This is a genomic window from Vibrio sp. NH-7, assembly GCF_053643215.1.
The window spans coordinates 2,536,470-2,651,812 of the sequence record NZ_CM132187.1; the positions used below are offsets into that span (position 1 = coordinate 2,536,470).

Genomic DNA, 115,343 nt, shown 5'->3' on the forward strand with positions numbered 1-115,343 from the left:
AAGCGTGCCAAATTTTTTGGACGCACTCTCGCTCAGGCACGAGTTTGTCTTCTGCCACATCCGCATCGAGATTGAGCAAGTTTCGGTGATGGATCTGGTCTCTCATTGTTGTGTAAGCGTGAGTGAGTGCCATCGCCTGTTCTTCTTCTAGAACGCCTTGCGACATCATGGTTTCGAAGATTCGCACATTGTCACTCCAGCGCGTTAACTTGGGTTTGTCATGGCTAAAGCGCAGAACCAAATATTGCGCGAGAAACTCGACATCGGTAATACCGCCAGGATCTTGCTTCAGCATAAAGCGTCCTGCTTTTTTACCGCCTAAATGGTCACGCATTTTCACTCGCATGTCTGCCACCTCTTGCTTGAGTTTGGCTTCCTCACGAGGCAACGTCAGCACCGCGTGGCGCGTCTTGGCAAAGGCTTGTTGTAATGGTTCATCGCCGTAAATCATGCGAGCACGAACCAAAGCCTGATGTTCCCATGTCCACGCCTCATTATGCTGATATTCATCGAATGCTTCTGTAGGGCTTACTAACAAACCCGACGCTCCCGAAGGACGTAAGCGAGTGTCCACTTCGTACAATATGCCCGACGCTGTTCGTGTCGAGAATATGTGAATGATGCGTTGAGCCAAGCGTAAGTAGAACTGACGGCCGTCGATTTCTTTCTTGCCGTCGGTATACGCATGCACCGGACAGTCATGCATAAAGACGATATCAAGGTCTGAGTTATAACCGAGCTCCCAGCCTCCGACTTTGCCATAACCAATCACCGCAAAGCCTTTGCCATCTCGGTCTTTTAAGTGGGTTGGCTCGCCATACTTTTCTGCAATTTGCAGCCAAGCTTGCCCGACCACTGACTCAACAATCGCTTCTGCCAAATAAGTTAAGTGGTCACTCACTTTCATGACTGGAAGCACACCTGCAATATCCGCTGCCGCAATTCGCAAAATGCATATCTGCTTAAATTGACGGAGCGCTTCCATTTGCTGCTCCATATCGTCTTCTGGGATACGAGCTAGAAAATCCCGCAGTTCAGTTCTGTAGCTCTCCAATGGAATTGGATTATACAACTGCTGAGGGTCGATCAGCTCATCAAGCAGGATCGGATAACGCCCAAGCTGCTCCGAAATCATAGGACTTGCAGTACACAGCCTCACTAATTGAGTCAGTGCAGCGCTGTGCTCATCAAGTAGTTCTAAATACGTTGTGCGAGTGACAATGCGATGCAAAAGGTGGAGAACACGTGGCAAACCAAACTGAGCATCTTTGTGCGAGTAGATAGCTGAGAAGATTTTTGGCATCAGATGATTCAATACTTCTCGACCGCGTGGCCCCAACGTTTTCTTGGCCAAGTCTTGCTTGAACTGAATAATGGTTGTGGCCATTTGAGCAGGTTCTTGCGCTTGAATGTCATGTTCCAAAATATGCTCAATGACATCTTTCTTGGCAGCCATGTCCCACAGCTCGACAAAGTGTTTGGCGATGTCTTGTTGCTCTTCTTCATCATCCCCAATTAAATCTGCAAAGACCGAGTGCACGTTTTGCATGTGTTGAGTGATATCTTGACGAAGGCTTAACCAATCGCTGTAGCCCATCGAGATCGCTAACTGCAGTTGCTCTGTATCGGTTTCAGGTAAGGTTTGGGTTTGTTTGTCGGCCATTGCTTGTAGCAAGTTTTCTAGGCGACGCAAAAATTTATAGGCATTGCGTAGTTGCTGAGTTTCCGCTGCGGTTAACTGTTCGAGTTCTTCTATTGCATCAAGGGTATTGAGTAACCCTCGCTGACGCAAACTTGGCTCTCGCCCACCGCGAATCAATTGAAAGACTTGAGCTATAAATTCGATTTCACGAATGCCACCAGCGCCCAATTTTATGTTGTTGCTTAACCCGCGACGGCGCACTTCGCTGCTGATCATCGATTTCATGCGACGCAGTGATTGAATCGCACTGAAGTCAATGTAACGACGAAAGACAAACGGGCGCAGCATCTGACGGAGCTCTTGATACTCTGGGTACATTTCACGCCCCATGACGCGCGCTTTGATCATCGCGTAGCGTTCCCAGTCTCGACCTTGTTCTTGATAGTAGTCTTCAAGAGCCGCATAGCTCATCACGAGCGGTCCACTGTCTCCAAATGGGCGCAAACGCATATCGACGCGATAGCAAAAACCATCAAAGGTTTGCTGATCGAGGGCTTTGATAATGCGTTGACCGAGACGAGTAAAAAACTGTGCGTTGGCAATACTGCGTCGAGCACCTTGGGTTTCGCCGTTTTCAGGGTAGGTAAAAATCAAATCAATATCGGACGAGAAGTTCAGCTCACCACCACCCAGTTTGCCCATGCCAATAATCAACATTGGCTGCGCTTCACCGAGTTCATTGGTCGGCGTCCCCCATAGATCGCAGCACTGTTTATACTGCCATTGATAGGTTTCGAAAATCATCGCTTCAGCCAATTGGGAGAGGTGCTCTAAGCTCTCTTCTAACGCCCAAGATGCCGTAAAGTCACGCCAAGCAATGTAGACCATTTCACGGTTGCGAAACTGCCTTAGCACTCGATGTCCCTGCATCTCATCATGGCACTCACTCAGCAAAGCAGATAGCCTTTCTCGATACTGCTCATGGCGCGAATCATGGCTTAACATCTCGGGCAGCTGTTGTTGTAGTGCCTCATCCGTTGACAGCGCTTCGCCAACAAACTGACTCAAGCCCGCCACATATTGCAATTGAGAGAGCTGTGACTCTGACCAATGGTTCAAGGCTTGCGATTCGTTCATTGCTTGGATAACAGGTTGGGAAAATTGAGTGAGGCTTTCTGGCAGCTGCATGATTCTTCCTTGTCTAGAAATAGCCGTGGGGTGTGGTAACTCTCTCTTTATACCAATAAAAAACGCCCACTAGTAGCCAGTGGGCGTTTATTGCATTTAACTTGAGAAGCTAAACCTTAAATGACGTGATTTTCTTGTCTAGCTCATCGGCATTTTGCTGCATTATCTCAGAGGTTTCGAGTAGCTCCGAAACCACGGTAACCGAGGCTTCAACAAGCTCACGAACATTGGTCAGGTTCTGATTCATCTCTTCCGCAACACTGCTTTGTTGACCAGCAGCGGTAGCAATCTGGAAGTTCATATCGTTGATTTGATTCACCTGACCAACAATTCCATCTAATTCACTTCCTGCGTTGGTCACAAGCTCAACCCCTTCAGCCGCTTCAACGACGCTCTTTTCCATCAGCTCTACTGCGGAATTTGCGCTCGATTGAAGTTGAGAGATCATCTCTTGAATCTCGACGGTGGCTTGTTGAGTGCGTTGAGCAAGGTTGCGAACTTCATCTGCCACCACGGCAAAACCGCGCCCTGCTTCACCAGCACGAGCCGCTTCAATCGCTGCGTTCAGTGCCAGTAGATTCGTCTGCTCAGAAATACCTTGAATGGTTCCAACAACACTACCAATTGAGCCTACGCTGTCTTCCACGTCATTCACCGCTTGCGCCGAAGCAGAGATGTCTTTTGAAAGTTCACTGATCTTAAGCACGGTATCTTGCACAAATCGTTGACCCGTTTGTGCTTGGCTCGAAGCGTTTTCTGTTAATGAAGACGCACTTTGCGCGTGACCCGCGACAGTTTGAACCGTCGAAGTCATCTCACTCATCGCCGTTGCCAGTTGATCAATTTCGTTAAACTCTTCTTGGGCCGACTCTTTGGTCTCAGACATACTGATGGTCATCACTTCCGTCAAACCAGACAATTCTTGCGAAGCACTCACTTGCAGCGCAATCATCTCTTGCAGTTGACGACGTGTTTTTTCTAGCTCACGCGCGACATCGCCGTACTCATCTTTACATTCCATTTCAATAGGAACCGATAAGTCTTTATTTGCCATGATTTTGATTGAGTCACTTAAGTACTGCGTCTGACGCAACATCACGCGCGCAGCAAAAAGCAGCAATGCGACAAAAACCACTATGAGTAAACAGGTTTGCCACGCCACCTGAACGAGATAAGCGTCATAATGCTCTTGGGCAATCGCTGTGCTTTGAGTTGCAGCAAGAAGTGAATCGTAAAAGGTGCTTGCATCCCACAGCTGTTTACCAATGATCAGTAAGGTACTAAACACCATCAGCATGACCATTTTAGGAACTAGGCGGACATCAGTAATCACCCGCTCCCATGGTTTAAATGCCATTTTGGTCATCGTCGCTTCTCCATTAAGTCAAATTTTGTATTTTTAGCGCGTTGTAATAGAGTGGCTTACAGAGCAACACCTCTTCTCTGGTTACGCCAAAATATTTATTTCGAGCCTCGTATGAATAAAGATATTATCAAAAGTGATACTAAACCGATGAGCTTGCTGTCACTAATCTTGTCATTTATGGCGCTATTTGTGATCTCTGGCTTACTCTTTTTTCCTTTGCGGCCAGAAACTCGACAAGTTCTTATCGGCTTAGACTTTCTTATCTGTAGCATTTTTATGCTTCAATTGAGTGTAGATTTGATCCGCTCTACAAATAAGCTGCAATTTATGAAACGCCACTGGATCGATTTTCTAGCCAGCCTACCGATGATTGAACCACTGCGTTACGCGAGGTTGTTTTCTATCTTGCGTGTCGTCCTTGTGATTCGTTCAAGCCGAAACGTCATCCGCCAACTACTGCGTAATAAACATGAAACGACCTTAGCCTCGATTCTACTCTTAATGGTCATTTTGCTGACCGCAGGTTCGAGCATGATGCTATTTATTGAAGGGCATTCGCCGAGCGCCAATATTAAAGATGGTGGCGATGCCATGTGGTGGGCGCTCGTGACTATTTCCACAGTGGGTTACGGCGATCACTACCCGGTTACGGATGGGGGAAGAATTCTTGCAGCTGGATTGATCATTTGTGGCGTAGGCTTATTTGGTATGATTTCTGGACTGGTCACCTCAATGATAACCTCACCTTCCAAGGTTCAGACCACGCGTTCAGAAAATAAAGAGAAGCTATTAATAGAGCTTGTCGAAAAACAAAATGAGATTCTTCGCCGCTTAGACAACCTTGAGCAGCAAAACAAACGGGAGCCGTAATGCTCCCGTTGATGTTGGTGGTTACTCTTGCCAATAGGGCTCGGTCTCTATACAGATGACTCGAGTTTGCTCCATTGCATGCAAGATGGAGCTTTCTTGACGGGCAACCCAGCGCGCTAGTTGCTCCTGCTCATCACCCTCTAAAGACTCAACAAGCTTTTGCAATGTACGCAACTTGAGTAAATCGTCGATGCCGTGCAGCAAATCACTCCAAGGCATACGGAAGCTGTTGCGCTCTTCGGTATCAAACAAGCTCGCAAAACTCACGCCTGTATACAAGTTGCGCATTAAGCGGTATTGCTGATCAATGTAATCTTGACTCGATAGGCTTCGTTCAGGAGGAAACGCTTCCATCAGTTCCGCCCAAGTGCGATCCAGCTGCTGAACGGAAAAGTGCTCAATGTTACGTGCCATTTTGTCGCGTGCTTTATCATCCAAGAAGGGTTGCCAACCACGCGTTAAGATCCAACGGCTCAAGTCAAGCAGCAAACCGGTATAACGGGCGCTGTTGAGTAACTCCAGTAGCTCTTCTCTGGTGGGTAACTGTTCTTGAATGAGCTTTAGTTCCGCGACAAGGAACTTGCGTGCATCAAGTTTTCGCAGCGCATGGCCTTTGTCGTCCAGCAGATCGTCTAGGTAATCATAGTCGTTGAGCCACTCTAGGCTCTGCTCTAACCATTTCAGCTCTTGCCTTAATATTGCGCTGGCACGGCGCGGAACCACACCGCCGTAAACCGTTAATACTTGGCGAATAAAACTGATGGCGTTTTTTATCTCATGCAGCGCTTCTATGGACTCACGCTCTGAGTAAATTTGCTCGTGGTAATGCCAATGGGACAGCGCATGCTCTAACGAGTTAATGAAGCACGCTTCCACGCTGTCTCGTTTGTCAGTGTTCACTAGTGTTAGCGGCTTAACATCGTCACCGGTATAGCCTGTTGCAAGGCGATAGCCTTTGGCCGCTTTACTTAAGTTGCCTAAGCGCATACCACCGTGTTCGCAGAAGTTGCGCGCCAGAGTAAATAGCGCATCGGTTTGACCTGATTTCAGCTCAAGCTCTACTTCACAAATTGGATCTTCTTCACCATTGGCTTCTACTTTTCCTTGGTCAAAAGCAACTTCCACTTGGCTACCATCAGGCATGCCAATTAGCCACTGCTCACGCGTGAAGTTAGTAGAAAAAAGAGGCATCAATTCAGATTGAAGTACGGAGACATCTTTGCCTGCAGGCCAGATGTCGTCAGGATGTAACGTTAAATCGGGCTCGTTACTGGTGTGCTCAGCATTGTATTCAGGTCTTTGATGAAGACCTGCGACGACTCTCCCTGCCGTCTTGACCGTTTGCACGAATACATCATCAAAACGACGAATTCGCATACCGATATCATGGCGACGTAACCAGTTATCCGGCGTGTCAAAGTAAGTATTGCCAAGTTCTCGACAGCTGTGCTGAAGCACTTTAGTTTCAGATATTTTTTGACGCAAAGTCTCTGAAAAATCAGGAGAAACAAAAAACTTCAGTTCTATCTCGGTTTCCATAGTTATACCTTTCAAAGCAGATAGAGACAGGATATTGCCAATTTTCTTACTCGGCAAGAAAGAAATATCGCAGGAATGATGATCTAAAACAGTTTTAATGAGTGATTTAATGCGTTACCATGCGCGCCTTTATAGCCATCGCTCAACATTTCGCCGTAAAGGGTGTATGTTATTTTTAGGTTATATTAATTAGGTTGAATGACCATGCCAGTAAATACAATTATGGGGTTATTTGCAAAGTCCCCGATTAAACCTTTGCAACGCCACGTCGTCTGTGTGAACGAATGTTGTTCTCACCTAGTTAACTTCTTTGAAGTCAGTTCAAAGGGTGACTGGGAGAAAGCATCAGAAATTCGCGCTCAGATCTCTCATCTAGAGAAAGAAGCCGACGTGCTCAAGCGCGAAATTCGCCTTAAACTTCCTCGCGGTTTGTTTATGCCTGTTGACCGTAGCGATATGCTGGAGCTACTTACACAGCAAGACAAACTGGCAAACCTAGCGAAAGACATTGCAGGCCGAGTTTACGGTCGTCAATTGACTATTCCTGGGCCACTTCAAGAAAACTTCCTTGCGTATGTGAAACGTTGTCTCGATGCAGCAAATCAAGCGCAAAAAGTCATCAATGAGCTCGATGAGTTATTAGAAACTGGATTCAAAGGTCGCGAAGTAACACTTGTGGCTGAAATGATCCACCAACTAGATGTAATCGAAGATGACACCGATGCGATGCAGATCCAACTTCGTCAACAATTGATGGAGATTGAGCAGGATATGAATCCTATCGATGTGATGTTCCTTTATAAAATTTTAGAATGGGTAGGTGGCATAGCTGATCAGGCGCAACGTGTTGGTGCGCGTCTTGAGCTAATGTTGTCTCGCTCATAAATCATACGTTAACTAAATAACGAAGAGCATCTTAATAGCACTCCCCTTAATTAGGCGATAAATACTGACGCGCCGAAGGGGCTTTTTCGTGCCTAATTTGCTCCGCTTGTTATCAACAACTAGGTATTACGATGGATATCCTTGCGAACTACGGCACTGTCCTGATTATTATTGCAGCAGCTTTCGGTTTTCTGATGGCGATTGGTATTGGCGCAAACGATGTTGCCAATGCGATGGGTACATCAGTAGGTTCAAAAGCGCTCACCGTGAAACAAGCGATCATTATCGCAATGATCTTTGAATTTGCGGGTGCATACCTTGCAGGCGGTGAAGTAACCGACACTATCCGTAAAGGCGTAATCGAAACGTCACTCTTCGCATCTCAACCAGATGTTCTTGTCTACGGCATGATGTCTGCGCTACTAGCGGCAGGTACATGGCTATTGCTAGCGTCATACATGGGCTGGCCAGTGTCTACCACTCACTCAATCATCGGTGCAATCATCGGTTTTGCGTGTGTATCTGTGGGTACGGAAGCCGTTGACTGGGGCTCAGTTCAAGGCATCGTGGGTAGCTGGATCATTACCCCAGTTATCTCTGGCTTCTTCGCGTACGTTATCTTCGTCAGCGCACAGCGCCTGATCTTCGATACTGAAAAGCCACTGTTTAACGCAAAGCGCTTTGTTCCTGTATACATGTTCATCACGACCATGGTAATCGCACTGGTTACGATTAAGAAAGGTCTGAAGCACGTTGGTCTTCACTTAACAAACGGTGAAGCTTGGATGTGGGCTGCGGGCGTTTCTGCACTAGTGATGGCTGGCGGTTACTTCTACATTCAGAAGAAGTTCGCAAGCCGCGAAGATGACCACGGTTTTGCCGGTGTTGAAGGTATCTTCAGTGTTCTCATGGTAATCACTGCGTGTGCGATGGCATTTGCTCACGGTTCAAACGACGTTGCTAATGCGATTGGTCCACTGTCTGCTGTTGTTTCAACGGTAGAGCACATGGGTGAAATCACAGGTAAAAGCACCATTGCATGGTGGATTCTTCCTCTAGGCGGTTTCGGTATCGTGGTTGGTCTAGCGACGCTTGGCCACAAAGTGATGGCAACCGTTGGTACGGGTATTACAGAATTGACACCAAGCCGCGGTTTCGCCGCTCAGCTTGCAACAGCATGTACTGTTGTTCTTGCGTCAGGTACAGGTCTACCGATCTCAACCACTCAAACTCTGGTTGGCGCGGTTCTAGGTGTTGGCTTTGCTCGCGGTATTGCAGCACTGAACCTAGGTGTCGTACGTAACATCGTTGCATCTTGGATCGTGACTCTACCTGCTGGCGCACTATTGGCGGTTGTGTTCTTCTACGCTATCCAAGCGATGTTCGTTTAACCAACGCGTCAATGATGTGTTAACGCACTGTCATTATTGACTCAAATACACAGAAAGGGAGGCTTAGCCTCCCTTCTTTGTTGCAGTCACTAAAGAAACTACTTACTATTTCGAGTTAGCAAGATATAGACAATAAGACTGTTAAAGGATTTATCGTGAAAAAACTGGTTCTGTTAGTTTTAGCCACTCTCGTCGCCGCGCCCGCAGCGCTCGCTCAAGACCGATACATTGCGGATAAGCTTTTTACTTACATGCACTCTGGCCCAAGCAACCAATACCGTATTATTGGTAGTATCGATGCCGGTGATAAAGTAAAACTTTTGTCTACCGACCGAGCAACAGGCTACAGCCAAATCCAAGATGACCGAGGCAGAAAAGGTTGGGTTGAAAGCAAGTTTGTCACCAGCCAAGAAAGCATGGCACTGCGTCTACCTAAACTTGAAAAAGAGCTAGCAGAAACCAAAGAAAGACTTGCGAATGCTCGCTCTACGTCTGATCAAGAGAAAGCAGGACTTGTTGATTCTTTAGAAACCAGTAATCGTCGTATCGCTGAGCTGGAACAAAGCTACACCGACATGAGCCAACAACTCTCTTCGGCACAAGAAGAAGTCCGTAGCCTACGCGCTAAACTGGATACTCAGAAAGATGACTTATTACTTAAGTACTTTATGTATGGCGGTGGTGTAGCTGGTCTGGGCTTACTGTTTGGCTTAATCTTGCCTCATATTATCCCGCGTAAGAAACGCTCCCCATCCGGCTGGGCATAATCAAAAAGAAAAGGTCGCTAACGCGACCTTTTTAGTTTCTCTCTTCTGTTAGCCTTGCCAATCGTACAGCGCTGGTACTTCGATACTTTCGCCATCAAATCGAATCAAACAGCTATTCTGATCGATTCGCTCCACTTGAATCCGATCCGTAATCCAATCTCCTTGGTTATATTCGGTTCCATTTACTTTGACCCAGCGCTTGGTTTTATTACTTGAATAGACGTGCGTTTGGAAGTTCAGAGCAGGTAAACGACCTTGCCACTTTTCCCCTTGTTGCGCCAAATTTGAAACTTGGCTGGGCGACGGCGCTTCTAAATCAGTCTCCTCTCCCAATGCGTTTTCAATTCGCATCGCTAGCTCTGGGGATAGCTCAGATAAATCGAGATTCCCCAGTAAAGATTCTTCTTGTTTGAGTGGCTCAGAGGTATCAGGTGTAACTTCTGTCTTATCAAAGCTCGGAGAAGACATCTCACGTGGTGGTTCAGGCACGTTGATCACTTCTGCAATCTGAACATCATACGTTGGGGTAAGGTTGGTGAACTCTGGGTAAGGCAACTCAGTATATTCAAAAGGCGTATCGACTTGAATCACCTGAGGTTGATTGTCGTTGGCCCTTGACGATACTTTGTCTTGATAGCTTTCATGAATTCCGTAAGCAGCCGTCAGTAGAGCGGGTAAACACACCAACGCCACGATAGCCGATTTGCTAGTTTTCACCTCTTGGGGGCAATTCAACAAGTTTGGATAGACACCTCCCTGCTGCGTCGCTTGATGACTTTGCTCCGATAAGTCGAGCGCTTTAAGTACATTAGACATTATGCCGACTCCTCATTATCGGTCAGAGAGGGGACGCCTTCTCGCACCATTTCTTCTAGACGCTGCAGGGTGTTTTTCCCTGCAATACCATCAACGGATAACCCCTGCCAACGTTGAAACAACTTCACTTTTTCTTGCAAGGCAGAGTCGTAGCGATCACTTCCTGTACGTGGCTTTCCAAGCAACATCGACAAATGGCGATCTAACAGCACCACAGGCTCTCCTTGCATACCTGGCTTCAAGGATCCCCCCCAATATTTACGCCAGATTTGTCGATACTCTCCCGACCAGATTGCCTTAAGCTGAGTGAGCGGTAACTCGATGTTGTGCTCCCCCACTAACAAACGAGCATTCGCTTGTTCAAGGGAGTGAAGCACGGCATAACTCTGACGCCCATCTTTATTGAGAGTGAGCAATACCGGAGCATTGTGGCGACGCAGAGCCAGCACATCTCCGTTCAGCCTGAGACACTGAAACGCATTTTCGCTGTCCGCTAAGCACAGCTTATCCAACATCGACGCTTGGTATCCCCAAACCTGATACAGCGTCGCCATCCCTTGCTCTAAGCTATCTGATTCGAACAACTGTGATGCAAGCTCAGCAGGAAATACCGTTCTTGTGACAATTGTCGGCTCAACAGCGGGGTAGCGCAGTTCAACCTGTTGAGCAATCGCATCGCCAACTAACTTAGGGGCATAGAAGTAACTCGCACTGGCTATCAGCACCCCAAGGCTGGCTGCTGCAGCATAGTGAAGGTAGCGGGGTTTACTCTGAACCTGCTGCGCTGGGCGATGAAACGACGTTTGAAAACTCATCACCTCTTGGCACGCGAGCTGCACCGTCGAATAAGAGGGAGCAGCTTCGCCGACACTGTATGCCTGCTTTAAAGCCGCATCACAAACGAGGTTGATCAAACGAGGAATACCAAGCGTTTGATTCGCAATCAGTTTAAGCGATTTACTGGTGAAGAGTTCACGCTGACCACCAGCAAACTCTAATCGAAAACGTATATACTCAGCCGTTTCTTTTTCATTCAATGGCAGTAGGTGGTAACGACCAGTGATTCGTTGTGCTAACTGCCTAAGCTGGGGCATTTGCAGCTTCTGTTGCAGTTCAGGCTGACCAATCAATAACACCTTAAGCAGTTTTTGACTTTCTGTCTCAAGGTTAGTGAGCAGCCTAAGTTGCTCGAGCACTTCCGCCGATAAATGCTGGGCTTCATCAATCACCAGTAGCGTTTGTATTCCATTTGCGTAGCTACCAAGTAGGAATTGATGAATCGTTTGGCTAAGCTGTTTTAGGGAGGCGTCTTGAGGGTAATCCAGAGCAAATTCATCACAAATCGCTTCAAGTAGCTCACTGTTGGAAAACGTCGGGTTAAGGATTAACCCCGCTTGAATATTATCGTCTAGTGCACGAAGCATCGCTCTTGCGACGGTCGTTTTACCCGTACCGACCTCACCTGTCAGCATGGCAAAACCTCCGCCCTCTCCTAGCCCAGCATTCAAGCGAGTGATCGCTTCTTTATGCCGTTGGCTTTGGAAAAGAAAACGAGAATTCGGAACGATTGAAAAAGGCAGTTCCGTAAATCCAAAATGTTGCTTATACATGCTTCTCGTCTCTGGGAATTTAATGATAAGAAAAGTACCATTGCAGGCAACAATAGCCAATGGCAATGTTAAGAAATGAGAGAGGCTTTAGTGCAAAGATACCTTGTAGGTGGGGCAGTTCGCGATCAACTGCTGAATATCGACGTTTATGATAGAGATTGGGTCGTCGTCGGCTCGACACCAGAACAGATGCTCGAACAAGGCTTTACGGCGGTTGGGAAAGAGTTCCCCGTATTTCTTCACCCAAAAACCAAAGAAGAACACGCGCTAGCACGTACTGAGCGAAAAATAGGTGCTGGCTATACGGGATTTGAATGCTACTTTGCGCAGGACGTCACTCTCGAGGAAGATTTACTTCGCCGAGATCTAACGATTAACGCGATGGCACAAGATCCAAACGGTCAAATCATCGATCCCTACAACGGCCAACGAGATCTCCAAGATCATATTTTAAGGCATGTGTCAGAGGCCTTTACCGAAGATCCTTTACGCGTTCTGCGTGTTGCTCGCTTTGCTGCAAAGTTGGCGCATTTAGGCTTTACTGTCGCCGACGAAACGATTGAATTAATGAGAAAAATTGCCCAATCAGGCGAGCTTGAACACCTCACTCCGGAGCGTGTTTGGCAGGAATGGCATAAATCCCTTTCAACCCAAAGTCCCCATATTTTCCTTCAAGTACTCAAAACCTGTGACGCCTTAAAAGTTGTGCTTCCTGAACTAGACGCCCTATTCGGAGTCCCTCAACCTGAGAAATGGCACCCTGAGATCGACACAGGTATTCATACCTTGATGGTTGCTGAGCAAGCAGCCCTTTTGAGTGATTCCCTACAAGTGCGTTTTGCAGCTCAAGTCCACGACTTAGGAAAAGGAGTCACACCAGAATCCGAATGGCCAAGCCATAAAATGCACTGCCACACTGGTTTAAAGCTAATCAAAAAACTCTGTGACCGTGTGCGTGTACCCAATGAGTATCGTGATTTAGCTTTAATGGTCTGCGAACAGCATTCCAATATTCATCGCGCCGCTGAGCTTCGCCCTGAGACCAAGCTCAAAGTGCTCAATAAGTTCGATGTGTGGCGTAAACCGGAGCGCTTACAAGACATCCTGATTTGCTGTATGGCAGACAGCCGCGGTCGAACTGGCTTCGAAAGCATCGACTATCCTCAGAAGGCGATTTTTGAGCAAGCTTCCCAAGCGGCTTTGAATGTGAATGTGCAAGACATTATCAAAGATGGCTTTAAAGGTGCAGATATCCGCATTGAGATGGAAAAGCGCAGAGTTGAAGCTATTCGAGAGGCTTAAGGAGATTCCCTACTCTCACCAACGTCGCTCTAAGGAATGACACAAACAAAAACGCCTCCGAAATCGGAGGCGTTTTTTAAAGCTACAATCAGCTAAATTCAACTAAGAATTAAGCTTGACCTTTAACTTCTTTAAGACCGTTGTAAGGAGCTTTAGCACCTAGAGCTTCTTCGATACGGATTAATTGGTTGCTTTCTTTTAGGTATAGCAGCAACACGGTCAGAACGACTCATCGTTCTCTGAGCTCTAAAAGTTCTTAGAGCCTTAAACGCAAAATGCCTCACTAAAAAGTGAGGCATTCATTAAAGCTTTAAGCTAATAATTCGTTAGGAATTATTGACCTTTAACTTCTTTTAGACCGTTGAAAGGAGCTTTAGCACCTAGAGCTTCTTCGATACGGATAAGTTGGTTGTACTTAGCAACACGGTCAGAACGGCTCATAGAACCAGTCTTGATTTGACCTGCAGCTGTACCTACCGCTAGGTCAGCGATAGTTGCATCTTCAGTTTCGCCAGAACGGTGAGAGATTACTGCTGTGTAACCTGCGTCTTTAGCCATCTTGATTGCAGCTAGAGTCTCAGTTAGAGAACCGATTTGGTTGAACTTGATAAGGATAGAGTTAGCTACGCCTTTCTCGATACCTTCAGCAAGGATCTTAGTGTTAGTAACGAATAGATCGTCACCTACTAGTTGAAGCTTGTCACCTAGTAGTTCAGTTTGGTGCTTGAAGCCAGCCCAATCAGACTCGTCTAGACCATCTTCGATAGAAACGATTGGGAATTGGTTAGCTAGCTCAGCTAGGTAGTGGTTGAACTCTTCAGAAGAGAACGTTTTACCTTCGCCTTTCATGTTGTAGATGCCAGCTTCTTTGTCGAAGAACTCAGATGCAGCACAGTCCATAGCTAGAGTAACGTCTTTACCTAGTTCGTAACCAGCAGCAGCAACAGCTTCTGCGATAACTTCTAGAGCTTCAGCGTTAGATTTAAGGTTAGGAGCGAAACCACCTTCGTCACCAACTGCAGTGCTGTAGCCTTTAGACTTAAGAACTTTAGCTAGGTTGTGGAATACTTCTGCACCGATACGTAGACCTTCTTTAAGAGTCTTAGCGCCAACTGGTTGGATCATGAACTCTTGGATGTCAACGTTGTTGTCTGCGTGCTCACCACCGTTGATGATGTTCATCATTGGTAGAGGCATAGAGAACTGACCAGCAGTACCGTTTAGCTCAGCGATGTGCTCGTATAGAGGCATGCCTTTAGCTGCTGCTGCAGCTTTAGCGTTAGCTAGAGAAACCGCTAGGATTGCGTTAGCACCGAACTTAGATTTGTTTTCAGTACCGTCTAGCTCGATCATGATAGCGTCGATTGCAGCTTGGTCTTTAGCGTCTTTACCAACTAGAGCTTCAGCGATTTCGCCGTTTACAGCTTCAACAGCTTTAAGAACACCTTTACCTAGGAAACGAGCTTTGTCGCCGTCACGTAGCTCAAGAGCTTCACGTGAACCAGTTGATGCGCCAGATGGAGCAGCAGCCATACCTACGAAACCGCCTTCTAGGTGTACTTCAGCTTCTACAGTTGGGTTACCACGTGAATCGATGATTTCACGACCTAGAACTTTAACGATCTTAGACATTGAATGTTTCCTTCTCGTTGAATATATAATGTCAAAATTAAGGGCAGCAGCACAACTAACGCTACTGCCCGTATCCTTTACTTCTCTAATTCGCCGCGTTGGTATTCACCAGCCGCTTTCACGAAACCTGCAAACAGTGGGTGACCATCGCGAGGTGTTGAAGTGAACTCTGGGTGGAACTGAGCCGCTACAAACCATGGGTGAGCTGGGTTCTCAATCACTTCTACCAGTTTCTTGTCTGCAGATAGACCCGATACTTTCAGGCCTGCTTTTTCAATCTGTGGACGAAGGTTGTTGTTCACTTCGTAACGGTGGCGGTGACGCTCATGAATTGTCGCGCTACCGTATAGTTCACGAGCTTTCGTTCCTTTCTCTAGGTGACATAGCTGTGAACCAAGACGCATAGTACCACCAAGATCTGACTTCTCGGTACGTTCTTCAACGTTACCTTCGCCATCAACCCACTCAGTGATTAGACCAACCACTGGGTACTTCGTCTCTTTGTTAAATTCTGTTGAGTGAGCACCTTCCATACCCGCAACGTTGCGCGCGTATTCAATCAGTGCTACTTGCATACCTAGACAGATGCCAAGGTAAGGTACTTTGTTCTCACGAGCGTATTTCGCCGCCATGATCTTGCCTTCCACACCACGATCGCCGAAGCCACCTGGAACTAGGATTGCGTCAAGACCTGCAAGTGCTTCGTCGCCTTTGCTCTCTACATCTTGAGAATCAACGTACTTAATCTTAACGCTTAGACGGTTCTTAAGACCTGCGTGCTTAAGCGCTTCGTTGACTGATTTGTAAGCATCTGGAAGTTCGATGTACTTACCAACCATACCGATAGTCACTTCAGCGGTTGGGTTCGCTTCTTCGTAGATAACCTGTTCCCATTCTGACAGATCTGCTTCAGGAGCAGTAATGCCAAAGCGAGAACATACTAGGTCGTCTAAACCTTGAGATTTGATGAGTTGAGGGATCTTGTAGATTGAATCTACGTCCTTCATCGAGATAACCGCTTTTTCTTGTACGTTACAGAAAAGCGCGATCTTCTTACGTTCGTTCGCAGGGATCATGCGATCTGAGCGACAAACAAGAATGTCAGGCTGGATACCGATAGAAAGCAGCTCTTTTACAGAGTGTTGCGTTGGCTTAGTTTTTACTTCGCCCGCTGCTGCTAGATAAGGAACTAGAGTCAGGTGCATGAACATAGCGCGCTCACGGCCAAGTTCTACAGCTAGCTGACGGATAGCTTCCATAAATGGTAGAGATTCGATATCACCAACCGTACCACCGACTTCAACGATAGCTACGTCGTGGCCTTCAGAGCCAGCGATCACGCGATCTTTGATAGCGTTAGTGATATGTGGGATAACCTGAATGGTTGCACCTAGGTAATCACCACGACGCTCTTTACGTAGAACGTCAGCGTAAACACGACCTGCAGTGAAGTTGTTGCGCTTAGTCATCTTGGTGCGAATGAATCGCTCGTAGTGACCAAGGTCAAGGTCAGTTTCAGCGCCATCTTCCGTGACGAACACCTCACCGTGTTGAGTTGGGCTCATAGTGCCTGGGTCAACGTTAATGTAAGGGTCAAGCTTCATCATAGTCACTTTAAGACCACGAGCTTCTAGAATAGCCGCAAGAGATGCTGCTGCAATACCTTTACCTAGAGAGGATACAACCCCGCCAGTAACAAAAATGTAATTTGTCGTCATGTTTAACCTGAAATTGGTTGAATGAGGGAAAATGGATTTCTTCTGGACGGGATATAAATATACCAGAAGCCCTTAACCGCCACAACGTGAAATCTATCACACTGCAATTTTTTATTTTTTGCTTCAAATCAAACTGCATGAACAGAACAAACTCACGCAAAACATAGTTGAGTCAATCTTGTCCCATTTCGCTAAATCTACTGCCCAGACCTTTTCTCTTCTCGCTTTATCTGGTTCCAATGCTCGTCCAACTCTTGCAACGAACAGTCTTGTAACGCTTTATTTTGCTCCGCGACCCTTCCCTCAACGGCTTTAAAGCGGCGCACAAATTTTAAGTTGGCCTTGCTCAAAGCGGCTTCTGGATTAACCTGTACATGACGAGCTAAATTCACCGTTGCAAAGAGTAAATCACCGATTTCTAGCTCTAGGTTGTCTTGATTTACATCGACTTGAAGCGCTTCGTCCATGACTTCATCTATCTCTTCGTGAACTTTCTCTGCAACAGGTCCTAACGAATCCCAATCAAAGCCGAATTTCGCGCATTTTTTCTGGATCTTTGTAGCACGAGAAAGAGCTGGTAGAGAATTTGGTATTGAGTCTAGGATACTTTGCTCTGTTTTGCCTACTTCTGCTTTTTCTTTTGCTTTTTCGGCTTCCCAATTGGCATTAATTTCTTCATCTGACGCAAACTCCACATCGGAAAATACATGCGGATGACGACGTGTCAGTTTCTCATTTACAGCCTCAACAACCTCTGAAAAATCAAACAACCCCTGCTCTTTGGCTAGCTGACTATAAAAAATCACCTGAAACAGCAAATCGCCAAGCTCTTCTTTGAGATTTGGCCAATCGCGATTGTGAATCGCATCGACCACTTCATAGGTCTCTTCAATGGTGTGCGGGACAATAGTGTCAAAGCTCTGCTTTCGATCCCATGGACAACCATTTTCTGGGTCACGAAGCTGCGCCATGATTTGCTCTAACTGCTCAATTGGATGGCTCATATTTCTTCTTCCTTTAAACCTTCTATCTAAAGAACTGTCATCAAATAAAAAGGTGAGCAGCCAAAACCACTCACCTTTAGGTTATCTATCTATTACCTGAGTTGGAAACTATCCCAACCTCTTGACCGACATGACATCTTTAATCTGTTCAACACGCTTCGATACGCGCTGGAGAATCTCAATGTTAGTTACTTCCAAATCGAAGTCCATGATGGAGAGCTGTTTACGATAATCGACGCGGCTCTTCATACTGGTGACTTTGATCTTTTCGTTGGCAAACAGTGTGGTGATGTCTTTGAGTAAACCGCCGCGCTCCATTGCTTCCACACGAACGGTGAGGATGTATGAACCAACAAAACCGCTGCCCCAAACCGTATCAATAATCCGCTCTGGTGCGTGATGACGCAGCTCTTCAAGTTGTTCACAATCCGCGCGGTGAACTGAAATGCCGCGACCTTGCGTGATGTAACCCGCGATCTCATCACCGGGAATCGGCTGACAACAACGCGCGAGATGGGTCATAAGGTTATCGACCCCTTCAACCACTACCGCGTCTTTCTTAGGACGACTTTGAACAGGCGCTTTGTTCTCTGCTTCTTGCAGTTTCTCTAACGCTTGCTGATCTTCCTCTTCGGCGGTTGGCTTGTTCACTAGAGCATTGATGTGGTTAATGATCTGGTTGATACGCAGATCTCCGCTACCGACACCGACATAGAGCTCATCAGGCGTATTCATGTTGAAACGCTTGAGACCATATTGTTCAGCATCTTTGAGTGTTGCGCCAATCTTGGTAAGCTCTTGTTCTAAGATCTCACGACCTGCCTCAAGGTTTTTCTCACGACTCTGTTTACGGAACCAAGCGTTGATCTTGGCACGTGCACGCCCTGAGGTAACAAAGCCAGTCGATGGGTTCAACCAATCCCGCGATGGGTTTGGCTCTTTAGACGTAATGATTTCAACTTGATCGCCCATTTGCAGTTTATGTGTAAACGGAACAATGCGTCCTGCCACCTTGGCACCAATACAACGGTGACCAACCATAGAATGAATATGGTAAGCAAAATCAAGTGGCGTTGCGCCCATTGGCAGGTCAACAACATCACCGCGTGGTGTAAAGGCATAGACTCGGTCGTCGAAGACTTGGCTCCGCACTTCGTCCAGCATTTCACCGGAGTCTGACATCTCTTCTTGCCAATCGAGTAGTTTACGCAGCCATGTGATCTTCTCATCGTAACCACTACGACCACCGCCCCCTTCTTTGTACTTCCAGTGTGCAGCCACGCCGAGTTCTGAATCTTCGTGCATCTCTTTGGTACGAATCTGGATTTCGATGGTTTTCCCTTCAGGTCCGAGAATAACCGTGTGAATCGACTGGTAGCCGTTTGGTTTCGGGTTTGCGACATAATCATCAAACTCGCTCGGAAGGTGCTTGTATTTGGTGTGCACAGCCCCTAATGCGGCGTAACAATCTTGCAGTTTGTCAGCAATAATACGTACTGCTCGAACATCGAATAGCTCATCAAAAGCGAGCCCTTTTTTCTGCATTTTGCGCCAAATGCTGTAGATGTGTTTCGGTCGACCACTGACCTCTGCATTGATCGATGATGCCTTCATTTCTGCGGTCAGATCGTCGACAAAGTCTTTGATGTACTGTTCGCGGACAATTCGTCGCTCTGAGAGTTGTTTCGCTATTTGCTTGTAGGTTTCAGGGTGTTGGTAACGGAAAGCATAGTCTTCCATTTCCCACTTTAACTGACCGATACCTAAGCGGTTAGCCAGTGGCGCATAAATGTTGGCACACTCTTTTGCGGCAGCTTGGCGCACTTCTTCTGGCGCTTTTTTTACTTCGACAAGGTTGGCAATACGTTCTGCGAGTTTGATGATCACACAACGGAAGTCATCAACCATCGCAAGTAGCATGCGGCGAACATTGTCCACCTGAGTCGAAGCCGCGCTGCCCTCCATCGTGACATTGAGCTGCCCCAACGCCGCCATTTCTTCAACACCATCAATTAATTTGATGGTTTCTTTACCAAAATCTTCTTCCAGCTTTTCGCGGTCATAGGCACCACTGGATACAAGCGGGAATAACAAGGCAGCCACGAGGGTTGCCTTATCCATAGAAAGGGTAATTAAAATTTCGATCATTTCACGGCCACGCCATAACAGCAGCGGACCTTGCTCATGATCTTGTAATATGGTCTCGCATTGGCGGTACACCTCTTTGAGGCGTTTTGCTATCTTGGCGTCCTGATTCAGGCTCGCGATCCATTTTTCTAGCTCAAACTGTTCGTCTTGGTTCAAATGTGCGCTTCTTACCGCAACCATCTCTTTCGTCCTAGTTTTTCGTTTTTCTTCGACTTATCCCAATGTCAGACTCACGACCGACGGCTTTGTTCAGTCTTTAACAAAGAGCGCCATCGATTCTAGATGGCTAGTGTGAGGAAACATATCCAGCATACCTAACTTTCTCAATTGGAAGCCTTGGTTAAGTAGGCTTTGTGAGTCTCTGGCAAGGGTAGCAGGATTACAGGAAACATAAACGACTCTTGATGCTCCAAGGTCAGAAAGTTGATCTACGATACCGCTCGCCCCTGCTCTTGCTGGGTCGAGCAGTATTTTATCAAATTTTTCCGTCGCCCAGGGCTGACCAGACATATCTTGTTCCAAATTGGCTTGAAAGAAACGTGCATTCTCTAACTGGTTAATTTCGGCATTATGGGTCGCTTTTTCCACCATCGCATCAACCCCTTCAACACCAATCACAGAGCGCACTTTTTTCGCCATTGGTAAACTGAAGTTTCCTAACCCGCAAAACAGATCCAACACTCTATCTTCTGCCGTTAAGTCAAGCCAGTTCAACGCCTGTTCGACCATCTTTTGGTTCACATCTTGGTTGACTTGAATAAAGTTATTTGGCTCAAATGGAATGGTGACACCCGTTTCCAAATAGTGTGCTTGGTCACCCACAACACGATTCAAAACATCACTTTGCGGCATCAAATACAAACTGACTTGCTGCTCTTTTGCAAACGTCTCAAGTGCCGCTTGGTCTTGCTCATCCAGAGCCTTCATATGGCGCAGTACAAGGACCCGAGTATTGTCCCCTTTTACCAATTCGATATGCCCCAAGTTTTCTTGATGACGGAATGTTTTTAGCAGCTCGAACAAAGGCGACATTAGCGCATTTAAGCCAGCATCAAGCACGGGACAATCCACCACATTGACGATCTCTTTGCTTTGCTTCTTACGAAAACCGAACTGCAACTGACGCGATTTTTTATCCACCTTCAAACTCACGCGTGCACGTCGGCGATAACCGAGTGATTCACCGATTAAAGGCGCTTCCAGAGCAGTCGTTTGGCCAGAAAATTTTCGCATCAACTGGGACAAGGTTTGCTGCTTGTGTTGCTGTTGTTTCTCCAAACCAAGGTGCTGCATATTACAACCGCCACACGCTTGGTAATGGGGGCAAAAAGGTACGATGCGCTCTGCACTTTCGGTCTGAACTTTAATCAAGTTCGCGCGGGCAAATTTGCTCTTACTTTCGGTAATTTGCACCAAAACTTGTTCTTGCGGTAACGCCCCTTCGATAAAGATGGGCTTTTTATTTTGATAGGCGATACCAGCGCCATGGTGATCGAGTTTTTCGACCAAGACGGATTGGTGCTTCGTGTTTACTTGAGTTTTCTTCTTTGGTTGGAAAAAACGCGCCATGCTCTGTGCCTTAATTGCTCGAATTGCTGTTCAGGTTCCACCTTTTGTGCCTGAATCATTGTGTGAGCTGACCGAGTTGATTATGCTTAAGGACTCGGCAGTCTCATCTTTATATTGCGACTATTTTCCCATATCCACACCACGATGTTTAGACAATAATGACAAGATATGGCTTACGCGCCCGCGTTATTACCTTAACTTTAGCGCCAACGCTGATCATCGGATTGCTCCTCAGTGCGTTTTTCTCATTCAACCGATACCACGACCTTGAACTTCAGGTGTACAACTCGGGCTTAAATATTATTGAACCACTCGCGATTGCTAGCGAAGAGGGTCTTAAAAATAATAGTCGAGAGTCTGTTAGACGCATCATCAGTTACGCACACAGGAAGAACTCTAAATTTGTTCGTAGCATCGCGGTTTTCGACTACAACCACGAGTTGTTTGTCACCTCTAACTTTCACCCGAATTTTGAGTCTTTGACTTACCCGAAACAAGAAGCCATCCCTCTTCTGGGCAATTCCACGCTCAGTGACAACACCTTAATTATGCGCGCCCCTGTCATTGCTGAGTCTGGGCTAATTGCCACCAATCGAGGCAAAGAAAACACGCCAGCACTTGGCTATGTCGCCGTCGAATTGGACTTATCATCGCTTCGCCTTCAGCAATACCAAGAGGTTTTTTCGGCGGTTCTTGTTCTTCTGATTGGTCTTGGACTTTCTGCGGTCTTTGCCTATCGGCTCATGTATGACGTGACGCGACCGATTTCTCATATGAAAAATATGGTCGACCGAATTCGCCGCGGCCACCTTGATGTGCGAATTGAAGGCAAAATGCACGGTGAGCTCGACTCGTTAAAGAACGGCATCAACGCCATGGCGGTATCCCTGTCGGAATATCATGTCGAGATGCAACACAGTATCGATCAAGCGACTTCCGATTTACGCGAAACTTTAGAGCAGCTTGAGATTCAGAACGTAGAGTTGGACATAGCCAAAAAACGAGCTCAAGAAGCGGCTCGAGTAAAGTCTGAATTCTTAGCCAATATGTCTCATGAGCTGCGCACGCCGTTAAATGGCGTCATTGGCTTTACGCGTCAGATGCTAAAAACCAAGCTGACCAATAGCCAAACCGATTATTTGAATACCATTGAAAAATCAGCGACCAATCTACTCAACATCATCAACGACATTTTGGATTTCTCTAAGCTAGAAGCCGGCAAGCTCGCACTAGAAAGCATCCCGTTTGATTTCCAAGAATCGCTTGAAGAAGTGGTCAGCTTGCAAGCCACCAGCGCCCATGAAAAAGGGCTCGAACTCACATTGAAGATCGATCCGAAGATTCCAGCGGGTCTAGTCGGAGATTCCTTACGTATTCAACAAGTACTGACTAACTTAGTTGGCAACTCCATCAAATTCACCGAGCACGGAAATATCGACATTAGCGTTGAAATGCGCTCTCAAAAAGAAGATGTGGTTGAGCTGCAGTTTATGGTTCGAGACACTGGTATCGGTATCTCTGAGCGACAGCAAGCACAACTTTTCCAAGCCTTCAGTCAAGCTGATGCGAGTATCTCTCGTCGCTATGGCGGTACAGGATTGGGTTTGGTCATCACACAAAAACTAGTCAGCCAGATGGGCGGGGAAATCAGCTTAACCAGTCGCCTTCACCAAGGCTCTACATTCTGGTTCACTTTGCGTTTGCACTCGACAGATATGCCCGTTACCGAGATGGTCGATACAGACAGCTTGAAGCAGCGCTCGCTTCTTTTGGTCGAACCAAATATGCAGGCGGCGTCTGTGACCCAGCAACAGTTAGTACAAGCTGGTCTGGTTGTGACCTATCGCTCTGCACTACCGGAAGATGCTGAGCAATTCGACTATGTTCTGCTCAACTTAGCGCCTAATCGTGAACATGAAACCTCCGCAGTCGAGCAGCAAGTTGAGCATGCTCTGCGTTGTGCACCGCATGTCGTTGTCGGCGTACCGAGTACCGCGCTGGCTCTCTCCGATGACTTGATTCAGTCTTACCCGATTCACTGCATTACTAAGCCTCTGTCTCGTAAGCGTTTGCTACAAACACTCTCGGCGAATCAAGATAATTTGCCAGTCATCGAGCCCGAAGTCGTTGTTCAAGACGAGACCTTGCCACTGACGGTGATGGCTGTCGATGACAACCCTGCTAACTTGAAACTCATTAGCGCCTTGCTCCAAGAACGCGTTGAACGTGTGATTACCTGCACCAATGGTCTTGATGCTGTGCAGCAAGCTCAGGAACGTCACTTTGATATTATTCTGATGGATATTCAGATGCCACATATGGACGGAGTCACCGCTTGCGAGGAGATTAAGAAGACTCAACTCAACGCCAATACGCCTGTGATTGCGGTAACCGCCCATGCCATGAGTGGAGAGCGAGATCGTTTACTCAAAGCCGGCATGGATGACTATTTAACCAAGCCAATTGAAGAACACGTATTACAACAAGTGTTGATGCATTGGAGCCCGCAAACGACGGATGCACAGATTGAGAAGTTGGATCTATCTGCTCAACCCGACCCGTTTGAGCCAACCGCGTCCACAACCGCGACACATTCGAATATGATCATTGATTGGCAGGCGGCATTGAAACAATCCGCCAACAAAGAAGATCTTGCCAAAGATATGTTGCAGATGCTTGTGGACTCTATTCCAGAGGTTGTCGATGTCGTCGACAACGCACTTGAAGAGGAGTCCATCGACACTGAGCTGTTGATTCATCATGTGCACAAACTGCATGGAAGTAGCTCTTATTGTGGTGTACCAAGACTGAAAACAGTCTGTGCAACCATTGAAAAAGCATTACGCTCAGGGATTCAAATCGAAGACCTCGAGCCGGAGTTGCTTGAACTACAAGATGAAATGGAAAAAGTGGTCGCCAGTGCGCAGCCCTACTTGAAGAAAAGCTAAAATAGCTTCCAAACCTGAGGCATGGCATCTATCTATGCCTCAGTGCGCAGTTTGCTCTCCGCGGTAGAAGTGATAGCTGTTCTTGCCCTCTTGCTTCACCTGATACATCGCTTGGTCTGCTCGGTGTAGCAGTTTCTCGATTACTATGCCTTTACTTGCTTGTACCGCAATCCCGACACTACAGCCAACATTAATTGAGTTGCCATTATAGACAGAAGGCAAATTGGCGAGGTCAATAGCCTGCTGAGCGACTGTCGAGAGTAGATTGTGGTCATTGTTTTGAAGCACTAGATACATAACAAACTCATCACCACCGATACGACCCACGATTCCCGGTACATTACTCTTGGCCTGTAGGTCAGAGAATCGACTGGCAATTTCAGTCAATATTAGGTCTCCCGCCGCGTGGCCATGAGTGTCATTGACGGCTTTGAAGCCATCCAAATCGATCAACAGCAGCGCGATGTACTGGCTGGTGCGAGACGCTTGCTCTACATACTTTTCGCACCCTAAGCGGTTCTTCAATCCTGTAAGAATATCTTGCTCCGCCATGTTGCGATAATAGTGCTCCCAGTGCTCAATTTGAGAACGTAACTCTCGTTCTCGTTCAATCGCTTGGCGCGAGTTCTCAATAAAAGTGTTCACACTATGAATCACCACGCCGAGCTCGTTGTTCTGGTTTTCAACATCGATGGGAATCTTCTTTGGATTCTCTGGTGTTGCGGTGTACATTGCCTCCGAGAGATCAGCAAGGGGTTTACCGACAATCTTTTTAAAAACCAGTACCAGAGCAATAACGGTGACCAAAAACTGAACAAAGACGAACATCACCTGATTAAACACTTGAGATAACGTCGTTTTTTGCAATGCGGAATGGTTGTTGTGAACATACAGCGTACCCAACGGCTCACCGTCTGTTGGCGAGTAAAGACGGTAAGTATTCGCATGTGCCCACAGATCTTTCTTATCAATAGTAAGGTGGTTGGACGCAAATGAAACACCATCGTCACTCTCTAGACGAACCGCATCAATTTCTTCATGCAGCAATAATGCAGAAATCACTTCATCGGCAATTTCGGCGTTGTTCACATACAATGCAATCGCCGCAGAGCCGGACAATGACAACACCAACTTCTGCTCTAGCTCTTTATGTTCCTTATCTGCCTGCAAGAACCCTACTGGAATCATTATCAACAGAATAACGACCAAGTAGGAAAGTGCCAATATCGAAATGATTTTCAGCAGTTTATTGGAAAGAGAGTTAAGCTTAGGTCTATTCATCAATGTAAAGTGCCACCTTAACCCCTGAATTTTCAGGCGGTTTTTCTGTCATGTAGCCAATGGCTTGTGGATTCTCTATTACTTTTTCGAGCAAGGCTTGAGTTGAATCGACTTCTTCAGGCGCCCTCATGCTTCCTGAAAATTTGAGTTTTGCCCAGTACGCATTCACCTGACTCTCACGCATGTTCGCCACAGTGGCAAAAAAACGTCTCCGCTCTTCACCAGTTCGGTCAAGCACTTGGTCAACATATGACGACCCCAATACTTTTTTTCTGCCCAGATAGACATCAGCAATATCATCAACATTAAACGCGGCGATGCTACTCTCTTCGCTCACCACCACATAAAAGCCGGCGAAAGTGTGAGAGGATAAGAACAGAAGAAGGAAGCTTAAATATTTCATCTCAGCCTCCCTAAAAGATAAAGTTCATATTGAGGCTGAACAAATGGACCCGACTCGAACTGCCCATGGTCTCCAGCGTCGAAGCCCACAGCCCATACCCATAGGGGTTGATCTTAACGTGGTCATACTGTGCTTTGAGCGCAATATAAGGAGAAACATCCCAACGTAATCCGATTGAGTAAGACTCTTGATCGATACGAACCGAGTTGATGGCGGCTTCCGTCGCTCCCTGTAATTGTGCTGCTTGCGCTCCAGCTTGGCTCCAATCTTCATCTTGCTGAAATGGTGATGAACTTGGTTTAAAGCGACCGTAAATGGCGTAAGGCGTTAAAGAGTCAAATGTTCGCCCGACTAACGCATAGCCTCCATAACCTTGCGGAATAGAGTCTTGTTGAGCGTCGATATTAAAAAGCTCGGTTTGAAAGGTTCACAACCCGTCAAAGTAAAGGGCAGCGGCTTGAAAGTAGTGAATCTGCTCATTTTCAACAACCAAAGCATCACGGGTGCGTAGCGCTTCCGCACTGATTGCTGGGAAAAACGCGGCAATGCCTGGGTTGTTGGCAAATTGGTTGACACTATTTTGTAGTAATTCGGTTTGACCCGTTTGGTTGACAGTCAAAGACCCCACACGAGCATAAGAGAGCTGCCACTTCCATTCATCTTTATCCACTTCAAAAGAGAGACTGACGACATTGTCTAAGTCAGTCGAATACTCTTCGTTGGACAAAGGCACCTCACCAACTTCTTGGTTTCGACCATACTCTAGCGATGCTTTCCAATTGAAGTAGGCGTTGTTGGAGTAGTACGTGGCGCCGATCCCATCAAGTGAGTTAAAAACAATACCGCCATATAGCTCTTGGGGAGGACGAACCCATAAGTGCGCATAGTCGATATGACGACTATCTGCCGCCGCGTAGGCGCTGACACCAATTCGACCCGCACGAAAATCCCAACTAGCATTAGGCGAGTAACGAATGAAAGCAAGCTCTGTTAGCTCATCAAGGTCATAGGTGACACCTTGATCAAAGAGGAACTGAGTCGTGAATGACCAGTCTCGGTTAAACGCCGCGTCAAATTGCATTCCAATGTTGGAATCGACCCGGAATGAACCGTCTGTATCGATATCAGTGGTACGTGTTATATCGCGGCGAAACGCCAATTCATCTTGGTTTTCATAGGCATAGCCTAAAGTACCAAAGCCTGAAAAAGACAAATCCACTGCATGTGCTAATGATGGCAAACTCAAAAAACTTAATACTAAAGAACCATGAGCTGCAAACTTGTAAAACTTATTAGGCATAGACTGCTGTCCTTTTGTCTAGACGCTAGGCTACAAATTTATAGTTTATATTTATGCTTACAAGTATAACAATAACCAACGAAAGTGTGATAAAGCAATTACTAAAATAAAACATCACCGATAAAAAAAGCGACCTAAGGTCGCTTATTGCTCAAAAATTACGGTGGCGACTGCGTAATGTCGCTCGTCCGATATCGATAAATGAATGTGCCGCACGCCTTTCGTCTTCGCCAATTCCGCAGCTTTATCACTCAAAGTGAGAATAGGAGCACCATGCTGGTCATTGGTGACATTGAAATCATGGAACGTCACACCCATGGCAATACCCGTCCCCAAGGCTTTTGACGCCGCCTCTTTGGCTGCAAAGCGCTTGGCCAAAAAACGACCTTGCTGCTTGAGACTTTTGAATCGCTCAAATTCAGTGTCAGTCAAGATCCGTCTGGCAAATGGCTCACCTGAGCGAGCGAGTGCTTTCTCAACTCGCTCGATCTCCGCAATATCAGTCCCTAAACCTACAATGGCCATGGCTTATTTACGGGCTAAAACCATTTGCGCTTTCATGTCGGCGACTGCTTTGTGCAAACCGTCAAACGACGCACGCCCAATAATAGAGTGACCGATGTTAAGTTCATAGATTTCAGGGATTGCCGCAATGGCTGCAACATTATGGTAAGTCAAACCGTGGCCAGCATTTACCGTGATACCAAGGTCTGCGGCATAGCTAGCACCCGCTGCAATCTTCTTCAACTCGTCTTGCTGATCTTCTTCCGTTTCTGCGTCTGCGTAGTGACCCGTATGCAACTCAATAAATGGCGCGCCACATGCTTTCGCCGCATCAATCTGTTCACGGTCCGCATCAATGAACAACGACACCTTAATACCTGCTTCAGATAGCTTTTGGGTTGCTGCTTTGACTTTTTCTAGCTGACCAACGACGTCTAGGCCACCTTCCGTCGTTAACTCTTCACGCTTTTCCGGTACCAAGCATACGTACTCTGGTTGTGTGTTCAGCGCAATCTCAACCATTTCATCCGTGACCGCCATTTCCAAATTCATACGCGTCTGAATTGTTTCACGTAAAATGCGCACATCTCTATCATTAATATGACGGCGATCTTCACGTAGGTGGATGGTGATACCGTCTGCACCAGCGCGCTCCGCAACTTCTGCGGCATGCACTGGATCTGGGTATTTCGTCCCACGTGCATTACGTAATGTCGCGATATGGTCGATGTTAACACCTAGGTAGATTGAGCTCATTTTCCAATACTCCGTGCTCGGGGAATCATTGCTACAAACAACTCCCTGCTTTTTAAAGGTTTGCCGCCAAGATACGGCTTTAAGGCTATACGTGTAAAGCGTTTTGCCGCTTTAAGTTGTTCTTTTGTGGTAAATCTACGTTCGCTGATCGCGATCAGTTCATCACCTTTAAACGTTAAATTGTCATACCGAACGGAAGCAATAAAACCTTTCTGCTCTCGGTATCGGTAAGTCATTGTGGGTTCAATCGGCTCCCCACTCCCCGCACAATGAAGGAAATCAACCCCGTACCCCATTGCAGATAACAGCGCCAGTTCAAATCGGCGCAATGCGGGTTCAGGGTTATCACATTGCGCAAGCTCGGTTAAAACATGCAGATAGTCGTGAAACAGTGCAGGCATCGGCACTTCAGCCATAAGCACTCGACCAATCAGTTCATTGACGTACATACCTGAATAGAGATTAATACCTGTGAGCGGGAGGCCTAGGCTAATTGGCTCGGCTTGACGCAATGTTTTCATGGAGCCATTTCCCGACCATTTCAGCAACAAGGGCGTAAAAGGCTGCAGCGCGCCTTTTAAATTGGAACGCTTACTCCTTGCCCCCTTGGACATCAGGGTGACGCGGCCATACTCTTCGCTGAACACATCCAAAATGAGGCTCGATTCACTGTATGGTCGTCGATGTAATACAAAGCAACGTTGTAAGCCTTCTGCAGACATATCACCTTCTAAATACAAAAAAGGAGCCCAATGGCCCCTTTTACTCTATTTTCGCGGAGCGAAGCGCAAAGCCTCTTACTCGTTATAAATCGTCAATGTAGCCAAGAGAACGAAGCGCTCGTTCGTCATCCGCCCAGCCAGACTTCACTTTAACCCAAGTCTCAAGGTAAACCTTACGACCAAACAGCTCTTCCATATCTAGGCGAGCTTCACGACCAATGGTTTTGATCTTCTCACCGCCTTTACCAATCACCATCTTTTTCTGGCCGCTGCGTTCAACCAAGATAAGAGCATTGATGTGGAAGCCATCCGTTTCTGGGTTGTAATCAAAGCGTTCGATTTCAACGGTCACTGAGTAAGGCAGTTCCTCACCAGTGAAACGCATCAGTTTTTCACGAACAATTTCAGAAGCCATGAAACGCTGAGAACGATCTGTCACATACTCTTCAGGGAAGTGGTGAGTCGCTTTTGGCAGATGCTCGCGTACATGCTTACGCAATACATCAATGTTTTTGCCATGTTTTGCCGAGATCGGCACCACATCGACAAATTCCATCTTCTTCGACATTTCCATCATGTGCAACATGACGTCATTGCGATCTTGTACGTTATCAACTTTGTTGACACACAATACGACTGGGAAGTTCGATTTCTGCAGTTTAGTCAGAACCATTTCATCATCAGCAGTCCAATGCGTACCATCCACAAGGAAGAACACAAGGTTCACATCACTTAACGATGAGTTAGCCGCACGGTTCATTAAACGGTTGATAGCACGTTTTTCTTCAATGTGAAGCCCAGGAGTATCCACGTAGATCGCTTGGTAATCCCCTTCCGTGTCTACACCCATGATTCGGTGGCGAGTGGTTTGAGGTTTACGCGAGGTAATCGAAATCTTCTGACCTAAAATACGGTTTAAAAGCGTCGATTTACCCACATTAGGGCGACCTACGATGGCCACAAAACCACAGTGTTGGTTCTCAGGGGTGCTTGCAGGCTCGTTGTTCGATGAGAAAAACGCATCGATATCAAATTCGTTGTTATCTGTTGAATCAGTCATTGGTCAATTGCTCTAGTGCCAATTCAGCAGCCGCTTGTTCTGCCTTGCGGCGGCTGGTGCCTTTACCAATTACAGGCTGTCCAATACCTGCTACTTCACACGAAACCGTAAACTCTTGGTTATGTGCTTCACCTTTAATATTAGTCACTGTATACGCTGGCAGTGGTTTTCTTCGACCTTGAAGAAACTCTTGAAGACGAGTTTTCGGATCTTTTTGCGAAACACCAGGCTTTATCGCATCAAGACGCGATTGATACCAACTTAAGATAATGCCACGCACTACCTCAATATCACTGTCCAAATAGATGGCACCAATGATCGCCTCTACGGCATCCGCAAGAATTGAATCACGACGGAAACCGCCACTTTTTAGCTCACCTGGACCTAATTTTAAGTGATCTCCTAGTTCGAATTCACGACCTAGTTCAGCCAACGTATTGCCACGAACCAGTGTCGCACGCATACGGCTCATATCCCCTTCATTCACTTTCGGGAAACGGTGATAAAGATCATCAGCAATGACAAAACTTAAAATTGAATCGCCCAGAAACTCAAGACGCTCGTTGTGTTTTCCGTTGGCGCTTCGATGTGTTAGCGCCAAGTTGATTAGCTCAGCATCATTGAACTGATAACCAACCTTTTTCTCTAGTTTTGCAATAGGAGAATTCATGCTCTCTCATTAATTTGTGTTGCATTCTCAAAGGGTGGGAGTGTGAATCACACACTCCCGCGCTCATAAGAAATTAGTTAATACCACCGATGCGATTAAACCTAACACCAGTTGGAATCCAAGAAGGTAAAATGCTGTCTTCGCCACGCTCAAACTCGAAGCTGATCCAGATGGCGACAGCTTTACCGACTAGGTTTGCTTCTGGAACAAAGCCCCAGTAGCGACTGTCAGCACTGTTGTCACGGTTGTCACCCATAACAAAATACTGACCTTCAGGAACAACCCACTCATTGACGCCATTGCGCGGTTGATAAGCTTCAACACGATCGCGGCGCAGCGGATTGACCAAGATTTGATGTCCGACTTCCCCTAGCTTTTCGTCAAGTTGAATCAAAGGAATGCCATTTTGGATAAATTGACTCTCTTCGACATTGGAAAGTTTGACTGGTTTACAGCTCGACTCACCTGGCGACTGAATACAGATTTCTTTCTTGCTGTTGTAGCGAACTGTATCACCTGGCAGTCCCACGACACGCTTGATATAGTCGATACTTGGTTGCGGTGGGTATTTGAATACAACGGTATCACCACGTTCAGGTTTACCCGTCTCGACAAGTTGAGTACGCCATACTGGGTCTTTCAGACCATACGCGTATTTTTCGACTAAGATGAAATCGCCGACGAGTAGAGTTGGCATCATTGAACCAGATGGAATCTGAAACGGTTCATAGATGAATGAGCGCAGAACAAGAACGGCTGCGATCACCGGAAAAATCGAGACGCTATTTTCAATCCACCACGGTTGAGTTTTCACTTTTTCAACAACAGCAGCATCTAAACCGTTGGTTTGAGCTTCGATTTCCGCCACTTTCTCTTGGCGTTTCTTTGCAAAAACCAGCTTCTCTAACACCCACACAATGCCCGTCACCAAAGTCACAATTACAAGAATGAGTGAAAATGTATTCGCCATTGACTTCCCTTATCTCAAAAATACGAAAGTGAAAGAGCCGAGACCCTTTCACTTATTTTATTGTCATAACCTGTTATGACAGACCGGAACGAGAGTAGTTCAACTCTAGTCCTTGCCCACATGCAGAATCGCAAGGAAGGCTTCTTGAGGCAGTTCGACGTTACCGATCTGCTTCATACGCTTCTTACCTTCTTTCTGCTTCTTCAGAAGTTTCTTCTTACGGCTCACGTCACCACCGTAACACTTGGCGATTACGTTCTTACGCAGCTGTTTCACGGTCGAACGAGCGATGATGTGGTTGCCGATGGCGGCCTGAATGGCAATGTCGAACATCTGACGAGGAATGAACTCTTTCATTTTCTCAACAAGCTGACGGCCACGAGTCTGTGCCTGATCCTTGTGTGTGATCATCGCCAGTGCGTCAACCGTATCGCCATTCAATAGAACATCAACACGAACCATGTTAGACGCTTCAAAACGTTGGAAGTTGTAATCCAGTGAGGCGTAACCGCGAGACGTCGACTTCAAGCGGTCGAAGAAGTCCAGTACCACTTCTGCCATTGGGATGTCGTACGTCACAGCAACTTGGTTACCGTGGTACACCATATCAACCTGAACGCCACGCTTCTCGACACAAAGAGTAATAACATTGCCCAAGTACTCAGATGGTACAAGAATGTTACAGCGAGCGATTGGCTCACGGATTTCTTCAATATCGTTCACAGCAGGAAGCTTAGCTGGGCTATCGACATACAGAATGTTGCCGTTAGTCTCTTCCACTTCGTACACAACCGTTGGCGCAGTGGTGATCAGGTCTAAGTCGTACTCACGCTCAAGACGCTCTTGAATGATCTCCATGTGCAGCATGCCAAGGAAACCACAACGGAAACCAAAGCCCAATGCCGCTGAGTTTTCTGGCTCGTAGAAGAGTGATGCATCATTCAAGCTTAGCTTGCCTAGGGCATCACGGAAGTTTTCATAGTCGTCAGAAGAAACAGGGAACAGACCTGCATATACTTGCGGTTTTACTTTCTTAAAGCCAGGGAGTGGCTTGTCGCTGCCGTTTTTCGCTAGAGTCAGCGTATCGCCCACAGGCGCGCCCAAGATGTCTTTGATACCACAAACCACCCAGCCTACTTCGCCAGTACGCAAGATATCAGTATCAACTTGTTTCGGAGTGAAGATACCCAAACGGTCAACGCCCCAAACTTGACCCGTGCTCATCACTTTAATTTTATCGTTTTTCTTGAGCTCGCCGTTTTTAATACGAACTAAGGAAACAACACCTAAGTAGTTATCAAACCAAGAGTCAATGATCAACGCTTGTAGTGGCGCATCTGGATCACCTTCTGGAGCAGGGATAGCCGAAACGATATTTTCTAGTACATCGTCAACACCAATACCCGTCTTAGCTGAACAACGTGTCGCTTCCATCGCATCAATACCAACGATTTCTTCGATCTCTTCCGCTACGCGCTCAGGATCAGCGGCTGGTAGGTCAATCTTGTTTAGGATTGGCACCACCTCTAGATCCATTTCGATCGCAGTGTAACAGTTAGCAAGAGTTTGAGCCTCAACACCCTGACCAGCATCGACAACCAATAATGCACCTTCACATGCCGCTAGAGAGCGAGATACTTCGTACGCGAAGTCAACGTGTCCTGGGGTATCGATGAAGTTCAACTGGTACGTTTCGCCATCTTTGGCAGTGTAGTTAAGCGTCACACTTTGCGACTTGATGGTGATACCACGTTCACGCTCTAGATCCATAGAATCGAGAACCTGAGCCGCCATTTCGCGGTCGCTAAGGCCACCACAAACTTGGATTAAACGGTCAGATAGGGTCGACTTACCATGGTCGATGTGGGCGATAATCGAAAAGTTACGAATGTGCTTCATGATTTGGGGTGACTAAACTCTTAAAAATTAGGGACAATAGATACCCGACCGCAGTTTGCGCGAGGGGTACAGAAATGCCGTCATTTGACGGCATTTCGATCAAGTTGGCAGATTCTACCCAATTTCTGGGCGCTTCGCACTAGCTAATTGGCTCACCAAGTATTCTAAGCAAAGTCACTCTCTGCGAAGACTGGGACTCCAATTTCCGAGTACAGAGCTTGGCAAGGTAAATGCCAACACCTGTAAAGATAGCAGAGCTCAAGATGACGAGACCTTCTCCCGCCCCTAGCATCGGCGCTAACCATCCGTTTGCGAGAAAAGCACCTAAAATGAGGGCAAATAGTGGCACTAGGTAAACAACAGCAGCCGATTGCAATAACTGCTTTTCCGGCAGACCGATCTCGACAACCTGCCCTTCTTTGACTGGCTTGTCGGTCAGCATATGCCACGATAAAGATTTGCTTCCGAGCGCTTTGGAAACGATACCGGTGCCGCAACTTTTTTGTGACGAACAACTGCTGCAGCTCGTTTGCTGCTCACATGCAAGCTCAACTTCAAACCCTTTTGCTGAAGGCGTAACATGAGAGACCGTTGCTAACGCGGTCATCATTGGGTCTTACCTTCCGGAGCTGAAACAACCACAGATTGTGCAATGCGCTTCGCGGTTGCAGGAGGAATATCCCCCACCACAGAAATTTCAAGGTTACCATTCACAAAGCTGTGTAAGGTTCTTCGGCCTTGGCGAACAAGCTGCCCTTTGAGAGACAAGTTGTCACTGTCGGCAATATAAACCGAGAAATTGAATAGTCCATCACTGTACATCTGGCTTTCAACCATACGCTCAGTGTTCACCATGCGATAACGATTGAGTTCTCTAGGTTCAAAGCCACTTGGAATCCAGTTAACACGCCAAAACGACTCTTCTAGCTGTCCTTTTGGCAATGAAAGCACTTCCGGCAACTTAACGTCATTCAAACCACTTAGAATCGTACGCACCTGATCATTTACGCTATAGGCAATGGTCCGGTACTGTTCCAGCACTTCCCCGTCACGATCTAAAAGATCGGCTCGCAACGGTAGCTTGCTTTTTTCATCCACCCACAAGACATACGAGTAACGAAGACCATCTTTAGGCACCACTCGTAACACCTGACATGCAGTGCCCGCTTCACGAGCTCGACCAACCTGAATAAAGTCGTAAAACTCACTCAACTCTTCAATATTTGCATTTAACAAAGGTATGGTCGGTGCGACCATGCTGGAAGAATCAATGGTAAAAGGCTCAACGCCTGGTTCGATATAGCTCACTTCGCCACCGCGACGAATCACTTCTCGAACAGGGCCACTGAGATAAACAAGGTGTGCAAGCTGTTCATCGTCTAGACGCGCATGACGATAAAGCAAAGGTTCGATGCTGTTTTTCTTGATTAGAATATAGGACAGCTCATAATTGAGATGCTGACTTGCTTCGTTCATTTGATGCAACAAAGCCCCTGCAGGCGTTTGCTCTGCAAAGGCTGGGGTTGTATTCAAACTGAACAGTGTCAGCACACTGAACAGAAATTTTCTCATTCAACTACCGTTTCTGGGTGATTACTATCTACCGATTCACTCTCGCTGTTTAAACGCAATTGTAGTTCGTAATCTTGTAACATCGCATTAATTCGACGTCGTTGCTCCTGAACTGTCGCCTGGCTACTTTGGTTAGAATGCGCCACCGATTCACGAGTCAAGCTCACAGGCTCAGCACTCCCAGCAAATGGGATAGTCTGCAACACTGGCAGTTGATCCGCCTCTGGCGTTGAGGCATCTCCCCCACCGTATTGCTGGACGCCTAAAATAACGGCCAATGATACACATGCAGCCATAGCGACTTGACCAAACTGGTTTAGCCATGCTGGCAACTGGCGTCTCGCTTGTTGAGGCGTAGGTTGCGATTCTTCCACTCGATGCTCGTCAAGATCCACGACCGAATCGGACGTAGAGAATAGCGTATGAGCAGGTTCGTTTTCTAGCGCTAAAGCGACACTTTCAGCGATATTCCACTCCGGCTTTTCCGGTGCGTCACCACGCATTACATCTCCAATGAGATGATAATTTTTCCAGGTCTGCAGGCAATCTTGGTCATGCTCTAAATCGGTAATCAGAGCCTTATCGACCAACTCTCCATCCATGAGTGCTGAAAGCTTCTCTTTGTCAGCCATTATTTTCACCATTACTATTACTGGTATTAGCGTTGCAGAAGAGGTTGAATTTTCTTTTCAACCGCTTCACGAGCACGGAAGATACGCGAGCGCACCGTTCCGACAGGGCAATCCATCACCGCTGCAATTTCTTCATAACTCAAGCCATCAAGCTCGCGAAGTGTCATTGCAGTTTTTAAATCATCAGGAAGTGCTTCGATTGCACTGAAAACCACTCGTTTCAATTCTTTGGACAACGTTAAGTTCTCAGGGTTCGAAATTTCTTTTAAAGCACTTCCAGTTTCGTAATATTCAGCTTCTTCAGTATCTACATCTTGAGCAGGTGGTCTGCGCCCCTGAGCCACGATGTAGTTTTTAGCAGTATTAACCGCGATTCGATACAACCAGGTGTAAAAGGCACTCTCACCTCGAAAACTAGGGATTGCTCGGTACGCCTTAATGAATGCTTCTTGCGCTACGTCTGGTACATCACCAGGATTGTTGACGTAACGAGAAATAAGGTTACAAACCTTGTTTTGGTACTTAGTCACCAACAAGTTAAATGCTTGCTTATCCCCATTCTGAACTCGCTCAATTAACACTTGATCGGTCAGCTGCTCGTTCATTCGAGCGGGTACTCCTATTGTTCTTCGCTCCCACCTTTTTAGATATGAGCATTAATTATGCAAAATGTAGTATTGACACCACTGCTTACTTGAGCACTATTGTGACCTAGCAAATAAATATAAGTTCAATTAATCTTCAAACTATTTTTACACAATGGCGTATCAATAATCCTCATGAGTGGATTGTGAGGATGAGAGTGAAGAAAAGCAATGCCCTTTAACAACAATTGCCTTTATGCAAAGCCATCCGCACGGTGGTACTATAACGGATTGGCTCCCTCGACTTGGGGGCCGCATTGGCAATTCAATGACTAATTTAAGAGCGGGATCGCTCTTTCGCTTCTGTCCTGTTACGCCGTTTAACAGAGTTGGCAGTGGTAAAATTTAACTCGGGAAAATAAAAGTTTTATGAACGCAAACCGTGAACATCAATGTGATGTGTTAGTGGTGGGTAGTGGCGCAGCCGGTCTATCGTTGGCGTTACGTGTAGCAAAACATGGCAAAGTCATCGTGCTAAGTAAGGGGCCACGCAGTGAAGGGGCAACCTACTATGCGCAAGGGGGGATTGCCGCAGTCTTTGATGAATCCGACAGTATCGAGTCACATGTGCAAGACACACTCATCGCGGGTGGAGGTATCTGCGAGCAAGAATCCGTAGAGTTCATTGCTAAAAACGCAAAGAAATGTGTCCAGTGGCTCATTGATGGAGGTGTACCTTTCGATCGTGAAGATGACGACAGTGATGATGAACCCCGTTATCACCTAACCCGCGAAGGGGGACACAGCCATCGTCGTATCCTTCATGCCGCAGATGCGACTGGCATGGCAATGCAAACGTCACTGCAAGACAACGTCCATAATCACCCGAATATCACGGTGCTAGAGCGCCATAATGCCTTGGACTTAATCACCGAAGACAAAATTGGTGGCGATGACAAAAAAGTGGTTGGCGCCTACATTTGGAACCGAAACCAAGAGCAAGTTGAAACTGTTCGCGCGAAATTTGTTGTGCTTGCAACAGGTGGTGCATCCAAAGTGTATCAATACACATCAAACCCAGATGTCTCTTCAGGAGACGGTATTGCGATGGCCTGGCGAGCAGGATGCCGCGTTGCAAACTTGGAGTTCAACCAATTCCATCCCACCTGTCTGTACCATCCAGAGGCGCGCAATTTCTTACTAACAGAAGCCTTACGTGGTGAGGGCGCATACCTTCGGAGGCCAGACGGTTCTCGCTTTATGCCCGACTTCGATGAACGCGAAGAGCTGGCCCCTCGTGATGTCGTCGCTCGTGCTATCGACTTCGAAATGAAGCGACTGGGCGCGGACTGTATGTATCTAGATATCAGTCACAAGCCGGCCGAGTTTATCGAGAAACACTTCCCAACCATCAATATGAGATTGTTGGATTTGGGCATCGATATGACAAAAGAACCAATTCCTGTGGTTCCTGCTGCGCACTATACCTGTGGCGGTGTCATGGTGAACTTCCAAGGCGAGACCGATTTGGCGCAACTCTATGCGATCGGCGAAGTCAGCTACACCGGCTTGCATGGTGCGAACCGCATGGCCTCAAACTCTCTGCTTGAGTGTGTAGTTTACGCCTGGTCTGCTGCCAAAGATATCCTCAAGAAGTTAGACCAAGCCGATTTACCGCCAAGTCTACCTGCGTGGGATGAAAGCCAAGTGAGCTGCTCCGATGAAGAAGTTGTTATCCAACACAACTGGCATGAGCTGCGCCTATTTATGTGGGACTACATGGGAATAGTACGAACAGACAAACGCTTAGAACGAGCACTACGTCGTATTCAATTGCTTCAGCAAGAGACTCACGAATATTACAGCAACTTTAAAGTGTCGAATAACCTATTAGAACTGAGGAACTTACTGCAAGTTGCTGAGCTAATGGTGCGTTGTGCGATGGAAAGAAAAGAGAGTCGCGGGCTCCACTATACGCTGGATTATCCAGAACAAGCAGAAAACAGTGGACCTACAATTTTAGTGCCTGAAAAACTTCAATAAACACCAACGAAAAAGGAGCTTAGTGCTCCTTTTTTAATACCACCAGCAAGTGTCTATACGCCCCCTCATCCAAGCTATCTCGCCATAACAGCACTCGTCGCCCATCCTGGAACCAAAACCAAACGCACCACTCGTCTAGGGTAAAAATGACTTTACGAATCGTCACTGATTCGCCTTGATAGTGAATATGACCTAAAGAGTCTACGTACAGCTCTCCTTTCATCGGGGGAATAAGCAAGGTGCGCTTTCGGCAAATACTTATCAATAAAACTATGAAGATTGCTGCAAGAAAAAGAGGTATTTCGGAGAGGATAACAATGAGAGAGGCCAATACCGCAAGAGCAATATTGGCCTGAGATGAACGCTGGGATTCTGCTATATAAACTCTAGCGGACTTTGCTGAGGTTATGCGCGACAATCTTATCTACCATCGAAGCATGACCTAAATTCTCGCTGCGCCCGTGTCCCATAATCCAAGTAAACAAATCTGGGTCGTCGCACTCTAGCAGAGAAACAAAGTCACGCTGCTCATTTTCACTCAACGACTCAAAACATTCTTCAAAAAAAGGCATGATTACCACATCGAGCTCTAGCATACCTCGACGACAGCCCCACTTAATGCGCGCTTTTTCTTCCGCGGTGTACATTCTATTTCCTCACCTTTTCGGTTGTTGTAGCCCGAGTTTATCAAGCAAACCCATAGACAACTACCAACTCAGTCACACTCCCGAATACGCCAGAGAAATATCCTGCCTAAAGCTGTCTTTCTCTGCTCTAAAATGAATCCGAAACGAAATGGGCACACTCGGGTAAAGGTTGTTTCATCAGGGCATTAGGCTTTAACATAGTGGCACTGAATTTACAGCAGGTAACTAACATGGATTGGCAAAATACGTTTGCACCTTTATCACTCTCCTCTACGGATGAATTGCCAGAATTTGCTCTTACCCACTTAACCTCATGGGGAGCGATCAGCATGATCGGCGATGACAAAAAGTCCTACCTTCAAGGGCAAGTCACCTGTGATGTGGTTACTCTCGAACAAACTCAATCAACCTTTGGCGCACACTGCGACGCAAAAGGTAAAGTGTGGAGCGTATTCCGACTGTTTCACCACAATGGCGGCTATGCGATGGTTCAGCCAAAATCCGCCATCGATGTCGAACTAACCGAGCTGAAGAAATACGCCATTTTTTCCAAAGTTGATATCGCACAAAGCGATGATGTTCTCTTTGGCGTGATGGGAGAACAGGCCACATCTTGGATAGATTCGCTTTCAAATGAGACAGGCGATGTGCGTCCTATTGATGGCGGAACCGCAGTTAAAGTAGGGCCGCAGCGTTGGTTGCTTATCGTTAGCGACGCAAGCGTGGAGTCACTGCTCGCTAACTGCTCTGCTCAACGTGTTGAAGAGTCACTGTGGACCTATTACGAAATTGAAGCCGCTTTGCCTTTCGTATCAAGCGATCAGCAAAATGAACATATTCCTCAAGCTCTTAACCTACAAGCCATTGGCGGAATCAGCTTCACCAAAGGCTGTTATACCGGTCAAGAGACGGTTGCTCGCGCGAAATACCGCGGTATGAATAAACGCGCCATGTTCATCGTCAAAGGGACAACGGCATCCATAATTGAAGAAGGTGCAGAACTCGAACGCGCTGTTGGAGAGAACTGGCGCAGTGCAGGCACCCTCATGACAACTTATCAGTTCAATGATGGCAAAGCGTCCGGATTGATTGTGTTACCAAACAACCTAGAAGCCGATACCCAATTACGTCTAAAATCCCAACCGGATCAGATTTGGACCATGGCCCCGTTACCTTACTCGCTAGATGATGAATAATTATCTCGATACCAAGGTCACACGCTATTTAACTGAGCAGCAAGTGCCTTTTCGCTTGCTGCCTCACCGGACTCCAGCGACCACTATCGAAGATGCAGCGCGGCAACGCGGTGTGCGCCCGAGTCAGATGGTTAAGTCGATCGTACTGCGGGATATGGGCGATCTCTACGCACTCGCTTGCGCCCCTGGAGATCAATCCGTGGATCCAAAAAAAGTGCGCGCGATCTTAAACTGTCGCAGGATGACATGTGTCGATCTGAAAAGCGTCCCTGAACTGACCGGCTATGAAATCGGCACTGTCACCCCGCTTCTTCTGACAACACCCATGTCGATCATTTTTGATCATCGAATAAGCCTTGAAGATGAAGTGACGATCAGTAGCGGTTCAAATATGGCAGGTATTGCTCTAAAGCGTGACGATCTCATACGCTTATGCCAGCCGCTTTTCGCTGACATTTGTAGATAAAGATTGCAACTTCCTCCCATCCTATACATCTAATTGCAATCAAAAAGTGACTCAATCCGCAATTAAATGACCGTGATAGTTAAATTATTATTCATTTAATAAGCATATATAGTCACAGAGTGTATTTTAGATTATGCTTATCCTGTTGGTTAAAGTTTGGGTAAGAATGTCATCTAACCTAGAGACGATAAGGCGTAGAGGTCCTATCGACCCTTTTCGTCATCCTTCACCAACGAAAAAAGTGAATCCACTGATTGTTTCAGGACATCCACTTTTTGTGTAATGCATCTGTGACTATTCGCCCGCAATGAGCGGGCTTTTTTTTATAAAATTTTTACAATAAATTAGCACATCCTTAAAAACTTCAACTATTCTTATTTTTGTCATATTGATCTGGCTTAATGTGCGCTAACTGAAGTCAGATAAGAGTTCAGATAACAGAAGATAATTGAGGTAACAATCACACTAAATTGGATATCTATCCGAATTTTTGCTTACACCAGCACAAATATCCAATTTACCCATTAAAACTGCATATTCCTCCACCACTATCACATATTTATAAGGGGGAAATTCGTATAATTTGCAGTGCTTGCTAAACATAAGGATTTATTTATGAGACTGTTTAAGCGCTATACACCAGGTATGATTGCTAAACACGTAAGTCGGCTGTTTAAGGGAAGAATTTACATATACGGCGTAGGAAAATTTGAGTTTGATAACGGCAAACTCTTACCTCCAGAAAAGGCCGAAAAAAGGCACTTTAAAGCGGTTAAAGAAGTGAACGAAGAGATCATGAAACTTCGTTGTGCCTACGCTTAAATTTTCACACGATAGAATTAAGAAGGGTTGGCGATTGCCAACCCTTTGCTGTTTTAGCTCACTGAACTTGTGCTTCGCCTTGCAAGTATCGGTAACTCTCCTTTAAGACCCAGTGCTCGTTTCATGATTTCATCTTTTGCCCCCGGTAACTGGCTCACCAATGTCATACCAATGCCGCGCACCAGTTTTTTCGCCGGATTGCCTCCAGAAAACAGGTCTTTAAAACCTTGCATCGCAGCGATCATTTTCGCCGCTTCAGCCTTTCTCCAGCGCTCGTACCCTCGCAAATTGCGCTTTGAACCTATATCTTCACCCTTTTGCCACAATGAAATCACTTCTTGAGCAAGACTAGCCGCATCAAGCATTCCAAGGTTGACACCCTGTCCAGCTAAAGGGTGAATCGTATGTGCAGCATCGCCAACAAGCGCCACTCGTTCTACCACAAAATCCCGCGCATAACGCATCTTGAGAGGGAAGGCAAAACGCTCACCGACCACTTCACACAGCCCTAAGCGAGCATCAAACTCAGCCGTCAGTGCTTTATTAAATTCTGAATCAGAAAGTGCAATCAGTTTGTCCGCGCGATTTGGCTCTGTCGACCACACAATGGAGCTCATATTGCTTTCACCCATCGGTAAGAAAGCCAGTGGACCTTGTGGTGTGAATGTTTGACGAGCAACTCGCTCGTGCGCCTCTGCGGTCCAGACATTTGCCACAATCGCACTGTGCCCGTAATCCCAGTGAGTTAGGGGAATATCTTGTTGCTTGCGCACCCACGAGTTCGCCCCATCAGCTCCGACAACCAGCTTCGCGGTCAGTGCTTGACCATTATCAAGGGTAAGCCAAGCTTCACTCTCTCCAATTGCCATGGAGCTGCACTTGCTAGGCATAAATAGGCTCACGTTAGGCAACTGCTTAACCTGCTCAAGTAACGCTAACTGAATGACACGATTCTCCACAATGTGGCCAAGGTCTGGCTGAGCAAGTTTTTGCGCATCAAACTCGATACGAGCAAAACTGTCTTGTTCCCAGACTTCCATTGCCGAGTAGGGCGAGTAACGACGCGAAAGAATACCAGGCCAAGCACCAAGATTACGCAATATGTTCTCACTAGAGCGGCTTAGCGCGGAGACTCTCACATCCGGCAAATCTGCGAGCTGCTCATCAGGCTCACGACTTTCGATAACCGCGATGCGCAACTCGGTCTCTTTAAATGCGGCGGCCAGTGCAAGCCCAACCATGCCACCACCAACGATGGCAATATCTACACTCTGCATCATGTACTTCAAATCCTTATACGAAATAGTTATCTCGCGACTAAACCTAATGTTCTCGACAACAGCGGGGCTTTCAATGGAGGTAAGTTGTCCATAGCTGCCAAGCCTAAGTTACGGCCTATACGCAACGTCAAATAATCATTGGAGAACAGGTGTACAAGCGATGAGGTAAGAGAGATGGTCGCCTCTCTATCACCAGCCCGACGCTGTTTGAAACGGCTGAGCACTTGGTAGCAACCCGGGTCTTGATGAGCGTTGGCAATCTCTTCTGCCAAGCTGGCAACATCGCGAATACCTAAGTTAAACCCTTGACCAGCAATAGGGTGAAGAGTTTGAGCTGCGTTGCCGACAACCGCAAACCGATGAGAGACATTTTGCTGGCGATATCGCAGCAACAATGGATAACTCGCTCGCTGCCCCACCCGTTCCAATCGACCTAAACGCCAACCGAACGCACTTTGCAGCTCGTCCAAGAAAGCGGAATCGTCCAACGTCATTACACGCTCTGCGCTATCTGGACGTAGGCACCAAACCAAAGACATTCGCCCTTCGCTCATTGGCAACAACGCTACAGGGCCACTTTCTGTGAATCGCTCATATGCTCGACCTTGGTGAGCTTGCTCCGTCGACACATTAGCAATAACGGCAACTTGTTCGAAATCATGCTCCGTCAATGCCAAGCCAATCTGTTCGCAGCATGTCGACAAAGCACCATCTGCCGCGACCAATAGTTTGGCGCTGAGCTGCTCTCCGCTATCAAGAGAGAGATGAACACTGTCAATTTCTCTGTGTACACTCGCCACTGCCGCGGGACAAAACAGTTCAATATGATCATTTTGCAGGGCTTTCTGATGATAGAGTCGCCCAACATCGGCGAGCTCTACCACATAGCCAAGGCTCTCGATGCCGTAATCTCGCGCGTCAATCTCAGTCATGCCAGCATGCGTGCGGTCAGAGACATGGATATGTTCGATCGCCGTTGCGACGGGTTTAATGTCATCCCATAAGCCAAGTTGCTGGAGGATGCTAACCGTTCCGCGCGACAAAGCAATCGAGCGCGAGTCAAACCCTGGGTGCGATGAATGATCAACTTGAAATGGCTCAACAACGGCAATAGAGAGTGGCTGTGGAGATAGCTTATTCATTGCAAGAGCGAGCGTCATACCCGCCATCGCCCCACCAGCAATGACTACATCAAACTGCTTCATGCCCATACCTACTTAGTGAATCGTTGGTGCCTTGTTCTCACTTGGCTTTTGGCCAAACTCTGCATGAATGGTAAGCACACACGCTTTGACATGCTCGATAACTTGTTCAAGCAATTGAGCTTGCTCTTCCATGTCATCATCTTCATCGATACCTAGTTTCGAAATTTCTTCGAGATCGGCTAATGCTTCTTTAATGTCCGCGGGCGCTTTTTTGATCTCAGCCCCGACAAGACCTAGCCCCGAGATAAAATGGTTCACCCACTCAGCAAGGCCATCAGCGATATCAAACAAACTGGCACTCGCATCTTCGTCTGGTAGCAACAGCTCTAAATCCATGCCTGAGCCCGTCAACTCTTGAGTCGTCGCATCTAAAGTCGATTCCGCCAATTTCAGTACGTGCATTGGCCACCCCATACCATCGTTGGTGTAATCGAATACAAGCGGTTGCCAACTTTTATCGGTCAAGCTCAAACCGCCACTTAGCATTCCGGTTAACAAACCATGCAGTTCGGCAGGATTGACCGCGATACCTGAAGATTGCAGCTCACTAGCCAATGTCAAATAATCTGGAAGATTGCTATCACTCATGAAGAGACCTAAAATTTTGCAAATAAGCGTAATCGTACCACTTACCAATGCGAGCGAAAACGAACGATTCTGCAATTGTGGATAGCTTTTACACAATTTGTCCAATTACTGTGTTATTACTTCGAGTTGCTTGCGAAAAGCTTGAATCTTAACAAGGCTTTTCCTATAGTTTCCCCCTCGGTGACAAACTGCAGAGTCACCCCAAGTAGCGTGCAGAGTTGATATGAGTAATCAAGCAGTTGAAGTAGAAATTTTAGGTCGATTAACCCGTGTAAATTGTCCTTCAGGTCAAGAAGAGTCGTTAATTAAAGCGGCGAAACGTCTTGATGAAAACCTGAAAGATATGGCGGCAAAGACTAAAATTACTAATGAAGTGCAATTGCTGACCTTTGTCGCGTTGAACATCTGTCATGAACTGGAAAGCCGTGATAGTGTTAAAGCAGAGCAACAAAATGCTCTCACTGAGCGTATGGAACTGCTCAGCGCATCACTCGGTGATGCATTAAGTAAAGTAAAGCCAGGACAGCAATAGCCTTTACCGCCAAAATAAGAATTTACCCTGGAGTGTGCGTTAGGGGATTACGTCCCTGAGCCGATAAGCAATGCCAAAGGGTTAGTACTTGGTTGCTATTGAGCAAGCTCGGCATGTACCGAGAAGCCTACGGTAGCCATTGCTGATCCGCCCTGAACCAACTGGTTCATGGGTCAAACATCTCCAACGGCACTCTGGGGTATCCTCCTCGATACCTCAAATAGGGGTATATTTGATGACACTTTCTCGCCAAGATTTTCGCCAACACATTCGCACCAAACGTAACCAACTGAGCAGCGACGTTCAACATATCGCAGGGCTTGACCTCGTCACCCAGTTCTCAACAATCCCAGAAGTAAAACGCGCTCAACATATTGCTCTGTATCTCAGTGCAGACGGAGAAATCGAGACCTCGGCATTAATTGAGTGGCTATGGAGCCAAGGCAAGAGAACCTATTTGCCGGTTATTCATCCTTTTTCGAAAGGCCACCTGCTGTTTCTTCATTATGATGCTTCGACCCCCATGGTGTTGAACCGCTACGCCATCGCCGAGCCCAAACTCGATCAAACGCGCATTCTTCCCGCCGCTCAATTGGATCTTATCTGTACCCCCTTGGTGGCGTTCGACAATACTGGTCACCGATTAGGTATGGGCGGTGGTTACTACGATCGCACCTTGGAGCCTTGGTTTAAGTCAAAAACAGGCCCTAAGCCCATCGGCCTTGCTCACGATTGTCAACAAGTGGAACAGCTACCAGTTGAAAGTTGGGATGTGCCTCTACCCAAAATAGTGACACCAAGCCAGATCTGGGATTGGGAATGACGCGCAATTGAAGATATAATCGCGCCGCAATTCACCGTTAATAAACCTCACTTAGGAGATGAGCATGACTCAAGATGAAATGAAAAAAGAAGCAGGTTGGGCCGCACTAAAATATGTCGAAAAAGGCAGCATTGTAGGTGTGGGTACTGGCTCAACGGTCAATCACTTCATCGACGCTCTAGGTACGATCAAAGAAGAGATCAAAGGTGCAGTGTCTAGCTCAGAAGCCTCTACCCAGCGTCTTAAAGAGCTGGAAATCGAAGTTTTCGATTGTAACGAAGTGGCAGGTCTGGATATTTACGTAGACGGTGCTGACGAAATCAACGCAAACCGCGAAATGATTAAAGGCGGCGGTGCAGCCCTAACACGCGAAAAAATCGTGGCGGCAATCTCAGACAAGTTCATCTGTATTGTTGATGACACTAAAGCCGTGGATGTGCTGGGTGAATTTCCACTGCCAGTTGAAGTCATCCCGATGGCTCGCTCGTACGTTGCTCGTGAGCTCGTAAAATTGGGTGGCGATCCTGCTTATCGTGAAGGCTGTATCACTGACAACGGCAACGTGATTTTGGATGTGTACGGTATGCAAATCACTAACCCTAAAGAACTTGAAGACAAGATCAATGCACTTCCAGGTGTGGTAACGGTTGGTCTTTTTGCTCACCGTGGTGCTGATGTTGTCATTACAGGCACCCAACAAGGTGCAAAAATCGAAGAGTAACTCTCTTTCTGTTCGTTATTTCCTTACAAACGGTACCGTTCGGTGCCGTTTTTTCATTTCTCTCTATAAAAATTATGCCTTATTCCGTAATTTTCTTACCCAAGCTGTATTTTTTTTGTTAACTTAGTGAGCAGAAGACGCACAAGGAAAACGTTTGCGTCACATTAAAGTGTCTAGAAAACGTTATCAATGACAATGTGCGCCAGTTAAGCCCCGATTTCCCATTTTAAGGATGAAGATAATGGCCAAAGTTTCACTGGAAAAAGAAAAAATAAAGATCCTACTTCTAGAAGGTCTACACCCATCTTCGGTAGAAGTTTTGCAAGCTGCGGGATACTCAAACATTGAATATCACAAAGGTTCACTTCCAGAAGAAGAACTGCTTGAAGCGGTTAAAGACGCGCATTTCATTGGTATTCGCTCCCGTACAAATCTTTCTCAAGAAGTGATCAATGCGGCGGAAAAACTGGTCGCGATTGGCTGTTTCTGTATCGGTACCAACCAAGTAGATTTAGCGGCGGCAGCAGAGCGCGGTATTCCAGTGTTCAACGCACCGTTTTCTAATACTCGTAGTGTTGCTGAGCTCGTGCTTGGCCAAATTCTGTTACTACTGCGCGGTATCCCCGAGAAAAACGCCCTTGCCCACCGCGGTATTTGGAAGAAGAGCGCAGACAACTCGAACGAAGCACGCGGTAAACGCTTGGGTATTATTGGCTACGGTCATATCGGTACTCAGCTCGGTATTATTGCTGAAAACCTGGGCATGCGCGTTTATTTCTACGACATCGAGAATAAGCTCTCGCTAGGTAATGCCACTCAAGTCCATACCATGAGTGAATTGCTGAATAAGTGTGATGTTATCTCACTGCATGTTCCAGAAACGCCTGAAACGAAAAACATGATGGGTTCGGAAGAGTTCGCACGCATGAAGCCTGGTTCTATCTTCATCAATGCGGCACGCGGCACTGTAGTAGATATCGAAGCTCTGTGTCATTCATTGGAAGCGGGTCATCTATCAGGCGCGGCTATCGATGTATTCCCTGTAGAACCTAAAACCAACGCTGACCCATTTGAATCGCCACTGCAGAAGTTTGACAATGTCATCCTAACGCCTCACGTTGGTGGTTCAACGCAAGAAGCGCAAGAGAATATCGGTGTGGAAGTGGCTGGCAAGCTAGCGAAGTACTCAGATAATGGCTCTACACTTTCTAGCGTTAACTTCCCTGAAGTATCACTGCCTGAACACCGCGACTGTTCTCGTCTATTGCACATTCACAAGAACCGCCCAGGTATCTTGACTCAAATTAACACCATCTTCGCGGAAGAAGGGATTAACATTGCGGGTCAGTATCTACAAACCGCAGCGGATATTGGTTACGTTGTGATCGATGTAGAGGCAGGTCGCTCAGAAGAAGCACTGGCGAAACTGAAAAACATCGAAGGGACAATTCGCGCTCGAATCCTTCACTAATAACTCAGTGTATAGACACAAAAAAACCACCGATATTCGGTGGTTTTTTATTTTATTCAGAATGTTAGGCTTTTAAAGCTCGTTCACCACGAGCAATCCCAACCACACCACTTCGTGCCACTTCGATGACTTCCGTCACTTCAGAAATCGCTTGGATAAACGCATCAAGTTTTTCACTCGTTCCGGCAAGCTGAACCGTATACTGAGATGAAGTCACATCAACGATCTGGCCACGAAAGATATCAGCAGTACGTTTTACTTCAGCACGGGCAAAACCACTCGCTTTCACCTTCACCATCATCAGTTCACGCTCAATGTGCTCTAACTCAGACACTTCTTGAACTTTAAGCACATCGATCAGCTTGTTTAGCTGTTTTTGAATCTGCTCAAGCTTCATTTCATCAGAAATGGTCGTGATATTTAGGCGCGACAGTGTTTCATCATCCGTTGGCGATACGGTCAGAGATTCGATGTTGTATCCACGTTGAGAGAACAAGCCAACAACGCGAGACAGTGCACCAGGTTGGTTTTCCATTAAAAGCGAAATAATGTGTCTCATATTATGTTCTCTCCGTTTTGCTTAGCCACATCTTATCCATACCCTCACCTTTAATTTGCATCGGGTATACATGCTCCGTTTCATCGACATTGATATCAACAAACACCAAACGATCTTTCATATCGAGCGCTTTCTGCAAGCCTTCTTCAAGCTGATCTGGGGTTTCAATACGAATACCCACATGGCCGTACGCTTCTGCGATCGCGGCGAAATCCGGAACTGAACTCATGTAAGAGTTAGAGTGACGACCTTGGTAGATAATATCTTGCCATTGTTTCACCATACCAAGGAAACGGTTGTTCAAGTTGATGATTTTAACTGGAATATCGTACTGCATTGCGGTCGATAGTTCCTGAATGTTCATTTGGATACTGCCATCACCGGTAACCACCACCACTTCTTCATCTGGCTTGGCAAACTTCACGCCCATGCCAGCAGGAAGACCAAAGCCCATCGTGCCTAAGCCGCCAGAGTTGATCCAACGGCGTGGTTTGTTAAACGGGTAGTAAAGGGCTGCGAACATTTGGTGCTGACCAACATCAGAAGCAACATACGCGTCACCATTGGTCAGTTTGTGTAGCGTCTCAATTACCTGTTGAGGTTTGATGCGCTCTGGTGATGTTTCATACGCCAAACTCTTACGCTCTCGCCAAAGTTCGATATCACTCCACCAGCTTTGCAGTGCATCTGCGTCATTGACCGCGCCTTGCTCTTCCATCAGCTTGACCATGCTCTCAAGCACTTTTTCTGCTGAACCTACAATAGGGAGATCCGCTTTAACGTTCTTTGAAATCGAGGAAGGATCGATATCAATATGCATAACCTTTGCGTTCGGGCAGTATTTTTCTAAGTTGTTAGTCGTACGATCATCAAAACGTACTCCAACACCAAAAATAAGATCGGCGTTATGCATCGCCATATTTGCCTCATAGGCACCATGCATACCCAGCATTCCTAACGAGTTCTTGTGCGTCCCCGGAAACGCCCCTAATCCCATCAAGGTGCTCACGACAGGTAAGTTGAGTGCTTCGGCTAAATTCAGTAAGTGGGCATCTGCTTCTGAGATCACCGCACCACCACCGACATAAAGTACCGGTTTTTTCGCTTCGAGTAGCGCTTTTAAACCTTTCTTGATTTGGCCTTTGTGACCAGTGGTCGTTGGCTTGTACGAACGCATAGAGATGCTTTCTGGGTATTCGTATGGCAATTTGATTTGTGGATTCATGACGTCTTTCGGCAAATCAATGACCACTGGGCCAGGGCGACCCGTCGTTGCAATGTAGAAGGCTTTTTTAACTGTTTCAGGGATGTCTTCGGCTTTTTTGACTAAAAAGCTGTGCTTAACGACAGGACGAGAAACACCGACGATGTCGCACTCTTGGAACGCATCGTTACCGATAAGATTATTCGGTACGTTACCTGAAATAACGATCATTGGGATGGAGTCCATGTAGGCGGTCGCAATACCTGTAATGGTATTGGTAGCGCCAGGACCGGAACAGACAAGGACAACACCCGGATTGCCTGTTGCGCGCGCATAACCATCGGCCATGTGCGTAGCGGCTTGTTCATGACGAACCAGAACATGTTTGATTTGGTCGTCTTTCGCATGAAGCGCATCGTAGATATCAAGAACGGAACCGCCAGGGTAACCGAAAATTTGCTCTACACCTTCTTCGATCAGAGATTGCACTACCATCTCTGCACCGGACAACATTGCTGCCATATTTTTCTCCTTAACCAGTTTTCCAATCAATAAGGTCAACGGATTGGTCTGGTTTTACATAGTCTAGGGCTTATTCGTAGCCTAATTCGAAATACTTCCACTTTTTCGGCTATGTCCTGCTCATCAATAACAATGAACAAGGTAACGCAACAAATGTAACGTTTTATTAGCAACGGGTCTAATGCGATATTGCTCTCAATTTAAACAAGATGCTATTTTTTGGAGATTGATAAGGCAGTAACGCCACATACGACTCACTAACTGGCACTAAATAAATAATTACCACAAAATTTCAGAGTAAAATATTGCAAGACAACTAAATCCCCAGTTCAAGAATGACGATTTGTTGTTGGGGTCAACACAAACAAAAATCCCCCAATAGCGGTCTAATGCTTTTGGGGGATTTTTAAACAATCAAAAAATTAACTTTCAAAAATTTACTTGTTATCCGTTTTATCGGTGTACATTTCTTCGATTTCGTCTTGATACTTGTCGTTAATCACTTTACGACGCAGTTTTTGGGTCGGAGTCAGTTCACCGTCATCCATCGAGAACGCTTTAGGTAGCAGTTTAAACTTTTTCACCTGCTCAAACTTAGCTAACTCTTTCTGTAAGTCGTTAACGCGCTGCTCTAACATTTCAACGATTTGGTGATGCTTAATCAACTCAACACGGTCATGGTACTTAATATTGAGCTCTTTCGCGTACTCTTCCAAAGAATCAAAACATGGCACGATCAGAGCCGACACAAATTTGCGCGTATCCGCAATAACGGCAATTTGCTCGATAAAGTGGTCCTTACCAATCGTTCCTTCAACCATTTGCGGTGCAATGTATTTGCCGTTCGAAGTTTTCATCAGCTCTTTGATGCGATCGGTAATAAACAAGTTTCCATTCACATCGATATGCCCCGCATCGCCCGTTTTGAGGAAACCATGCTCATCAAATGTTTTCGCGGTCTCTTCTGGCATTTTATAGTATCCGCGCATCACCATCGGACCACGAACTAAGATTTCGTTGTTCTCTCCAATCTTAACTTGCGCACCTGGCATCGCCATACCAATTGAGTCAGGGTTGAAACACTGATCATCCCAGCAAGAAATTGTGGCTGTAGTTTCCGTCATGCCGTAGCCGAGCTTGACGTTAATCCCGATCGCATGGAAGAAGCGACCAATGGTCTCATCCAATTTTGCGCCACCACATGGCATAAAGTTGATACGACCACCAAGCAGAGCTCGCAGCTTAGACAACACCAACTTGTCCGCAAGCTTATAGGCTTTTTTAAGTGCGAGTGACGGTTTGCGTCCTTCTTGGTGACAAACAGCCATCTTCGCGCCCATGTTCACAGCCCAGGTAAACATCACTTTGCGGATGAACGGCGCTTTAGCCACTTTCTCATGGATAGCAGAGAAGATTTTCTCGTAGAAACGTGGTACTGCACTCATTACAGTAGGACGTACTTCACTCAGCGCATCACGCACTTGCATCGTGTCCTGTAGGTAACAGTTGGTCGCGCCTTTATAAAGTACGTAGAAGGTCCAAGCACGCTCAAATACATGAGAAAGCGGCAAGAAACAGAGTGACACATCGTCTTCGGTTAGACTCAAGCGTTGATCGTGGCCTTCCAACTGAGCACCAATATTCGCGTAATCTAACATCACCCCTTTCGGCTGCCCCGTGGTACCAGAGGTGTAGATAAGAGTCAGGAGATCATCAAAGTTAGCATCGGACAAACGCTGATCGAGCTCATGACTCTCTTGCTTGTCACCTTTGGCAATGAACTGTTTCCAGTGCAACGCAAACTCATGCTCGCCGATATCGATGCTCTCTGACATTGCAACGATCAGTTCTAGCTGTTCGCACTCTTCGAATATAGAGACCGCGGCATCAAATTGTGGCTGCTCACCGACAAACAGCACTTTCACATCGGCATTTTGTAGAATATAAGCGGACTGCGCAGCTGTGTTGGTGGGGTAGATTGGCACCGTGACTCCGCGCAGTTGCAACGCAGCAAAGTCAGCAATCGTCCATTGAGGCATATTGTTAGAGAAGATCCCTATCTTATCCTGGACTTGAAAGCCTTGAGCCAATAATGCCAGTGAAAGTTCATCCACTTGCTGACCAAACTGCTTCCAGCTGATGCCGTTCCACATATTGCCCACTTTATGTTTAAGAGCAATACGATCACCGCCTTTGGCAATCTGTTCACGAATTCGTTTTACGATATGAAAATCTAAGTTGGCCATCTTTCTTACCTTTAGCTTACACCTGTAAGCTTTTTGAGCGCACAAGTGTACATTTCGCGTTATAAAAGGCAACTGACACGTATCAAAGTTATCAATTAAATAGTAAAAAACCTTGAATGACTTTTGGTCACCCAAGGTTTTATAAGGCTTTGTGGCGATTTACTAGTCGAGTGCGACGACTTCACCACAAATCATCATCAACTGGTCACGTAACCAGATATGACCTTTGTCTTTTTCGCTAGACTCGTGCCAACTCAAGAAACCACTGATCTTCGCATTTTCAAATGGGAAATCGAGGATTTGCAGCTGCTCTTTATTTGCCGCGTTTTCTACCATCCAGCGTGGTGCGATAGTCACTAGCTCAGATTGACCAACCACATACAGCACATTGCTCAAGCTGGTGCCCTCGTAATACGCTTGCACATCCATTTCGCGGTAGGCTTGCTCAGAGAAGCTACGTTGACCGTGAACACGAGACAGTTTGGCATGACGCTCGACACGCAACTCCTCAGCCGTTACCTCAGCTTGAATGCGTGGGTGAGATTTAGCAGCAACAACCACTAGTTCATCTTGGAAAATCTCAGTGCTAGAGAAACCTTGATCATCAAAACGTGCATAATCGATCACGAAGTCTATTTCTTGGTAGCGCATGCGCTCAGCGAGGTGACGGTCAAACTCGGCATCAAGATGAAGCTGTACGTTTGGCGCTTGATCGTGAATCGTCGACATAATCTTCGGTGCAAAACGCATGTCACAAGGGCTGCAAATCGCCAGCTTAAATAGACGAGTTGAAGTTTCTGGTGAAAAAATTGAGCTTGGCAGTTCGTTACGAATCAACTGTAATGCTTGACGCACTGGGCCGAACAATTGGCGAGCGCGTTGCGTTGGTTGAATACCACGACCTTGGCGCATAAACAGCTCGTCATTGAACATCACTTTTAATCTCGCAACGGCATTACTTACAGCCGGTTGTGACATGCCAAGATTGTGGGCAGCGCGAGTAATGTTTTGCTCTTGCATTACCGCGTCAAAAACAGTGAGAAGGTTTAAATCTACTCCACGCAGCGTACTTTCCATGCGGTAGCTAGCAATAGCACTCATAGACTCTTTTTTATCAAACATGGGTCAAGCCTCTTAAATTCGTCAGTGTAAATGGTTCTAGAAGTCAGTAGCAGTTAGGAATAGATAACCTGCACTTTGTTATATTTACTTGTTAGATGAGTTCTAACGAATTACTACTATCAACGAATCAATTAAGGACTAGCAACAAGATTGATAATTAATCAGTATTTTTTACTTAAGCTTTAATATTATCAATGCAAAACAACAACTTGAGAAAAGAATAAAAAAAAATCAAGCCGCGTTTAGAGTGTTTTATCTTCCGTTAATGTTTTTTCACGACATGCTAAACAAGGAAAAGCTCCTATAAACAGCGGTAATAGTTTGAGGGTTAAATACAAAAACAGCATCAATAGATAGATACTGTTTTTGCCAATTTTGACGAGAGTTACACATTGGTGACATAACTGGGAAAATCAACTTGGTCCCATAGATTTGACGTCAACTCCGTCTGGTTGTCCCACTCTCCCTTTAATATCCAGTCGACAATCGCCGCCGCTACATCAGGGTAGTTAACACTCTCTGCCGGATCTTCATCCAACCACTGGCGAACCGTTGAAGCATCGAGATTTTCCATGCAGGTCGCCATGCCTAAATCTTCCAGTGTCGCCACATTACTTAGCTGCTCAAACTGACCAATCAACGGCTTCAACAACAGTTTCTTACCTAAGGTAAGCGCCTCTGAAGGCAACTCAAAACCGCCATTCGCCATAACGCCAGAGCAGCGATGCAAGTGGTGCTGGAACCCCGTTAAGCTAAGGGGCAGAAGTTGGATGTTCTCTAGCTGTTCCGCCTCGAGTACTTCTGGGTGATAACAAATGAAGGTCTGGCTAGAAAAGCGCAGCAGTAGATCAGAAATATCACTCAAACTCTCAAAAGGCAGGTATACGAGGACATACTCCTCGCAGCTAACAGGCACCGATTGAGTATGGACAATAGGTGGTAGAATGGGTTGTTCAAAATGATACCAATGCAAACCAATGTGATGGGTGGCTGGGGCAAAGTGTTCAATGATCGTTTTATCGAGCCAACTGGCTCCCTTTAATGGTACTGAGTGACGAAACGCATTCTGGTGACTGATGCTAATCACTGTTTTATTTTGTCTTTTTGCAGCCCAAGCCGACACGGGTTCGAAGTCATTCAAAACTAAATCGTAGTTAGACAGATCAAGCTGTTCGACTTCTCGGCAAAAAGCCAACGCACTGTTCTTTAGTGCCGTTCTAACATAACTCACCCTGCCGTTGTGAGTCACAAAGGTTAGCCCACGTGCAACTCGATAATCGCCGAACTCCTCCATCGAAAAAAACTTATCTTTTTTACGCCCAGAGAATAAGAAGTCGACATCGATGCCACGTTGCTTGAGAGCATGACACATGGCCCTTGCCCTCGCGATGTGTCCGTTCCCCGTTCCTTGTACACCATAAAGTATCTTCATTATTCACCTACACCAACAAAGCAATCGCGAACTGCGCGCAGGCAAGCCCGAGTATCGAACCCAAGACCACATCAGTCAGAAAATGAACACCCAACAAGATTCTTGATGCGCCAATACAGCCTGCCCAAACAAGCGCAAACAGTCCCAGCGGCGGGAAACAGTAACTAATTAAACTGGCCATGAGAAACGCGGCAGCTGTATGACCAGAGGGCAAACTGTAACGATCAGAAGGGGTAATAAATGAGGTCACAAGCTCCGATAACTCTTGCGGCCTGCGACGTTTAAATAGATTCTTGGCCAACCAATAAATCGGCAGCTCCATGGCAAACGCCAATAGACCCGCGAGCAAAAACAGCTGCCCTTTATCACCACCTAACCACCATGCGAGCAGACCAAGTACAATATAAAGATGTCCATCGCCAGTATGCGAAACCGCTTTGCTCAGGCGAGAAAGTGGCAGTCGAAATCGATGTTGCAAGCAGAAAAGTGAAAATGCCAAATCCAATTTGGCAATGGGCTCAATAGAACGCATAACCTAGCTCCTCTCTTATCACTGCTCACACAGTACGGAGCCACAGTGACAAATGCGTGAAGCTTTCGCGGAAATACGATGACAGTTCGCTACCTATTGAAAGGTGTTATTGGTTCTGACAAAACAATGGGCGACTTCTATGCTTGGAAAAAAATTGACCATTTTCACTTTTAACGGTTGACGTTACGGTTTGAGTGCGGTACTAATTTGTTAACTTAAATTTGTGGATTATTTAACGCCCGTTTAAAGGAATCGTTAACAATGATGAACCGTTTTTCTATCCTGCTGAGCCTCCTCCTTATCGTGACATAATCGCGCGGGTAGGCTGTGGAAGAAAAACAACCACACAGAATTACACAAAACCCGCATTCAAATGCGGGTTTTTTTATACCTAGCTTTTGCAGCTAAGTAACGGAAGTAAACGATTAACTGGTGCAATGCACACCGAATCACTAAGGAAGCAAACATGAACGATCAAGTCATTATTTTCGACACCACATTACGTGATGGCGAACAAGCGTTGTCAGCAAGCTTGACGGTTAAAGAAAAACTGCAAATTGCCTATGCGCTAGAAAGGCTCGGCGTTGATGTTATTGAAGCGGGTTTTCCTGTCTCTTCACCTGGTGATTTCGAATCGGTGCAAACCATTGCTCGCAATGTCAAAAACAGCCGTATTTGTGCTCTTTCGCGTGCCGTTGCGAAAGACATTGATGCAGCCGCAGAGGCGCTAAAAGTCGCCGACCAATTCCGCATCCACACTTTTATTTCCACATCAACAGTCCACGTTCAAGACAAGTTACGCCGCAGCTACGATGATGTCGTTGAAATGGGCGTAAAAGCCGTCAAGCACGCACGCCAATACACAGATGACGTTGAGTTTTCGTGTGAAGATGCAGGCCGCACACCGATTGATAACCTATGTCGAATGGTTGAAGCTGCCATCGATGCTGGCGCTCGCACCATCAACATCCCTGATACCGTAGGCTACACAGTTCCCAACGAGTTTGGCGGTATTATTCAAACCTTATTCAACCGTGTACCAAACATCGATAAGGCGATCATCTCTGTTCACTGTCACGATGATCTAGGCATGTCGGTAGCCAACTCTATTGCCGCAGTACAGGCAGGCGCTCGTCAAATTGAAGGAACCATCAATGGTATCGGTGAACGTGCGGGGAACTGTTCACTAGAAGAAATAGCAATGATCATCAAAACTCGTCAAGAGCTGCTAGGTGTTCATACCGGTCTAAAACATGACGAAATTCACCGCACCAGTAAGTTAGTGAGCCAGCTTTGTAATATGCCGATTCAAAGCAACAAAGCGATTGTCGGCGCAAATGCATTTAGCCACTCTTCCGGCATTCACCAAGATGGCATGCTTAAGAACAAGAATACCTACGAGATCATGACGCCAGAGTCGATAGGTCTTAAGAATCAAGCCCTAAACCTAACCAGTCGAAGTGGTCGTGCCGCAGTTAAAAGTCATATGGATGCCATGGGCTACAAAGAAGACGAGTACAACCTAGACGCATTGTACGCTGACTTCTTAAAGCTAGCTGATCGCAAAGGCCAAGTGTTTGACTACGACTTAGAAGCGCTAATGCACTTCTCGAACTTGCGTGAAGAAGATGATTTCTACAAGTTGAACTACCTAAGCGTTCAATCAGGCAGCGTAATGGCGACAACCAGTATCAAGTTGCAATGTGGTGATGAAGAGCAATCCGAAGCCGCTGTGGGTAATGGTCCGGTAGATGCGCTTTACCAGTGTATCTATCGAGTGACGGGTTATGATATTGTCTTAGACAAGTTTGATTTAACAGCGAAAGGGGAAGGCGAAGATGGCCTAGGTCAGGCAGACATCATCGCTAACTACAAAGGCCGTAAATACCACGGCACTGGCGTATCTACCGATATTGTCGAAGCTTCTGGACAAGCATTGCTGCATGTTATTAACAGCATTCACCGCGCCGACAAAATCGCAGAAATCAAACAAAGCAAAATCGCAACAGTATAAAAGAGACTCTAGGGACGAGAGTCGTCCCTAGGGGGAAAACAAAAATTAAAGGAATAACATGACAGACAAATCATACAAAATCGCCGTTTTACCTGGCGATGGTATTGGCCCAGAAGTAATGGCTCAAGCGCATAAAGTGTTAGATGCGATTGAGAAAAAACACAGCATCCAATTTTCTCGCGAAGAGCACGACGTCGGTGGTATTGCTATCGACAACCACGGTTGCCCACTTCCAGACAGTACGGTAAAAGCGTGTGAAGAGTCAGATGCAGTACTATTTGGATCGGTTGGCGGCCCTAAATGGGAACATCTTCCGCCAAACGATCAACCAGAGCGTGGTGCCCTATTGCCTCTTCGCAAGCACTTCCAACTTTTCTGTAACCTTCGCCCAGCGCAAATCCATAAAGGTCTAGAAGCATTCTCACCGCTTCGTGCAGACATTTCAGGCAACGGCTTCGATATCGTGGTTGTGCGTGAACTCACTGGCGGTATCTATTTCGGTCAACCAAAAGGCCGTGAAGGCGAAGGTCCAAACGAGAAAGCATTCGACACTGAGGTTTACCATCGTTTCGAGATTGAGCGTATCGCTAAGATTGCCTTTGAGTCCGCTCGTCTACGTCGCAAAAAAGTATGCTCGATTGATAAAGCCAATGTACTGCAAAGCTCAATTCTGTGGCGTGAAGTGGTTGAAGAGATCGCGAAAGACTACCCAGACGTTGAGCTATCACACATGTACATCGATAACGCGACAATGCAGCTAATAAAAGATCCTGCACAGTTCGATGTAATGCTTTGTTCAAACATCTTCGGCGACATCATCTCTGATGAGTGTGCCATGATCACTGGCTCAATGGGCATGCTTCCTTCGGCATCACTGAACGAGAGTAAGTTTGGTCTTTACGAGCCAGCTGGTGGCAGTGCGCCAGACATCGCTGGTAAAAACATTGCCAATCCTGTGGCGCAAATTCTATCGGCAGCACTCATGCTGCGTTACAGCCTAGGTGAAGAAGCAGCAGCGCAAGATATTGAAACTGCGGTATCGAAAGCGCTATCAGCAGGTGAACTAACGGGCGACCTATCGGGCGATAAGCCAGCGCTATCGACTTCAGAGATGGGCGATAAGATCGCTGAGTACATCTTAAACTCTTAGTTCCTAAATACACAAACACAACAGATTAAAGTCGTCAGTAAAAACACAAATCCAATGGCAGAGGTACTTCCTCTAAGTCATTGGTGCTACAGCAAGGCAGCGAGAACAATCAGGCCTGGGAGTTTAGTCCACTAAATGACTAGGCTGCTTGTTCGAAACTAACGCCGCTGTGGTGACAAGGACGACGAGGAAGAGCAATGGGCAAAACACTATATGAAAAAGTCTACGACGCACACGTCGCCGTAGCCGCTGAGGGTGAGAACCCAATTCTTTACATTGACCGCCACTTAGTACACGAAGTAACGTCACCTCAGGCATTTGACGGTCTGCGTGAAAAAGGCCGTAAGGTTCGTCAGGTAAGCAAAACATTTGCAACCATGGACCACAACGTTTCGACGCAAACTAAAGACATCAACGCTTCAGGCGAGATGGCTCGTATCCAAATGGAAACGCTATCGAAAAACTGTGAAGAGTTTGGTGTGACGCTTTATGATATTAACCACAAATACCAAGGTATTGTGCACGTAATGGGTCCAGAACTTGGTATCACTCTACCAGGCATGACCATCGTTTGTGGTGACTCACACACGGCAACGCACGGCGCATTCGGCTCGCTAGCATTTGGTATCGGTACTTCAGAAGTTGAGCACGTTCTAGCAACTCAAACGCTAAAGCAAGCTCGTGCTAAAACGATGAAGATTGAAGTAAAAGGTAAGGTTGCTCCTGGCATCACAGCAAAAGATATTGTACTTGCCATCATCGGTGAAACAACCGCTGCGGGCGGAACTGGCTACGTCGTTGAGTTCTGCGGTGAAGCGATTACTGATCTTACGATGGAAGGTCGTATGACAGTATGTAACATGGCTATCGAGCTAGGTGCTAAAGCTGGTCTTATCGCGCCAGACGAAACGACATTCGAATACATCAAAGGTCGTAAGTTCGCACCTCAAGGTAAAGATCTAGAAGCAGCGATTGAATACTGGTCATCACTAAAAACTGACGATGACGCTGAATTTGATGCTGTCGTAACACTAAACGCAGCAGACATCAAACCTCAGGTTACTTGGGGTACTAACCCAGGTCAGGTCATCGCGGTCGATGAGCCAATTCCTGCACCGGAAAGCTTCGCAGATCCTGTCGAAAAAGCATCAGCAGAAAAAGCATTGGCTTACATGGGCCTAGAAGCAGGCAAAGCGCTATCCGACTACAAAGTCGATAAAGTATTTGTCGGTTCGTGTACAAACTCTCGTATCGAAGATATGCGTGCGGCAGCGGAAGTAGCCAAAGGTCGCAAGGTCGCTGATAACGTTCAAGCGCTTATCGTTCCGGGCTCTGAGCAAGTTAAGGCTCAAGCGGAAGCAGAAGGCTTAGATGTGATCTTTAAAGATGCAGGTTTTGAGTGGCGCCTACCAGGTTGCTCTATGTGTCTAGCGATGAACAATGACCGCCTAGGTCCACACGAGCGTTGCGCGTCTACCTCAAACCGTAACTTTGAAGGTCGCCAAGGCCGTGACGGTCGTACCCACTTAGTGAGCCCTGCTATGGCAGCAGCAGCAGCGATCGCTGGTCACTTTGTTGATATTCGTGAATTGGATTAAGGAGCAAACAAATGTCAGGTTTTAAACAACACACAGGCTTGGTTGTTCCTCTAGATGCAGCGAACGTTGACACCGATGCTATTATTCCTAAGCAGTTCCTACAAAAGGTATCTCGTCTAGGTTTTGGTAAACACCTATTCCATGATTGGCGTTTCCTAGATGATGCTGGTGAGCAGCCAAACCCAGATTTTGTAATGAATGCTCCTCGCTACCAAGGCGCTTCAATTCTACTGGCCCGCGAAAACTTTGGCTGTGGTTCATCACGTGAACACGCGCCTTGGGCATTGGCAGATTACGGTATAAAAGCAATGATCGCACCGAGCTTTGCGGATATCTTCTACGGCAACTCAATCAACAACCAGATGGTTCCTGTTCGTCTGACTGAGCAAGAAGTCGATGAAATCTTCCAATTTGTTGAAGCAAATGAAGGCGCACAAGTTGAAGTTGATCTAGAAGCAAATGTGGTTCGAGCAAATGGCAAAGAGTACTCATTTGAAATTGATGAGTTCCGTCGCCACTGTCTACTAAACGGCTTAGATAACATCGGTCTCACGCTGCAACACGAAGATAAGATCGCAGAGTTTGAGGCAAAGATCCCGAGCTTCCTAAAATAAGCTAGACTGGGAAACAGATACAAAAAGGTTGGCTCCGGCTAACCTTTTTTGTTTTTTACGAAACAAATTCTCCCTAACCTTGGTCTAGTAACTAAAGCTCATCGATAAAGAGATCGCATCTAATGGTACGTATTGTCACATTATTTCTTACATTGGTTTCATTCCATGTGTTTTCCGCGCCTAAATCCGAATTGTGGCCTTTTTGGCAGCAGTCAGATCAAAGTAATCCTGCAACTATCTCTCATGCCAAATGGCAAACTTTTTTAGACAAGTATTTAATACAGGAGGGGCAGTACACCTTAGTTAAGTACGGCTCTGTCTCTACGCCAGACAAGCAAAAATTGAATCAGTACATAACGACACTCGCGGCTATTGATCCTAGAGAATATTCGTTGAATGAGCAGTACGCCTACTGGGTTAATCTATACAATGCGATTACTGTCGAACTGATTCTTAATGACTACCCAGTGAAATCGATAACGAAGCTGGGGGGGCTTTTTAGCTTTGGCCCATGGGGTGATGAAGTGGTTACCGTCGCTGGTAAAAAGCTCACTCTCAACGATATTGAGCATCGCATCCTCCGCCCAATCTGGAATGACCCTCGCACTCACTATGCAGTGAACTGTGCCAGCCTAGGTTGTCCAAACTTACAGCTCCAAGCATTTACTGCTGGTAACACGGAGCAGCTGCTAGAGAAAGCAGCAATGGAGTTCATCAATAGCGATAAAGGTGTTTTGTATACGAGTAGTCGCGTCCAGCTTTCATCTATTTATGATTGGTTTGCTGATGATTTTGGTAACGAACAAGAATTGATTCAACACTTAGCCAAATATCGCCCTGAACTGACTAAGCTGAGTGGAAAGTTTAGCTACGAGTATGACTGGAACCTGAACGACAAAAAGTAGCAATATAGAAAACATTAAGAAGGTTGGTATTGAGTACCAGCCTTTTTTGTCATTGCGGTTAAGGCTTTATCTAGAATAAATGACGGAGCTAATGGGCTTGCATACAAACAGGACTCACTGATCGAAGACCAAATAATACCGCAGATACAAAAAGACCCCAGCATTGCTGCTGAGGTCTGGAATAAGTGGCGGAGCGGACGGGACTCGAACCCGCGACCCCCGGCGTGACAGGCCGGTATTCTAACCAACTGAACTACCGCTCCGCATTGGTTAGACTCTTGAGTCTAAATAAGAACCTGGCAATGTCCTACTCTCACATGGGGAAGCCCCACACTACCATCGGCGCTAATTCGTTTCACTTCTGAGTTCGGCATGGAATCAGGTGGGTCCAAATCGCTATGGTTGCCAAGTAAAATTCTTTACGTTTTGCTTTAGGCTCTTCGTAAAAGCGTAAAACAAACTATAAATGGTGCTGATACCCAGACTCGAACTGGGGACCTCATCCTTACCAAGGATGCGCTCTACCACCTGAGCTATATCAGCATCAAGATGTCCCGGTAGGACTAAAAAAGCCCGTTCTTGCAAACGGGCTCTCTTATAAATTTAAAGCCTGGCGATGTCCTACTCTCACATGGGGAAGCCCCACACTACCATCGGCGCTAATTCGTTTCACTTCTGAGTTCGGCATGGAATCAGGTGGGTCCAAATCGCTATGGTCGCCAAGCAAATTCTTTAATCTGGAAAGCTGTTTGTGCTCTCAAAACACAATCAAGTTAATTCTTGTATCGAGTCCATCAAAACCCTTTGGGTGTTGTATGGTTAAGCCTCACGGGCAATTAGTACAGGTTAGCTCAATGCCTCACAGCACTTACACACCCTGCCTATCAACGTTCTAGTCTCGAACAACCCTTTAGGACCCTCAAGGGGTCAGGGAAGACTCATCTCAGGGCTCGCTTCCCGCTTAGATGCTTTCAGCGGTTATCGATTCCGAACTTAGCTACCGGGCAATGCGTCTGGCGACACAACCCGAACACCAGAGGTTCGTCCACTCCGGTCCTCTCGTACTAGGAGCAGCCCCCTTCAATCTTCCAACGCCCACGGCAGATAGGGACCGAACTGTCTCACGACGTTCTAAACCCAGCTCGCGTACCACTTTAAATGGCGAACAGCCATACCCTTGGGACCGACTTCAGCCCCAGGATGTGATGAGCCGACATCGAGGTGCCAAACACCGCCGTCGATATGAACTCTTGGGCGGTATCAGCCTGTTATCCCCGGAGTACCTTTTATCCGTTGAGCGATGGCCCTTCCATTCAGAACCACCGGATCACTATGACCTGCTTTCGCACCTGCTCGAATTGTCATTCTCGCAGTCAAGCGGGCTTATGCCATTGCACTAACCTCACGATGTCCAACCGTGATTAGCCCACCTTCGTGCTCCTCCGTTACTCTTTGGGAGGAGACCGCCCCAGTCAAACTACCCACCAGGCACTGTCCGCAACCCCGATGAGGGGTCGACGTTAGAACATCAACACTACAAGGGTGGTATTTCAAGGACGGCTCCACCGATACTGGCGTACCGGGTTCAAAGCCTCCCACCTATCCTACACATGTAGGGTCAATGTTCAGTGCCAAGCTGTAGTAAAGGTTCACGGGGTCTTTCCGTCTAGCCGCGGGTACACTGCATCTTCACAGCGATTTCAATTTCACTGAGTCTCGGGTGGAGACAGCGTGGCCATCATTACGCCATTCGTGCAGGTCGGAACTTACCCGACAAGGAATTTCGCTACCTTAGGACCGTTATAGTTACGGCCGCCGTTTACCGGGGCTTCGATCAAGAGCTTCGTGCAAGCACTAACCCCATCAATTAACCTTCCGGCACCGGGCAGGCGTCACACCGTATACGTCATCTTACGATTTTGCACAGTGCTGTGTTTTTAATAAACAGTTGCAGCCACCTGGTATCTGCGACTCTCAATAGCTCCATCCGCGAGGGACTTCACCGTCAAGAGCGTACCTTCTCCCGAAGTTACGGTACCATTTTGCCTAGTTCCTTCACCCGAGTTCTCTCAAGCGCCTTGGTATTCTCTACCCGACCACCTGTGTCGGTTTGGGGTACGATTCCTTACAATCTGAAGCTTAGAGGCTTTTCCTGGAAGCATGGCATCAATGACTTCACATCCGTAGATGCTCGACGTCGTGTCTCAGCCTTAAAGAGAGCCGGATTTACCTAACTCTCAAGCCTACGCACTTGAACCTGGACAACCGTCGCCAGGCCCACCTAGCCTTCTCCGTCCCCCCATCGCAATTGTAAGAAGTACGGGAATATTAACCCGTTTCCCATCGACTACGCCTTTCGGCCTCGCCTTAGGGGTCGACTTACCCTGCCCCGATTAACGTTGGACAGGAACCCTTGGTCTTCCGGCGAGGAGGTTTTTCACCCCCTTTATCGTTACTCATGTCAGCATTCGCACTTCTGATACCTCCAGCAAGCTTTACAACTCACCTTCAACGGCTTACAGAACGCTCCCCTACCCAATGACTAAAAGTCATTGCCGCAGCTTCGGTTTATAGCTTAGCCCCGTTACATCTTCCGCGCAGGCCGACTCGACTAGTGAGCTATTACGCTTTCTTTAAATGATGGCTGCTTCTAAGCCAACATCCTAGCTGTCTAAGCCTTCCCACATCGTTTCCCACTTAGCTATAATTTGGGACCTTAGCTGGCGGTCTGGGTTGTTTCCCTCTCCACGACGGACGTTAGCACCCGCCGTGTGTCTCCCGGATAGTACTTACTGGTATTCGGAGTTTGCAAAGGGTTGGTAAGTCGGGATGACCCCCTAGCCTTAACAGTGCTCTACCCCCAGTAGTATTCGTCCGAGGCTCTACCTAAATAGATTTCGGGGAGAACCAGCTATCTCCAGGTTTGATTGGCCTTTCACCCCTAGCCACAAGTCATCCGCTAATTTTTCAACATTAGTCGGTTCGGTCCTCCAGTTGATGTTACTCAACCTTCAACCTGCCCATGGCTAGATCACCTGGTTTCGGGTCTATATCCAGCAACTCGACGCCCAGTTAAGACTCGATTTCTCTACGGCTCCCCTAGATGGTTAACCTTGCTACTGAATATAAGTCGCTGACCCATTATACAAAAGGTACGCAGTCACACCACGAAGGTGCTCCTACTGCTTGTACGTACACGGTTTCAGGTTCTATTTCACTCCCCTCACAGGGGTTCTTTTCGCCTTTCCCTCACGGTACTGGTTCACTATCGGTCAGTCAGTAGTATTTAGCCTTGGAGGATGGTCCCCCCATATTCAGACAGGATATCACGTGTCCCGCCCTACTCGATTTCACTGAACACACATCGTCAACTACGGGACTATCACCCTGTATCGTCGGACTTTCCAGACCGTTCGTCTAACGTGTGTAAAGCTTAAGGGCTAGTCCAATTTCGCTCGCCGCTACTTTCGGAATCTCGGTTGATTTCTTTTCCTCGGGGTACTTAGATGTTTCAGTTCCCCCGGTTCGCCTCGTTATGCTATGTATTCACATAACGATACTTACTTATGTAAGTGGGTTTCCCCATTCGGAAATCCCAGACTCAAATGGTTTTTACTACCTAATCTGGGCTTATCGCAAGTTAATACGTCCTTCATCGCCTCTGACTGCCAAGGCATCCACCGTGTACGCTTAGTCACTTAACCATACAACCCCAAAGGGTCTTTGTTAGTAACCAAAGTTGTCTGCATTTTTATACATGTGCAGACACGATTTTGCCGGACTCAAATTCCAAGAACACTTGAATGTGTTGTATTGGTGTTTGTCTATAAAGACAAACATTGAGAACTTTACAAACAATCTTTAAAAGATTGTTTTGTCAGCTTTCCAAATTGTTAAAGAGCTAATCACTTCCAAAGAAGTAACCATTTTTAAGAGCACTTAAGCTTTTCTATTTAAGAAAAATGCGCTTAAAGATGGTATCCCGTAGGGGAGTCGAACCCCTGTTACCGCCGTGAAAGGGCGGTGTCCTAGGCCTCTAGACGAACGGGACACTGGATTGAAGATATTGGGATATCTTCGTCTCTTTTACTTATAAACCGTATCAATCTGTGTGGACACTCATCGTGAGTAATCATCGTATAAGGAGGTGATCCAGCGCCAGGTTCCCCTAGCGCTACCTTGTTACGACTTCACCCCAGTCATGAACCACAAAGTGGTGAGCGTCCCCCCGAAGGTTAAACTACCCACTTCTTTTGCAGCCCACTCCCATGGTGTGACGGGCGGTGTGTACAAGGCCCGGGAACGTATTCACCGTGGCATTCTGATCCACGATTACTAGCGATTCCGACTTCATGGAGTCGAGTTGCAGACTCCAATCCGGACTACGACGCACTTTTTGGGATTCGCTCACTCTCGCAAGTTGGCTGCCCTCTGTATGCGCCATTGTAGCACGTGTGTAGCCCTACTCGTAAGGGCCATGATGACTTGACGTCGTCCCCACCTTCCTCCGGTTTATCACCGGCAGTCTCCCTGGAGTTCCCACCCGAAGTGCTGGCAAACAAGGATAAGGGTTGCGCTCGTTGCGGGACTTAACCCAACATTTCACAACACGAGCTGACGACAGCCATGCAGCACCTGTCTCTCAGTTCCCGAAGGCACACTCGTATCTCTACAAGCTTCTGAGGATGTCAAGAGTAGGTAAGGTTCTTCGCGTTGCATCGAATTAAACCACATGCTCCACCGCTTGTGCGGGCCCCCGTCAATTCATTTGAGTTTTAATCTTGCGACCGTACTCCCCAGGCGGTCTACTTAACGCGTTAGCTCCGAAAGCCACGGCTCAAGGCCACAACCTCCAAGTAGACATCGTTTACGGCGTGGACTACCAGGGTATCTAATCCTGTTTGCTCCCCACGCTTTCGCATCTGAGTGTCAGTATCTGTCCAGGGGGCCGCCTTCGCCACCGGTATTCCTTCAGATCTCTACGCATTTCACCGCTACACCTGAAATTCTACCCCCCTCTACAGTACTCTAGTCTGCCAGTTTCAAATGCAATTCCGAGGTTGAGCCCCGGGCTTTCACATCTGACTTAACAAACCACCTGCATGCGCTTTACGCCCAGTAATTCCGATTAACGCTCGCACCCTCCGTATTACCGCGGCTGCTGGCACGGAGTTAGCCGGTGCTTCTTCTGCAGCTAACGTCAAACGAGCACGCTATTAACGTACTCGCCTTCCTCACTGCTGAAAGTACTTTACAACCCGAAGGCCTTCTTCATACACGCGGCATGGCTGCATCAGGCTTGCGCCCATTGTGCAATATTCCCCACTGCTGCCTCCCGTAGGAGTCTGGACCGTGTCTCAGTTCCAGTGTGGCTGATCATCCTCTCAGACCAGCTAGGGATCGTCGCCTTGGTGAGCCCTTACCTCACCAACTAGCTAATCCCACCTGGGCATATCCTGACGCGAGAGGCCCGAAGGTCCCCCTCTTTGAGCCGAAGCTATTATGCGGTATTAGCCATCGTTTCCAATGGTTATCCCCCACATCAGGGCAATTTCCCAGGCATTACTCACCCGTCCGCCGCTCGACGCCGTTAACGTTCCCCGAAGGTTCAGATAACTCGTTTCCGCTCGACTTGCATGTGTTAGGCCTGCCGCCAGCGTTCAATCTGAGCCATGATCAAACTCTTCAATTTAAGATTTTGTTCGGCTCAATGAATACTGAACATTACATAAGTAATGTTTGAATTGACTGTGCTCTCATTGGTTTTTACTTTTGAAAAAGTAAAACAAAACAGCTCAAGGCTGCATCCCAATTCGAATGGTCACTTCGTTTCATTGAAACCTAATTTGAAGCCGAAGCTTCTAATTGGATTATCATCAACGAGTGCCCACACAGATTGATAGGTTTATATTGTTAAAGAGCGTTGCTTTGAGCTTTCTCTCAAAGCGGAGGTGCATTCTAGCGAGATAACTTGAAGAGTCAAACTCTTTTTCAAATTTATTTTCTCGATAAGTTTTCACCTCTCTAACACTTCTGAAGCCTTGTGGCGTCTGCCGTGTCAGTGGAAGCGCATTATAGGCAGTTCCTTTTCGATGGCAAGAGAAAATATGCGTTTTTTCATAAAAAAATGCCCAACTGAACAGCTATTGTTCAGGGGCATTTTTACACTCAAGCTACCCTCAGCTTAAACAAAGCTTATGCACATTTTCTTGTGGATAACTAATCGTCACTATCGAAAAAGTAGGAAATACGAGAACGGGGGTTTAGATACTCGCGAACTTTGTCCGGCAGTTTGGTTGGCAAAATAGCATTAACTATCTTTATTTCTTTTTCTGCCAAGTCAATGATTGGGGCTTGAGTTCGAGGAACGGATGGATCGTAGATCAATACATTCGGGAACAGTATGTTTCGCGCATTTACCGAGATAACCAATCCGACCATATCATTCGAAAGCTGGACAACCGTACCCGGAGGATAGATGCCCATAAACTTAATCAATAAGCTTAAGTTGTCATTGTTATAAAGGTGCTTGCAGTTCTTATATAGATGAGAGAGGGCAACATAAGGAATTTTTTGCTCTGAGGGCACGTTATGGTGACAAAGGTTGTCGTACGCATTCGCAACTGAGATGACTTGCGTAATTTCATCTATCTCATCTTCTTTAAGACCTGCCGGATACCCCGAGCCATCATTTAGCTCATGGTGTTGCTCAATCACGATCTTTGCAGATTCAGGGAACGCCTCTATATTATTGGCCAACTCCAAGCCATATTTTGTATGAAGTTTAAGGTAGTTTTTCTCTGGTTCAGACAAGGGCGTTTGTTTGCGCACTATTGCACTCGGCACCTTCACCTTCCCCATATCATGAAAAAGCGCAGCAAAAGCCACTTGCTTGAGTTGGTCCGAATCCCACTTCTTCGCTTTCGCAATCATCATTGATACAACAGAAACGTTGAGCGAGTGGAAATAGATATCTTCAAACTCACTTTTACCATTCATGAGGTGTAAGGTGACATTGTCGTCACTCAAGAGCTTATCAACAATATCATTAACCAGGCTTGTGGCTTCATCAACTGCTTGGTCAGGACGATTGCGAATTTTGTTCATCACAGCACGCATCCGGGATAACGAGCGCTCAAACTCTTTTTCACAATTGATGACACGGCGCCTGTAAGCACTTAATCGCTCAATTCGGTCTTGCTTCTCTTTCCAGAGCTTTTCTGCCTCTTTATCTATGGCAGCACTCATATCCTCATCATGTTGGGATGAATCCTGAGTCTTAGGAGGAAGAGGTTGCGTATCACTCTGGTTGGGATTCATGAAGACATGTTTAATCCCCAGATGTCGTATCAACCGAATCTGCTCTTCATCTTTTACCTTGAAGCTATTAAACAGGAATGGGTGTTCGTTCCATTTAACAGGCAACCGAATGTGCAATCCAGGCTGGATTCTGTCGACGGTTATCTTAATACTTGCCACTTTTTATAGATTTCTTTACGTTACTGACTCGTTTATAAGTTTAGATGATTCCATTTCTGAAATCATCATGTTGAGTCACTAATGAGAAGGTGGTAGATAACTCGGACGGTTCACACCAAGTTACAATGCAACATCCAGCGCACACCAAACTGATCTTCAACCTTGCCAAAGCGAGCGCCCCAAAAGGTGTCTGCCAACGGCATCATGATATGACCACCGTGAGAGAGCTTATCAAACAATCGAGCCTGCTCATCTAAATCATCTAAAACTAACGATAACGCAACATTATTCCCCGACAGTTCTTTGGCCACCATACCGTCAGACAGCATCAGTTTCATACCAAATGCTTCGAACTCGGCATGCATTATCCAATCTGGGTCTGCGCCTTCGATCACTTGCGGCGCCTCTTTAAAATATTGCTTGCTCACCACAACACCTCCAAAACACTTGTGGTAGAACTCAAGCGCTTCTTCGCAGCGGCCAGCAAAAAACAGGTATGGGGTTAAGTTATACATTGCGTTCCTCCTTGGTATCTTTAAAAGATAGACAACTTTTTGAAACAACGAGGAAATTTTAATCGCTTACTCAATTCTCTGGTGTGAATTGCGCAAAATTAACTTAGGTTCGAAGGTTTCTGGCAGCTTTGCTTCATGCTTATGAATAAGATTGTTGAGCTGTAAGGCAGCGGCTCGAGCCATGTCGCTGATGGGAAAATGGACCGAGGTCACCGTCGGGTAGAGGTCCTCGCAGCTATCGATACTGTCAAAGCTGACAATTGATATTTGCTCTGGCACTTTGATACCCACTTCATGGAGGTACTGTAATGCCCCAACTGTCATTTCTTCACTGCAAGAATAAATCGCTGTCACTTGCGGCGCGGCTTGGAGAATTGTCTTTGCCGCTTGATAACCACTTTGGCGGCCGTAGTCCCCTTCCGCACACCAACTCTCTGGTACTGCCACTCCCGCTTTCATCATGGCGTCCAGATAACCTTGTTTACGAAGAACACTATTTTCTCGATGGGCAGGCCCTGCTATGCATGCCACCTTGGTATGACCGATATCAATCAGATGCTGAACCGCAATGAAACTGGCTTTGTGGTGATCAAAAGTGATACAACGCGACTCTAGCCCGGGGACGTAGCGATCTAACAATACGAATGGGGTCGGCGCTTCTGACAAACTAATCAACTCTTGATCGGACAAGTATCGGCTGTGCAACACATAACCCTCGCAGCGAAGATCATTAAAACGTTGTATCGCTTCCTTTTCCCCGTTGGCGGAGTGATGCCCTTGTGCAGTGATCAGAAACTTTTTGTGTTGATCGAGCTCGCTTTGAACCTGATCCATCATCGCACCGAAGAAGCCACCGGTATAGTAAGTCACGAGCAAGCCAACCATGTTGGTGGAAGAGGTTGCCAGCGAACGCGCGATAGCACTCGGACGGTAGTTCAGCGCTTTCATTGCTTCTTCGACTTTCCGCTTTGTCTCCGCTTTAAACTTGCCCTCACCATTAATAATTCGCGAAACCGTTGAACGATTTACACCCGCCAACTCAGCGACATCTTTTATTCTAGCCATAACATCCTGTACTTCATCACTTTATAAAGAGGCTGCCAGAACATAAGGACATGACTTTAGGGGGTATTCTGGCAGCCGTAAAACATCCTACACGCGGTTAGGTATGCTGGATAGATAAAGCCGAGTAATCCGTGACTTCGATTGAATGCCTTTCAAGCAAGGTGGCAAGTTTGTCATCGGTCAACACGTTAAGCTCTTTCTTTCGTTGTTCTGAGTAGCCACTGCTATGGGCAAGCGCTTGGTCAACAATGGCAGGGTGGCACATGACTTCGACCAGATCGTAACGTTTTTCTAGCTCTAATAGATGATTCACTAAGCTCATTAAGTCGACGCCTTGGTCATAGAATTGATCGGTAAAGAAGTAATTTAAATTCGGGACGCTTTGCCCTCTGAGTGGGACGCGGTATTTAGCCGCAACTTCCGTTACAACGGGCAAAAATTCTGGGTGGGTATGTGCGTGATGATGACTGTCGATATGACTGAGCATCAATCCTGTCGCGAGAAAGGCTTCAACTTGTGCAATACATTCGTCATAGATGGCTTGAGCACTAAACCCGCGATGTGACCAGAACTCTGCGTATTTATAAAACGCTCCGTTTTTATCACTCAAGTTGGCAGAGCGTGTTAAAGGCGCTCCCAGCGTAAAACGCAAATGGATGCCTACTTTTAAGGTCGGGATTTTTTTAGCCAAAGCGACAGCGTGCTCCTCCTCCGGTAACCCGACGAGCAGTGTTGTAGAACGAACGACGCCCTCTAAATGGGAGCGTACAATTCCCTCGTTGACCCCTTTCGTTAATCCGAAATCATCGGCATTGAAGATCACTTTCATCGCTTTGGCCACTCCTTATAAGTGAGTTAAGGTAAATTGAGGTAGATAATGGCGATTTTGCTGTAATATCTCATCAAAGATCGATTTAGCGCGACCAATATCTGGGACCAACGGATTGTTCGCAAGCGCCATTAAACCCTGCTCATAACTGCCATGTACCGCGGCTTCAATAGTCAGTTGCTCGTAAGCTTTCACTTGATGAAGTAAGCCTTTCACATTTGGCGATAACTCCCCAACCGCGAGAGGCTTTGCTCCCCATGACCCAACCACGGCCGTGCACTCAATCACGGCATCATCAGGCAAGCCACTTATTGCACCATTGTTGGGTACGTTCACAACGTGCAATGAATTTCGATTGTTGTAGATCGCATCGACTAAATTGAGCGACGCATCCGAGTAATAAGCGCCGCCTCGCTCTTCCAACTGCGAAGGTTTATGGTCGAGACTTGGCTGCTGATATAGCTCAAACAGTTCCGATTCGGTCTGCATTACTTGCTCCGCTCGAGTTCCCTTCTCCGCAGCGCTTAGCTTCTCTTCCGCTAACATCGCATCCGTTTGATAGAAATATCGATGGTAAGGGCATGGGATCGCATTCAACGCTCTCAAAAAAGTGGGGTCCCACGGCTCTTCCCAAATATTTTTCATGCTGAAGTTGGCTCCATCCCCGACTTTCTCCAGTACGGTGTGAGTAATGTCTTCACCATTGAGCCACGCTTTATGCACCCAAACTAGATGATTCAAGCCAGCGAACTCAAGCTGTACTTCATTGGGTTGGCAGTCCATCATGTCGGCAATCATCATTTGCATAGAGACCGGCACATTACATAAACCAATGTTTTTTACCTTGGTGTATTTGTTGACAGCCTCACTCACTAATCCTGCCGGATTGGTAAAATTGAGCATCCACGCATTTGGTGAGAGCTCCTCAATATCACGGCAAATATCCAGTATCACAGGAATGGTTCGTAGCGCTTTTGCAAACCCGCCAGGCCCCGTTGTTTCTTGACCAATTACGTCATATTTGAGGGGGATTTTTTCATCGTTTGCTCTGGCAGCGAGACCGCCAACGCGAAACTGAGTCATAACGAAATCTGCCCCTTTGATGGCCGCTCGGCGATCACAGTCTGCAGTTACCTCAATATCCGCACCGACTTTTGCAATCATACGTTTCGCTAATCCGCAAATAATGTCTAGCTTTTCTTTGCCTTCTTCAATATCAACGAAATGGATCTGTTTTACCGGAAGCGACGTCAACCTTTTGAGTACACCTTCCACAAGCTCAGGCGTATAACTGCTACCCCCACCAATAATGGCAAGCTTTAAGCTATCTCTAGACATTCGTGTTTACCCCGCAATCTGCTTATGTAGTGCGACCATTTCTGTTGCCATTTCTTGCGCCAAAATGGTGGTCATCAAATGATCTTGTGCGTGGACCATTACCAAGGTCATCGCAACTTTCCCCTCCCCCTGATCTTCTTCAATAAGCTGCGTCTGAATCAGGTGCGCTTTGTTTAAACACTCCTTAGCAAGAGCGAGTTTTTCTTCCGCGGCGAGAAACTCTTTTTCGCGAGATAACTTAAGGGCTTCATAACACAAGCTACGTGCTTCACCTGCATTACAGATTATTTCCATAACAACAATTTCTTGTTCCATAACGACTTCCTTTATTCAGAGCTGCCTAACTCGGCAGCTCAATGATTCACTTAGGCGATAGCACCTTTACCTGACACGGCTTGCTCTGGTTCAGACTCGCTTGAAGGCTGCTCTTGAGCGATCACTTGCTTTTCAAACATCTTGAAGAAAGGCAGGTAAATAAACAGATCCAGAATCAACAATCCGATCACCAACAATACGGGCGACAGCGTCCAACCACTGCCCCATGACGCGCCAATAATGGCCGGCGTCGTCCATGGTGTTGTGGCAACGCCCATACCAACCAAGCCAACCTGAACCGCAAAATAGGCAATGGTGGCATTGATAACTGGCGCAAAGACAAAAGGAATAAACAAGATTGGGTTCATTACAATTGGACTGCCAAAAATGACAGGCTCATTGATTTGGAAGAAGCCAGGCACCGCACTCATGCGTCCAATACTCTTTAGATGCGCAGAGCGACTGAACGACATCAGTAAAACAAGTGCGAGCGTTGCGCCTGAACCACCAATGAAGATGTAGAAGTCCCAGAAGGGTTGCGTAAAGACATTGGGAATGGGCTGACCCGCAACAAACGCATCAATATTGGCACTGATATTGGTAAGGAAAATCGGTGAAAGAAGTCCAACAACAATCGCAGCTCCATGTATTCCTGCAAACCAAAGTAACTGACATAAGAGCAACGCACCGATAATCGCTGGCAGGGTGTTTGAGGCACTGATTAACGGCTTGAACATCGCCATTACTGCATCTGGAATAAGCATTCCGTACTGAGCTTGAACAAATAAGCTCAAAGGATACAAGGTGATGAAAATTGCCAATACGGGCAGTAGCACTTCAAAAGAGCGTGCAATCGCTGGTGGTACTTGCTCTGGCATACGAATGGTAATGTTGTGCTTTTTCATAAATCGATACAGCTCGACCGAAAAGAACGCACACATAACCGCGGTAAAGATGCCAGTTCCCCCCATATGAGACATCGCCAATGCCCCATCCTTTGCGGGAGCCGCGACCAACAAGAAGCTCATCAAAGATAAAACAGCGCTCGTGATGCCATCCATCTTGTAGGCTTTCGCCAAACTATAGGCGACCCCCAAGGAGACAAAAATCGTCATAATGCCCATCGACATATTGAATGGCATCATAATGGTGTCAAAGTGGGTGGTAGCGAAATCTAACCAAGCGCGACCAAACGCATTTGTGGTATCTTCGCCAAACGGGGGAAAAGCAAAGATCAAAATAAAACTACCGACGATAATAAAAGGCATTGCGACAATAAATCCGTCACGCATTGCTCGTACATGAGGTTGATTGCCAACTTTTGCGGCAAGCGGTGCTATATGTTTTTCGACGATTCCTATAATCGCATCATAAAGCTTCATAGATTCCATCCTTATTTTTGGATAAAAGAATCCCTACGCATATAAATATGCGCATATTCTTTTACTGATAAATTGAGTTTATTTAATTAGATGAGTTCGAGCGCTTGTTGAAGCACTTCATCACCTTTCATCATTCCATAGGCTTGTGGCGAAATTGCCGCAATGTTCTTACCATGCTCTTCTGCCGTCTTGCGTAGTTCTTCCAACTGAAAGCGAACTTGAGGACCAAGCAAGCAAACATCATACTCTTTGATTGCCTCGTCAAATGCGTTGACTGACATTGCATCAATCTTACACTCTATTCCTTTTAATTCAGCAGCTTGCTCCATCTTCTTAACAAGCATACTGGTCGACATACCAGCGCTACAGCACAAAAGAATCTTTTTCATAATCTTGCTCCATGTGTTCAATCTTTAACCTACGCTCACTGTAGCAAAAACGTACAACACAAGAAAGCGCAACCGGTTGCGTTGCGCGTGAACAAACTCTCATTTTATAAAGAAACATTGCTGTTTTAACTGGTGATATTTTTATTAATTATTTTAGCTTTAAATCTAAACTTGAATAAAAATAGGCGCGTATATCTAGCAAAAATAGTGTTTATATATTGTCACTTTGTTTATTTTCACTGAGGCTTATCTAATAATATTAAAGAATACAAAAGCTAAGGTAAGGATATAGAATCTATAAAAACAAAGCCCAGTGAAGACACTGGGCTTTGTTCGTTTGAGAATTACTTGGTATGGAAAATTTGTTCCGTTTCCAAGGAAGTCATTGCGCGGATTTGACGCCAAACATAGTAGAAGATACCAAACATCATCAACATACTTGGTATGGCGATAATTGGGTAGCTATATAATGTTAGCTTTCCGAGCTCCTCATTAAACTCAGCGGTTCCTGCTGGGCTTGTCACAATCCAGGTCGCGAGGAAATAATTCATCACCGATGAAAAGGCAAAGGTACTGGCAAATAGGTAGTTAGACGTCATGAGACAGCGTTCAAATGCTTGAGACTTACCGCTTTCTTCTAGTCGTTCCTTGATGAGAGGCAGATTCAAAATGGTGTCATTGAGGATCATCTTCTGCATAAATGGGTAACGTGTAAACGTTGAGCCCAGAACCGCTAAACCAATCAAGCCAGGGATCAATGCTTCTTTCAGCGCCAACCAACGAGTATCTAGTTCAAGTAGACCGATTCCTCCAGTGAGCAACACACTGACAAAGCCCAGTGCCGCAATAAAGTTAAACTTCTTGTTGCGAATCAGCTCCATACCACCATAAGCCACAGGGAATGCAAGCGCGACGACTAACGCCATAACCGTTCCTAGATGCTCTTCGCCACTAAACTTCATTAAAATGAATGACGGGACAAAAACGTTAAAGAGGATCTCGAACAAGGGGTTCGATTTTTTGTTCTCTGTGTTACTCATAATTTCTAAAGGCTGCGTTTAAAATAAATCTCTGGGAAGGGATTGTTCCTCGCATAGCGAGAGAAGTAAAGCGTTAACGCGCCAAGCTGTGTAACGACATATGAAATGGCGGAGAATAGTACTAGATGAGGCGCCCACTCCAGCAACCACGCAGAGGCTGCGTTTCTAAATTAGTGCCATGGTACTGGTGCGGACTGATTGGACAGGCATTCCTGCCGCTACCGCGAGGGCAACGCCTGCCAAACATGAATCTATTTTCAAACACCTAAAACGACGAAAGGCCGCTATAAAGCGACCTTTCTATGTATGGTACCGGTGGGCGGACTTGAACCGCCACGCCCGAAGGCAACGGATTTTGAATCCGTCGTGTATACCAATTTCACCACACCGGCATCTTGGACTCTCGTCCTTTGATGTTTGGCATTATACGTAAGCCGAGCGTTCGTGCAAGTGCAAAAGACTGAATTACTTGCCGTTTGCTGATAAATTCGCCACAAGTTGCTAAGCTGTGCGCAAGGTCTCTTTTCAGATCAAAATTGAAGCTTTATTCTTTCGCCTAATTTTTATTTTGGTAAGCAGGTTTTATGTCAGCAACTGACTCTTTGCCACCAGCGGGGTTGTTTCGTCGCTTAGGGGCTCTTTTTTACGATGGTCTGATTATAATGGCGGTTGAAATGATGGCTGCGGGTATTGTGATTGCCATTCTTCACGCGCTGATGGCGATGGGAGTATTCAGTGTCGGCGGCTATGCTGATGTGAGTGACTTCCTGACCAATCACCCAGTTTGGAGCCCAGTATATACCGCTTACCTCGCGGCGGTCTGGATATACTTCTTTGTCTTCTTTTGGACTCGAGCAGGACAAACTTTGGGAATGAGAGCTTGGAAGCTTCACCTTAGAAGTAATGACGGTTCGCCAATATCGACCACTCAGGCTTTGATCCGTATCGGTACATCGGGATTTGGTTTAGCAAACTTAACTGTCCCAATTGATCCGAAAAAGCGTGGTTTCCACGATATTTGGGCGAAGACTGAAGTTGTAGTACTGCCAAAGGCAAATTAGGTAATCAGTCAAAAGACAATAAAGGAAGGCATCTCGCCTTCCTTTTGTTTTTCAGCGCCGTTAGTCGACTTTTAACTCTTTGAGCATCGCCTCTGGTAGCGCTAGGTCATCGTTCTTGTTGACGGAGATGCCCGCATCAATGATGGCCTGAGCAATCTGCTTCGCTTCATCTAATGAGTGCATTGCAGCAGTACCGCACTGATACTCGTTGAGCTCTGGAATTTTATTTTGGCTCTCTACTTTAAGTACGTCTTGCATTGCTGACAACCACGCTTCAGCCACCTGCTGCTCTCGAGGAGTACCAATCAAGCTCATGTAGAAACCGGTACGGCATCCCATAGGTGAAATATCGATGATTTCCACGCTATCGCTATTCAGATGGTTACGCATGAACCCTGCATATAGGTGCTCTAGCGTATGAATCCCTTTCTCTGAAAGGATATCTTTGTTTGGCGCAGTAAATCGTAAATCGAACACGGTAATCGTATCACCCTTAGGGGTGGTCATGGTTTTCGCCACTCGAACGGCAGGTGCGTTCATACGAGTGTGATCGACGGTAAAGCTATCTAATAACGGCATTGTCCTTCTCCTCTCAAGCTAGTATTAGAAAAACCAGCTTCGGTTATTTTCCAGTTCTTGTCGGCACTGTTTAAGTTGCCAACCGTAATCCTTTGCTTGCTGTTCAACTTTTCGAGCCACTCTGATTAATGATGGCTTCGATTGATATGTTTTACGTTTATAGCCACCACGGCCTTCGTGGTACGCCAAATATTGGTTGTAGGGATCCCATTTTGAGATACCTAACTGCTTTTGAGTTTCGCTGGTATACCAGCCAATAAACATCAATGAGTCACCAAAATTGGTTCTTGAGCCACCATGATTCGTGGCTTTTTGAAAATCTTCCCATGCTGGGTCTTGCGCTTGTGCATATCCATAAGCACTACTGACACGCCCCCATGGAATAAAGCCCAATACATAGTCTTTCGGTGGACGCGCATCATGGCGATAACTGCTCTCTTGTTTAACAAATGCCATCGCAATTTGAATGGGGGTTCCCCACTCTTCTTGCATATCGACAGCATCGTCATACCAAGCGGGCTTCTCGCGGAAAATCTCGCATAAATTAGAGTGATTTTTAGGTGGCACCGTTGCGCATCCACCTAACACTAACAGAGCAAAAACCGCCGCTAACCTTTTTACCACCTGCGTTCCTTACGCGTTTAAATACGCAAAGTAGTCGGTCAAAAAGTCATCGAAACTGAGCTTATCCGTAGCCTCAACGTCCGCTTGAGCTTTAACCGAGCGCTCCACTTCTTGTTCCATCTCAGCTTCGCTGTAGGTGCGGTAGCGGTGTTCTAGGTGCTGTTGGCGATATTGTTTACCAAATTCACAGCCGACTTTGCCTAATCCGCCAAAGCGTTTGGTATCTTCGAGTAACTGGCCAGAGATGGTGAGCTCAGGGTTATCAATCCACTCCAGCAGCTTATAGCAAACCGCTTGATAATCATTGCCACCGTTTGCTGCGTCCATCTGCTCAGCGATTTGAGTCAACTCAACAAACACTCGTTTCGCCCAATCTTGCAGACTCAGAATTTCACCTTTACAGCCGATCTGAAGCTCAAGCCCTGGTTTGCGACCTTCAACAATCACTTTATTCCAGTTCTCGCGCCAACATGCCTGCTCACAGTAATCCATCGGCTCAGAGTCCGACAATGCTGCCCACGCTAAGAATAGATCCAAGAAGCGCACTTGTTCAGCCGTCACGCCAACAGAGCTATATGGGTTCACGTCTAGCGAACGAACTTCGATGTACTCAACTCCACCACGCGCGAGCGCTTCAGACGGTTTTTCACCGGATTTAGCAACACGTTTTGGTCGAATTGGCGCATACAGCTCATTTTCGATTTGTAAGACGTTGCTATTTAGCTGACGATACTCACCGTCAACTTTAACGCCGATCGCTGCGAACTCTTCCGAAGGAGTGCGAATCGCGGTATTTAAACCATCGAGATACTCTTCTAGGCTGTTAAAGCCAATTTTCAACGCGCTCTGAGCACTGTTGGTGTAGCCCAAATCACTCATTCGTAATGAAGTCGCATTTTGTAGGTAAAGCGTGCCACCAATTTTTTCAAACGGCAGCTTTGTTTCTCTACCTTGAATAAACGACGAACAAAGCGCAGGTGAAGCACCAAAGAAGTAAGGGATTAACCAGCCAAAACGATAGTAGTTTCGGATAAGACCGAAATACGCCTGCGACTTAGTCTGTTGACGTTCTTGCTCATTTTGCTCTCCGTATAACTGATCCCAGAAAGATTCAGGAAACGAGAAGTTAAAATGCACACCGGAAATAATCTGCATCAAACTACCGTAACGGTGTTTTAAGCCTTGACGGTAAAGCGTTTTCATTTTGCCTGAGTTTGAAGAGCCGTATTGCGCAAGGTTAATGTCATCTTCACTCCCCACGAAGCAAGGCATCGACAGTGGCCACATTTTCTCTTCGCCCAGTTTAGTTTGGGTAAAGTGATGAATGTCTTCTAACTGAGCTGTGAGCGTGTCAATGTCTTTAGACACAGGCGTGATAAACTCAAGCAAAGACTCTGAGAAATCGGTCGTAATCCAATTGTTCGCGTATGCAGAACCTAGTGATTTAGGGTGCGGCGTCGTTGCAAGGTAACCATCTTGTTGATAACGAAGTGTCTCTCGCTCAACACCTCGGCCGAAAGATTTGAATACTTCTGGGTTTCGTGCAACTCGCTCAAGTCGCGCAGCAAATTCAGTCAAAATGAGGTTCGCTTATGTCGAGGGCCCAGTTCGTACTGAGCCAATCCTATAATTAATAAAGAGTGACTGACGTCACTCTTTTTCTTTGCTCTAAGTTATGTGTACTCTAGCGGATGATTTCAAGCTCTTCTATCGGGATTTGCAAACTTTCTAGTTGTGGCCTCAAGGTATTTGCATCACCGACCACAATGATTTGATAATCTTTGGGAGTAAACCACTTCGCCGACAACTGATCAAGCGTCGATTTTTCAACCGTTTCAACAATCTCATTACGCTGCTTGAGGTAGTCTTCATCCAAGCTGTAAGCAAGGATACTACTTAATAACTGAGCTTTCTGTGAAGGCGTTTCATACTTCAGAGCATCTTGTTGACCGACCGCCAAGCGTAAAAATTTCATCTCGGCGTCGCTCATGCCTTCCAAACTGTACTCATTGAGTTCATTTTCAAACTCACGAATCGAGGCTAACGTCGAATCGGCACGGACTTGTGCAGAGAAGACAATCGCCCCCACCTCTCGGTTTGCCGCTAAATAGCCGCTTGCGCCATAGGTATAACCTTTGTCTTCGCGTAAGTTTTGGTTTAAGCGGCTATTAAAGTTACCCGCTAGATTAAAGTTGGCCAGTTGCGTTAAATACGTTTCGCCTGTGGCATCAAAGGGTAAACCTTGTCGAACAAAACGAACAATGCTTTGAGGCGCGCCAGGCTTATCTACGAGGTAAATTTTTTGCTCGCCCGGGTCACTCACCAACTGAGGACGCAACAACGGCGCCGCTTTACCCTGCCAGCTTTCGATGAACGCCAATGATTTTTTAATCTGGCGTTTAGAGATGTCACCCACCACGACAATTTGAGTGCCTTGCGGTGTGTAGTGCGTTCGATAAAACGCTTTCACATCATCAAGCGTTAACGCTTCAACAGACTTAGCCGTACCATCGCTTGGCCTTTGGTAAATAGAGCCTGAGAACAACACTTGACGCGTCGCTTGTGAAGCGAGCCAACTTGGTTTTTGGTGCTGATAAACTATGCTTTCGAGCATCTGACGTTTATTGCGTTCAAAATCTTGCTGATTGAAGGCTGGCTCGAAAAGAATTTCTTCCACCAAAGTCAATGTCTGAGGCAGGTTCTTTTCTAAACTCGATATCGCAATGTTGGTTGTATAGTTGGCAGCATCAATAGAAACCGAACTGCCGAGCTTATCCAATTGCGCTTGCAGTTCTTCAACACTGGATTTTAACGTTCCCTCTTGCATCATGGCAGCGGTTAGGTTGGCTAAACCTTCCTGACCTTTAGCGACATACCTCTCACCTGCAGGAAGTCGAATATTGAGTTGAACCGTCGGCGTTTCATCACTGACTGTTCCAAGCAGCTCAACACCATTGTCAAAGTAGACACTGTACAACTTCGGCATCTGAGCTTTGACACCTTCAGCCACTTGCGGCATGACTGAGCGATCAAACTCATCTACAGGGCGGCGGTACTCGAGGTCCGATTCTGTTACTTTTGCGTACTCAGGCAATGTTCTAGCCGGTGTCACAAAATTTGCCGGCGCTACCGCAAAGTCAGACTTACCTTTTGGTACGACACTTAAGGTCACTTTTTTATGACCATTCACATAGTCTTTATAGGCTTTCATGACTGATTCAGGTGACACAGCTCGGATCCGCTCAAGCTGGCTCTGAAGACGATCAGGTTGATCGAAGAAGGTTTGATTCGAAGCCAATTGCGAAACTTTACCTCGAACACTTTGCAGAGCAAACACCGCATCTGCTTCCGCCATACCTGTGATTTGATCTAGACGATTTTGGTCAACGCCTTGCGCTTCAAACTCATTTAAAGTCTGCATTAACTCTTCATAGAGAGGCTTTAACTGACCTTTCTCTCCCGATGGTGCCATTGCGTAAACATAGAAATTACACGCCAACTCAGCACAATCTTGGAACGCACCTGCATCTACCGCTTTTTGCGTTTTGACCAGCTTTTGATACAGCAGGCTGTTTGCCCCACTTCCCAGCACATTAGCCAGCGCATCTAGAGAGACCTGAGTTTCTTCACCACGATAAGTAGTAGGCCACCCAACCACAACCATCGGCTGCTGAATACGATCTTGCAAAGTAATATAACGGTCTTCTGTCAAGACAGCTGGTTGCTTAGGAGCCTTGTCTACCTCAGGACCAGTAGGAATTGAGCCAAAGTATTTGTTGACCCATTCCAGCGTTTGATCAACATCGAGATCACCGCCAATGGTGAGTACCGCATTATTTGGGCCATACCAACGCAAGAAAAAGGCTTTAAGATCGTTAACGTCAACACGATCTAAATCTTCCACATAGCCAATGGTTTGCCATGAGTATGGATGACCTTCCGGGTACATGGCTTCGCCAATCTTTTCCCACATTAAACCATAGGGTCTATTGTCATAGTTCTGCGCACGTTCATTCTTAACGGTATCGCGCTGAATTTCGAACTTGCGTTGCGAAACAGCATCAAGCAAGAAGCCCATGCGATCCGATTCCAACCACAACATCTTCTCGAGTTGATTGGAGGGAACCGTTTCAAAATAGTTGGTTCTGTCGCGATTCGTGGTCCCGTTCAGTGTGCCACCCGCTTCGGTAATAATTTTAAAGTGCTCTTGGTCACCGACATGCTCGCTGCCTTGAAACATCATATGCTCAAAGAAATGCGCGAAACCTGACTTACCAATTTCTTCACGTGCAGAACCAACGTGATAAGTCACATCCACATGAACGAGAGGATCAGAGTCATCAGGAGATAGGATAACCGTCAACCCGTTGTCGAGTTTGTATTTCGAATAGGGAATCATCGCTTTGCCAGGCTGAGGATCGACCTCTTCAATCAAGGTGACCCCTTCCGGTAGCGATGAGAATAGAGAGACAGAAGGAAGGTTGCTAGTTGAACAACCGTAAAGAGCGACGAGAGAAAACGCACCAAGCCAGATTTTTCTCATAACTTCCCCTTAGAAAAAACCAAAATAAATGGCGGCAAGTAGACTGTACCGGAAAGCTTTACCTATTAAGACAAGCCAGAAACAAGGCCAGAAACGCATACGTAGCCAACCCGCAGCCAAACAAAGAGGGTCGCCAATGATTGGCAACCAACTGAAAAATAGAGACCAGTAGCCATATTTACTCAACCACTGTAATGCTTTATGACCATGCTTTTCGTTTTGAGTTCGATTAGGCAGCCACCAACCAAGCCAATAGTTGGTCAAACCACCTAATGTATTACCCAAGGTAGCGACAAGAATGATGGAAAACGTAGAAAATTGATTCAGACTAAGCGCAGCGAGCAGCCCCGCTTCAGAGCCTCCTGGAAGCAAAGTGGCACTGAGAAACCCCGTAATGAACAAGACCCAAAGTGCCGAATCAGAAAACCATAGTGCGATAGATTGGAAGGAGGCATTAAATGCCTCTAGCATTGCATATCAAGCAAAACCTTGCCCCGCGTGTGTCCAGTTTCTATTTGCTTGTGAGCTTCAGCGACTTGATCCATAGGATAAATCTTGAAGATCTCTGTTTTTAATAAGCCAACACTGACCATATAGAGCAACGCATCAAGCTGCTCCGGATTAGGATCAACCAACATGCCGGTCGCTTCAAAGCCCAGTAGCTTCGCTTTCTCACAAATAAGTTCAGCACTTAAGGTCGGCACCGTGACAACTTTAGCGCCATCTTTCAAGCATTTAAGCGCATCTAAAGCCGCATCACCTCCAACCAAGTCTATCAGAGCATCCGCTTCTTCAACGCGTTCTGACACAGGCGCAAATTGGTAATTAACCGCATGAGCACCAAGCGTCGCCATATAGTCTAAGTTGGACTCGCTGCACGTCGTAAACACTTCTGCTTTCGCAGCAACCGCAACTTGTATTGCTATATGCCCAACACCCCCTGCGCCCGCGAGTACAAGCACTCTGTCTCCCTCTTTAACACCCGCCTTATCCAGCGCTTGAATCGCGGTCTGACCGGCAAGAGGCAATGCTGCCGCAGCTTCTAGTGTAATGGAATCAGGCACAAGACTCAGTTCTGTTTCAGGAACAGCTATATATTGGCTGTAACCGCCACCTTGCAAAGGGAAACCCACAAAACCGGCAACTTTATCTCCTTGGCTAAATCGTTCCGTTTGCTCACCACATTGGACAATTTCACCCGCTATGTCGTAACCCGGAACCCAAGGTAAATTATCTTTGTTTTCGGACGCAGCCCAACCAAGACCCGCGCGTGTTTTCACATCGATAGGGTTAACACCAGCAAAAGCGACTCTGACAAGTACTTCACCCGCTTTAGGCTGAGGAACCGCAGATGACTGGATGACCAATACTTCTGGCCCACCGAATTGAGATATTGCGATTTGTTTGTTTTCCATTTCATGATTTCCCTGTCGATAGCAAAAAGGGATGCTAAAGCATCCCTTTGAATATATACCATTTATTGCTATCAAGTTAACCGATCGATTTCAAATTAACCAACAACTAACCGAGCATTAGCCGACAAGCGCCAACAAGATACCCGCAGCAACAGCAGAACCCAGAACCCCAGCCACGTTGGGACCCATCGAATGCATGAGCAAGAAGTTTTGTGGATTGGCTTCAAGGCCAACCTTATTGACCACACGAGCCGCCATTGGTACCGCCGATACACCCGCAGCGCCAATAAGTGGATTTATATCCTCTTTAGAGAACTTGTTAAGCAGCTTAGCCATCAAAACACCGCCAGCGGTACCGATACTAAAGGCAACCGCACCAAGAGCAAGAATACCGAGCGTCTCAACGTTTAAGAACTCTTCCGCTTGTAGCTTCGAACCCACCCCCAGACCAAGGAAGATCGTGACGATGTTGATCAACTCATTCTGAGCGGTTTTCGATAGGCGATCCACGACACCCGCTTCGCGCATCAAGTTACCCAAACAGAACATGCCCACCAGTGGTGTTGCGGAAGGTAAGAACAAAATCGTCATCAACAACACCGCGAGTGGGAATAAGATCTTCTCTACTTTCCCCACATGACGAAGTTGAGCCATCTGGATCTTACGCTCTTCTGGTGATGTTAGCGCCTTCATAATAGGTGGCTGAATGATCGGAACCAACGCCATGTAGCTGTATGCTGCAACCGCGATGGCACCCAATAAATCAGGAGATAACTGGCTCGCCAAGAAGATCGCCGTTGGTCCATCTGCACCACCAATGATCGCAATTGACGCTGCATCTGGCATACTAAATTCCATGCCAGGTACATAGTTGAGTAGAATCGCCCCAAATAGAGTGGCAAAGATCCCAAACTGAGCCGCCGCGCCCAACCATAGCGTTTTCGGGTTTGCAATCAAGGCACCAAAGTCCGTCATTGCTCCTACACCCATGAAGATCAACAGCGGGAATATACCTGATTCAATACCAACGTAGTATACATAGTAAAGTAGCCCACCTTCTTCGGTGAATCCTGCGTTGGGAATGTTCGCTAAAATCGCGCCAAAGCCAATCGGCAGCAGAAGTAAGGGCTCGAAGCCCTTACGTATCGCCAAGAATAGCAAAGCACAGCCAACCAAGATCATACAGATCTGGCCAAACTCAAAGTTAGCGATCCCTGTTTCTGACCAAAGGGTCATTAATCCTTCCATGGTACTCCCTTACGCTAGGCTGATCAGCGGTGCGCCTACAGTGACGGAATCGCCTTCTTTAACGTGAAGATCTTGCACAATACCACCGCGGGCAGCACGTACTTCTGTTTCCATCTTCATCGCTTCAAGGATCAACAGCACATCGCCTTCAGCGACTTGAGATCCATTTTGGACGTTTACTTTGAATATGTTACCCGCTAGAGGAGCTGGAACGACTTCAGAGTTGCCGGCTGGTGCAGAAGGCGCTGGCGCAGCTTGTGGTGCCGATGCTTGAGCTGGAGCGACTGACGTCAACTGCCCCTGAGGACCCACTTCCACATCGTATACTTGACCGTCCACCTTAACGCTGTAAGTCTCAATTCCGCCCTGTGCAGGTTGAGCAACTGGAGCAGATGAAGGTGTTTCCTCTAGCCATGGTGCCGGCTCAAAGGCTTCAGGATTACGACGATTTTTGAGGAACTTAAGCCCTACTTGAGGGAACAACGCGTACGTGAGGACATCATCAACCGTATCTTCAGCCAGAGAAATGCCTTCTTCTTTCGCTTTGCTTAGGAGTTCATCCGTTAGGGTGTTAAGCTCTGCATCCAGCAAATCAGCAGGACGGCATGTGATCGCTTCACCACCGTCAAGCACTTTTGCTTGAAGCGCCGCGTTTACCTCAGCCGGTGCTGCGCCATATTCGCCTTTAAGAACACCTGCGGTTTCTTTAGTAATACTCTTATAGCGCTCGCCAGTTAGAACATTGATTACTGCTTGAGTACCAACAATTTGCGAAGTTGGCGTCACTAGTGGGATGTAACCTAGATCTTGGCGTACGCGAGGGATCTCTTCCAATACTTCATCAAGCTTATCCGCCGCACCTTGCTCTTTAAGCTGACCTTCCATGTTCGTCAGCATGCCACCCGGAACTTGGGCGATTAAGATACGTGAGTCGACACCTTTTAACTGACCTTCAAACTTAGCATACTTCTTACGAACTTCGCGGAAGTAAGCGGCAATAGGCTCAATTTGGTCAAGCTTAAGATTGGTATCTCGCTCAGTGCCTTGTAGCATTGCAACCACTGTTTCTGTTGGCGTGTGACCATAGGTGCAGCTCATCGATGAGATTGCTGTATCCAGAATATCCACGCCTGCTTCTACGGCTTTGACAGCCGTCGCAGTAGATAAGCCTGTTGTTGCATGACAATGAAGCGCTAAAGGGATGTCAGTAGAAGATTTGATTCGAGTAATTAACTCTTCCGCTTCATAAGGTTTAAGCAAACCAGACATATCTTTGATACACAAAGAGTGACAGCCCAAGTCTTCAAGACGTTTGGCAAGATCAACCCAAGTATCAGTATTGTGCACTGGGCTTGTGGTGTAAGAGAGCGTACCTTGAGCGTGTGCACCGACATCAACGGCAGCTTTGACTGCTTTTTCAAAGTTACGGACATCGTTCATCGCATCAAAGATACGGAATACATCCATACCATTGGCGTGAGCGCGTTCAACAAACTTCTCTACCACATCGTCAGCGTAGTGACGGTAACCCAATAGGTTTTGACCACGCAATAGCATTTGCATTGGGGTATTCGGCATTGCTTTTTTAAGCTCGCGCAGACGCTCCCATGGGTCCTCTCCCAAGAAACGAATACACGCATCAAACGTTGCTCCGCCCCAAGTCTCAAGAGACCAATAGCCTACTTTATCCAGCTCTGCTGCAATCGGTAACATATCTTCAAGACGCATACGTGTCGCAAACAGCGATTGATGGGCGTCACGAAGAACCACGTCGGTTAAAGCTAGTGGTTTTGACATGCTCATTAACTCCTTTTAATCCATTTCAAATGCTATTTAGCTGTAGAGGTACGATACTGGTGTACTGCAGCAGAGATTGCCGCCACGACCTTCGGGCTAACAGCAGAAGAGGTTGGTTGAACTTTATTATTTTGATTTGGGGTGGCGATCGGCTCTGGTACTTCTTCAGGCACCAGTTTCGACATTAGCCGAACGAGATAAACAAGAATAGTGAGGAATAGAAACACCACAACCATGCCCGTAAGCATCATGGTCGCAGCATCTACTAGCAGGCTTCCAATATTATCCATTTTTGCATCCTTTCTTTGTCATCCTGACAAGGGACTAGGTAAACCATGCGGACTTCTTGTCCAATTTACCTAAACATGTCCAATTTTTCGTTGGACGTCTTCGATCAGGACGAGCTTTGTGATCCCGACAAGAGGTCTAGGATTATCTCGATTGGTTAAACTTTGTCAATTTTGTTTAAAGCAGTCTTGATGATAATGCACATATCTAAGGGTTAATACGTCATACAAGTCACATAAATCTGCAATATCAGTTTAATCAAGGATAAATAACTGCTGTTTTTCAGACGTTATTTCAAATACGAGGAGAATACTGCGATAGGGTTAATATTTCCCAAAAAAGCCCTTAAGAAACATTAAGTTGTAAATTGAGAGTTAAACATTTGATAATGAAATGTTAATAAAAAAGCCCTGCTATTTCTAGCAGGGCTTTCTCAAAGAGTGGCGCGTCCTGGAGGATTCGAACCTCCGACCGCCTGGTTCGTAGCCAGGTACTCTATCCAGCTGAGCTAAGGACGCGCAGTTTTCGATATCAACGTCTGTTAATACCAGGATTCCAATCTATACAGAGGAAACCTAAAGAGTGGCGCGTCCTGGAGGATTCGAACCTCCGACCGCCTGGTTCGTAGCCAGGTACTCTATCCAGCTGAGCTAAGGACGCGCAGTTTTTTAATATCGACTTCTGTCAATATCAGGATTCCAATCTATACAAAGGAAACCCAAAGAATGGCGCGTCCTGGAGGATTCGAACCTCCGACCGCCTGGTTCGTAGCCAGGTACTCTATCCAGCTGAGCTAAGGACGCGCAGTTTTTGATATCGACTTCTGTCAATATCAGGATTCCAATCTATACAAAGGAAACCTAAAGAGTGGCGCGTCCTGGAGGATTCGAACCTCCGACCGCCTGGTTCGTAGCCAGGTACTCTATCCAGCTGAGCTAAGGACGCGCAGTTTTTGATATCGACTTCTGTCAATATCAGGATTCCAATCTATACAAAGGAAACCTAAAGAGTGGCGCGTCCTGGAGGATTCGAACCTCCGACCGCCTGGTTCGTAGCCAGGTACTCTATCCAGCTGAGCTAAGGACGCGCAATGTTCTCTAAAACGAGAGGTGTGAAGTATATCACACTAATTCTTTGAAACAACAGGGCTTTAAAACAAAAAAATTGGCCATAAGCCAATTAATGGCGGTGAGGGAGGGATTCGAACCCTCGATACGGTATCAAGCCGTATACTCCCTTAGCAGGGGAGCGCCTTCAGCCTCTCGGCCACCTCACCGTTTTATTCCCTGGTAAGGAAATTATGGCGCGTCCTGGAGGATTCGAACCTCCGACCGCCTGGTTCGTAGCCAGGTACTCTATCCAGCTGAGCTAAGGACGCGCTGTACTTTCTTGCTACAGAAAGTTGTTTTAAAGCTGTTCCGAAGAACTGTTCTTCTATAAGAAGAAGCAAGAATGGCGGTGAGGGAGGGATTCGAACCCTCGATACGGTATCAAGCCGTATACTCCCTTAGCAGGGGAGCGCCTTCAGCCTCTCGGCCACCTCACCGTCTTGCGGAGGCACATATTACGATTTACCAAAAATATGTCAAACATTTTCTTGGCAAAAACGGCAAAAACTTTTCCAAGCGTTGGCTATTTAATCAAAGCGGTGTTAATTCACTCTTTTTGCTAAAAATATGCCCTTTCCAGCAACAAAAAAGGCTGACAATATTTGCCAGCCTCTCTGTGTAATTAGTAGTTGCCAGATGCAACGTTACCATTACCTTTTTCTGCCTGAATGCGCATGTAAATTTCTTCACGGTGAACAGACACTTCTTTCGGAGCATTAACACCGATACGTACTTGGTTACCTTTTACACCCAGTACCGTTACTGTTACTTCATCACCGATCATTAGAGTTTCGCCAACGCGGCGAGTTAAAATTAGCATTCTGTGCTCCTTGAGTAATCTCTGAATTATCTTGCTACAAGGCTATTATCCAATAAAAGTTATATTTTCGTAAACTCTATTGTGGCTCGAATCTAGCCTAAAAAGGCATGTTTTTGCAGGTAGTCGATCGCCTCTGCAGAAGTTATGTACGCATCATGCAGTATGTTAGCTGCTTTGTCGACACATTCTGGCGACAGCACAAGCATCAACGACTGTGGGTTAACAGCATAATGTTCGACCGAAATGCCTTGTTCTGTAAGCAAAGCGTAAGACTTTTCCACCAGTCCTTCTACGTGTAAGCCGACGGCAGTCAGCAAACTTACTGAATCACTATTACGGATTTTGTCACCGAAAACCAGTTCCAGTTTTGCATAAGCGTCCAGTTTTAGTACCACACCTGTCCATTCTGTATGCTCGATCACATTCCAGATGACAATACCTAGCATTTGACACTGAGTCTTAAGTGCAGAGAGCATCTCTTTTTCAATTCTGATCAAGCACATATCTCGCTGAATGGCGACTCCGCAAACTGCATTTTGACACTCTTCCCCTTTGACCAAACTGCCTGGATTGCGATCAAATGTAGAAAGCACTCGTAGGGGAACATTATGTTTCCATGCGTACTGCACTGACGGTAGGTGAAGAACCTTGGCACCTTTGCGCGCCATTTCCTCCATCGAAGGAAAGTCAATCACGTCCAATTTTTGCGCGGTCGCGACCACTCGAGGATCACATGTGTATATGCCATCTACATCAGTAAATATTTGACATTCCGTCGCATTGAGCGCGCCTGCTAAGGTCACCGCACTTGTATCAGATCCACCTCGACCTAGCGTGGTGATATCCCCATTTTCATTGATCCCTTGAAATCCAGCCACGATGACTATGTGATCTTGTGCTAACAACTCTCGGATAGCTTGGGTATCAATATGTTTAATCGTTGCGTCATTGTGTTGATTGTCCGTCACAATGTTCGCTTGTGCTCCGGTAAGTGAACGGGCTGCAAAACCCAGTTTATTGAGAGTCATTGCAAGTAGTGCCATCGACACTTGTTCACCAGCAGAGAGCAAAACATCAAGTTCTCGCGCCGTAGGTACACTATCGACCTGTTTCGCCAAGTCCATCAGCCTGTTTGTTTCACCAGACATTGCGGAGACGACTACGACAACTTGATTACCATCATTTTTCGCCTTTATGATGTGTTCGGCTACCGTATGGATCCTTTCAATAGAACCAACAGACGTTCCGCCAAACTTTTGCACGATAAGGGGCTTTTTCACCAGTCTTCACCTTCCCAAGACCAAAGTCTCATTCGGACTGCATTCAATGTGTTGAATATTGTTTGCAGTAGTTATAACAAAAACCAAGCGGCCTATTCGACTATCACTAGGACAATCAATTAAACCACTTGGTTAGGACAAAAAAATTACGCTCAATCAAACAAATGATTGAGCGCAGTTTATACAGTATTTTTTACAAGCGTTCTTCTAGCCAAGGCTGAACGGTCTTGATCGCTTCAGGCAGAGCCGCCACATCAGTACCGCCCGCTTGCGCCATATCAGGACGACCACCACCTTTACCGCCAACTTGCTCAGCGACCATCTTAACAAGATCGCCCGCTTTCACTTTGCCGATAAGGTCTTTGGTCACACCAGCGATGAGACCAATCTTATCGCCGTTGATGTTCGCCAACAGGATAACGCCACTACCCACTTGGTTTTTAATGTCATCAACCATAGTGCGTAGGTTTTTGTTATCGGCGCCTTCTAGAGCAGCAATCAACACTTTCGTGCCGTTGATTTCCTGAACTTTACCCATGATGTTTGCGCTTTCTGCGGCAGCCATCTTGTCTTTCAGTTTCTGAATTTCTTTCTCTAGAGATTTTGCTTTTTGTGCCGACTCAACCAGTTTCTCTTCGAACTTCGCTTGCTGCTCTTCGATTGCATCTAGTGCTGCTTCACCAGTTACCGCTTCGATACGACGGATACCCGCTGCAATACCCCCTTCCGAGGTGATCTTGAACAGACCAATATCACCCGTGTTAGAAGCGTGGATGCCACCACAAAGCTCAGTTGAGAACTCGCCCATAGATAGCACGCGAACTTCATCATCGTACTTCTCACCGAATAGGGCCATTGCACCTTTCTGCTTAGCAGACTCGATGTCCATAACGTTAGTTTCAATCACGTGGTTACGACGAACTTGTGCATTTACTAAGCGCTCAACTTCTTTTAGTTCAGCAGGCGTTACCGCTTCGAGATGAGAGAAGTCAAAACGTAGGTTTTCTGGCTTAACAAGTGAGCCTTTCTGCGTTACGTGCTCGCCCAGAACTTGGCGTAGTGCAGCATGAAGCAGGTGCGTTGCTGAGTGATTTAGTGAGATAGAAGCGCGACGCTCTGCATCAACAATAGCCTCTACTTCATCACCTTTCGCGAGAACGCCTTCGGCTAGAACGCCGTGGTGCGCAATTGCATTACCTAACTTCTGCGTGTCTTCTACTTTGAATAGACCAGATTCAGTTTTTAGTACACCAGCATCACCACACTGACCGCCTGATTCTGCGTAGAATGGCGTTTCACCAAGAATGATGATCGCTTTATCACCCGCCGATAGAGATTCTGCTACTTCACCTTCAACGAAGATTTCAGCCACATTGCTCTTACCTTGAGTGCCGGTGTAACCACAAAATTCGGTTTCAGCTTCTGTTTTAATTGTTGCGTTGTAGTCCGTGCCGAATTGACCAGCTTCACGTGCACGCTGACGCTGTTCTTCCATCGCTTTCTCGAAACCCGCTTCGTCGATAGTGAAATCACGCTCGCGAGCCACGTCGTTAGTTAAGTCAGCAGGGAAACCGTAAGTGTCGTAAAGCTTAAATACTGTTTCACCATCAAGCTCTTTGCCTTCAAGTGCATCCAGTGCTTCATTGAGGATAACCATGCCACGCTCTAATGTGCGACCAAAGTTTTCTTCTTCAATGCGTAATACTTTCTCAACAACGGCTTGTTGCTTCTTAAGTTCGTCAGCTGCGCTGCCCATCACTTCAGCCAGTACACCGACAAGTTTGTGGAAAAATACGCCTTTTGCACCTAGCTTGTTACCGTGACGCACAGCACGACGGATAATACGACGCAACACGTAGCCGCGACCTTCGTTTGAAGGCATCACACCATCTGCGATTAGGAATGAACAAGAGCGGATATGGTCAGCAATCACGCGTAGTGATTGGTTTGACAGGTCTTGGCAGCCGACAACCTCTGCAGCAGCTTTGATTAGCTTTTGGAATACGTCGATTTCGTAGTTTGAATGAACGCCCTGCATGATTGCAGAAATACGCTCAATACCCATACCCGTATCAACTGCAGGCTTAGGTAGCGGTTCCATCGTGCCATCAGCATGACGGTTGAACTGCATAAATACGTTGTTCCAGATCTCGATGAAACGGTCACCGTCCTCTTCTGGAGTACCAGGACGGCCTCCCCAGATATGCTCACCGTGATCGTAGAAGATTTCAGTACAAGGGCCACAAGGACCTGTGTCACCCATTGTCCAGAAGTTATCTGATTCGAACTGCTTGCCGCCTTCTTTGTCACCGATACGAACGATACGGTCAGCAGGTACACCTACTTTTTTGTTCCAGATATCGAATGCTTCGTCATCTGTCTCGTATACCGTTACCAATAGACGCTCTTTTGGCAGTTGTAGCGTTTCCGTTAGGAATTCCCAAGCAAACGCGATCGCGTCTTCTTTGAAGTAATCACCAAAACTAAAGTTACCTAGCATTTCGAAGAAAGTATGGTGACGAGCTGTAAAACCAACGTTCTCAAGATCGTTATGTTTACCACCCGCACGTACACAACGCTGAGCCGTAGTTGCTCGAGTGTAGGCACGCTTTTCGGCGCCTAAGAAGCAATCTTTAAATTGGTTCATACCTGCGTTTGTGAATAGCAGGGTTGGATCGTTATGTGGAACCAACGATGAACTGTCTACGATTTGGTGTCCTTTGCTTTCAAAGAACTTAAGGAACGCGTTACGAACCTCATCAGTGCTCATGTACATGCAGCTCTTCCTGAAAATAGTCGAGTTAGAATTTTGCGCTATTGTAGATCATGGTTAGCGCTACGACTAGTTTTCTCGCAGAAAAGAGCATTTGGATTGTGGAAACGAAACTAAATCATCAAATTAACGACTCATTTAGCTGTTAATCCTCAGTTTCCGAGTTGAGCGCATAACTGATTTGTTCAAAGCTATAACCTCGATATTGAAGAAAACGCACCTGTTTGGCGTACTCTTTTTGGTCTTTCGCTTTCATTCCTTTGAATTTCTTCTCCCCAGCACTTTTTGCCAATTCGAACCAATCTTGCGGCTCTTCTTCCATCGCTTTTTCTATGACTGACTCAGCCACTCGCTTTTGATTGAGTTCTTGGCGAATTCGGCGCTCTCCATGGCCTTTATAAACATGCTGCCTCACTTGGCTCTTTGCATAACGAAGATCATCTAAGTAATTATGATCTAAACAAAAATTAATCGCTTCTTGAATCGCATCCTCTTCATAACCTTTCAAGCTAAGTTTCTGATACATTTCATACTCACCATGATCACGACGACTGAGCAGTTGAATAGCGGCTTCTTTGCTCGACAGTGTTGGGGGTTTTCGTTGGAACATGTCGGATTAAATTCTCATATTCTAAATACAACAAAGCCCCGCATAAGCAGGGCTTTAAATTCATAAGGCTATGTTATAGCTCTTCTTGCTCTGGCATTTGACCTAGTTCCGCATCATCAGGCTGAATTTCTGCTGGCGACAGAAGCATTTCACGCAACTTAGCGTCGATAGCTTGTGCAGCCTCTACGTTTTCTCGTAGGAACTTGCCTGCGTTTGCTTTACCTTGACCAATCTTGTCGCCATTGTAGCTGTACCATGCGCCCGCTTTTTCGATTAGCTTATGCTTAACGCCTAGGTCAATCAGTTCACCTTCACGGTTGAAACCTTGGCCATACATGATTTGCGTTTCAGCTTGCTTAAATGGTGCTGCAATCTTGTTCTTAACAACTTTGATGCGAGTCTCGTTACCCACAACCTCATCGCCTTCTTTGATAGACCCCGTACGGCGAATATCTAGGCGAACCGATGCGTAAAACTTAAGTGCGTTACCACCCGTTGTGGTTTCTGGGTTACCGAACATCACACCAATCTTCATACGGATTTGGTTGATGAAGATACACATACAGTTAGACTGCTTTAGGTTACCGGTTAGCTTACGCATTGCTTGAGACAGCATACGCGCTTGAAGACCCATGTGGCTGTCGCCCATTTCGCCTTCGATTTCCGCTTTAGGCGTTAGAGCAGCAACCGAGTCAACAACCATTACGTCAATAGCACCTGAACGAGCTAGCGCGTCACAGATCTCAAGAGCTTGCTCACCAGTGTCTGGCTGAGAAACCAATAGTGCGTCAATATCAACACCAAGCTTCTTCGCGTAAACAGGATCAAGTGCGTGCTCAGCATCGATAAATGCACAAGTTTTACCTTGTTTTTGCGCCGCAGCAATACACTCAAGAGTTAGCGTTGTTTTACCCGATGATTCAGGACCGTAGATTTCTACGATACGACCCATCGGAAGGCCACCAGCACCCAGTGCGATATCAAGAGAAAGTGAACCAGTAGAGATTGTTTCTACATCCATTGCGCGGTTATCACCCAGGCGCATGATTGAACCTTTACCGAATTGCTTTTCAATCTGACCTAGCGCAGCGGCGAGCGCTTTCTGTTTGTTCTCGTCCATCACTTTCTCCAAAAGACTCATCTTGTGCTGATGAATATCAATCAAATTCTTTTATCCAGCGGCAAGCACTGAACCATCAATGAAAGCCATTATACTGTTGATTCATACAGTGTCCACACCTGTGTGGATTTTTTTTGAATTTTGATGATATCTATCTAATTTATCGAAACTTTTAATTCATTACTTATTCATTGCTCTGCGACACTGAGCTTCTCAAACAGTACTTGTTGCGCTTTGATAACAGCTTGTCGGCGTACTGCTCGTCTATCCCCCTCAAAGCAATAAGTGGCCACTTTTAGCCAACCTTTGTCGTCTGCCCAAGCAAAACACACTGTTCCAACAGGTTTCTCATCCGAGCCACCACCAGGTCCTGCGATACCACTTATTGATACCGAGATCGTTGCACGCGAATGTCGAATTGCACCTTGCGCCATTTCAACCACGGTTGCTTCACTCACCGCCCCGTGAGCGTCAAGCGTTTCTTCCTTTACACCTAGCATTTCCATCTTGGCTTCATTGCTGTAAGTGATGAACGCACGATCAAACCATGCGGAGCTGCCTGCTATATCGGTAATCGCAGCGGACACCCCGCCACCTGTGCAAGACTCTGCGGTCACGAGCACTTGTTGGTGACGTAATAGTGCTTCACCCAATCGCGCTGACAGGTTTTGTTGTGATTCCATATCTAAATACCCTCTTGCATCTTTTCGCCCAATGTCGATTCACGTATCCTAAGCCGCAATAGACATAAACGAAAGAAGTTACCCGTGAAAGCGTTACCTGAAAAAGATAAGCAAAAACATACCCCAATGATGCAGCAGTATCTCAAGTTAAAAGCCGAGAACCCTGACATCTTGCTGTTCTATCGAATGGGCGATTTTTACGAACTTTTCTATGATGATGCCAAACGCGCGTCACAACTACTCGATATTTCTCTCACCAAACGCGGCGCATCTGCTGGCGAACCGATTCCAATGGCGGGCGTCCCCTTCCATGCCGTAGAGGGCTATTTAGCTAAATTGGTGCAGCTTGGCGAGTCCGTTGCCATTTGCGAGCAGATTGGCGATCCTGCGACGAGTAAGGGCCCAGTAGAGCGTGCAGTGGTTCGTATTGTCACCCCCGGCACCGTTACTGATGAAGCCCTGCTTTCCGAGCGTATCGATAACCTTATCGCCGCTATCTATCACCACGATGGTAAATTCGGCTACGCGACTCTCGACGTTACTTCAGGCCGATTCCAATTAATGGAACCAGAGACTGAAGAAGCGATGGCAGCCGAATTGCAACGTACTGCTCCTCGCGAGCTGCTGTTCCCAGAAGACTTTGAACCCGTACAGTTAATGTCTGCTCGCAACGGTAATCGTCGTCGCCCTGTATGGGAATTCGAATTAGATACAGCGAAGCAACAACTCAACCAACAATTTGGTACACGCGATTTAGTTGGGTTTGGAGTCGAACACGCCAAGCTCGGATTATGCGCAGCAGGCTGTCTGATTCAATATGTGAAAGATACCCAACGAACAGCACTGCCGCACATTCGCTCTTTGACCTTCGATCGCCAAGATCATTCGGTGATTCTTGACGCGGCAACACGCAGAAATTTAGAGATCACCCAAAACCTTGCTGGCGGTACGGACAACACTCTTGCTGAAGTTTTGGATCATACTGCGACCGCCATGGGCAGCCGTATGCTCAAACGCTGGTTGCATCAGCCGATGCGCGACATTGATACGCTAAACCACCGTCTAGATGCTATTGCTGAGCTAAAAGATGAAGCCTTATTTAGTGACTTACACCCAGTACTTAAGCAGATTGGCGATATCGAACGTATTCTGGCTCGTTTGGCGCTGCGTAGTGCTCGCCCACGTGATATGGCTCGTCTACGCTATGCGATGCAGCAGCTACCTGAGCTATCTGAGTTAATGAGCTCACTTAGCCATCCTTATCTCTCTAAGTTAGCGCAATACGCGGCGCCGATGGACGAGGTGTGCGAACTGCTGGAGCGTGCTATCAAAGAGAACCCGCCTGTGGTTATTCGTGATGGCGGTGTGATCGAAGAAGGGTACAACGCTGAACTTGATGAATGGCGTAAATTGGCAGATGGTGCGACCGAATATCTTGAGCAAATGGAGCAAGACGAGCGTGAGCGTCACGGTATTGATTCACTCAAGGTGGGCTACAATAATGTCCACGGTTTCTTTATCCAAGTCAGCCGAGGGCAAAGCCATTTAGTGCCGCCACACTACGTACGTCGCCAAACGCTTAAGAACGCAGAGCGCTACATCATCCCTGAGTTAAAAGAGCATGAAGATAAAGTCCTCAACTCGAAATCAAAAGCGCTAGCGCTAGAGAAACAGCTTTGGGAAGAACTGTTTGATTTGCTTCTTCCACATTTAGAGCAAATGCAAAATGTCGCCTCTGCAGTCTCTCAAATTGACGTTTTGCAAAACCTAGCAGAACGTGCAGACAGCTTAGATTACTGTCGCCCGAACTTAACCAAAGAGGCTGGTATTCATATCCAAGCTGGCCGCCACCCAGTTGTTGAGCAAGTGATGGACGAGCCGTTTATTGCCAATCCAATCGAGCTCAATGCCCAACGTAAGATGTTAATCATTACTGGTCCGAACATGGGCGGTAAATCGACTTACATGCGCCAAACCGCGTTGATTGCACTGATGGCTCACATTGGTTCTTACGTCCCTGCAGAGTCAGCAACCATTGGTTCGGTGGATCGTATCTTTACTCGTATTGGTGCTTCGGATGACCTGGCATCAGGCCGTTCTACCTTTATGGTTGAGATGACGGAAACCGCTAACATCTTGCACAACGCAACACAAAATAGCCTAGTGCTAATGGATGAGATTGGGCGTGGAACCAGTACTTATGACGGCCTATCTTTGGCTTGGGCGAGCGCGGAATGGTTGGCAAAACAGCTCGGTTCAATGACGTTGTTTGCCACCCACTACTTTGAGCTCACTGAATTGCCAAGCCAAATACCAACCTTAGCCAATGTTCACCTTGATGCGGTTGAACATGGCGATAGCATTGCCTTTATGCACGCCGTTCAAGAAGGTGCGGCGAGCAAATCATACGGTCTTGCTGTCGCGGGACTTGCTGGTGTACCAAAGAGCGTAATCAAAAATGCACGCGCTAAGCTGACCCAACTCGAACAAATCGGTCAAATAGAAGCATCATCAACACCAAGTAGCGGTGTGGACATCGCTAATCAATTAAGTCTTATTCCAGAACCAAGTGAAGTTGAAGAAGCGCTTTCCAATATTGACCCTGACGATCTCACTCCGCGTCAGGCTTTGGAAGAGCTATATAGACTTAAAAAACTGCTTTAGTCTTCAATGAAAAATGGCTGCCAAAAGGCAGCCATTTTTTTACAATTTTCTTCGCAGCAGCATCAGTGCCAAGGTTAAAAATACCAAACTCGGCATTACCGCCCCCACTACGGGGGGGATCCCGTAGACTAAAGTCAGTGGACCAAAAAACTCACTCGAAATATAGAAAGTAAAGCCAGCAACCACACCGGATAAAACCCTCGCCCCCATACTTACACTACGCAAAGGGCCGAAGACAAACGACAGCGCGAGCAACATCATAACCGCAATGGATATCGGCTGAGTGACTTTACGCCAAAGGGCCAGTTCATAGCGAGAGGCATCTTGCTCTGAGGCTTTAAGGTAAGTGACGTAGTCATATAAACCACTCATCGCCAACTCTTCCGGCTCTACTTTTACCACAGCCAACTTGTCAGGAACTAACGTTGTTTTCCACGCGTATTCCTTCACCTTAGACTTAGCCAGCTCTACCTTGTCGGCCATATCGGTAATTTCCGCATCTTTCATGAGCCACTGGTTATCACCTAAGTAGTCCGCTTCAGGGGCAAACATCACTTGATAGAGTTTCTTCTCATCATCGAATCGCCACACCTTCACACCATAGAGCGTGTCGTCTTCCACCTTGCCGATGAAGATAAAGTCATCCACATCTCGTGCCCAGACCCCGGCACGCACGGAAACAATTTGCCCGCCAGAAATCGAGAATGAACGCAGCTCGCGCGCCATTTTTTGCGCTTGAGGCGCCCCCCACTCTCCGAGAAGCATGATAATCAGCATCAATGGAATCGCGGTTTTCAGTACCGACAAACCAATATCGAGTTTCGAGTAGCCCGACGCCTGCATGACCACGAGCTCCGAACTTGATGCCAAAATACCTAAGCCGATTAAGGCACCCAGTAAAGCGGACATGGCAAAGAACAATTCAATATCGCGTGGAATTCCCAACAGGACGAAATAGAATGCGTTGAGTAAATCGTAACTTCCTTTACCTACACTGCGTAATTGCTCTACAAAACGGATGATGCTCGATAAGCCGATAAGAGTCGCTAACACCATAGAGGTCGTCGCGATAATGGTTCGGCCGATATAGAGGTCTAGAATTTTAAACACGAGTTACGACACCTTACGTTGTCTAAATTTGTCTTTCATGCGTCGCACAGGAACGCTGTCGATAAAGTTGACGCCGATCGCCGCCACTAACAGAGCAAAGTTGATTGGCCACATACCAATCACTGCTGGAATGTTGCCATCCTCGATCGCTGATTTCGTCGTCGACATTGAGATAAAGTAAACAAAATAAGCCAAAATCGCTGGCCCCATTTTGGCAAAACGACCTTGGCGCGGGTTAACGGCAGAAAGAGGCACCACAAGCATGGTCAACAGTGGGATACAGACAAATAGCGATATACGCCATTGAAGCTCGGCTTTTGCAGACAAATCGGTACTCTCAATCAAGTCTAGTGTTGGTACCGCGCCCCAACTACGGCGCTTAGCTTGGACTTCACGTTGACCAATCAAACCGCTGTACTGCTCAAACTCTGTCACCATGTAATCCAAGCGAGTAGGAATGCCTTCGTATCGCGTACCATCATGCATCACAATCATTTGGCGACCATCATCGTGCTCACGCACTTCACCCGAGTTAGAGAACATCACACTCGGTAAAATCGCATCGCGCGGGCGCACTTGAGCCACAAACACGTTGTTGAGCTTGTTGTCTCGGATTTCATCAATGAAGACGACCGAAGAGCCATCCGGTGTACGCTGAAACTGACCCGCTTTTAGCAAGTCGACACTGTTTTCAGCCGCAACTTGTTCTATCAACTGAGCCTCTTTTTCTTGACTCCATGGTGCTAAATAAAGCGTGTTGAATGCAGCCAGTGCCGTGGTGATAAACGCAAGTGACATCGCCGCACGGATCAAAAACTTACTGCCCATGCCTGTCGCATTCATGACGGTAATTTCACTTTCGCTGTATAAACGGCCAAAAGTGAGCAAGATACCGATGTATAAGCTCATCGGCAGCATCAGAAGCCCCATTTGGGGAATATTTAGTCCAACGATAGCTAAGATCAGTCGAGCAGGGATATCACCGTCCGTCGCATCGCCTAAAACTTTGATAAAAGTCTGACTTATAAAGACGAGTAAAAGCACAAAAAATATCGCTAATTGGCTTTTGAGTGTCTCGCGGATCAAATATCTAACAATAATCACGCTGAAATTACCTATACAAAACTTGTTTTTTTAATTGAATCACTATAATTTCCCGTTGAACCTTTTATTTTTAAATTTTTTGGCTAACTGTTAACGCGCTTATTTAAGGATAGTTCCGAGTAAGGAATCAACAAGTAAGACGGCATTATCTAACATTTAGTTCTATTTGTCTTCAGGATGTAGGAGTACGCATGGAGTTCAGTGTAAAGAGTGGCAGCCCTGAGAAACAGCGCAGCGCATGTATCGTTGTAGGTGTGTTTGAACCACGCCGTCTTTCTCCGGTCGCTGAACAGCTCGACAAAATCAGCGATGGCTATATCAGTTCTCTACTTCGCCGTGGCGATCTGGAAGGTAAACCAGGGCAGATGCTACTGCTTCATCAAGTACCAGGAGTACTGTCTGAACGCGTTTTGCTTGTCGGTTGTGGTAAAGAGCGTGAGCTTGGCGAGCGCCAATATAAAGAAATCATTCAAAAAACCATCAATACGCTCAACGAAACAGGTTCAATGGAAGCAGTATGTTTCCTAACAGAACTGCACGTTAAAGGTCGTGACACTTACTGGAAAGTACGCCAAGCGGTTGAAGCAACAAAAGATGGTCTTTACACGTTCGACCAATTTAAGAGCGTTAAACCAGAGACTCGCCGCCCACTTCGTAAGCTGGTATTCAACGTACCAACACGTCGTGAGCTAAACCTTGGCGAAAAAGCAATCGCACACGGTCTTGCTATTGCGTCTGGTGTGAAAGCATCGAAAGACCTAGGCAACATGCCACCAAACATCGCCAACCCAGCTTACCTTGCTTCTCAAGCACGTCGCCTAGCGGATGACTATGAGACAGTAACGACTAAGATCATTGGCGAGCAAGAAATGGAAAAACTGGGTATGACTTCATACCTAGCCGTTGGCCGTGGTTCTAAGAACGAATCTATGATGTCTATCATGGAGTACAAGGGCAACCCAGATCCAGAAGCAAAACCAATCGTTCTTGTGGGTAAAGGTCTAACCTTCGATTCAGGCGGTATTTCACTTAAGCCAGGCGAAGGCATGGACGAGATGAAGTACGACATGTGTGGTGCTGCATCGGTATTTGGCACAATGAAAGCACTTGCGAAATTGAACCTACCAATCAACGTGGTTGCCGTTCTAGCAGGCTGTGAGAACATGCCAGGCAGCAATGCCTACCGTCCAGGCGATATTCTGACGACAATGTCTGGTCAAACGGTTGAAGTACTTAATACTGACGCTGAAGGCCGTCTAGTACTGTGTGATGCACTAACTTACGTTGAACGTTACGAGCCAGAGTGTGTGGTTGACGTAGCGACTCTGACTGGCGCATGTATCATGGCTCTAGGCCACCATATCAGTGCGGTTATCTCTAACCATAACCCGCTGTCACACGAGCTGATCAACGCATCTGAGCAATCTAGTGACCGTGCATGGCGTCTCCCTATGGCTGACGAGTACCACGAGCAGTTGAAGAGCCCATTTGCCGATATGGCAAACATCGGTGGTCGTCCTGCAGGTACGATCACAGCGGGTTGTTTCCTGTCTAAATTTGCCAAGAAATACCACTGGGCACACGTCGACATCGCAGGTACAGCCTGGAAGTCAGGCGCAGCAAAAGGCTCTACGGGCCGCCCTGTCTCAATGCTTGTCCAATTCCTGCTTAACCGCAGTGGCCAAGACACAGAGGAATAAACCTCAACTTCGTCAAAAGGGCCGCAAGGCCCTTTTTTGTATCTGAAGCAATAGTGAGCTAAATAAAATGGCAAACGCAACGTTTTACATTATCAAACCAGACTCCCCGCAATCGAATGCCGTGGGTTTTGGCGACTATGTACTGTTTCTTGCCAGACATTTTGCCTCACAAGGCGCCAAGGTGTATCTGAATTGCCACGACAAATCGCACGCAGAACAGATTGCTGAGACTTTTTGGCAAGCCGAGCCCCATCACTTTATTGCCCACAACTTGGTTGGCGAAGGTCCAAAATATGGCACCAAGGTGGAAATAGGCTACCAAGCTGTCAAGCCCTCATGGAGTCGGCAAATAGTAATAAATTTGGCGGAAAATGAGACAACCTTTGCGAACAAGTTTGCTGAGGTGGTAGACTTCGTCCCTTGCGAAGAAAAAGCCAAGCAACTGGCGCGAGAAAGATATAAAATCTACCGTCAAGCGGGCTATCAGCTACAAACGATCGAGATCGAACACAGCTAGCACCACCGCACCAATAACCGGTCAATCCTTATAGCTAAGGCGATCTTGTCAGAGATCCCTCACTTATAAAGATTGACTTAGAATTAAACCAGACCTATCAGCAGAATATCTATAGCTATGGAAAAGACATATAACCCAACTTCAATTGAACAGGCTTTATATCAAGCTTGGGAAGAGAAAGGCTACTTCAAGCCACACGGTGACACGACCAAAGAATCATACTCAATAATGATCCCACCACCGAACGTCACTGGTAGCCTACACATGGGCCACGCGTTCCAAGATACGATCATGGATACTCTGATCCGCGCAGAGCGTATGAAAGGTAAAAACACCCTTTGGCAAGTCGGTACAGACCACGCTGGTATCGCAACTCAAATGGTTGTTGAGCGCAAAATCGCTGCTGAAGAAGGCAAAACAAAGCACGACTACGGTCGTGATGCTTTCATCGATAAAATCTGGGAATGGAAAGGCGAGTCTGGTGGCACCATCACTAAACAGCTTCGTCGTCTAGGTGCATCGGTAGACTGGGACCGTGAGCGCTTCACAATGGATGACGGTCTATCTAACGCGGTTCAAGAAGTTTTTGTTCGCCTATACGAAGATGACCTAATCTACCGCGGTAAGCGTCTAGTAAACTGGGATCCTAAACTGCACACGGCAATTTCTGATCTTGAAGTTGAAAACAAAGACAAAAAAGGCCACATGTGGCACTTCCGCTACCCGCTAGCAGACGGCGTTAAAACAGCAGAAGGCAAAGACTACATCGTAGTTGCCACCACGCGTCCTGAAACCATGCTAGGCGATACGGGTGTTGCGGTTAACCCAGAAGATCCACGTTACAAAGATCTTATCGGCAAAGAAATTCTACTTCCTATCGTTGATCGTCGTATCCCAATCGTGGGCGATGAGCACGCCGATATGGAGAAAGGAACTGGCTGTGTGAAAATCACACCTGCGCACGACTTCAACGACTACGAAGTTGGTAAACGTCACCAGTTACCAATGATCAACATCCTAACCTTTGATGCCAACATCCGTGATGCCGCTGAAGTGTTCAACACCAACGGCGAAGCGAGTGACGCGTACTCAACTGAGCTACCTGCTAAGTACCACGGTATGGAGCGTTTTGCTGCACGTAAAGCGATCGTGGCTGAGTTTGATGAGCTAGGCCTGCTTGATGAAATCAAAGATCACGATCTAACGGTTCCTTACGGTGACCGTGGCGGCGTGGTGATTGAACCAATGCTGACTGACCAATGGTACGTTCGCACCGCACCTCTTGCTGAAACGGCAACTAAAGCGGTTGAAGATGGTGAAATCCAATTCGTTCCTAAGCAATACGAAAACATGTACTTCTCTTGGATGCGCGACATTCAAGACTGGTGTATCTCTCGTCAGCTTTGGTGGGGTCACCGCATCCCTGCATGGTACGACAACGATGGCAATGTATACGTAGGTCGCACTGAAGAAGAAGTTCGTGCAAACAACAACCTAGCGCCAGTTGTGGTTCTACGCCAAGACGACGATGTATTGGATACTTGGTTCTCTTCTGCACTTTGGACCTTCGGTACGCAAGGTTGGCCTGAGAACACAGATGATCTGAAGACATTCCACCCTTCAGACGTACTCGTTACTGGTTTCGACATCATCTTCTTCTGGGTTGCTCGTATGATCATGATGACGATGCACTTCTGTAAAGATGAGAACGGTAAGCCACAAGTACCATTTAAGACGGTATACGTTACTGGTCTAATCCGTGACGAGAACGGTGACAAGATGTCTAAGTCTAAGGGTAACGTTCTTGACCCAATCGACATGATTGACGGCATCGACCTTGAGTCTCTTGTTGAGAAACGCACTGGTAACATGATGCAGCCTCAACTTGCAGCGAAGATCGAGAAGAACACGCGTAAGACGTTTGAAAACGGTATCGAACCATACGGTACTGACGCACTACGCTTCACTCTTGCTGCTATGGCTTCTACTGGCCGTGACATCAACTGGGATATGAAGCGTCTGGAAGGTTACCGTAACTTCTGTAACAAGCTATGGAACGCAAGCCGTTACGTACTGATGAATACAGAAGATCAGGATTGTGGCTTCAACGGTGGTGAGATCGAGTACTCACTAGCGGATAAGTGGATCGAGTCTCAGTTTGAGCTAGCAGCGAAAGAGTTCAATGGTCACATTGATAACTTCCGTCTGGATATGGCAGCAAACACGATTTACGAATTTATCTGGAACCAATTCTGTGACTGGTACCTAGAGCTCACTAAACCAGTTCTTTGGAAAGGCAGTGAAGCTCAGCAACGTGGTACTCGTCGCACGCTAATCACCGTTCTAGAGAAGACACTTCGTCTAGCGCACCCTGTGATCCCATACATCACAGAAACTATCTGGCAGAGCGTTAAGCCGCTGGTTGACGGTGTTGAAGGTGACACAATCATGCTTCAAGCACTGCCTCAGTTCGACGAAGCGAACTTCAACCAAGCAGCTCTTGATGACATCGAGTGGGTGAAGTCATTCATCACTAGCATCCGTAACCTACGTGCTGAATACGACATCAACCCAGGTAAGCCGCTTGAAGTGATGCTAAAAGCCGCGAGCGCAGAAGATGCAGCACGCTTAGAAGCGAACAAGCAAGTTCTGGTTTCTCTAGCGAAACTTGAGTCTGTCCGCGTACTGGAAGCAGGTGAAGAAACACCAGCTTGCGCAACGGCGCTGGTTGCTAAGTCTGAACTGATGATCCCAATGGCGGGTCTAATCGACAAAGACGCGGAACTTGCTCGTCTAGACGGCGAAATCAAGAAGACACACGGTGAAATCAAGCGTATCGAAGGCAAGCTAGGTAACGAAGGTTTTGTTGCTAAAGCACCGGAAGCGGTCGTTGCTAAAGAGCGTGAAAAGCTAGAAGGCTACAAAGAGACTCTAGTGAAACTAGAAGAGCAAAAAGCGACGATTGCAGCGCTGTAATCTTTGCCTCTAGTAAAAACAAATAAGCTGGTCACTCGACCAGCTTTTTTTATTCTTGCTAGTGGCTAATTTCTCGCAGCTTCAATTCTCTCATCGAAGTCAGGATGTGAGCTTAGCCACTCCGGTATAGCAAACTCTTCTTGCTGACTAAATTGCTCAAACATTTCTGCCATTGCTTCACTGCTGCCATAAATCACACGCATATTGAGTTTCGCATACTCATCCGCTTCCATCTCGGCTTCCCTTGAATGACCATTTGACAAGAAAAAGACGCCAACACCAGCCATGTTGTCGATCACGCCTGAGCTCTCACCTGTCAGCAAAGAGACACCAACAGAAAGAATACTTGAGTGAACAAGACGCTTTAACATATGACGATGATGAACGTGGCCAAGCTCGTGCAAAATAATGCTATCAAGCTGCTGCTCATTGGCTGCTAACTTAACCATTTGATCAAGGACGACAATTTTCCCACCAGGCAGAGCAAACGCATTCGCTCCCATCTCTGAAGAGCGAAATACAATATCGACTGAGTAAGGTAATGGCTCGATCTGCGATAAATAATGGGACACTCTAGTGCGAATTTGCTCCTGCTCCAAAGTACTCAGTTCACTGGGAGCCCAATGCTCGTCCAAGCTCGCCAACACCTTATCCCCTAGCGCGACAGCAACTGTATCTGGAACGGCATGAGCAACTTTTTCACTGAGCCAAGGCAGCAGATAAACATAACTGCCGACAATAACACCGATACAACACACTACCGACAACAGCCAAGCAAACCGTTTAGTTTCCATCTTCTCGACAAAACTAGAACGCTTGTTTCGCTTTAGCCACTCGTTGATTTGTGGCGTCCTATCTGCGACAAACATCCAGCCATCGGCAAACTTAAAACGGATGGGCAAGTTGCCAACAGGGGCGCTGACTTCAACCCATGCCACTTCGCAGTAAACCGTTTCTTCTTCGGTCACGATACAAAGTGATGTTGAACTGGACGCATCTAGCTCAGCGGCGTGTCGAACTGAGCTATTCGGCGGAAATGCACTGCCTTGAAAACGCATTAGTTGATGCCGATACCGAGGTCAAATGCCTGAGCAACTTCATCCGTGACCGCTGATTTCACATCGGAATCTTGGTCAACCGCCACTAATAAAGTCATGTTACCCACCACAGCTGTCCTTTCAGATAGATAGCGGCTGGTTCTCACCATCACCCATGGACGCGCAAGACCTAACGTGATCACTTGCAGCAAGAAGTTAGAAATCACTAAGCCCATGTAGCTACTGACACTCATGGTTGAAGCGAATCTAAAGGCCGTTTCTGATTGTTCTTCTTGTTGGGCGACCAGTTGAGAGAAAACATAGTTACGCACACGAGTCGTTGTATATGCCGTCAACGCGATAGTTAAAACAATCATCGCCGCGTACACAATGACAACACCCGCAAACGCCCCCGCACTCTGGCCAACTTGAGAAAGATCAGAAAGATGCAGCTGACTAAATTCAACACCACCAAACACAACGAGCATAGCAACGACAGCAAATGCCAGCGCAGACAACACACCGATGATCATCGCCTTGCAGTAGGTCTTCAAAAAGAAACCTGTTGTAATTTCTGCGCTAAACTTCCAATCACCATATTGATAGCCATTAGCAAAAAAGCGGTGAGCACCTGCAACAACCCACGCGTAAACCACTGCCATAACAGCAAAAAGACCGAACCACATCGCGATTCCTGCTGCGGTAGAAACGGAACCAACTGCGATTGAAATACCTATGTAGACCGCAAGAATGAGCAATGCACCTACGCCACGTCCAAGTAGCGTAACGTATGCGCTCTTAAGCGGAGCCGTGAAGGAGAAGTGAACGTTTCGGTAGCTCGTCATTGCGGAATCGAAACGAGCGTTGCTCCAAAGTAGCCAAGGCAGTGCAGCATAAAATGCTAACAGTAGCGCCATACTTGCAACAGGGAAAAATTGGCTACTAATAGACCAAATAAGAACCACGACGAGTGCCACAATGCGACCTTTAAGGATCTGTATTGGTTTGGCGTGATACTCAAAGTTATCGCCGCTAATATGAGTGTTACCGTAGAAGTAGCGCTTTGTTCTTACTTTAGCCCATGCCGAATAAATACCTAATGTAACAATAGAAAGGAGGATATTAACTATCCATATGCCGAAAAATTCCCCACCTCTACCATGAAATGAAACGGGATTGGTTAACTGTTTTTGGTCCATGCCTAAAATTCCTGACGTGATTTATAAATTATTTTGATGTCGTAATTTCTTACATTTTATTTATCCCGTCTATAAATAGAGTCAGAATAATAATCAAGCATAGACATAGCTCACAGTTGATTATTTACTTTAAAGTCAATAAGTTAAAATCACCGTACTGCAATTCAATTACACAATGCGGTTCTGTTTCTCGCCTTTGATAAATGCCGTAATGTTATCCATCAAAATATTAGCCAGATTCTGAATCGATGAGTCACTCCCCCAAGCAACATGTGGAGTAAGCAGCAAATTAGGTAGCGACATGTTTGCCAGCAATGGGTTAGAGCTATCTGCAGGTTCTTGAGTAAAGACATCGACCCCAGCTCCGGCAATGATTCCTTGCTTCAACGCGTTTACCAAGGCAGCTTCATCAATGAGCCCCCCTCGCCCCGTATTGATCAGCAGGCTGCTAGACTTCATCATTGCCAGCTCGCGCTCTCCAATCAGATTCAGCGTTTGTTCATTTAAAGGGCAGTGCAAAGAGATGACATCCGCTTGTTGCAAGCCCTCCTCAAACGGTACAAAGCCATCTCGGCAACTAGGAGCACCTTTGCGCTCAGCAAACAAGACTTTCATGCCGACCGCTTTAGCCAGAGTTGCGGTTGCTTGACCTAGCGCGCCAGAGCCAATGATGGCCAGCGTCGAGCCCGCGACATCCCCGATAGGGTGAGTGAAGAAACAAAACTGTTTATTACGCTGCCATTCACCGGCGGCGATATCATTATGGTAGGCAAATAGATTGCGCTTAAGGGCAAAGATCATAGCGATAACATGCTCTGGTACCGACAGAGTCGCATAGCCTTGTACGTTGGTTACCGCTATACCATTGTCGGCACAATAGTCGATATCGATATTGTTAAACCCCGTCGCCGATACCGCAATCAACTTGAGTTCAGGCAACTGACGTAAACACTCGCGGTCCAAAATGACTTTGTTGGTAATGGCGACCTGAACACCTTGAAGTCTCTCAACAACTTGCTCTGGCGAGGTAAAGTCGTAGTCGATCCGCTTATGCTCTACTGCCAGTTCGGGTAACTCAATTTGAGTGGGGATCGTGGCACGATCAAGAAAAACGACGGTTGGGGTAGCAGAAGTTGGCAGCGACATAGGATCTCCTTTCACTGCCAAGTTATTGGTAAGTCAGTTATGGGCGTGGCAGCGTTTTATAATCCGGTAATTCTCGCACAGGCGAAAAATAGTTAAAGATCATCGCCTCGGCTTCAAGATAGAAGTCACAGGGAACAAACGCACATTGCAACGCTTCACTGTGTGGATGATAAAAGCTGAGCTCTGCGGCATGCAACTCTAACCTATCAGAGAATTCAAACGCTTCCCCTTCTGAGTAAAACTCATCACCGACGATTGGGTGCCCTAACGCCTGCATATGCACGCGCAGTTGATGCGAGCGCCCTGTAATCGGCAATAGACGTACAATCGATGTTCGTTCCTCTCGCTTAACGACCTGATACAAGGTTTTTGACGGCTTACCGTCGTCGAAACACACTTTCTGTCTCGGTCTATTTGGCCAGTCACAAATCAGTGGTAAATCGACTTCTCCGTGCTCATTAGCTGGGTGACCCCAAACGCGAGCGTAATAGACTTTGTGAGTAAGGCGATATTGAAACTGTTTTTTGAGCGAGCGCTCGGCTTCTTTGTGCTTTGCGAGCAACATCAGCCCTGAGGTGTCCATATCTAAGCGGTGCACCACTTGGATATCTGGGTAGATTGCGACTAAGCGTGACCACAAGCTGTCATAGTGCTCTTCCAACCTGCCTGGCACCGACAATAATCCAGGCGGCTTGTTTGCCACCAAGATGTGTTCGTCTTCAAATACAATATCAACCCAAGGTTCGCGCGGCGGGTTGTATTCGGTCATAGCCATTGTGTTCATCCAATAAAAACCCAGCGTTACGCTGGGTTTAATTTAAAGAGTTCTAAGAGCGCATCAATTATGTGATACCACGATCATTCGTAACGAATCGAGTTGATACTGAGCTTGGCCGATGTAGCCCGTTAGCTCTTTGATTTGCTCATCAATGGCATCAATCTCTTCATCACGGATGTTCGGGTTGACCGCTTTCAATGCCTGCAAGCGCTCTAGTTCACTGTTAAGGCTAGCTTGCATCTCTTGCTCAGCTTGATTACGAATCGCTTCTACTTTCTCAACGATAAGCGTCTCACCCGCTGCAACTAACTGGTGCACTTGAGCTTGTACAGAAGAGACTAACTTAGTCGCGATATGACGACCCACAGGGCTCAGTTGGCGGTTGAAGCTTTCAAATTCAACCTGAGCAGACAGGTCATTACCTTTGCCATCCAGCATCAAGCGAATTGGTGTCGTTGGTAAGAAACGGCTGATACCACTACGCTTCGGTGCTTGTGCATCCACTTTGTAGATAAGTTCAAGCAGCATGGTGCCTACTGGCAGCGCTTTATTCTTCAGTAGCGAAACCGCAGCCGTTCCCACGCCTTCACTCATAAGCAGATCAATACCGCCTTGAATCATTGGATGTTCCCAGCTAATGAAGTGCATGTCTTCGCGAGACAGCGCTGTATCACGGTCAAACGTGATGGTTGCCCCTTCGTAAGGCAAGCCAGGATAGCTTGGTACCAACATGTGCTCAGATGGCGTTACCACTAGAGCATTTTCACCTTTGTCATCTTGATCGAGGCCAATGGTATCAAACAGGCTCAACGCAAACGTAACTAGATTGGTATCGCCATCTGTTGAGGCGATCTTATCGACAATCGCTTGCGCTTTATCGCCGCCATTTGAGTGCATCTCAAGTAAGCGGTCACGACCTTGTTCCAGCTGCGCTTTCAGCTCTTTGTTCATGGCTGCAGATTCAGCAATCACATCATCAAGCTCTGTTGTATCGCCTGAAGCGAGCATTTCAATTAAGCGGTCGGCGTATTTGTCGTAAACAGTGCGGCCCGTTGGACAAGTTTCAGCAAAGGCATTCAAACCTTCATCAAACCAACGCGCAAGAATCGCCTGTGAAGTGCCTTCAAGATACGGCACATGAATATCGATATCGCGATTTTGACCGATACGATCTAAACGACCGATACGCTGCTCTAGTAGGTCTGGGTTAAATGGCAGATCGAACATCACAAGTTGATTGGCAAACTGGAAGTTACGACCTTCAGAGCCAATCTCACTACAGATCAGTACCTGTGCGCCGCCCTCTTCTTGCGCAAAGTAAGCCGCCGCTTTATCACGCTCAAGAATCGACATACCTTCATGGAATACCGTTGCACGAATACCTTCACGCTCACGCAGCGCTTGCTCTAGCTGCAAAGCAGTACTTGCGCGAGAAGCAATCACTAAAATCTTCTCGCTACGCTTTTCGGTAATTTTCTCAAGTAGCCAATTCACTCGGCTATCAAACTGCCACCAGCTCGAATCTTCACCTTCAAACTCTTGGAAGATTTCTTCTGGGTACAAGTTTTTCACAGCGCGAGCTTCAGCACTCATTTTGCCGCCGATCATGCCAGATACACGCATTGAAGTGGTGTACTGCTGAGGAATGGGCATCGGTAGCAAGTTTACATTACGTTTAGGGAAGCCCTTGATCGCCGCACGTGTGTTACGGAACAAGACACGCCCAGTACCGTGACGGTCCATTAGGTTATCGATCAACTCTTGGCGCGCCGCCGCTTTCTCTTCTTCACCGGAATCACTCTCGATGATTCTAAACAACGGCTCAACATCTTGTTCAGAAAGCAGCTCTGTAATCTGATTTTTCGCGTCGTTCTCTAGCTTTTGACCTGAAAATAGCGCGCTAACTGAATCGGCAACGGGCGCATATTGCTCTTCTTCTTTGACGAACTCTTGGTAATCAAAGAAGCGGTCGGAATCAAGCAGACGTAGACGCGCAAAGTGGCTCTCACGACCAAGCTGTTCTGGCGTTGCCGTTAGCAGTAAAACACCTGGCGTACGCTCCGCTAAGCCTTCAACCACTTGGTATTCGCGGCTTGGCTTTTCAGGGCTCCACTCTAAGTGGTGCGCTTCATCGACAACCAATAGATCCCATTCACCTTCTAACGCTTGCTCAAAACGCTTGCGGCTCTTGCGTAAGAAATCGAGAGAACAGAGTACATATTGCTGTGTATCAAATGGGTTATCAGAGTCAGCAAACGCTTCGATGCAGCGTTCTTCATCGAATATAGAGAAATGCAGGTTGAAACGACGCATCATTTCCACCAGCCACTGGTGTTGCAGCGTCTCAGGTACCACGATCAGAATACGCTCAGCACGACCTGCCAGCACTTGCTGGTGAATGATCATGCCCGCTTCGATGGTTTTACCCAAACCAACTTCATCAGCCAGCAAAACGCGAGGCGCATGACGACGACCCACTTCGTGCGCAATATATAGCTGATGAGGAATCAAACCGGCACGCATGCCACATAAGCCACGCATTGGGCTCTTGTGCTGCTCATATTGGTTCATCAATGCACGGTAACGCAGCACAAAGTTGTCCATACGGTCGATTTGACCTGCGTACAACTTGTCTTGAGGCTTATTGAATCGAATTTGGTTGCTTAGCATGATTTCACGAAGCATCACGCCTTCTTCACCTGTATCTTCACGCGTACCGATGTAAGTAAACAGATCTTGTTCTTCGACAACTTGCTCAACTTTCAGTGACCAACCCTGCTGGCATTCAATAACGTCACCACTGTTAAAGGTTACTCGGGTTACGGGCGCATCATTACGAGCGTACACTCGATTTTCTTCAGAAGCTGCAAACATTAATGTCACAGTACGAGCATCCAATGCTACAACGGTTCCTAAACCTAGATCGCTTTCCGTATCGCTAATCCAGCGCTGGCCCAAAGCAAATGTCATGAATCGACTACCTCATCTGTTTAATTCAAAAATGGGTCTATAAATCTTAGCTGTTCTTGCGCAACTTGAAAGGCAGCTGACGAGGAAAAAAAGTGGCCAGCTACAGCGCAGAAAAAGGTCGCTAATCTTACTCGAAGCTGTGACATTGGTCACGTACAAAGACCTCAAAAACCAACAATTTTTTATCAAAGCTGTACATGACATCAAAGTGTAAGAAATCAGTGGCACTTCTAATTAGGAGTGTTGAAAAACAGGCTTATACTTAATGGTGAACGTGCACTTGCCCCGTCAACAATTTGGCTGGCACAAGAGATGCATTTCATTAGGGTGACGATCAACACGGGTTTGCAGTTTTTGTAGTCAAACCATCAGCGATCTCTGATTACCGGGCTACATTTCTGCAAGCATCCGCAGGTAGACCACTTCATACAAGAGTATGAGGGGTAAGCAAGCCGTATGTCGGCAAGGAGACGCTTATGGGTGACACAGACCGGAAACTTTTTGTTCTAGACACCAACATCCTTCTTCACGAACCTTTAGCCATCTATTCCTTCAAAGAACACGATGTCGTCATCCCGATGACTGTATTAGAAGAGCTCGATCGAATTAAAGACAGCAAACGCGATGTCGCACGTGATGCCCGAGTCGCCATTCGAGCGCTCGAAGCCATGTTTAAAGACGCCACCCCCGATGAAATTTCTGAAGGGATCCCAATTAACAAAGACTCAGAGAATACTGGCCATATCGCCATTCTGGCTGATTTCGAATTGCAAGAAACCGTCAAAGCTTTCGCCGATAAAGCTGGCGATAACCGAATCTTAAACGGGGTGCTCTACCTGCAAAATAAACGAGCACCTCGTGAAGTCATCTTGGTGACGAAAGACATTAACATGCGTTTGCGTGCCAAAGGTGCGGGAGTTCGATTTGTCGAAGACTACCGAACAGACCAATTGATCGATGACGTCCAATACCTCACAAAAGGTTTCCAACAAATTGAAGGGGATTTTTGGAGTAACGTCGAACAAGTCGAAAGTAAGAATCTTGCCGGCCGTACTTACCACACACTCGATCGCGCGCCCTTTGAACCCACCTACATTAATCAATACGTAATTGATGAAGAGAGTGATTTTGCTGGACGAGTAGAGGAGATCGAACAAGATAAGATCACCATCAAGGATCTCAGCCGAGAGCGCATGATGCACCGAAGAGCTTGGGACATCACACCGAAAAATATTTACCAAGGTATGGCGTTAGATGCGCTACTCGATCCTGATATCGATCTAGTGATCTTAACCGGTGCGGCTGGTAGTGGTAAAACCTTACTCGCTCTAGCTTCAGCGCTGGAGCAGACCATCGAGAAAGGCATATTTGATAAGATCATTGTTACGCGAAATACGCCC

General features: G+C 46.7%; 91 protein-coding genes, 12 tRNA genes, 4 rRNA genes and 1 other RNA gene (2 of these 108 cut by a window edge). 26 read left to right on the forward strand and 82 right to left on the reverse strand.

The window, feature by feature from the left end; translation table 11 throughout:
- Window positions 1–2,779, reverse strand: partial view of a bifunctional [glutamate--ammonia ligase]-adenylyl-L-tyrosine phosphorylase/[glutamate--ammonia-ligase] adenylyltransferase gene (gene glnE, locus ACUALS_RS11740; RefSeq protein ID WP_454449256.1) — the 5' portion only. 20 nt of this gene lie to the left of the window's left edge; the window shows 2,779 of its 2,799 coding nt (coding positions 1–2,779); its start codon is at window positions 2,777–2,779; its stop codon lies beyond the left edge, outside the window.
- A gap of 160 nt (window positions 2,780–2,939) precedes the next feature.
- The gene (locus tag ACUALS_RS11745; RefSeq protein WP_005472918.1) at window positions 2,940–4,196 is read right to left on the reverse strand and encodes a methyl-accepting chemotaxis protein; all 1,257 of its coding nucleotides are present in this window, start codon (window positions 4,194–4,196) and stop codon (window positions 2,940–2,942) included.
- 111 nt (window positions 4,197–4,307) lie between these two features.
- On the opposite strand from ACUALS_RS11745, the gene ACUALS_RS11750 reads away from it, so the two are divergent.
- Window positions 4,308–5,066 carry a potassium channel family protein gene (locus ACUALS_RS11750; RefSeq protein WP_038140724.1) on the forward strand — a complete coding sequence of 253 codons (759 nt, stop codon included), beginning with the start codon at window positions 4,308–4,310 and terminating at the stop codon, window positions 5,064–5,066.
- A 21-nt stretch (window positions 5,067–5,087) separates the two neighbouring features.
- Here ACUALS_RS11750 and ACUALS_RS11755 read toward each other — a convergent pair whose 3' ends face one another.
- On the reverse strand, window positions 5,088–6,605 hold the full coding sequence (locus tag ACUALS_RS11755) for a CYTH and CHAD domain-containing protein (protein WP_038190942.1): 1,518 nt from the start codon (window positions 6,603–6,605) through the stop codon (window positions 5,088–5,090).
- A 204-nt stretch (window positions 6,606–6,809) separates the two neighbouring features.
- Between ACUALS_RS11755 and ACUALS_RS11760 the strand changes: the two genes are divergently transcribed.
- From ACUALS_RS11760 to ACUALS_RS11770, 3 genes are all read left to right on the forward strand, one after another.
- A complete protein-coding gene (locus ACUALS_RS11760; protein WP_038140729.1) occupies window positions 6,810–7,490 on the forward strand; it encodes a TIGR00153 family protein in 681 nt (226 codons plus the stop codon).
- A 131-nt stretch (window positions 7,491–7,621) separates the two neighbouring features.
- Window positions 7,622–8,881 carry an inorganic phosphate transporter gene (locus ACUALS_RS11765; protein ID WP_005472876.1) on the forward strand — a complete coding sequence of 420 codons (1,260 nt, stop codon included), beginning with the start codon at window positions 7,622–7,624 and terminating at the stop codon, window positions 8,879–8,881.
- 155 nt (window positions 8,882–9,036) lie between these two features.
- Complete coding sequence (locus ACUALS_RS11770) at window positions 9,037–9,648, forward strand: TIGR04211 family SH3 domain-containing protein (protein WP_005472810.1); 612 nt, start codon at window positions 9,037–9,039, stop codon at window positions 9,646–9,648.
- A 48-nt stretch (window positions 9,649–9,696) separates the two neighbouring features.
- On the opposite strand, the gene ACUALS_RS11775 is transcribed toward ACUALS_RS11770, so the two are convergent.
- Both ACUALS_RS11775 and ACUALS_RS11780 read right to left on the reverse strand, forming a co-directional pair.
- Window positions 9,697–10,464 carry a general secretion pathway protein GspB gene (locus tag ACUALS_RS11775; protein WP_454448408.1) on the reverse strand — a complete coding sequence of 256 codons (768 nt, stop codon included), beginning with the start codon at window positions 10,462–10,464 and terminating at the stop codon, window positions 9,697–9,699.
- Entirely contained in the window at window positions 10,464–12,074 is a 1,611-nt protein-coding gene (locus ACUALS_RS11780; protein WP_454448409.1) for an AAA family ATPase, read from the reverse strand. Before ACUALS_RS11780 ends, ACUALS_RS11775 begins: the two co-directional genes overlap by 1 nt.
- A 90-nt stretch (window positions 12,075–12,164) precedes the next feature.
- Here ACUALS_RS11780 and ACUALS_RS11785 point away from each other — a divergent pair, with 90 nt between their 5' ends.
- On the forward strand, window positions 12,165–13,376 hold the full coding sequence (locus ACUALS_RS11785; RefSeq protein ID WP_454448410.1) for a multifunctional CCA addition/repair protein: 1,212 nt from the start codon (window positions 12,165–12,167) through the stop codon (window positions 13,374–13,376).
- A gap of 333 nt (window positions 13,377–13,709) precedes the next feature.
- Here the strand turns inward: ACUALS_RS11785 and eno are convergent, their stop codons facing one another.
- The 5 genes from eno to rlmD all read right to left on the reverse strand — a co-directional run bounded on the left by eno (window position 13,710) and on the right by rlmD (window position 21,447).
- Entirely contained in the window at window positions 13,710–15,008 is a 1,299-nt protein-coding gene (eno, locus tag ACUALS_RS11790) for a phosphopyruvate hydratase (protein ID WP_334475173.1), read from the reverse strand.
- 77 nt (window positions 15,009–15,085) lie between these two features.
- Window positions 15,086–16,726: a CTP synthase gene (locus ACUALS_RS11795; RefSeq protein WP_005472915.1), complete on the reverse strand. Its 1,641-nt coding sequence runs from the start codon at window positions 16,724–16,726 to the stop codon at window positions 15,086–15,088.
- 197 nt (window positions 16,727–16,923) lie between these two features.
- Window positions 16,924–17,730, reverse strand: coding sequence for a nucleoside triphosphate pyrophosphohydrolase (mazG, locus tag ACUALS_RS11800; RefSeq protein ID WP_334475174.1), 807 nt, complete (start codon window positions 17,728–17,730; stop codon window positions 16,924–16,926).
- 108 nt (window positions 17,731–17,838) lie between these two features.
- On the reverse strand, window positions 17,839–20,058 hold the full coding sequence (gene relA / locus ACUALS_RS11805; RefSeq protein WP_331400507.1) for a GTP diphosphokinase: 2,220 nt from the start codon (window positions 20,056–20,058) through the stop codon (window positions 17,839–17,841).
- A gap of 69 nt (window positions 20,059–20,127) precedes the next feature.
- Window positions 20,128–21,447, reverse strand: coding sequence for a 23S rRNA (uracil(1939)-C(5))-methyltransferase RlmD (rlmD, locus tag ACUALS_RS11810; RefSeq protein WP_454448411.1), 1,320 nt, complete (start codon window positions 21,445–21,447; stop codon window positions 20,128–20,130).
- A gap of 158 nt (window positions 21,448–21,605) precedes the next feature.
- On the opposite strand from rlmD, the gene barA reads away from it, so the two are divergent.
- The gene (gene barA, locus ACUALS_RS11815) at window positions 21,606–24,395 is read left to right on the forward strand and encodes a two-component sensor histidine kinase BarA (RefSeq protein WP_454448412.1); all 2,790 of its coding nucleotides are present in this window, start codon (window positions 21,606–21,608) and stop codon (window positions 24,393–24,395) included.
- 39 nt (window positions 24,396–24,434) lie between these two features.
- On the opposite strand, the gene ACUALS_RS11820 is transcribed toward barA, so the two are convergent.
- The 14 genes from ACUALS_RS11820 to rpoE form a co-directional block, all read right to left on the reverse strand.
- Window positions 24,435–25,676, reverse strand: coding sequence for a GGDEF domain-containing protein (locus ACUALS_RS11820; protein ID WP_331402518.1), 1,242 nt, complete (start codon window positions 25,674–25,676; stop codon window positions 24,435–24,437).
- Entirely contained in the window at window positions 25,669–26,079 is a 411-nt protein-coding gene (locus ACUALS_RS11825) for a hypothetical protein (RefSeq protein WP_454448413.1), read from the reverse strand. The genes ACUALS_RS11820 and ACUALS_RS11825 overlap by 8 nt, the downstream gene beginning before the upstream one ends.
- 427 nt (window positions 26,080–26,506) lie before the next feature.
- Complete coding sequence (locus ACUALS_RS11830) at window positions 26,507–27,379, reverse strand: hypothetical protein (protein WP_454448414.1); 873 nt, start codon at window positions 27,377–27,379, stop codon at window positions 26,507–26,509.
- Between the two features lie 144 nt (window positions 27,380–27,523).
- Window positions 27,524–27,904 (reverse strand): holo-ACP synthase, encoded by a 381-nt coding sequence (gene acpS / locus ACUALS_RS11835; protein WP_005472872.1) that lies wholly within the window; start codon window positions 27,902–27,904, stop codon window positions 27,524–27,526.
- A gap of 3 nt (window positions 27,905–27,907) precedes the next feature.
- Window positions 27,908–28,639, reverse strand: coding sequence for a pyridoxine 5'-phosphate synthase (gene pdxJ, locus ACUALS_RS11840; RefSeq protein WP_454448415.1), 732 nt, complete (start codon window positions 28,637–28,639; stop codon window positions 27,908–27,910).
- Window positions 28,636–29,361 (reverse strand): DNA repair protein RecO, encoded by a 726-nt coding sequence (gene recO / locus ACUALS_RS11845; RefSeq protein ID WP_038140758.1) that lies wholly within the window; start codon window positions 29,359–29,361, stop codon window positions 28,636–28,638. Before recO ends, pdxJ begins: the two co-directional genes overlap by 4 nt.
- Before the next feature lie 82 nt (window positions 29,362–29,443).
- Entirely contained in the window at window positions 29,444–30,421 is a 978-nt protein-coding gene (era, locus tag ACUALS_RS11850; protein WP_039478663.1) for a GTPase Era, read from the reverse strand.
- Window positions 30,414–31,091 (reverse strand): ribonuclease III, encoded by a 678-nt coding sequence (gene rnc, locus ACUALS_RS11855; RefSeq protein ID WP_038140763.1) that lies wholly within the window; start codon window positions 31,089–31,091, stop codon window positions 30,414–30,416. Before rnc ends, era begins: the two co-directional genes overlap by 8 nt.
- A gap of 73 nt (window positions 31,092–31,164) precedes the next feature.
- On the reverse strand, window positions 31,165–32,061 hold the full coding sequence (lepB, locus tag ACUALS_RS11860) for a signal peptidase I (RefSeq protein ID WP_005472889.1): 897 nt from the start codon (window positions 32,059–32,061) through the stop codon (window positions 31,165–31,167).
- Between the two features lie 105 nt (window positions 32,062–32,166).
- Entirely contained in the window at window positions 32,167–33,960 is a 1,794-nt protein-coding gene (gene lepA / locus ACUALS_RS11865; RefSeq protein WP_038140765.1) for a translation elongation factor 4, read from the reverse strand.
- A 139-nt stretch (window positions 33,961–34,099) separates the two neighbouring features.
- Window positions 34,100–34,570 (reverse strand): SoxR reducing system RseC family protein, encoded by a 471-nt coding sequence (locus tag ACUALS_RS11870; RefSeq protein ID WP_039625883.1) that lies wholly within the window; start codon window positions 34,568–34,570, stop codon window positions 34,100–34,102.
- Window positions 34,567–35,532: a sigma-E factor regulatory protein RseB gene (gene rseB, locus ACUALS_RS11875; protein WP_331398767.1), complete on the reverse strand. Its 966-nt coding sequence runs from the start codon at window positions 35,530–35,532 to the stop codon at window positions 34,567–34,569. Before rseB ends, ACUALS_RS11870 begins: the two co-directional genes overlap by 4 nt.
- A complete protein-coding gene (locus ACUALS_RS11880; RefSeq protein ID WP_039478667.1) occupies window positions 35,529–36,164 on the reverse strand; it encodes an RseA family anti-sigma factor in 636 nt (211 codons plus the stop codon). Before ACUALS_RS11880 ends, rseB begins: the two co-directional genes overlap by 4 nt.
- 26 nt (window positions 36,165–36,190) lie before the next feature.
- The gene (rpoE, locus tag ACUALS_RS11885; RefSeq protein ID WP_005472797.1) at window positions 36,191–36,769 is read right to left on the reverse strand and encodes an RNA polymerase sigma factor RpoE; all 579 of its coding nucleotides are present in this window, start codon (window positions 36,767–36,769) and stop codon (window positions 36,191–36,193) included.
- 408 nt (window positions 36,770–37,177) lie between these two features.
- Between rpoE and nadB the strand changes: the two genes are divergently transcribed.
- Window positions 37,178–38,791: an L-aspartate oxidase gene (nadB, locus tag ACUALS_RS11890; RefSeq protein WP_038140774.1), complete on the forward strand. Its 1,614-nt coding sequence runs from the start codon at window positions 37,178–37,180 to the stop codon at window positions 38,789–38,791.
- Between the two features lie 19 nt (window positions 38,792–38,810).
- Here nadB and ACUALS_RS11895 read toward each other — a convergent pair whose 3' ends face one another.
- On the reverse strand, window positions 38,811–39,209 hold the full coding sequence (locus ACUALS_RS11895; RefSeq protein WP_454448416.1) for a protein YgfX: 399 nt from the start codon (window positions 39,207–39,209) through the stop codon (window positions 38,811–38,813).
- Window positions 39,178–39,438 (reverse strand): FAD assembly factor SdhE, encoded by a 261-nt coding sequence (locus tag ACUALS_RS11900; RefSeq protein ID WP_005472867.1) that lies wholly within the window; start codon window positions 39,436–39,438, stop codon window positions 39,178–39,180. Before ACUALS_RS11900 ends, ACUALS_RS11895 begins: the two co-directional genes overlap by 32 nt.
- A gap of 230 nt (window positions 39,439–39,668) precedes the next feature.
- On the opposite strand from ACUALS_RS11900, the gene ygfZ reads away from it, so the two are divergent.
- From ygfZ to ACUALS_RS11915, 3 genes are all read left to right on the forward strand, one after another.
- On the forward strand, window positions 39,669–40,634 hold the full coding sequence (gene ygfZ, locus ACUALS_RS11905; protein ID WP_454449257.1) for a tRNA-modifying protein YgfZ: 966 nt from the start codon (window positions 39,669–39,671) through the stop codon (window positions 40,632–40,634).
- A complete protein-coding gene (locus ACUALS_RS11910; RefSeq protein ID WP_454448417.1) occupies window positions 40,624–41,100 on the forward strand; it encodes an aminoacyl-tRNA deacylase in 477 nt (158 codons plus the stop codon). Before ygfZ ends, ACUALS_RS11910 begins: the two co-directional genes overlap by 11 nt.
- 615 nt (window positions 41,101–41,715) lie before the next feature.
- Window positions 41,716–41,922 (forward strand): DUF1107 domain-containing protein, encoded by a 207-nt coding sequence (locus ACUALS_RS11915; protein WP_005472913.1) that lies wholly within the window; start codon window positions 41,716–41,718, stop codon window positions 41,920–41,922.
- A gap of 53 nt (window positions 41,923–41,975) precedes the next feature.
- Here ACUALS_RS11915 and ACUALS_RS11920 read toward each other — a convergent pair whose 3' ends face one another.
- From ACUALS_RS11920 to ACUALS_RS11930, 3 genes are read right to left on the reverse strand one after another with little or no spacing between them, the layout of a single operon-like run.
- The gene (locus ACUALS_RS11920) at window positions 41,976–43,202 is read right to left on the reverse strand and encodes an FAD-dependent 2-octaprenylphenol hydroxylase (RefSeq protein WP_454448418.1); all 1,227 of its coding nucleotides are present in this window, start codon (window positions 43,200–43,202) and stop codon (window positions 41,976–41,978) included.
- Between the two features lie 26 nt (window positions 43,203–43,228).
- Window positions 43,229–44,407 (reverse strand): 2-octaprenyl-6-methoxyphenyl hydroxylase, encoded by a 1,179-nt coding sequence (gene ubiH, locus ACUALS_RS11925; protein WP_454448419.1) that lies wholly within the window; start codon window positions 44,405–44,407, stop codon window positions 43,229–43,231.
- A 12-nt stretch (window positions 44,408–44,419) separates the two neighbouring features.
- Entirely contained in the window at window positions 44,420–44,995 is a 576-nt protein-coding gene (locus ACUALS_RS11930; RefSeq protein ID WP_039484554.1) for a YecA/YgfB family protein, read from the reverse strand.
- Window positions 44,996–45,218: 223 nt separating this feature from the next.
- Between ACUALS_RS11930 and ACUALS_RS11935 the strand changes: the two genes are divergently transcribed.
- The 5 genes from ACUALS_RS11935 (at window position 45,219) to serA (ending at window position 48,542) form a co-directional block, all read left to right on the forward strand.
- Window positions 45,219–45,527, forward strand: a complete 309-nt coding sequence (locus ACUALS_RS11935; protein ID WP_038140782.1) for a cell division protein ZapA — start codon at window positions 45,219–45,221, stop codon at window positions 45,525–45,527.
- A 21-nt stretch (window positions 45,528–45,548) separates the two neighbouring features.
- Window positions 45,549–45,732, forward strand: a non-coding RNA gene (ssrS, locus tag ACUALS_RS11940) — 6S RNA.
- 30 nt (window positions 45,733–45,762) lie between these two features.
- Entirely contained in the window at window positions 45,763–46,350 is a 588-nt protein-coding gene (locus tag ACUALS_RS11945; RefSeq protein WP_454448420.1) for a 5-formyltetrahydrofolate cyclo-ligase, read from the forward strand.
- A 64-nt stretch (window positions 46,351–46,414) separates the two neighbouring features.
- On the forward strand, window positions 46,415–47,071 hold the full coding sequence (rpiA, locus tag ACUALS_RS11950; protein WP_038140785.1) for a ribose-5-phosphate isomerase RpiA: 657 nt from the start codon (window positions 46,415–46,417) through the stop codon (window positions 47,069–47,071).
- Between the two features lie 241 nt (window positions 47,072–47,312).
- Window positions 47,313–48,542, forward strand: a complete 1,230-nt coding sequence (gene serA / locus ACUALS_RS11955) for a phosphoglycerate dehydrogenase (RefSeq protein WP_005475538.1) — start codon at window positions 47,313–47,315, stop codon at window positions 48,540–48,542.
- Between the two features lie 64 nt (window positions 48,543–48,606).
- Here the strand turns inward: serA and ilvN are convergent, their stop codons facing one another.
- The 6 genes from ilvN to ACUALS_RS11985 all read right to left on the reverse strand — a co-directional run bounded on the left by ilvN (window position 48,607) and on the right by ACUALS_RS11985 (window position 56,159).
- Window positions 48,607–49,101: an acetolactate synthase small subunit gene (gene ilvN / locus ACUALS_RS11960; protein WP_038140789.1), complete on the reverse strand. Its 495-nt coding sequence runs from the start codon at window positions 49,099–49,101 to the stop codon at window positions 48,607–48,609.
- Window position 49,102: 1 nt separating this feature from the next.
- Window positions 49,103–50,827, reverse strand: coding sequence for an acetolactate synthase 3 large subunit (locus ACUALS_RS11965; protein ID WP_454448421.1), 1,725 nt, complete (start codon window positions 50,825–50,827; stop codon window positions 49,103–49,105).
- A gap of 437 nt (window positions 50,828–51,264) precedes the next feature.
- Window positions 51,265–53,073, reverse strand: coding sequence for an AMP-dependent synthetase/ligase (locus ACUALS_RS11970; RefSeq protein WP_454448422.1), 1,809 nt, complete (start codon window positions 53,071–53,073; stop codon window positions 51,265–51,267).
- Between the two features lie 162 nt (window positions 53,074–53,235).
- Window positions 53,236–54,195, reverse strand: coding sequence for a transcriptional regulator LeuO (gene leuO / locus ACUALS_RS11975; protein ID WP_038140793.1), 960 nt, complete (start codon window positions 54,193–54,195; stop codon window positions 53,236–53,238).
- 385 nt (window positions 54,196–54,580) lie between these two features.
- Window positions 54,581–55,627, reverse strand: a complete 1,047-nt coding sequence (locus ACUALS_RS11980) for an MJ1255/VC2487 family glycosyltransferase (protein ID WP_454448423.1) — start codon at window positions 55,625–55,627, stop codon at window positions 54,581–54,583.
- Window positions 55,628–55,634: 7 nt separating this feature from the next.
- Entirely contained in the window at window positions 55,635–56,159 is a 525-nt protein-coding gene (locus ACUALS_RS11985) for a phosphatase PAP2 family protein (protein WP_454448424.1), read from the reverse strand.
- A 466-nt stretch (window positions 56,160–56,625) separates the two neighbouring features.
- On the opposite strand from ACUALS_RS11985, the gene leuA reads away from it, so the two are divergent.
- The 5 genes from leuA (at window position 56,626) to ACUALS_RS12010 (ending at window position 62,440) form a co-directional block, all read left to right on the forward strand.
- Window positions 56,626–58,173 carry a 2-isopropylmalate synthase gene (leuA, locus tag ACUALS_RS11990; protein WP_005475499.1) on the forward strand — a complete coding sequence of 516 codons (1,548 nt, stop codon included), beginning with the start codon at window positions 56,626–56,628 and terminating at the stop codon, window positions 58,171–58,173.
- A 58-nt stretch (window positions 58,174–58,231) separates the two neighbouring features.
- Entirely contained in the window at window positions 58,232–59,323 is a 1,092-nt protein-coding gene (gene leuB / locus ACUALS_RS11995; RefSeq protein WP_005475536.1) for a 3-isopropylmalate dehydrogenase, read from the forward strand.
- Between the two features lie 197 nt (window positions 59,324–59,520).
- Complete coding sequence (gene leuC / locus ACUALS_RS12000) at window positions 59,521–60,921, forward strand: 3-isopropylmalate dehydratase large subunit (protein WP_039478688.1); 1,401 nt, start codon at window positions 59,521–59,523, stop codon at window positions 60,919–60,921.
- Window positions 60,922–60,932: 11 nt separating this feature from the next.
- Window positions 60,933–61,535: a 3-isopropylmalate dehydratase small subunit gene (leuD, locus tag ACUALS_RS12005; RefSeq protein WP_038191002.1), complete on the forward strand. Its 603-nt coding sequence runs from the start codon at window positions 60,933–60,935 to the stop codon at window positions 61,533–61,535.
- A 122-nt stretch (window positions 61,536–61,657) separates the two neighbouring features.
- Window positions 61,658–62,440 carry a DUF547 domain-containing protein gene (locus ACUALS_RS12010; protein WP_454448425.1) on the forward strand — a complete coding sequence of 261 codons (783 nt, stop codon included), beginning with the start codon at window positions 61,658–61,660 and terminating at the stop codon, window positions 62,438–62,440.
- Window positions 62,441–62,626: 186 nt separating this feature from the next.
- On the opposite strand, the gene ACUALS_RS12015 is transcribed toward ACUALS_RS12010, so the two are convergent.
- The 17 genes from ACUALS_RS12015 to ACUALS_RS12095 form a co-directional block, all read right to left on the reverse strand.
- A tRNA-Asp gene (locus ACUALS_RS12015) sits at window positions 62,627–62,703 on the reverse strand.
- A gap of 31 nt (window positions 62,704–62,734) precedes the next feature.
- Window positions 62,735–62,850 (reverse strand): 5S ribosomal RNA (gene rrf / locus ACUALS_RS12020).
- A gap of 57 nt (window positions 62,851–62,907) precedes the next feature.
- A tRNA-Thr gene (locus ACUALS_RS12025) sits at window positions 62,908–62,983 on the reverse strand.
- A 65-nt stretch (window positions 62,984–63,048) separates the two neighbouring features.
- Window positions 63,049–63,164 (reverse strand): 5S ribosomal RNA (rrf, locus tag ACUALS_RS12030).
- Between the two features lie 91 nt (window positions 63,165–63,255).
- Window positions 63,256–66,144: ribosomal RNA gene (locus ACUALS_RS12035) — 23S ribosomal RNA — on the reverse strand.
- Between the two features lie 271 nt (window positions 66,145–66,415).
- A tRNA-Glu gene (locus ACUALS_RS12040) sits at window positions 66,416–66,491 on the reverse strand.
- Window positions 66,492–66,580: 89 nt separating this feature from the next.
- Window positions 66,581–68,132, reverse strand: a 16S ribosomal RNA gene (locus ACUALS_RS12045).
- Together the 16S, 23S and 5S rRNA genes with 3 tRNA genes alongside form the textbook arrangement of a ribosomal RNA operon.
- A gap of 527 nt (window positions 68,133–68,659) precedes the next feature.
- Window positions 68,660–69,919, reverse strand: coding sequence for an HD-GYP domain-containing protein (locus ACUALS_RS12050; RefSeq protein ID WP_038214334.1), 1,260 nt, complete (start codon window positions 69,917–69,919; stop codon window positions 68,660–68,662).
- A 110-nt stretch (window positions 69,920–70,029) separates the two neighbouring features.
- Entirely contained in the window at window positions 70,030–70,434 is a 405-nt protein-coding gene (locus tag ACUALS_RS12055) for a VOC family protein (RefSeq protein ID WP_005475521.1), read from the reverse strand.
- Window positions 70,435–70,500: 66 nt separating this feature from the next.
- Window positions 70,501–71,499, reverse strand: a complete 999-nt coding sequence (locus ACUALS_RS12060) for a LacI family DNA-binding transcriptional regulator (RefSeq protein ID WP_454448426.1) — start codon at window positions 71,497–71,499, stop codon at window positions 70,501–70,503.
- Window positions 71,500–71,596: 97 nt separating this feature from the next.
- Entirely contained in the window at window positions 71,597–72,328 is a 732-nt protein-coding gene (gene chbG, locus ACUALS_RS12065) for a chitin disaccharide deacetylase (RefSeq protein ID WP_454448427.1), read from the reverse strand.
- A gap of 15 nt (window positions 72,329–72,343) precedes the next feature.
- Complete coding sequence (locus ACUALS_RS12070) at window positions 72,344–73,666, reverse strand: 6-phospho-beta-glucosidase (protein ID WP_454448428.1); 1,323 nt, start codon at window positions 73,664–73,666, stop codon at window positions 72,344–72,346.
- A 6-nt stretch (window positions 73,667–73,672) separates the two neighbouring features.
- Window positions 73,673–73,981: a PTS lactose/cellobiose transporter subunit IIA gene (locus ACUALS_RS12075; protein ID WP_454448429.1), complete on the reverse strand. Its 309-nt coding sequence runs from the start codon at window positions 73,979–73,981 to the stop codon at window positions 73,673–73,675.
- A 50-nt stretch (window positions 73,982–74,031) separates the two neighbouring features.
- Entirely contained in the window at window positions 74,032–75,363 is a 1,332-nt protein-coding gene (locus ACUALS_RS12080; RefSeq protein ID WP_038214342.1) for a PTS sugar transporter subunit IIC, read from the reverse strand.
- Window positions 75,364–75,449: 86 nt separating this feature from the next.
- Window positions 75,450–75,752 carry a PTS sugar transporter subunit IIB gene (locus ACUALS_RS12085; protein ID WP_038140319.1) on the reverse strand — a complete coding sequence of 101 codons (303 nt, stop codon included), beginning with the start codon at window positions 75,750–75,752 and terminating at the stop codon, window positions 75,450–75,452.
- Between the two features lie 344 nt (window positions 75,753–76,096).
- Window positions 76,097–76,792: a VC0807 family protein gene (locus ACUALS_RS12090; RefSeq protein ID WP_038140320.1), complete on the reverse strand. Its 696-nt coding sequence runs from the start codon at window positions 76,790–76,792 to the stop codon at window positions 76,097–76,099.
- 307 nt (window positions 76,793–77,099) lie between these two features.
- Window positions 77,100–77,184 (reverse strand) — tRNA-Leu (locus ACUALS_RS12095).
- Between the two features lie 192 nt (window positions 77,185–77,376).
- Here ACUALS_RS12095 and ACUALS_RS12100 point away from each other — a divergent pair.
- Window positions 77,377–77,853, forward strand: coding sequence for an RDD family protein (locus tag ACUALS_RS12100; protein ID WP_005475517.1), 477 nt, complete (start codon window positions 77,377–77,379; stop codon window positions 77,851–77,853).
- A gap of 60 nt (window positions 77,854–77,913) precedes the next feature.
- On the opposite strand, the gene luxS is transcribed toward ACUALS_RS12100, so the two are convergent.
- The 23 genes from luxS to pncC all read right to left on the reverse strand — a co-directional run bounded on the left by luxS (window position 77,914) and on the right by pncC (window position 96,742).
- On the reverse strand, window positions 77,914–78,432 hold the full coding sequence (luxS, locus tag ACUALS_RS12105) for an S-ribosylhomocysteine lyase (RefSeq protein WP_454448430.1): 519 nt from the start codon (window positions 78,430–78,432) through the stop codon (window positions 77,914–77,916).
- A 24-nt stretch (window positions 78,433–78,456) separates the two neighbouring features.
- Window positions 78,457–79,056 carry a transglycosylase SLT domain-containing protein gene (locus ACUALS_RS12110; RefSeq protein ID WP_454448431.1) on the reverse strand — a complete coding sequence of 200 codons (600 nt, stop codon included), beginning with the start codon at window positions 79,054–79,056 and terminating at the stop codon, window positions 78,457–78,459.
- Between the two features lie 9 nt (window positions 79,057–79,065).
- A complete protein-coding gene (gene gshA, locus ACUALS_RS12115; protein ID WP_454448432.1) occupies window positions 79,066–80,634 on the reverse strand; it encodes a glutamate--cysteine ligase in 1,569 nt (522 codons plus the stop codon).
- Between the two features lie 106 nt (window positions 80,635–80,740).
- Window positions 80,741–83,599, reverse strand: a complete 2,859-nt coding sequence (locus ACUALS_RS12120) for a M16 family metallopeptidase (protein WP_454448433.1) — start codon at window positions 83,597–83,599, stop codon at window positions 80,741–80,743.
- 9 nt (window positions 83,600–83,608) lie between these two features.
- Window positions 83,609–84,070 (reverse strand): YqaA family protein, encoded by a 462-nt coding sequence (locus tag ACUALS_RS12125; RefSeq protein WP_038192876.1) that lies wholly within the window; start codon window positions 84,068–84,070, stop codon window positions 83,609–83,611.
- Window positions 84,064–85,014: an NADP-dependent oxidoreductase gene (locus ACUALS_RS12130; protein WP_038140330.1), complete on the reverse strand. Its 951-nt coding sequence runs from the start codon at window positions 85,012–85,014 to the stop codon at window positions 84,064–84,066. Before ACUALS_RS12130 ends, ACUALS_RS12125 begins: the two co-directional genes overlap by 7 nt.
- Window positions 85,015–85,131: 117 nt before the next feature.
- Entirely contained in the window at window positions 85,132–86,262 is a 1,131-nt protein-coding gene (locus tag ACUALS_RS12135) for a sodium ion-translocating decarboxylase subunit beta (RefSeq protein WP_454448434.1), read from the reverse strand.
- A gap of 9 nt (window positions 86,263–86,271) precedes the next feature.
- The gene (gene oadA, locus ACUALS_RS12140) at window positions 86,272–88,059 is read right to left on the reverse strand and encodes a sodium-extruding oxaloacetate decarboxylase subunit alpha (RefSeq protein WP_322413803.1); all 1,788 of its coding nucleotides are present in this window, start codon (window positions 88,057–88,059) and stop codon (window positions 86,272–86,274) included.
- Between the two features lie 32 nt (window positions 88,060–88,091).
- The gene (locus ACUALS_RS12145) at window positions 88,092–88,349 is read right to left on the reverse strand and encodes an oxaloacetate decarboxylase subunit gamma (protein WP_005475486.1); all 258 of its coding nucleotides are present in this window, start codon (window positions 88,347–88,349) and stop codon (window positions 88,092–88,094) included.
- A 439-nt stretch (window positions 88,350–88,788) separates the two neighbouring features.
- Window positions 88,789–88,865: transfer RNA gene (locus tag ACUALS_RS12150), tRNA-Arg, on the reverse strand.
- Between the two features lie 65 nt (window positions 88,866–88,930).
- Window positions 88,931–89,007 (reverse strand) — tRNA-Arg (locus ACUALS_RS12155).
- Window positions 89,008–89,073: 66 nt separating this feature from the next.
- Window positions 89,074–89,150 (reverse strand) — tRNA-Arg (locus tag ACUALS_RS12160).
- Between the two features lie 65 nt (window positions 89,151–89,215).
- Window positions 89,216–89,292: transfer RNA gene (locus ACUALS_RS12165), tRNA-Arg, on the reverse strand.
- Between the two features lie 65 nt (window positions 89,293–89,357).
- Window positions 89,358–89,434 (reverse strand) — tRNA-Arg (locus tag ACUALS_RS12170).
- A 96-nt stretch (window positions 89,435–89,530) separates the two neighbouring features.
- A tRNA-Ser gene (locus ACUALS_RS12175) sits at window positions 89,531–89,623 on the reverse strand.
- A gap of 25 nt (window positions 89,624–89,648) precedes the next feature.
- Window positions 89,649–89,725 (reverse strand) — tRNA-Arg (locus ACUALS_RS12180).
- Window positions 89,726–89,800: 75 nt separating this feature from the next.
- A tRNA-Ser gene (locus ACUALS_RS12185) sits at window positions 89,801–89,893 on the reverse strand.
- Between the two features lie 185 nt (window positions 89,894–90,078).
- Window positions 90,079–90,276: a carbon storage regulator CsrA gene (gene csrA, locus ACUALS_RS12190; protein ID WP_004415691.1), complete on the reverse strand. Its 198-nt coding sequence runs from the start codon at window positions 90,274–90,276 to the stop codon at window positions 90,079–90,081.
- A 92-nt stretch (window positions 90,277–90,368) separates the two neighbouring features.
- Window positions 90,369–91,556 (reverse strand): aspartate kinase, encoded by a 1,188-nt coding sequence (locus tag ACUALS_RS12195; protein ID WP_454448435.1) that lies wholly within the window; start codon window positions 91,554–91,556, stop codon window positions 90,369–90,371.
- A 193-nt stretch (window positions 91,557–91,749) separates the two neighbouring features.
- A complete protein-coding gene (gene alaS, locus ACUALS_RS12200) occupies window positions 91,750–94,332 on the reverse strand; it encodes an alanine--tRNA ligase (RefSeq protein WP_454448436.1) in 2,583 nt (860 codons plus the stop codon).
- Window positions 94,333–94,474: 142 nt separating this feature from the next.
- Window positions 94,475–94,939 carry a recombination regulator RecX gene (recX, locus tag ACUALS_RS12205; protein ID WP_454448437.1) on the reverse strand — a complete coding sequence of 155 codons (465 nt, stop codon included), beginning with the start codon at window positions 94,937–94,939 and terminating at the stop codon, window positions 94,475–94,477.
- A 73-nt stretch (window positions 94,940–95,012) separates the two neighbouring features.
- On the reverse strand, window positions 95,013–96,059 hold the full coding sequence (gene recA, locus ACUALS_RS12210; RefSeq protein WP_038140340.1) for a recombinase RecA: 1,047 nt from the start codon (window positions 96,057–96,059) through the stop codon (window positions 95,013–95,015).
- A 188-nt stretch (window positions 96,060–96,247) separates the two neighbouring features.
- Window positions 96,248–96,742 carry a nicotinamide-nucleotide amidase gene (pncC, locus tag ACUALS_RS12215; RefSeq protein WP_454448438.1) on the reverse strand — a complete coding sequence of 165 codons (495 nt, stop codon included), beginning with the start codon at window positions 96,740–96,742 and terminating at the stop codon, window positions 96,248–96,250.
- Window positions 96,743–96,868: 126 nt separating this feature from the next.
- Between pncC and mutS the strand changes: the two genes are divergently transcribed.
- Complete coding sequence (gene mutS, locus ACUALS_RS12220) at window positions 96,869–99,406, forward strand: DNA mismatch repair protein MutS (RefSeq protein ID WP_454449258.1); 2,538 nt, start codon at window positions 96,869–96,871, stop codon at window positions 99,404–99,406.
- A gap of 39 nt (window positions 99,407–99,445) precedes the next feature.
- Here mutS and lptG read toward each other — a convergent pair whose 3' ends face one another.
- Both lptG and lptF read right to left on the reverse strand, forming a co-directional pair.
- Window positions 99,446–100,516 carry an LPS export ABC transporter permease LptG gene (lptG, locus tag ACUALS_RS12225; RefSeq protein ID WP_454448439.1) on the reverse strand — a complete coding sequence of 357 codons (1,071 nt, stop codon included), beginning with the start codon at window positions 100,514–100,516 and terminating at the stop codon, window positions 99,446–99,448.
- A 3-nt stretch (window positions 100,517–100,519) separates the two neighbouring features.
- The gene (lptF, locus tag ACUALS_RS12230; protein WP_038140346.1) at window positions 100,520–101,620 is read right to left on the reverse strand and encodes an LPS export ABC transporter permease LptF; all 1,101 of its coding nucleotides are present in this window, start codon (window positions 101,618–101,620) and stop codon (window positions 100,520–100,522) included.
- Window positions 101,621–101,811: 191 nt separating this feature from the next.
- Between lptF and pepA the strand changes: the two genes are divergently transcribed.
- The 3 genes from pepA (at window position 101,812) to ACUALS_RS12245 (ending at window position 106,813) form a co-directional block, all read left to right on the forward strand.
- Complete coding sequence (gene pepA, locus ACUALS_RS12235; protein ID WP_005472699.1) at window positions 101,812–103,320, forward strand: leucyl aminopeptidase; 1,509 nt, start codon at window positions 101,812–101,814, stop codon at window positions 103,318–103,320.
- A 67-nt stretch (window positions 103,321–103,387) separates the two neighbouring features.
- A complete protein-coding gene (locus ACUALS_RS12240; protein ID WP_454448440.1) occupies window positions 103,388–103,837 on the forward strand; it encodes a DNA polymerase III subunit chi in 450 nt (149 codons plus the stop codon).
- Between the two features lie 117 nt (window positions 103,838–103,954).
- On the forward strand, window positions 103,955–106,813 hold the full coding sequence (locus ACUALS_RS12245) for a valine--tRNA ligase (RefSeq protein ID WP_454448441.1): 2,859 nt from the start codon (window positions 103,955–103,957) through the stop codon (window positions 106,811–106,813).
- 65 nt (window positions 106,814–106,878) lie between these two features.
- On the opposite strand, the gene ACUALS_RS12250 is transcribed toward ACUALS_RS12245, so the two are convergent.
- From ACUALS_RS12250 to rapA, 5 genes are all read right to left on the reverse strand, one after another.
- Window positions 106,879–107,871, reverse strand: coding sequence for a M48 family metallopeptidase (locus ACUALS_RS12250; RefSeq protein ID WP_454448442.1), 993 nt, complete (start codon window positions 107,869–107,871; stop codon window positions 106,879–106,881).
- The gene (locus tag ACUALS_RS12255) at window positions 107,871–109,049 is read right to left on the reverse strand and encodes a YjgN family protein (protein WP_039478232.1); all 1,179 of its coding nucleotides are present in this window, start codon (window positions 109,047–109,049) and stop codon (window positions 107,871–107,873) included. Before ACUALS_RS12255 ends, ACUALS_RS12250 begins: the two co-directional genes overlap by 1 nt.
- A 168-nt stretch (window positions 109,050–109,217) precedes the next feature.
- Window positions 109,218–110,195 (reverse strand): D-2-hydroxyacid dehydrogenase, encoded by a 978-nt coding sequence (locus ACUALS_RS12260; protein ID WP_454448443.1) that lies wholly within the window; start codon window positions 110,193–110,195, stop codon window positions 109,218–109,220.
- Window positions 110,196–110,232: 37 nt separating this feature from the next.
- The gene (gene rluA, locus ACUALS_RS12265) at window positions 110,233–110,970 is read right to left on the reverse strand and encodes a bifunctional tRNA pseudouridine(32) synthase/23S rRNA pseudouridine(746) synthase RluA (RefSeq protein ID WP_454448444.1); all 738 of its coding nucleotides are present in this window, start codon (window positions 110,968–110,970) and stop codon (window positions 110,233–110,235) included.
- Between the two features lie 63 nt (window positions 110,971–111,033).
- Entirely contained in the window at window positions 111,034–113,943 is a 2,910-nt protein-coding gene (gene rapA / locus ACUALS_RS12270; RefSeq protein WP_454448445.1) for an RNA polymerase-associated protein RapA, read from the reverse strand.
- A gap of 476 nt (window positions 113,944–114,419) precedes the next feature.
- Here rapA and ACUALS_RS12275 point away from each other — a divergent pair, with 476 nt between their 5' ends.
- On the forward strand, window positions 114,420–115,343 hold the 5' portion of the coding sequence (locus tag ACUALS_RS12275) for a PhoH family protein (protein ID WP_005472638.1). The gene runs 453 nt beyond the window's last position; only the first 924 of its 1,377 coding nucleotides appear in the window; it begins with the start codon at window positions 114,420–114,422; its stop codon lies off the right edge, out of view.

Coding starts and splice junctions, on each gene's coding strand:
- ACUALS_RS11765 (WP_005472876.1), top strand. CDS start 7,622: ATGGATATCCTTGCGAACTACGGCACTGTCCTGATTATTATTGCAGCA.
- ACUALS_RS11820 (WP_331402518.1), bottom strand. CDS start 25,676: ATGAATAGACCTAAGCTTAACTCTCTTTCCAATAAACTGCTGAAAATC.
- ACUALS_RS11755 (WP_038190942.1), bottom strand. CDS start 6,605: ATGGAAACCGAGATAGAACTGAAGTTTTTTGTTTCTCCTGATTTTTCA.
- leuC (WP_039478688.1), top strand. CDS start 59,521: ATGGGCAAAACACTATATGAAAAAGTCTACGACGCACACGTCGCCGTA.
- ilvN (WP_038140789.1), bottom strand. CDS start 49,101: ATGAGACACATTATTTCGCTTTTAATGGAAAACCAACCTGGTGCACTG.
- chbG (WP_454448427.1), bottom strand. CDS start 72,328: ATGAAAGTGATCTTCAATGCCGATGATTTCGGATTAACGAAAGGGGTC.
- ACUALS_RS12080 (WP_038214342.1), bottom strand. CDS start 75,363: ATGAAGCTTTATGATGCGATTATAGGAATCGTCGAAAAACATATAGCA.
- ACUALS_RS11935 (WP_038140782.1), top strand. CDS start 45,219: ATGAGTAATCAAGCAGTTGAAGTAGAAATTTTAGGTCGATTAACCCGT.
- serA (WP_005475538.1), top strand. CDS start 47,313: ATGGCCAAAGTTTCACTGGAAAAAGAAAAAATAAAGATCCTACTTCTA.
- leuB (WP_005475536.1), top strand. CDS start 58,232: ATGACAGACAAATCATACAAAATCGCCGTTTTACCTGGCGATGGTATT.
- luxS (WP_454448430.1), bottom strand. CDS start 78,432: ATGCCGTTATTAGATAGCTTTACCGTCGATCACACTCGTATGAACGCA.
- ACUALS_RS11980 (WP_454448423.1), bottom strand. CDS start 55,627: ATGAAGATACTTTATGGTGTACAAGGAACGGGGAACGGACACATCGCG.
- era (WP_039478663.1), bottom strand. CDS start 30,421: ATGACTGATTCAACAGATAACAACGAATTTGATATCGATGCGTTTTTC.
- ACUALS_RS12245 (WP_454448441.1), top strand. CDS start 103,955: ATGGAAAAGACATATAACCCAACTTCAATTGAACAGGCTTTATATCAA.
- rseB (WP_331398767.1), bottom strand. CDS start 35,532: ATGAGAAAATTTCTGTTCAGTGTGCTGACACTGTTCAGTTTGAATACA.
- ACUALS_RS12135 (WP_454448434.1), bottom strand. CDS start 86,262: ATGGAAGGATTAATGACCCTTTGGTCAGAAACAGGGATCGCTAACTTT.
- rapA (WP_454448445.1), bottom strand. CDS start 113,943: ATGACATTTGCTTTGGGCCAGCGCTGGATTAGCGATACGGAAAGCGAT.
- recA (WP_038140340.1), bottom strand. CDS start 96,059: ATGGACGAGAACAAACAGAAAGCGCTCGCCGCTGCGCTAGGTCAGATT.
- recX (WP_454448437.1), bottom strand. CDS start 94,939: ATGTTCCAACGAAAACCCCCAACACTGTCGAGCAAAGAAGCCGCTATT.
- alaS (WP_454448436.1), bottom strand. CDS start 94,332: ATGTACATGAGCACTGATGAGGTTCGTAACGCGTTCCTTAAGTTCTTT.
- ACUALS_RS11945 (WP_454448420.1), top strand. CDS start 45,763: ATGACACTTTCTCGCCAAGATTTTCGCCAACACATTCGCACCAAACGT.
- lepB (WP_005472889.1), bottom strand. CDS start 32,061: ATGGCGAATACATTTTCACTCATTCTTGTAATTGTGACTTTGGTGACG.
- acpS (WP_005472872.1), bottom strand. CDS start 27,904: ATGGCCATTGTAGGTTTAGGGACTGATATTGCGGAGATCGAGCGAGTT.
- ACUALS_RS11825 (WP_454448413.1), bottom strand. CDS start 26,079: ATGAAATATTTAAGCTTCCTTCTTCTGTTCTTATCCTCTCACACTTTC.
- ACUALS_RS11870 (WP_039625883.1), bottom strand. CDS start 34,570: ATGATGACCGCGTTAGCAACGGTCTCTCATGTTACGCCTTCAGCAAAA.
- pdxJ (WP_454448415.1), bottom strand. CDS start 28,639: ATGAGCTCAATCTACCTAGGTGTTAACATCGACCATATCGCGACATTA.
- ACUALS_RS12255 (WP_039478232.1), bottom strand. CDS start 109,049: ATGGACCAAAAACAGTTAACCAATCCCGTTTCATTTCATGGTAGAGGT.
- ACUALS_RS11910 (WP_454448417.1), top strand. CDS start 40,624: ATGATGAATAATTATCTCGATACCAAGGTCACACGCTATTTAACTGAG.
- ACUALS_RS12075 (WP_454448429.1), bottom strand. CDS start 73,981: ATGGAACAAGAAATTGTTGTTATGGAAATAATCTGTAATGCAGGTGAA.
- relA (WP_331400507.1), bottom strand. CDS start 20,058: ATGGTTGCGGTAAGAAGCGCACATTTGAACCAAGACGAACAGTTTGAG.
- eno (WP_334475173.1), bottom strand. CDS start 15,008: ATGTCTAAGATCGTTAAAGTTCTAGGTCGTGAAATCATCGATTCACGT.
- recO (WP_038140758.1), bottom strand. CDS start 29,361: ATGTCTGCAGAAGGCTTACAACGTTGCTTTGTATTACATCGACGACCA.
- ACUALS_RS12060 (WP_454448426.1), bottom strand. CDS start 71,499: ATGGCTAGAATAAAAGATGTCGCTGAGTTGGCGGGTGTAAATCGTTCA.
- ACUALS_RS11985 (WP_454448424.1), bottom strand. CDS start 56,159: ATGCGTTCTATTGAGCCCATTGCCAAATTGGATTTGGCATTTTCACTT.
- ubiH (WP_454448419.1), bottom strand. CDS start 44,407: ATGAAGCAGTTTGATGTAGTCATTGCTGGTGGGGCGATGGCGGGTATG.
- rlmD (WP_454448411.1), bottom strand. CDS start 21,447: ATGGCGCGTTTTTTCCAACCAAAGAAGAAAACTCAAGTAAACACGAAG.
- pncC (WP_454448438.1), bottom strand. CDS start 96,742: ATGGAATCACAACAAAACCTGTCAGCGCGATTGGGTGAAGCACTATTA.
- ACUALS_RS11745 (WP_005472918.1), bottom strand. CDS start 4,196: ATGACCAAAATGGCATTTAAACCATGGGAGCGGGTGATTACTGATGTC.
- ACUALS_RS12130 (WP_038140330.1), bottom strand. CDS start 85,014: ATGGAAAACAAACAAATCGCAATATCTCAATTCGGTGGGCCAGAAGTA.
- ACUALS_RS12120 (WP_454448433.1), bottom strand. CDS start 83,599: ATGAGAAAAATCTGGCTTGGTGCGTTTTCTCTCGTCGCTCTTTACGGT.
- ACUALS_RS11900 (WP_005472867.1), bottom strand. CDS start 39,438: ATGTACACCGCGGAAGAAAAAGCGCGCATTAAGTGGGGCTGTCGTCGA.
- nadB (WP_038140774.1), top strand. CDS start 37,178: ATGAACGCAAACCGTGAACATCAATGTGATGTGTTAGTGGTGGGTAGT.
- ACUALS_RS12100 (WP_005475517.1), top strand. CDS start 77,377: ATGTCAGCAACTGACTCTTTGCCACCAGCGGGGTTGTTTCGTCGCTTA.
- ACUALS_RS11920 (WP_454448418.1), bottom strand. CDS start 43,202: ATGATGCAGAGTGTAGATATTGCCATCGTTGGTGGTGGCATGGTTGGG.
- ACUALS_RS12055 (WP_005475521.1), bottom strand. CDS start 70,434: ATGTATAACTTAACCCCATACCTGTTTTTTGCTGGCCGCTGCGAAGAA.
- ACUALS_RS11970 (WP_454448422.1), bottom strand. CDS start 53,073: ATGGCCAACTTAGATTTTCATATCGTAAAACGAATTCGTGAACAGATT.
- ACUALS_RS11930 (WP_039484554.1), bottom strand. CDS start 44,995: ATGAGTGATAGCAATCTTCCAGATTATTTGACATTGGCTAGTGAGCTG.
- ygfZ (WP_454449257.1), top strand. CDS start 39,669: ATGGATTGGCAAAATACGTTTGCACCTTTATCACTCTCCTCTACGGAT.
- ACUALS_RS11760 (WP_038140729.1), top strand. CDS start 6,810: ATGCCAGTAAATACAATTATGGGGTTATTTGCAAAGTCCCCGATTAAA.
- csrA (WP_004415691.1), bottom strand. CDS start 90,276: ATGCTAATTTTAACTCGCCGCGTTGGCGAAACTCTAATGATCGGTGAT.
- rpoE (WP_005472797.1), bottom strand. CDS start 36,769: ATGAACGAGCAGCTGACCGATCAAGTGTTAATTGAGCGAGTTCAGAAT.
- ACUALS_RS12085 (WP_038140319.1), bottom strand. CDS start 75,752: ATGAAAAAGATTCTTTTGTGCTGTAGCGCTGGTATGTCGACCAGTATG.
- ACUALS_RS11915 (WP_005472913.1), top strand. CDS start 41,716: ATGAGACTGTTTAAGCGCTATACACCAGGTATGATTGCTAAACACGTA.
- rpiA (WP_038140785.1), top strand. CDS start 46,415: ATGACTCAAGATGAAATGAAAAAAGAAGCAGGTTGGGCCGCACTAAAA.
- mazG (WP_334475174.1), bottom strand. CDS start 17,730: ATGAGCCATCCAATTGAGCAGTTAGAGCAAATCATGGCGCAGCTTCGT.
- mutS (WP_454449258.1), top strand. CDS start 96,869: ATGATGCAGCAGTATCTCAAGTTAAAAGCCGAGAACCCTGACATCTTG.
- ACUALS_RS12240 (WP_454448440.1), top strand. CDS start 103,388: ATGGCAAACGCAACGTTTTACATTATCAAACCAGACTCCCCGCAATCG.
- ACUALS_RS11965 (WP_454448421.1), bottom strand. CDS start 50,827: ATGGCAGCAATGTTGTCCGGTGCAGAGATGGTAGTGCAATCTCTGATC.
- barA (WP_454448412.1), top strand. CDS start 21,606: ATGACAAGATATGGCTTACGCGCCCGCGTTATTACCTTAACTTTAGCG.
- ACUALS_RS12145 (WP_005475486.1), bottom strand. CDS start 88,349: ATGGATAATATTGGAAGCCTGCTAGTAGATGCTGCGACCATGATGCTT.
- rnc (WP_038140763.1), bottom strand. CDS start 31,091: ATGAATTCTCCTATTGCAAAACTAGAGAAAAAGGTTGGTTATCAGTTC.
- ACUALS_RS11750 (WP_038140724.1), top strand. CDS start 4,308: ATGAATAAAGATATTATCAAAAGTGATACTAAACCGATGAGCTTGCTG.
- oadA (WP_322413803.1), bottom strand. CDS start 88,059: ATGTCAAAACCACTAGCTTTAACCGACGTGGTTCTTCGTGACGCCCAT.
- ACUALS_RS11795 (WP_005472915.1), bottom strand. CDS start 16,726: ATGACGACAAATTACATTTTTGTTACTGGCGGGGTTGTATCCTCTCTA.
- leuO (WP_038140793.1), bottom strand. CDS start 54,195: ATGTTTGATAAAAAAGAGTCTATGAGTGCTATTGCTAGCTACCGCATG.
- ACUALS_RS12260 (WP_454448443.1), bottom strand. CDS start 110,195: ATGTCGCTGCCAACTTCTGCTACCCCAACCGTCGTTTTTCTTGATCGT.
- ACUALS_RS11775 (WP_454448408.1), bottom strand. CDS start 10,464: ATGTCTAATGTACTTAAAGCGCTCGACTTATCGGAGCAAAGTCATCAA.
- ACUALS_RS11780 (WP_454448409.1), bottom strand. CDS start 12,074: ATGTATAAGCAACATTTTGGATTTACGGAACTGCCTTTTTCAATCGTT.
- ACUALS_RS11830 (WP_454448414.1), bottom strand. CDS start 27,379: ATGCCTAATAAGTTTTACAAGTTTGCAGCTCATGGTTCTTTAGTATTA.
- ACUALS_RS12070 (WP_454448428.1), bottom strand. CDS start 73,666: ATGTCTAGAGATAGCTTAAAGCTTGCCATTATTGGTGGGGGTAGCAGT.
- ACUALS_RS12250 (WP_454448442.1), bottom strand. CDS start 107,871: ATGCGTTTTCAAGGCAGTGCATTTCCGCCGAATAGCTCAGTTCGACAC.
- ACUALS_RS11880 (WP_039478667.1), bottom strand. CDS start 36,164: ATGGCTGACAAAGAGAAGCTTTCAGCACTCATGGATGGAGAGTTGGTC.
- leuA (WP_005475499.1), top strand. CDS start 56,626: ATGAACGATCAAGTCATTATTTTCGACACCACATTACGTGATGGCGAA.
- pepA (WP_005472699.1), top strand. CDS start 101,812: ATGGAGTTCAGTGTAAAGAGTGGCAGCCCTGAGAAACAGCGCAGCGCA.
- rluA (WP_454448444.1), bottom strand. CDS start 110,970: ATGGCTATGACCGAATACAACCCGCCGCGCGAACCTTGGGTTGATATT.
- ACUALS_RS12010 (WP_454448425.1), top strand. CDS start 61,658: ATGGTACGTATTGTCACATTATTTCTTACATTGGTTTCATTCCATGTG.
- ACUALS_RS12125 (WP_038192876.1), bottom strand. CDS start 84,070: ATGCTAGAGGCATTTAATGCCTCCTTCCAATCTATCGCACTATGGTTT.
- leuD (WP_038191002.1), top strand. CDS start 60,933: ATGTCAGGTTTTAAACAACACACAGGCTTGGTTGTTCCTCTAGATGCA.
- ACUALS_RS12090 (WP_038140320.1), bottom strand. CDS start 76,792: ATGAGTAACACAGAGAACAAAAAATCGAACCCCTTGTTCGAGATCCTC.
- lepA (WP_038140765.1), bottom strand. CDS start 33,960: ATGAAGCACATTCGTAACTTTTCGATTATCGCCCACATCGACCATGGT.